This is a genomic window from Chitinophaga sp. (genome assembly GCF_039596135.1).
Taxonomy (GTDB): domain Bacteria; phylum Bacteroidota; class Bacteroidia; order Chitinophagales; family Chitinophagaceae; genus Chitinophaga.
Map to the genome: position 1 here is coordinate 57,672 of NZ_JBCNKH010000006.1, position 115,343 is coordinate 173,014.

The following is a 115,343-nucleotide window of genomic DNA, read 5'->3' on the forward strand; positions in this document are numbered from 1 at the left end:
GCCCACGGTAATACCCAGGTGTACACGGTACCCCCATGAAGTGAGTACACCTGCTGCATATTCTGCCGCCTGTAAGTCCATTTTACTACTACTACAGGTGACGCCTATAAGGTCACCTTTTTTCAGGTATGGAGGAATTTTCATTGTTCTACGCTTTAAGTTACCTTTGCAACCTGCGAATGACGAATTCGCGAGACAAGCCCCACTTTTTTGCTGGGAGTTTTAACAGGGCTAAGTTGATAAATACTTTTCGCTCTTCCAAAGGATAAAATAGATTTCAAGATTATTTCAGTTAACATGGCAAAATTTAACAGATATCTAATCACGGCTGCCCTGCCTTATGCCAACGGACCAGTACATATTGGTCACCTGGCGGGTTGTTACCTCCCTGCTGATATCTATGTGCGTTACCTGCGTGCAAAAAAAGCAGACGTTAAATTCATTGGGGGCACCGATGAGCATGGAGTTCCCATTCTCATCAAAGCCCTGAAAGAAGGTGTAACGCCACAGGATATTGTGGACAAGTATCATAAGATCATTTCAGAGAGTTTTGCTGATATGGGAATCTCTTTTGATATCTTTTCCCGTACCACCAAACAGATCCATCATGAAACCGCTGCTGCTTTCTTTAAGAAGATGTACGACGATGGTCTGTTTGAAGAAAAGGAGACTGAACAGTTCTATGACGATGTAGCCAAGGTTTTTCTGGCAGACAGATATATAGTGGGTACCTGCCCTAAATGTGGTAATCCTGGCGCCTATGGTGATCAGTGTGAGCGCTGTGGTTCTTCCCTCAGTCCTGACGACCTCATTTCGCCCCGCTCTACCCTGAGCGATGCGGTGCCTGTGAAGAAGAAAACCAAGCACTGGTACATGCCGCTCCAGAACTATGAACCATTCCTGAAAGAGTGGTTGCTGGAAGGGCATAAGGAGTGGAAAAACAATGTGTATGGTCAGTGTAAAAGCTGGCTGGACAGTGGTTTGCAGAGCCGCGCCATGACCCGTGACAGTGAGTGGGGGATCAAAGTTCCCCTGCCTGATGCCGAAGGAAAGGTACTGTACGTATGGTTCGATGCACCGATTGGGTACATTTCTGCCACCAAGGAACTGACTCCTGACTGGGCAGATTACTGGTGTAAAGAGGATACCAAACTGGTTCACTTTATCGGGAAAGATAATATCGTATTCCACTGTATTATATTCCCATCTATGCTGAAAGCGCATGGTGGATTTGTATTGCCTGAGAATGTACCTGCGAACGAGTTCCTGAATATTGAAGGGGATAAGATTTCTACTTCCCGTAACTGGGCGGTGTGGGTGCATGATTATGTGAAGGATTTCCCGGGTCAGGAAGATATACTGCGTTATGTACTGTGTGCAACAGCACCGGAAACGAAGGATAACGACTTCTCCTGGAAGGATTTCCAGCAGCGTAATAACAGTGAGCTGACGGATATCTATAGCAACTTCGTGAATCGCACGATGGTATTGGTGCATAAGTACAGCCATGGTAAAGTACCTCCTTTCCACATGGATGTGAAAGATGAGGCAGATGATAAATTGCTGAGCGACCTGCTGGAATCCAAAAAGAAAATTGAAGAGTCGCTGGAAAATTATCGTTTCAGGGAAGCGCTGGCTGAGGTGATCAATGTAGCCCGTATTGGGAACGTTTACCTGCAAGGTAAAGCACCATGGACATTGGCAAAAGATCAGGAAGCTAATCAGAAACTGATTGACAACTGTTTGCATTTATGCTTACAGCTCACTGCTAACCTGGCTATTTTGTCCAATCCATTCATGCCTGCTACCTCCAAAAAGATCTGTCATATGCTGAAGGTAGTAGACCGCATGCTGGAATGGGAAAATGCAGGTAGCCTGAAACTGGTAAATACTGGTTATCCAATGCGCGAACCGCAATACCTGTTTACTAAAATTGAAGACGCTAAAATCCAGGAACAAGTGGATAAATTACATGCCGGCTTAGTAAAGCCTGTGGATGCAGCACCAGCTGCAGAACCAGCACCGGTAAAAGAAGATATACAATACGACGATTTCGCAAAGCTGGACCTCCGCGTAGGTACCATTGTAGAAGCTGAAAAAGTAAAGAAAGCGGATAAACTGCTGAAATTACTGGTAGATATCGGTACCGAAAAGCGTACCGTGGTTTCCGGTATCGCCCTGCACTATGCACCAGAAGAAATCATCGGCAAACAGGTAACCCTGGTAGCTAACCTGGCCCCCCGTAAAATGAAGGGGATCGATAGCCAGGGCATGATCCTGATGGCGGAAGATGCGACTGGTAAGCTCGTGTTTGTAAATCCTGATGTAGAGACTGCGCCAGGAAGTGAGGTGAGATAACAATTTAATATATAAAAAGATAGATACCCTCCGGCAATGAGCCGGAGGGTTTTTTATGCAGGATATCGGCATAATATCCTATATTCATTTACCGATAAAAATTACGCGTTCTATGAAAAGACACATCCATAAGGTAGCCGTTTTAGGTTCTGGCGTGATGGGTTCCCGTATTGCAGCTCATTTTGCCGGGATAGGCGTACAGGTATTGTTGCTGGATATAGCCCCCAAAGAACTTACTGATGCAGAAAAAGCGAAAGGATTAACCCTCGAAAGCAAAGCGGTAAAAAACCGTATTGTCAACGATGCCCTGCAATCCACGTTAAAATCGAATCCTTCCCCGGTGTACACGAAGGAAGTCGTACAACTGATCCGTACCGGGAACTTTACGGACGATATGTCCCAGATAGCCAATGTAGACTGGATCATTGAAGTGGTGGTAGAGAACCTGGACATTAAGAAATCCGTTTTTGAGCAGGTGGAGAAATTCCGGAAACCGGGTACTTTGATTACTTCCAATACTTCCGGTATTCCTATTCACCTGATGGCGGAAGGCAGGAGCGAAGATTTCCGCAAACATTTTTGCGGTACTCACTTTTTTAACCCGCCCCGTTACCTGCGTTTACTTGAAATTATTCCCACACCATATACAGACCCGGCTATCATCAGTTTCCTGATGGAGTACGGAGACCTGTACCTGGGTAAAACCACGGTACTCTGTAAGGATACGCCAGCCTTTATTGCCAACAGGGTAGGGGTATTTTCTATCATGGCCATTTTCCACATTATGCAGGAGATGGGACTGAACATTGATGAAGTAGATACCCTCACTGGTCCGGTAATAGGCAGACCCAAATCTGCCACTTTCCGTACTGCTGATGTAGTGGGGATTGATACCCTGGTGAAGGTGGCGAAGGGCGTAAAAGAGAATTGTCCGAACGATGAAGCGGGCGATATTTTTGTGATTCCGGCATTCCTTGAAAAGGTTGTGGAAAACAAGTGGCTGGGCGATAAAACAGGACAGGGCTTTTATAAAAAGACCAAAGGTGAAGGAGGCAAGGAAATCTTAACCCTGAACCTGCAAACGATGGAATATGGTCCTAAACAGCGCCCCAAATTTGCCAGCCTGGAAGCGGCAAAGCCAGTCGAAGACCTGAAGCAACGTTTGCGTATGCTGGCAGCAGCCACAGACAAGGCAGGACAGTTTTACCAGCAGTTTCACGCTTTGTTGTTTGCTTATATTTCAAATCGTATTCCTGAAATAGCAGATGATCTGTATAAAGTAGATGATGCCATGAAAGCCGGCTTTGGCTGGGAGATCGGTGCCTTTGAAACCTGGGATTTGCTCGGTGTGGAAAAGACGGTGCAGGCGATGGCGGAAAAAGGTATCACTGTGGCAAAGTGGGTGCAGGATATGCTGGCCAAAGGGATTAAGCATTTCTATAAAGTTGAAAACGGGAAGAAGTACTATTACGATATTACTACCCAGGATTATAAAGTACTGCCTGGTGCAGAGACCTTTATCATCCTTGAAAACCTCTCTGGCAATGTTGTGTGGAAAAACAGTGCATGTACCCTGTATGATATAGGTGATGGCATTGTTACACTGGATTGGAAAACCAAGATGAACACCATTGGTGGTGAGGTGCTGGAAGGTGTGAATAAAGCGATTGATCGTGCGGAAAAAGATTACCAGGGATTGATCTTAGCCAATGAAGGTGCGAATTTTTCTGCCGGTGCAAATGTGGGCATGATCTTCATGCTGGCTGCGGAGCAGGAGTACGATGAGCTGGATATGGCAGTGAGATTGTTTCAAAAAACTACGATGCGGTTACGTTATTCCTCCATTCCAACTATCGTGGCGCCACATGCGTTGACGTTAGGTGGTGGTTGTGAAATGTGTTTGCATGCAGACAAGGTGCAGGCTGCCGCCGAAGCTTATATCGGATTGGTAGAACTGGGAGTGGGCCTGATTCCGGGTGGAGGCGGTACCAAAGAAATGACGGTGAGAGCCAGTGATGAATTTAAAGAAGGAAGGATTGAGGAGGAACCGCTGAAAGATCGTTTTATGGCGATTGCGATGGCGAAAGTAAGTACTTCCGGCAAAGAGGCTTTTGACCTGGGCATACTGAGATCCGGTCATGACGAAATTACCATGAACCAATCCAGGTTGATTGCAGATGCAAAGCGTAGTATATTGCAGATAGCAGCAGAAGGATATACCCGTCCTATAGAACGAAAAGATATTAAAGTGCTGGGGCGTGGTGCTTTAGGCATGTTGCTGACAGGCATACATAGTATGCGGTTTGGGAATTATATTTCTGATCATGATGCGAAAATTGCCGGCAAACTGGCCTATGTGATGTGTGGCGGCGACCTGACAGAAGCCAGTGTAGTGAGTGAACAATACCTGCTGGACCTGGAAAGAGAGGCGTTTTTGAGCCTGGCTGGTGAAAGAAAGACCCTGGAAAGATTGCAGAGTGTGATCAAAACCGGCAAGCCCATACGGAATTAGCGTACCAATTAACTTATGTCTATACTTACACTTCGGAACATTTCAAAAAGATATGGTTCCCTGCAAGCCCTGCGCGAGGTCTCCTTTGAGGTACCTCGCGGCAGTGTTTTTGGTATTCTTGGTCCAAATGGCAGTGGTAAGACCACGCTATTAGGGATTGTGACAGATGTATTGAAGGCGGATATCGGGGACTTTACCTTGTTTGACCAGCTCCCCACTGCAATGCAAAGGCGGCAGATCGGCACTTTGCTGGAGACCCCCAATTTCTATCATTACCTGTCGGGGTACAGGAATTTACAGATTACAGCAGCTGTGAAACAGCGGGATGAAAACGACATTGCCAGGGTGCTGGAGATTGCAGGGCTAAGTGCCCGGCAGCATGCAGCCTTCAAAACTTATTCCCTGGGGATGAAGCAACGGCTGGCCATCGCCAATACCCTGCTGGGAGACCCGGATGTCCTGATTCTTGATGAACCTTCTAATGGCCTGGATCCTGCAGGGATTGCAGAAGTCAGGGGATTGATCAAACAACTGGCACAATCGGGGAAAACGATTATTATGGCCAGTCACCTGCTGGATGAGGTGGAAAAAGTGTGTACCCATGTGGCTGTTTTGCAAAAAGGGAAGTTGCTGACATCGGGACCTGTGAATACCGTGATGGTTCGGGAAGATTTTGTGGAGATTGGGAGCGGTGATATGAAAGGATTGGAGGCATTGATCAGGCAGCATCCGCTGTTTGGCCACCTGGCTGCAACAGATGGGGTATTGCAGGTATTTTTCAGTGAACCTGTAGCACCCGGGGAGCTGAATAGCTGGCTGGCGGGACAGGGTATCTGGCTCAATCATTTACACGTAAGGAGGAAGAGCCTGGAATCAGCTTTCCTTGAAATGACACAAAACTGAAGTTATGCTGAACATAATTAGAATAGAATGGTTGAAGGTAAAAAACTACCGGACATTCTGGATCTTACTGATACTGGCAATCATCGTGATTCCGGCTTCCAATATGATTGTGGCAGATGTGGTGAGCCGGATACCCAAGCAGGCAACAGAGCTACTGGGCAAAAACTTTTATGATTTTCCGGTAGTATGGCAAACGGTGGCAAATGTGAATAGCTTTACCTCCGTGATTTTTGGATTGCTGCTGGTGACGCTGGTGACGAATGAATTTTCTTACAAAACGCACCGGCAACAGGTGATTGATGGCTGGGAACGGATAGACTTCGTGTTGTCAAAGGTTTTCTGGGTGGTGGCCCTGGCCCTGATAGCGCTGGTAGTGAGTTTCATTACAGCTATAGCATTTGGTACTACCTATAGTACATTCTCATTTAGTTTTGAAGGGATACAGTTCCTGTTTTTCTATTTTTTGCAGGTGCTGGTGTCTTTGTCGCTGGCTTTGTTGTTAGGTATGTTTATCAAGCGGTCCGGACTGGCCACGGTGATTTACCTGGGGTACACTATGGTGTTGGAACAATTGTTGACAGTTGGGTTGAAGCATTCCTTCGGGGCCATTGGGGGATTGTTGCCTTTGCAGGCGGGGGATGAGTTATTACCATTTCCGGTGGTGGATAAGGTACTGCCCGGCAGCGCTGATTATGGTCATGGGGTGTACGAGATCACAATAATACTGTACATCGCGCTGTTTATAGGGTTGACGTGCCGGAGGATGCTGCGGGTAGATTATTAAGAAATTAACATTCTTTGTCAAGGTAATATATTTAAGAATATTACATTTGTTGTCAGAACGGAATGACTATTAAGGATTAAAATATTTAATACAGTGGCGAAGAAGGAAAAGATCATACTGGTGACTAATGATGATGGGGTTACGGCTCCGGGTATCAAAGCGTTGATAGAAGCGGTAAGGCCGCTGGGAAAAGTAGTGGTGGTAGCGCCGGATAGCCCGCAGTCGGGCAAGGGACATGCAATCACGATTGGGGTGCCTTTGCGACTGGATGCTGTGGATATTTTTGAAGGGATAGAGGCATGGCAGTGTTCGGGTACACCGGTGGATTGTGTGAAGCTGGCACGGGATAAGATCCTGCATGGGTTGCCGGATTTATGTGTGAGTGGGATTAATCATGGAGCGAACCATTCTATCAATGTGATCTATTCAGGCACCATGTCTGCAGCGATGGAAGCAGCGATAGAAGGGGTGCCATCGGTAGGATTTTCTTACCTGGATTATAGTTTTGATGCAGACTTCTCTTTGTGTAGGGAGGTGGCTCATTCAGTGGCGAAGCAGATGCTGGAAACAAACCTGCCGGGGGGAACATTGTTTAATGTGAATGTGCCTGTTGTGACAAAAGCAGAGTTCAGAGGGGTGAAGGTGTGCAGGCAGGCAGACGCGAAATATGTAGAAACGTTTGATGAGAGAAGGGATCCGAGAGGGAAGAAATATTACTGGCTGACGGGGGAATTTACCAACAGGGATAATGGAGAAGATACGGATGTATGGGCGTTGGCGAATAACTATGCGTCGTTGGTACCTGTACAGTTTGATCTGACGGATTATAAAATGAAAAAGGAATTAGAGAAAATCTGGAAATAAAAGAATTAGCGCAAGAAAACCCAAATCACCGCATATTATAACAGTTATTTATGTTTAGAAAAGATAATCTTCCTTTGGGCATTATACTGGGAGTTTTTACTCCGGTAATCGCCTTTTTCCTGTACTATGTATTTTTTGTGATGATGCCGAGGCATATCAGTCTGGGAGAGTTTTTCACGATGATAAGTGATAACAAGCAGATGCAGCCAAAGCTGATTAGTATTTGTTTGTTGCTGAATGGGGTGGTGTTTTATTTGTATACAAGGATTAGGAGGGATGTGACGGCGAAGGGGATTTTTTTGGTGACGATGTTGTATGCGATCGTGATTATTTTGTTGAAGATATTGCATGGATAATGGCCTGCGGCAGCAAGGAAGAAATCTTTTTTTGATTGGAGGGTTTGTTCCGGCAGCGGGTTATTGAAAATTTGACTGAACGGTTTTGCCTGATGGTGAAACCGTTTCTTTTTTGAGGGCCTGTGGCAGCAAGGAAAGTTTTCTCTTTTTTATGAGCGGGGAAACTAAGCTGGCAGCGGGCTGGTTCGATCAGTATAAAAAGAACTTTTGTGTACTATATTTGCCACTGGCTGATTTAATGAAAAAATGAAATATTACATAATAGCAGGCGAGGCATCTGGTGACCTCCATGGCAGCAATCTGATCAAACAGTTAAAACAAATTGATACCAACGCGGATATTCGTTGTTGGGGAGGCGATCTGATGGCGCAGGCCGGGGGAACGGTAGTAAAGCATTATAAGGATCTCGCGTTTATGGGATTTATAGAGGTGGTGATGAACCTGCGTACAGTATTGCGTAATATGGATTGGTGTAAGCAGGATATTGCTGCTTATGAGCCAGATGTATTAGTATTGATTGACTATGCGGGTTTCAACCTGCGTATTGCAGAATGGGCAAAGCCATTGGGTTATAAGATTGTATTTTATATTTCTCCGCAGGTATGGGCGTGGAAGGAGAACAGGGTGAAGAAGATTAAGAAATCTGTTGATAAAATGCTGTGTATCCTGCCTTTTGAGCAGGACTTTTACAACAAATGGGAGTATCCTGTGGAATATGTGGGGCATCCATTGGTAGAAGTGATCAAAGCTGCGAAAGATGCGCCGGCGGAGCCGGCAATTGCTGATAAACCTATTATTGCGGTTTTGCCGGGGAGCAGGCGGCAGGAGGTGAGTGTGAAATTGCCGATTATGCTGACGATGGCGAAGCATTTTCCGCAATATCAGTTTGTGGTGGCGCAGGCGCCTAGTCTGGATGATGCTTTTATGCAGGGGCTTACAGGGGCGCATCCAAATGTATCGACTGTAAAAAATCAAACCTATGCTTTGTTGAGGCAGGCGAAGGCGGCATTGGTTACTTCGGGGACAGCTACGCTGGAAACAGCATTGTTTGGTGTGCCGGAGGTGGTGTGTTATAAAGGAAGTGCGGTCTCGTATTTTTTTGCCAGGAGGTTGATTAAGGTGAAATATATTTCATTGGTGAACCTGGTGATGGATAAACCGGTTGTAAAGGAATTGATTCAGCATGATTTGACGGAGGCGAACCTGCTCAGGGAGTTGACGTTATTGTTGGAGGATGAGGGTACCAGGCAGCGGATTAAGGAGGATTATAGTCAGTTGTGGACTAAACTGGGGGAGAAGAAGGCGAGCAGGAGGGCTGCGGAGGTGATTGTAGAGGAGGCTACGAAGAGGGGTTAGTGATGATGATGGAAAAAAATCATTTTGATGGCGAAGATGATTAGTGCGATAAGGAAGACGAGGATGGAGATCCGGTTCATGCCGTGCATGAGTTTTACATTTGTTGTATTCGGCGAGGTTTCGTCTTTTTTGCCTATGTAGAGGTAGCGGAGGATTTGTTGCCAGATGCTTTTCATGAGACAAAGATAATTGAATTGGCCTGCGGCAGCAAGGAAGAAGTCTTTTTTTCGGGCTGACGCCCTGTGTGGGGATGACTATTGGTAGTGAGTGGCCTGCGGCAGCAAGGAAGAAGTCTTTTTTTCGGGCTGACGCCCTGTGGGGGGATGACTATTGGTAGTGAGTGGCCTGCGGCAGCAAGGAAGGAGTCATTTTTTTTCGGGCTGGCGCCCTATCGGGAATTACTTTTGGCAATGAGAAGCCTGCGGCAGCAAGGAAGAAGTTTTTTTTCGCGCTGACGCCCTATAGATAGCTACTTTTAGCAGCAAGAAGGCCTGCGGCAGCAGGCCGGAATTCGAAAAAAATAATCAATTACAATAATGAGACGTTATGTGAATATTGCCTGCCTGTGCCTGCTTACGGCCACAGCAGGGGCACAGTCTTTTCAGCAAATTGAACTAAACAAAGACTGGAAATTCTCAAGCACTGACGACACTGCATGGCGCACTGCCACCGTGCCCGGTACCGTCCACACTGACCTGATGGCCCACCATCTCATTCCTGATCCCTATGTAGGTATGAATGAAAAGTCGGTACAATGGGTGGATAAAAAGAACTGGCAATACCAAACTACTTTCACTGTTACAAAAGATATATTGCAGCACGACTGGCTCGCACTTGATTTTAAAGGACTGGATACCTATGCAGATGTCTACATCAATGGTGACTCCATTGCTTCCGGTTCCAACATGTTCATACCACTCAAAATACAAATCAAACAAAAAGTAAAAGCAGGAAACAATACTTTACGTCTCGTTTTCCATAGTCCTATCAGGCATGATATGGACAACTTCCTGCAGGATGATGTGATCTATCCTGCAGGTAATGATGCAAGTGATATTCCTTTGAGTGTCTATGCAAGAAAAGCACCTTATCATTATGGCTGGGACTGGGGCCCAAGATTAGTGACATCAGGTATCTGGCGCCCCGTGTATCTGGAGTATGGAAATAAAGTGAGTATAGAAGATGTGTATTTGCAGCAACAACAGCTCACAGATAAATCAGCAACTATATTGGCGAAGCTGAAATTTGAAACTGAAGTAAAAAAGAAATACACTGTAAAAATAGAAAGCCCCAACAAGCTTTTTCCTGCTATTACTAAAGTATACGAAGGCGATACTACCACTGCAGTACTTACCATTCCCAACCCACGTCGCTGGTGGCCTAACGGTTTAGGAGATCCGTATTTATATAAAGTAAAAGTATCTCTTTACGATGGAAAGGACTTGTTGCAATCACGTGAATTAAACATCGGTCTCCGTACAATAGAAGTAGTGAATAGACCGGATAGTATGGGTGTGAGCTTTTATATAAAAGTAAACGGACGCCCTGTATTCATGAAAGGTGCCGACTATATTCCATTGGATAACTTCCTGCCGAGAGTCACTAGTGAAAGGTATCATAAGCTCTTCGCAGATATGAAGGCATCCAACTTCAACATGGTTCGTGTATGGGGTGGTGGTACTTATGAAGACGACCGGTTCTATGACCTTGCAGATGAAAACGGGATACTGGTATGGCAGGATTTACTCTTCGCCTGTTCTACATATCCTACACCAAAGATTCTGAAAAATGTAGAAGCAGAACTGGTAGCAAACATTCCCCGTCTACGTAATCATCCTTCTCTTGCACTTTGGTGTGGTAATAACGAAATAGGTGTTGCTATTGATCATTGGGGTTGGAAAGAGGGGTATGGCTATACCGGGAAACAATGGGCAGATATGAAAGCTGGTTATGATGAACTCTTCAAAGTACAGATTCCAAAAATCATCCGGCAGTATGATGCAGACAGATTTTATTTCCCATCATCACCTATCAGCAACTGGGGTACCAAGGAAGATTTCACTATTGGTGATAATCATTACTGGGGCGTATGGCACGGTATGGAATGGTTCGAAGCATTTGATGAGCGTATTCCAAGATTCATGAGTGAATATGGTTTCCAATCTTTTCCTGATATTCAGACTGTAAAGAGGTTTACAGCAGAAAATGACAGAGATATTTATTCTCCTGTGATGTTGTCTCACCAGAAGAGTTTATCAAGGGGGAATGCCGCTATCAGGACTTATCTCTTACACTATTATAAAGAACCCAAAGATTTTGAATCCTTCCTGTATGTAAACCATGTGCTACAGGCAGAAGGCATGAAAATGGGGATTGAAGCACATCGCAGGGCCATGCCTTTCTGTATGGGTACACTCTACTGGCAGTTAGACGATTGCTGGCCCGGTCCATCCTGGTCCAGTATTGATTATTATGGTCGCTGGAAAGCAATGCAGTATTTTGTACAAAAAGCTTACACGCCTGTGTTAGTAAGCAATATCGTAAAAAATGGTAACTTAAAGACCTATCTTATTTCTGATGAAGTAAAAGACCAGCAGGCAAAACTGGAAATGAAGCTGATGGACTTTGATGGTAAGGTATTATGGAACAAATCGCTGGATGTAAATATTGCAGGTAATAAAAGCACCCTTGCCCACGAGATAACATTGAACACAATTTTGCAGCAGGCAGACACCGGAAAGGTAATATTCTATACAAAAGTGGTAAATAGCGATAAGATATTGAGTGAGAATGTATATTATTTTGCTAAAACCAAAGATCTGACATTGCCTGATCCGGAAATTGAGATTTCTTATCCTGTATTTGATACCACGGCCACAGGGATTATGATAACAGCAAAAAAGCTGGCGAAAAACGTATACCTGCAATATGATGATCCGGAAGTACAGTTCAGCGACAACTACTTTGATCTGTTACCCGGCCAGGAGAGGGTAATATGGTTCAACAAAGCAGTACCACGGGAAAAAGTAAAGGTTATAAGTCTTAGAGATACATTTAAAAATTAATCATGCGAAAACTTTGTATGCTTTTAAGCAGCGCACTATTGCTAATAGGGTCAGCCAGTGCGCAGCGCAACCAAATTCCACCCTATATACCACCTACCGATCCTGCTGTTCAAAAGAATATGGAAGAGTGGTCTGACTGGAAATTTGGTATGCTGATCCATTGGGGGGCTTACTCTCAATGGGGGATTGTGGAATCCTGGAGCATTTGTCCGGAAGATGAAGGATGGACACAGCGCCAGCCATACGGCATTCCATACTATGACTATGTAAAGAAGTATGAAGAACTGGGTAAAACTTTCAATCCTACAAAGTTTGACCCTTCCAAATGGGCCAAAGCAGCGAAGGATGCAGGTATGAAATATGTGGTATTTACTACCAAGCACCATGATGGCTTCTGTATGTTTGATACCAAACAAACCGATTACAAGGTATCCAATCCAAACTATGCATTTGGTAAAGATTCCCGTTCAAACATCGCCAAAGAAGTATTCGAAGCTTTTCGCAAAGAAGGTCTGCACGCAGGTGCTTACTTTTCCAAACCTGACTGGCATAGCCAGGACTATTGGTGGTCTTACTTTCCGCCAAAAGACAGGCATGTAAACTATGATGTGAGCAAATATCCTGATCGCTGGAAAGCTTTCCGTCAATATACTTATAACCAGATCGAAGAGCTGATGACTGGTTATGGCAAACTGGACATCCTGTGGCTGGATGGTGGCTGGGTGCGTCCCCGTAAGCAGGATAAAAAAGCAGCTGCAGACATCACCGCTGCTGAAACTGGTGAAAGGGTCATTAAGCAGGATGAAGATATCGACATGGATGGTATTGCAGCGATGGCACGTACTCACCAGCCAGGTCTGATAGTGGTAGACCGCGAAGTACATGGTCCGAACGAAAACTATCGTACTCCTGAGCAGCAGATTCCAGACAAACCACTGGACTACCCATGGGAAACCTGTATGACCATGGCGAATAGCTGGTCTTATGTACCCAACGATCATTACAAGTCTGTGAATGTACTGATCCATAACCTGATCGACATAGTGGCAAAGGGTGGTAACTACCTGCTGAACGTAGGCCCTGGTCCTGATGGTCAGCTGCACGACGAAGCGTATACTACTATGACAGCCATTGGTGCATGGATGCATATAAATGGGGATGCCATCTATGCAACGAAATCTGTTGCTCCATATAAAGATGGAAAGGTATGTTTTACACGGAAGAAAGACGGCAGTGTATATGCGATATATATGTTAGATAAAGATGAGCAGCTACCTGCTACCATTGCATTTAAAGGGCTGACACCTGCTAAAGGTGCGAAGCTGGAAATGCTGGGTGCGAAAGAAAAACTGAGTTGGAAAGCCACCGGTGATGGTACTACTATTACGATCCCTGCTGCTTTACAGAAAAAAGGTTTTCAGCATGCTGTGGCTATCAGAATTCCTGCAGTTGCATCCTGAGATTGGATAAAAAATACTTTAAAAAAATGGCTGCCGGTGAACTGGCGGCCATTTTTTTTGTTAATAGGAATAATGGCATATTATAGATTCGATAATGATAATACCATTTTGAGTAACCCTATTTCAAAACCGTTACAACTGTTGTCCAGAACGAGTATTTCTGATCAATAACTTCTTATTAACTAAAATCAAAAGTTTATTCAGCAATATTGTAAAAATTTGGGAGCAGAAAAGGGTACAATCAGTTTTGTTAACAACCTAAATTGTAACGGGGAAAACTTTTACGTATGGAGAGTAATGTATCGATTCTTCTTGCAGAAGACGATTATCACTACGGAAATGTAGTAAAAAAGCATCTGGAGCAGGCAGGTTATCATGTGGTGCATTGTTTTGATGGGGAGGTTGCCTGGAAAAAGTTTCAGAGAGATGATTTTGATCTGGTCATATTAGATGTGGTCATGCCTAAAAGGGATGGTTTCTCGCTTGCGCAGGACATCCGGAAAAGGAATGGTATGATTCCAATTATATTTATTTCTTCCCGTTCACTGGATGAAGATCGGTTGCATGGCTTCAGGATCGGGGGGGATGATTATATCGTAAAGCCATTTAGTATGCGGGAACTGGTGATGCGCATCCGGGTATTTTTGCGCAGAACACTGCCTAAAGAAATTCCGGGGGATGGCATTTACCGCATCGGGCATGTACGCTTTAACTATGATGAAAAGGAGCTCACCAAGGAAGATGGAGAACCGATCGCTGCGCTGACCAAAAAAGAAGCGAAGGTGTTGAAGTACCTGGTGGAAAATAGCAATAAGCTGGTTAAGAGGGATGAAATATTACTGAAAGTTTGGGGCAACAGCAGTTTTTTCTCCAGCCGGAGTATGGATGTATTCATCACCCGGCTGCGCAAGCATTTTAAGATGGAACCGGGCATTGACTTAGAGACGTTGCACAATGTGGGCATCCGGCTAAACATACCAAAAGACTAAACACAATATTAAGGGAGTACATCTGTCGGAATCAGGCAGGGACATTTACATTTGGACGAACAATTTAAGAAAAAAGAGGGCACAAGCATATTACAAAGTAAGGATTCAGGCAATAGAACCCCATCACCATCCACTAACTGTACACACACAATGCACTATGAAAGAAAAGGGCCCGGGCTGGTAAACGGCGGTAAGTCCGGGCATGGACAACCACGATATGAGCAGCAGAACAATGATCGCCGCCGGAATGGCAATTCACAGGGAAGACAGGCAAATCCACGCAAACCACCGCGCCCTAAAAAGCCAAAGAAGGAAAGTAAGATCTATTTTATTGCTTTATTACCCAATGCCGCAGTGGGCAAGGAAATTATCAGGATGAAGCAGGAATTTGCAGACTTCTACGAGGCCCGCAAAGCGCTGAAGGTATTACCTTATATTACCATCCAGGTACCTTTCACTGCCGACCCCGTGCTGGAAAAGGATCTTTGTGAGGCATTGACGGATTTTGCATCGAGCATAGCGCCTTTTGAAGTTCAATTGGACGGGTTTGGCGCGGTTGCTTTCGAAAACAGGAGACTCATCTTCATCAATGTAGTCAAGACGCCCCCCATTATGCACCTGCATAAACAATTGATCCTGCTGTTGAGAAAGGACTTCGGGTTCAGCAATATGCTGGCGAAATATGGTTTTAATCCACACATCTCATTGGCACTGAATGATATAGGAGAGGGGTCTTTCGAAGTGGCCAGGCAGGAATACGAGGAAAAGGAATTCCATGCCGCCTTTCGGGTCAATAACCTTTATCTTTTAAGACATACCGGCACTGCCTGGGAAGTATTACACAAATGCCGCCTCGGTGGAGAGTGACAAAATCTCCTTGCGGGGAAACAATTACCTCCGTAAAAGATACCACTACTGTGGGATTTGGGACTATGGTTCTTATGCAAGAAAATTGTAACTTTAGTCCAGATGGATACAGTGGCAGTCAAAACATATAACCTCGACGAGGAACAAGAGAAAAAAGAAATCGTTCGTCATTACCGTGCTTTGTTACGCGCTTTGAAACCGCGCCTGAAGAAAGGTGATCGCGAACTGGTTCGCACTGCCTTCGAAATGGCAGCAGATGCTCACAAGGAAATGCGCCGTAAATCAGGTGAGCCCTATATATTACATCCCCTGGCTGTAGCCCAGATCTGTGTGGATGAAATAGGTTTGGGCGTTCGCTCTGCTATCTGCGCACTCCTGCACGATACTGTAGAAGATACAGAAGTGACGCTGGAAGATATAGACCGGGCTTTTGGGCCTGAGATCGCTCACATCGTGGACGGCCTCACCAAAATATCGATCGTGGTCGATTCCAGTACCAGTACCGCACAGGCGGAAAACTTTAAGAAGATCCTGCTCACCCTGGCAGATGACCCCCGTGTTATCCTGATCAAGCTGGCAGACCGCCTCCACAACATGCGTACCCTGGATAGCATGAGCCGTGAAAAACAGCTCAAAATCGCATCCGAAACCGTCTTTATTTACTCTCCGTTGGCTCACCGCCTTGGCTTGTATAATATCAAGTCCGAGATGGAGGACCTTTCTATGAAGTATACGGAACAGCAGACCTATCGTGACATTGCCCGTAAACTAAAGGAAACCAAGCGTGAGCGTACCCGTTATATCAACGAGTTCATCAAACCAATCAAAGAAGTTCTCCAGGAAGAGGGATTGAATTTCGAAATATTCGGAAGACCCAAATCCATTCATTCTATATGGAATAAGATCAAAAAGAAAGGTATCACTTTCGAGGAGGTGTACGACCTCTTTGCGATCCGTATTATCCTGGACTCTCCCATTGACAAGGAAAAGTCTGATTGCTGGAAGGTGTATTCCATCATTACCGACTTTTACCACCCCAGCCCTGAGCGTACCCGCGACTGGTTGAGTAATCCTAAGTCTAATGGATACGAAGCCCTGCACGTAACTGTAATGGGGCCATCCGGTAAATGGGTGGAAGTGCAGATCAGGACCAAGCGTATGAACGACTACGCCGAAAAAGGGTTAGCTGCTCACTGGCGCTACAAAGAGGGGAGTAACCAGAAGCAGGATACTGAGAACAAATTCGATCAGTGGTTCACCCAGATTCGTGAGATCCTGAATAACCCTGATTCCAATACCCTGGATTTCCTGGCCGACTTCAAAAGCAACCTGTTCACAGAAGAGATCTATGTATATACCCCCAAAGGGGATCTCAAGATCATGCCGGTCAACTCTACGGCGCTGGACTTTGCCTACGCTATTCACAGTGCGGTAGGTAATAAATGTATAGGCGCCAAGGTGAATTATAAACTGGTACCTATCAGTCATAAACTGCGCAGCGGGGACCAGGTGGAAATCATTACCTCCAATAAGCAGAAGCCTTCTGAAGACTGGCTGAATTACGTACTTACCGCCAAGGCTAAATCCAAAATTAAGGACGCCCTGAAGGAAGAGAAGCGTAAGGTAGCTATGGATGGTAAGGATGTGCTGGAGCGGAAACTGGATCACCTGAAGATACCTGCCAGTCAACATAATATTAATGAACTGGTACAATTCTATAAGCAACCTTCTCCACTCGACCTGTATTACCAGATTGCGGTGAAGAATATTGACCTGAAAGAATTGAAACAATTCAATGTATTGGGTGATAAGCTGGAGCCACCCAAGCCGGCACCGGTGAAGGCACCGGAACACATTTCTGAAGACCACATCAGGCACCAGTTACCTTCCAAGAAGGATGCGGAGCTGATTATCTTTGGCGAAAGTTCTGACAAGATCGCCTACAAGCTGGCTAATTGTTGTCGTCCCATTCCGGGCGACGATGTATTTGGGTTCATCACTGCCAGTGAAGGATTGAAAATACACCGTACCAATTGTCCGAATGCTGCCCAGTTGCTGGCCAATTATGGCCACAGGGTAGTGAAGACCAAGTGGGTGAAAAACAGGGAAATTTCCTTCCTCACCGGCTTGCGCCTGGTGGGTATGGATGATGTAGGGGTGATCCACAAGATTACTAATATTATTTCCGGAGAATTAAAAATAAACATTGCAGGGTTGACAATCGAATCCAGGGAAGGGCTGTTCGAAGGGCTGATCAAAGTGTTTGTGCATGATAAGGAGGAACTGGATGAATTGTTGCAGCGCCTGGGCAGGCTGGATGGTATTCAGTCAGTAAACCGGCTGGAAGACGAGTAAAATATTAAAGGGTTGCCGGCTGGCGGCCCTTTTTTTTGTCATTTGACAACGAGGTATAATTGTAATTATTCCATTTTCCCCGTAATTTTGCCACTTCTTTTTAAAATTCAATATCAATTCATATGGTAGATGTTTTGCTGGGCCTGCAGTGGGGCGACGAAGGCAAGGGAAAGATTGTGGATTATTTCGCAGGCAATTATGATATCATTGCCCGCTTTCAGGGTGGTCCAAATGCGGGGCATACCTTATATATCGACGGTCAAAAAGTAGTATTGCACACGATCCCCTCCGGCGTGTTTCACAAAAACATCATCAACCTGATTGGAAACGGGGTAGTATTGGACCCTGTAACTTTCAAGAAGGAATGTGATAAAATCACTGCGCTGGGCGTAGATCTGAAAGCTAACCTGTTTATCGCTGAGAGAACGCACGTAATTGTGCCTAGTCACAGAGCGCTGGATAAGGCTTCAGAATTGTCTAAAGGAGCAGATAAAATCGGTTCCACCCTGAAAGGGATCGGACCTGCCTATATGGATAAAACAGGCCGTAACGGTTTGAGAGTAGGCGATGTACTGCGTGCTGACTTCCAGGAGCGATATGCCAAACTGAAAGCAAAGCATGAGCACCTGCTGGCGGGTTATGACTTTGCTGCGGAAGTAAGGGCTGAAATTGCAAACGATATCGCTGAGTGGGAAGCTGAATTCTTCCAGGCTGTTGAATTCCTGAGGGGAATGAACATAGTAAATGGTGAGTATTTCCTGAATGACCACCTGAAAGCTGGTAAAAAAGTATTGGCAGAAGGTGCACAGGGAAGTATGCTGGATGTGGATTTTGGAACATATCCTTTCGTAACTTCATCCAACACGATCAGCGCAGGTGTATGCAGCGGTTTAGGTATCGCGCCGTCATGGGTGAAAGAAGTAATTGGTGTAACCAAAGCATATTGCACACGTGTAGGTAGCGGTCCGTTCCCTACAGAACTGCATGATGCTGTAGGCGAAAAGCTGCGTAAAGAAGGGAATGAATTTGGTGCAACTACCGGCCGTCCACGTCGTTGTGGCTGGATTGACCTGGTAGCACTGAACTATACCTGCATGCTGAGTGGTGTGACCCAGCTGGTGATGACCAAGAGCGACGTACTCGATGTGTTTGAAGAAGTGTACGCCTGTACTGCATATGAAATAGATGGAAAACAGACGAAAGCGATGCCTTTCCAGATCAATGATCTGGATGTAACGCCAATCTGGGAAAAATATAAGGGCTGGAGCGATGAGACTGCTGCGAAAAGCAAGACCTTCAGCGAGTTACCTGCCGAGATGAAAACCTTTGTAAAAGCTGTTGAAACTTACCTGGGAGTTCCTGTCAAATATGTGTCCAACGGGCCTGGAAGGGATCAGATACTGCCACAGTAAAATACTAAAAAATTACAAAAAAAAATCGGCAAAAAAAATTTGGCTAATCAAAAAAACTGTTAAAACTTTACGCTAAAGTAATACGCTAAAGACTTAAGTGAACCTATTATGAAATCAAAATCTGATAACGAAAAAGAGACCAAAAAGACGAGTTCTCCAAAGACTACTAAAGCAACGCCTAAAGCTGCTAGTAAGCCCAAGAAGGAAGAGGAGGACGAAGATGATGAGGATGAGGAGGAAACTCCCCGTAAGTCTGCTGCTTCTAAAAAATCAGATAAGCCGGCCTCAAAATCAAAACGTAAATCTGACGATGACGATGATGACGACCTGGAAGACGATGATGATGATCTGGACGACGATGATGATGATAATTGGGGAAAATCCGAAGATGAGGATTACGATCCTGACTTCGAAGAGTTTGACATGCCTAAACCTAAGAGCAAACGTGGCCGTCCTGGAAAGAAAAGTGTAGATGACGATGACGACTTGGGCATCGACGATGAATTCAAAGACATGGGCCTGTTTAACGACAGAGGTGGCTTTGACGATGACGACGACGATTTTTAAGCACTAAAAATCAGCATTATCAGGATATTTCACCATTTCCCGGTTAATGATCCAACGTTATTTAAGCAACAGATGTTGAATTGGGGTAACCAGTGCAACATCTGTTGTTTTTTAGACAACAATCATTACTCTTCTGCTTACAACCGGTATGAAGCCATTCTGGCTGCTGGCGCTATCGCTACTCTCCATTGCAATGCCGGCACTGCCTTTTCACAACTGCAGCAATTTTACAACACGCATTCCGACTGGCTCTTTGGCCACCTGGGATATGACCTCAAGAACGAAGTATTTCATGGAATGACTTCCGGAAATGCCGATGGCTTACAATTGCCCGACCTGTTCTTTTTCAGGCCGGAAACTGTTTTATTACTGAAAGGAAAAGAAGTAAGCATAGGAGGATGGAACATGGACCAGCAGGCAGCCGCAGCGATATTTACTGCTGTGCAGCACACAGTGATCAGCACTGTGACCAAAGCCGTGTCTAATACAGCCATTTCAGCGCATTTAGATCGTGCGCAATACCTGCATGCCGTTCGTGGTTTGCAGGAGCATATCCACAGGGGAGATTGTTATGAAGTGAATTTCTGTCGTGAAAACTTTATCCGTGATACAGCTGCTGAACCCCTTGAACTGTTCAGGCGTCTGAACCAGCTTTCTCCCGCTCCATTTTCTGCTTATTACCACTTTGACGATAAGTTCCTGGTATGCTCAAGTCCTGAGCGTTTTCTTCAGAAAAAAGGTCCTTTGCTGATATCCCAGCCAATTAAAGGCACCATTAAAAGGGAGGGCGATGTAGTGAAGGATAAACAGCGCCGGCTGGAGTTATTGCACAACAGCAAGGAGCGGGCTGAAAATGTGATGGTAGTAGACCTGGTGCGCAACGACCTTTCGCACACTGCGCTACAGGGTACGGTGCAGGTAGCAGAACTCTTTGGTATTTATTCTTTTGCGCAGGTACACCACATGATTTCCACTGTAACGGCTATGCCTGATCCTTCTCTGCCACTCACCGAACCAATTAAACAGGCATTTCCCATGGGCTCTATGACAGGTGCGCCTAAAAAACGGGTACTGGAGCTGATTGAGCAATATGAACAATCCAGGAGAGGATTATACTCCGGAGCTGTAGGATATATTACCCCGGATGGGGATTTTGATTTTAACGTAGTGATCAGGAGTATTTTGTACAATGCAGGCAACAGATACCTGTCGTTTCAGACAGGATCTGCCATTACTTATTATGCCAGTGCTGAACAGGAATGGGAAGAATGCCTGCTCAAAGCAGCTGCCATGATAAAGATTATTACTGCTTAAAGAAATTTTCCATCGCACTCCTGATATCAGGATAGGAGAACACGAACCCCGTATTACTGATTTTAGCAGCAGAGACATTCACACTTTTCAATACCTCTATACTCATTTCACCTAAAGCCAGTTTCAGGGCAAATGCAGGTACGTATACAGGGATAAAGCTCTTGCCCCGGGCCACCTGTGCCATCGTCATTACCAGTTCCTTGTGTTTTACCGGATTAGGGGCTACCGCGTTGTAGATGCCTTCCAGGTCAGGGTTCACAATGCCGCTCAGGTATAGCCTGACCAGGTCATGGATATGAATCCAGGACACCACCTGCTCCCCATTGCCAAGAATGGTAGCAAAGCCGAATTTCAGTGGTTTATAGAATTCCTTCAGGGCGCCGCCTTCGGGGCTGAGTGCGATACCAGTGCGGAAGATGAGTACTTTCTTCTGCAGGGACTGCATTTTCAGTACGGCATTTTCCCAGGCTACACAGGTAGTGCTCAGGTAATCGTCGATGGGAGGATCATTTTCGGTAAAGGGTTCACCACCTTTATATGGGCCATAATAGCCGGTAGCAGAGGCACTGATGAATTTCTTAACCTTATTGGCCGTACGGGAAAGGGCATTGAAAAGCAGCTCGGTACTTTGGGTACGGCTGTCAAGGATCTCTTTTTTGCGGGCGGCTGTCCAGCGTTTATCAGCTACGTTGGCGCCTGCCAGGTGAATGATGTAGTCTGCCTGGGAAAGGGCAGCTTCATCAATAGTCTGGCGTTGTACATCCCAATGTGCATAGGTAACCAGCCCGTTTTCTGCGGGGAGGTCTGTTTTTCTGCTCAGGATAATGACTTTATATCCAACTTCTGTAAGCAACCTGGTGAGTGCGCGGCCTACCAGCCCCGTACCACCTGTAATTAAGACCGTGTCCATAATTAAGCTCAAAATTACTGTTTATTTATATCAATTTAGGTGCCGGGGAGCCGTTAATAATGGTTTTGGTGTTGGTAATCCGTAATTCCTTATTTTAGTGTAACCGGTACGCAGGGATACAATGAATTCCAGTGATTTACCGTTAAATCTATATTCTAAAACTGCAGTAATTTAAATAAATCAGCATGCGTATATTATATCTCTATGCTTTACTGTTTTTGTTGAGTGGGGCGGTAATGGCTCAAAAGATCACTTATACGGAACCAGAGAAGGATGATTACAAAAGCACCGAGTTTGAAATTATCGGTCGCGTATCAGGCAATATTCTGGTGTATAAGAGTGACAGGGGCGATTATGTAGTGTCTGTGTACGACAATGCTATGCAACTCAAAGACAGGGTAAAGCTGGACTTTCTTCCCAAAAAACTAATCAGTGTCGACTTTATCAATTATGCTGACAAGGTATATATGTTATACCAGTTCCAGCGTAAAGACGCTGTGTACAGCTTTTGTGCTACCATGAACGGGGAGGGGAAGTTTAACGACGCCCCGGTAATGGTCGATTCCACCCGCATTGGTTATTATGCCAAGGATAATAACAAAGTGTATTCTGTAGAATATTCTGAAGACAAAAGCAAAATCCTGGTCTACAAGATCAACCAGGACAAGGAGAATGACAACGTATTTTACACCTTCCTGTACGACAGTGCTTTCCATTTTATGAACAACAGCAGGTTGTCACTGCCCATGGAGTCAAAGCGGAGTTTCCTCAGCAACTTCAACCTGACGAATGAAGGTGACCTCATTTTCAATAAACTGGAGCGTACGAATAACCGGGATTATATTGTAAGCGGCAGCCTGGTGATCAAGCGTGCAGCAGTGGATAGTTTTGAAACTGTGCCGATGGAACTGAAAACGACCCTGCTGGATGAGGTGAAGATGAAGCTGGACAACAACACCCACAAAGCATTGGTCACATCTTTCTATTACAGGCAGAAACGGGGCAATGTGGAAGGCTTGTATGTAAGCAAATACGACTATGCTGCCAAGACCCTGCTGTATGAAAAAGAGGTAGTATTTACACCTGAGGTGAAAAGCAGGGCTAAAGGAGAATCTTCTACTAATGCTGCTTTCAACGATTACTTTATCAGGAAGATCATCAACACCAAAAATGGTGGATTCATTCTGACCGCGGAATCTTTCTATACTTCCTCCAGGAACAACCAGCCATGGAACAGGTGGAACTATATGTATGGTCCTTATGGTATGTATACTCCATACTATTATTCTCCTTATTCTCCCTGGTATTACAACCCATGGTATAATAACTATAATGTAGGTAACAGGTACCATTATGACAACATCGCCGTGCTGTCAATAGATGACGAAGGTAACCTGCTGTGGAGCAACATTATCGAAAAGAGCCAGTTCGACGACGGGTCAGATTTAAACCTTTCTTACCTGATGGTGAATATTGGCAGTGAATTGCGATTCCTGTACAATGAACTGAACAGAAGAGATTTTATGGTAACAGATAAGGGCATTGAGCCGGATGGCACTACCTCAACCAAACCTACGCTGAGAAACCTGGATAAAGGCTTTACCTGGATGCCAAGGTATGGTAAGCAGATCAGTGGAAGGACGGTGCTGGTACCATGTGTATACAGAAGTTATATCTGTTTTGCTAAAGTAGACTTTTAGCAGCAGCAATTTGTTAGAAAGCCACTTTTGCCGAAGGGTAAAAGTGGCTTTTTTATTTACAGAAATGTAAAAAATTAGATAAATAGCTATGAATTATTGAATTTTTTTTGTTTGTTTATAGTATCAACCACTTCTCTCAGCCAAAATCGTCAATATTATTAAAAAAATAAATACATACAGTGCGACTGATAGTATTGCCTTATTAATAAATGGCGATAAGGGGGCTTATGAGGCTATTTACAATGAATACTGGCCCCGGTTATTTGCTTATGTGTACAACAGGTTGAAGTCTAAGGAAATTACAGAAGAAATCATCCAGGAAGTATTTTTTTCCCTCTGGAATCGCCGGGGGGAGTTATCGCTCACCCATTCGCTAAACGCCTATTTATTCACGGCGGTGAAGTACCAGTTATTTAACTATATGAAGGCGGACAAAGTGCGGAGGGCCTATGCCAGCAGTTATGCCCAATTTGTGGATGCCGATCATAGTAATGAACAGTATATGGCATATGCGGACCTGGTCAATGCCGTAGAGAAGGAAGTATCGCGCCTCCCTGAAAAATGCCAGCAGGTATACCGCATGAGCAGGAATGAGCATCGATCTATACAGGACATTGCCACTGCTTTGAACATTTCGCACAAGACTGTGGAAAACCACCTGACAAGGGCACTGAAGCACCTGCGTATTGCCTTCAGGGAATATTTCTGGCTGTTTTAAATTTTTTTTTGATTGTCATTGGGTGTTTGCCCTTTCTCAGTTTACTTACTATATAGAAAACAGGCTTGATGAATAGTAAGGATTTCAAACATATTCTCGATCAGTATACCGATGGCCAGCCAAATGAGCAGCTGGAAGCATGGCTGGATGCCATGGAAGATAAAACGGCATTCGACAGTTTGTCTCCTGAAGAGTTGCAGGCATCAAAGGATGCGACATTCCGGAAGTTGCAGCATCGTATTGCGCATAAGCGACCTGTATTCAGTTTATTAAAAATAGCTGCAACTATAGTGGTACTCATTGTAGCCGGGTTTTTATGCAGGAATGTGTTGCTCAACCTGGTAGCGCCGCACCGTAAAACTTATGCCACCAGCGTAGAAGGAAAGATTACAAAACAGATTTTATCTGACGGTACCATCGTGTGGCTGAAGGGGGAAAGCAAACTGGTATTCCCTGTTAAATTTGGCGGTCGGGAAAGAGCGGTAACATTAGATGGTGAAGCCTTGTTTGAGGTAGCGAAAGATGTGCATCATCCATTCCTCATTTATTGTGGATCTCTTACTACCAGCGTATTAGGAACAAGTTTTAATATAAAGAAAACCGGGGAGGTGGTCGCGATTTCAGTACTCACCGGTGCCGTATCCCTCAATGGCAAGAGCATATTGCATGAACATGAAAACGCCGTGTATTCAGAAAAACAAGCCACTGTGACGAAAGGTCACGCCACCAGGGAAGCCGTACATGAATTTACCAAAGGGACAGAATACGACATGGCATTTAATGATGCCAGTATGGAAGATGTGATTCAACGCATCGAAAAGAAATTTGAAATAGATATTCAAACCGGCGACACTGCTATTGCCAACAGCCTGTTCACAGCAGATTTAACAGACCAGTCTTTAAGCACTACGATGGAGATGATTAGCCAGGCACTCAACCTGGAAGTGACAATCAAAGGGAAGACCGTAATAATGCAACCAAAAAAATAAGTCGTCATGAATATAGGAAGGATCACACAAAAAAATAATTGCCTATGACAGTAGCTGCACTACAATTGCAACAGTACAGGATGTAATTCCCTGTTAATAAAGAATGATGCCCCTGCATGCACTACGCGCAAACGTGGTCAGGGAATGCTTTGCCTTAATCAACCAGAAATCTACAAAGTAATTCGTCTATGAGTGTAAAAGCTTTTATTACCAAAGGCCTGCGGATGGCGCTGCTTGTCTGTCTCTGTGGGAAGATGGTCCATGCCCAGAGTATTCTAAACAAAAAGATCTCGCTACAGGCAGATGATGTTAGTCTGCGGAATGTACTCAGCCAGATCAAAAACAAAGCTGATGTAAAATTTGTGTACAGCTCCAATCACATTGCCATGGATACGAAAATAAGTGCCCGGGCAAAGGATGAGGAATTGGGAAGTGTGCTCAATAAAGTATTAGGTCAGCTGGATATAAAATATATTGTGAATGACGGTTTCATTATTTTAAAAGATTACAGTGAACAAAATGTTATTACCGTTCCGCCAGCAGATACCGTCATCAGGGGAAAAGTATTGAGTGAAAACGGCGAACCTTTTCCCGGCACTACGATTGTGGAAAAAGGAACCAACAATGGCGTCACTTCCGGCGGCGATGGCTCTTTCACATTGAAAGTAAAATCCGGCGCCACACTGGTAGTCACTGCTATCGGCTATCATGTGATGGAAATACCAGTGGGAAATGCAGCCCTCATTCAACTGAAAGCAGCTGTAAAACAATTGCATGATGTAGTGGTAACAGCAGCTGGTATCGCCCGCCAGAAGAACAGTCTGGGGTATTCGGTGAGCACGGTCTCGTCCGATAAGTTAGCTCAGAAATCAGAACCTGATCCGGTGCGTGCCTTACAAGGTAAGGTAGCTGGTGTAAATATCCAGTCTGCAGGTGGTGTAGCTGGCGGTGGTACCAATATCACTATTCGTGGTAACTCTTCGCTGAATGGAAACAACCAGCCGCTCTTTGTTGTAGATGGGGTACCTTTTGATAACAGTACGTTTGCAAACGTAGGTGCATCTACCGTAGGAGGTGTGGGAGTGACCAACCGTGCTTTTGATCTTGATCCTAATAATATTCAAAGCATGACGGTGCTGAAAGGTGCAGCTGCTGCGGCATTATATGGGTCAAGAGCAGCGAATGGTGCCATCATCATCACCACAAAAGCAGGTAAAAAGAAAACGCGCAAAGGCACAGAGATCACTTATAATGCCGGTTATTCTTTTGAACAGGTAGCAGGCCTTCCTGAATATCAAACAAAATATGGCCAGGGTACTAACAATGATTATCGCCAGGGTGTATATGCCTCCTGGGGACAACCTTTTGAAGGTGTAGAAAGTATGTTGCCTACCCGCTCCACTATTCCGCATCAGCTGACCAGGCAATTTTCGTCTGCGGTATTTCCTGAGTTTTATGAATCAGATGGTACCACCCCCATACAGGTGCCTTACCGTTCTTATGCCAAACAAAATGCAAAGAACTTTTTCCGTACCGGTAATGTATTTGAAAATGCGATCTCCATTTCGTCAGGTACAGAAAGAGGCAACTTTACCGCGGGTTTTTCCAACACAGATAACAAAGGTGTAGTTCCTGAAAACGAAATAAAACGTACCTCTGTGAATATTGGTGGTAATATCAAACTTGAAAATAAATTCTATGCCAGTGGCTCCATCAACTACGTGACAACCCGGCAGAAGACCCCGCCAGTAGGGGGACTCACAGGTTCTATCATGTCTACACTGATGTATGTGCCTACCAGCTATGACCTTACCAACTATCCCTATGAAAACCCTATTGATGGTAGTAACGTGTATGATTATACAGGTGTTGACAACCCTTACTGGTCTGTAAAACACAGTCCGAATACCAGTGATGTGGACAGGTATTATGGTAACCTGATTGTTGGTTTCGATCCCTTCACCTGGCTCAATGTTCAAAATACAATCGGTTTCAACGCCTATACCGATCGTAGAATGAGCGTGAGAGGTAAAGGTTCTTCTTCTTACTCCGCAGGTAGCATCACCACCGACAATATTTACAGGCAGGAACTGGATAATACCTTGTTATTAACAGCCACGCACGCTGTAACATCCGATATATCTGTACGCGCCATTTTAGGTAACAATGTGAACCAACGCTTTACAGACAGGAAAGCATTTTATGGGGATAATATCATTGTAGCAGACCTGCATGATATTAACAATACAAGTTCCATCACCGGTGTACAACTTACCAATAACAGGAACCTGCTGAAGCAAAGGTATTATGCCTTCTTCACGGATATCACCTTTGACTATAAGAATTATTTATCTCTGAACCTCGTAGGCCGTAATGATATTTCGTCGACATTGCCTGCTAATAACCGTAGTTATTTTTATGGTGGTGTGAATGGATCACTGGTGTTCACAGAAGCCTTTCAGTTGCCCAAAGATGTGTTGAACTTTGGTAAGGTAAGAGCTGGTTATACCCGCGTAGGTAATGAAGCATCGCCTTATCAGACGGCCGCCTTCTACCAGATCAATGCCATCCTGGGTGGGGCGTCTACACCATCCAATGTTGGCCTGCCATTTACACCTGCCGGTGGTAGTACTTATAATATCGTGACACAGTCCAACCTACTCACAAATGCCAACCTGAAACCAGAGTTTATTACCGAACTGGAACTTGGTACAGAGTTACAATTCTTCGACAACCGGGTTGGTATTGATTTCACTTTCTACAACAAGCGTAGTACTTCGCAGATCTTTGAAGTAACAGCAGCGCCTTCTTCAGGTTATACCACGCAGATCCTGAACCTGGGTGAGGCGACTAACAAAGGGGTAGAGATTGGTTTCAATGCATCGCCGATACAGAAGAAGAACGGTTTTAACTGGGATATCAATGCCAACTTTACCCGGAACAGGAACATGATCAAGAACCTGGGTGGCTATGAGAAATTTAGTTATGGTGGCACGAATGGTACCAGCAGCGTGCACATTGTAGGTAGTCCTTATGGTTTGATTCAGGGTACGGCCTATGCACGTGATGATGAAGGGAACATCCTGATAGATCCCAGTACGGGTAAGCCACTGGTATCTGGTTCACTGAAAGCCATTGGGAATCCTAATCCTGATTTTATAGTTGGCATTACGAATACCTTCCGCTTCAGAAACTTTTCATTGAATATACAATTCGACTGGAAACAGGGTGGGCAGATGTATTCCAATACCGTGGGCCAGATGATGTCGCGTGGTGTGACCCGTGATACAGAGAAGCGTGAATTCCAGATTGTATCGCCAGGTGTGCTGGGCGATGCAAATACCCTGAAACCCTTGCTGGATGAAAATGGGAATAAGATCAAAAACAATGTGGCTATGTCTTATGAAGACCACTTTTTCAACGGCGGTATGGGGCCCGGTGGTGTGATGGAAGGCTCCATCTTTGACGCGACTGTGTTCAGGTTAAGAGAAGTTGGGTTGGCATATGAACTGCCAAAGAGTTTCCTGGGTAAAACTCCCTTTGGATCTGCCAGCATTTCAGTAACAGGTCGTAACCTGTGGTACAATGCGCCGAACTTCCCTAAATACAGCAATTTCGATCCTGAGGTAAGTTCTTTGGGTGTAGGTAATTCACAGGGTTATGATAACCTGTCTGTACCTACTACCAAAAGATTTGGTGTCAATTTAAGGTGCTCATTCTAATTGTATGATTATGCAGTCAAAAACACTTTTATATACTTTTCTCATAGCGGGACTTTGTTCCTGTAAGAAGTTTGTAGATATCAATACAGACCCGAACAACCCGACAACTGCACAGCGCTCCCTGTTGCTGCCGTCTACCGAAGTATCGATGGCTGCCAACATGTATGAGTTGAACAGTGGCACGGAAACTTTTATACAACATACTGTTTTCTCTTCAGACCTGGGTCGGTATCAACAACAGGGTACCAGCTTTGATGAGCCATGGGATGGATTTTACAGTCAGACGCTGAATGACCTGGAAGCCATTATCAGTAGTGGTACGGCGGAAAATGACTGGGGATATGTGGCCATTGCGAAACTGGAGAAAGCTTACCTGGTGAGCCTGATGGTAGATATGTGGGGAGATATTCCTTACACTGAAGCAGAGAATGGACAAACCAATGTAAGTCCTGCATTTGATAAGGGTGCAGATATTTATGAAAGTGTACTTACGTTGATCCAGGATGCAATTGCGGATGCGAATAAAGTCACCACTACCACATTGGTACCAGCATCTGCTGATATGATGTACAGTGGTACCAAGACTTCCTGGCTGGCGATGGCGCACTCACTGCAATTGAAATTGTACAACCAGATCAGATTGGTGGATGCGACCCGTTCTGCTACTGCTATCAAGGCACTGGTGACTGATTCTACTCTGATCAATAGCAATACCCTGGATTATACTTTCAAGTTCGGTCCTTTGCAGAATCCGAACAACAGGCATCCATGGCACCGTTCAGAGTATCAATCCAGCAAGACGTTCTATATGAATCAGGCGTTTATCGATCTGCTGTTTAATAATGATGATCCAAGGTTGCGTTATTTTATCTTCAGACAAAATGCAACAGCGGGGCTGAATAACTCTACAAACAGCAATGGTTATTACGGTCGTAATCCTGGTGATGGCACAGCGGCTCCTGCGGATTTGAATCGTCGTTCCACATTTGGGATTTACCCGGCTGGTGGTTTGTATGATGCGACGCCTATCAATAATCTTCCGGCTACGAACCTGTACCTGACCAATACAGATGCCACAGGTAGTGTAAAGGTAGTGGCTTCTACAGATGGAACAGGATCAGGTATCATACCACTGATTACAAATGCGATGGTGAAGTTTATTCGTGCAGAAGCTGCACTGACATTGGGAACAGGGGATGATGCCCGGCAAAATTTTGCAGATGGAATTACGGCTCATCTGAATAGTGTAAGTACATTCAGTTCTACAAGAGGAGGTGTGACGATGTCAACTGCAACCATCACTGGTTTTGTGAATAAGCAATTAGCTGCTTACGATGCAGCAGATGATGCCGGTAAACTTTCGCTGGTAATGACACAAAAATACATCGCGACTTATGGCAATGGCATGGAGACATATAATGATTACCGCAGAACAGCATTACCTGTATTGCGCACGCCATTGTCGCCACTCAATACTTTCCCGCTGCGCCTGTATTATTCACAGACAGAGCTGAGTGCCAACACCAGTCTGGGGGATGATGTGAGCAGCCTGCAGGTGGCACAGCAAATTACGCCGGTGTTCTGGGATAAATAAGATACTTATCAACCAAATTATTATTTATGAAGCCAATATCCGTTCTTTTAATACTAATGATATGTGCCTGTAAAAAAGCACATTATGAGTGGGAAGATTATCAATATACTGCGGTACCGATTGTAACGATAGATACCACCAAATCTGCATTGCCTACAAGGCAGGCTGGGAAGGTAGTTTTCTTCAATAAAAAGGATGCTAACCTGGCATCGCAGCAATTTTCATTTACTTTGGAATGGGCGGGATTTAACAAAGCTACGGTGACTTCAATAGAAGTATACAATAGTTACAACAAAGCAGAGAGCAGTGTGCCCGCTTATCCATTAGTGATCTCCTCACCGGGTAACCAATATACCAATATAGCACAGTTTCCGCTGCCCAGTATTGTAGGAACGAATGACCATTTATACGAAACTGTCACAGAGTTCCCAAAAACTTATATCTTCACAGCAGCGGAATTAGCTGCACTAAATAATGTTGACCTTAGTGCAGTGGCTGTCAACGATTATTTTCTTTTTAAATTCATTTTGAACCTGTCTGATGGCAGGCGGATTGTCACCTTCTACAATAATATCTGTGATGAATCCCGTGGCGAACCGGGAGACTGTCGGGTTGGCGTAAGATTTAAAAACCAGTAAGGAATGAAAAAAATAATATTGACAGCTGCACTGTTGCATACAGTGATGGGTCTATATGCGCAGGATCGTAAGGGCGTGGCAGACAAAAAGTACGTAACCGAAATCAAATCGCTTGCAGAGAAACCAGCGGTGAAAAAAGCCTTTCAGGCGATTGTGGAGATGGAACCGCAGACGGAAGCCAATCACATTTTACTGACCGAAATACCTGCACCTCCCTACAAAGAGGAAGTGCGGGCCAGGCAATATGCAACTATGCTGAAAGCAGCTGGTGCTGATAGTGTATGGACAGATAATATAGGGAATGTAATTGCGCTGCGCAAAGGGAAAGATGGTAAGAAGACGGTAGTACTCGAAGGACATATGGACACGGTATTTCCTGAAGGTACGGATACCAAAGTCCAACACAGGGGTGATACCCTTGCTGCACCCGGTATAGCAGATGATACACGAGCATTATCAGTGGTATTGACCGTACTCACTGCTATGGAGAAAACAGGTATTGAAACCAATGCCAATGTACTCTTTATTGGCACTGTTGGCGAAGAAGGGCAGGGGGATCTGAGAGGTGTAAAGAACCTGTTCAGCGATAAAGGCCCCGGCAGGATAGACAGTTACATTGCAATTGACGGCTGGAATAGTGAAACAATTACACACAGGGGGTTAGGCTCCCATCGTTATCGCATCACCTTCAAAGGTCCGGGTGGACATTCTTCCGGTTCCTTTGGCCTGGGTAACCCGCATAATGCACTGGGCCGTGCGATTGCTTACTGGTGTGTAGCTGCTGATTCGCTCACACAGGCACCGGGCTTACGACTCACTTACAATGTAGGTGTGATTGGTGGTGGTACCTCAGTAAACTCTATTCCATTTGAATCGTGGATGGAAGTGGATATGCGATCAGAAAGCCCGGAGCGTGTGGATAACTGTGATAAATTGTTGCACGCGGCAGTAGCCCGCGCGCTCGCTGAAGAAAATAAAATGAAAAAGTCAGGCGCTGATCTCACGGTTGATATGAAACTGATCGGCGATCGTCCATCTGGTGTAGGTGATACCACACAATTGTTGATACAGCACATGATGGCAGTCGTAACTTATATGGAAGGAACTCCTTCACTGCGGGTAGGTTCCACCAATTCCAATATTCCTATATCCAAAGGCGTACCCGCTATTACCATTGGTTCGGGTGGTGTAGGTGGCAATGCACATGCGCTGCCTGAATGGTGGGTGAATGATAAAGGATATAAGGGCATCCAGCAGGCACTATTGATCTTATTGGCGGAAGCCGGTATAGCAAAATAACAAGGCTTATGACTAGAACATTCTACGGCATGCTGATGGTGCTCATGCTATCGACAACCACGGCATGGGCACAACAGCAAATCCCTTCTCCCAAAGAGCATTTTGGTTTCAACATCGGAGATGATTACCAACTGGCCAACTACACACAAACGGAAGCTTATTTCAAAAAGCTGGCAACCAGCAGCAGAACAAAACTGGTAGACATTGGTTTAACCGAAGAAGGCAGGCATCAGTACATGCTCATTGTATCTGCCCCTGAAAACATTCAGCAACTGGAAAAGTACAAAACCATTTCGCAGCAACTGGCTCATGCAGAGGGGCTAACCGATGACCAGGCCAAAGCACTGGCGGCAACCGGTAAGGCGGTGGTGTGGATAGATGGCGGATTACACGCAACAGAGGTAGTAGGTTCGCATCAGCTCATTGAAAGCATGTATCAGTTAGTATCGCGTACGGATGAGGAAACTATGAACATCCTGCAAAATGTAATCATCCTCTTTACACATGCGAACCCTGATGGACAGGAGCTGGTAGCCAACTGGTATATGCGTACGGAAGATCCAAAGAAGAGGGCTATGAACATTCCAAGGTTGTATGAGAAGTATGTAGGCCATGATAACAACCGCGACTTTTATATGATGAATATGAAAGAAAGCCAGAACATCGGCAGGCAACTGTTTGTAGAGTGGATTCCGCAGATTATGTACAACCATCACCAGCGTGGGCCGGCGGGTTCTGTATTGGCAGGGCCTCCTTATCGTGATCCTTTCAACTATGTATTTGACCCGCTGATTGTGACAAGTATTGATGCGGTGGGTGCGGCTATGAATAACCGTTTGAATGCAGAGAATAAACCAGGTTACACACAGCGTGCGGGTTCCCAGTTTTCCACATGGTGGAATGGGGGCTTGCGTACAGCGCCTTACTTTCATAACATGATTGGGTTGTTGACCGAAATTATTGGTGGTCCCACGCCAGAGACGGTGCCATTGGCGCCAGACAGACTCATTCCAAATGGTGCGACACCTAACCCGGTAGTACCGCAGGAATGGCATTTTCGCCAGTCAATAGATTATTCTGTTTCGCTGAACTATGCGGTATTGGATTATGCAGCAAAGTATAGGAGTACGCTATTGTATAATATCTATCACATGGGTAAGAATGCCATTGACAGGGGAAGTGAAGATCACTGGACATTTTATCCACGATTTGTAGATAGTATCAGGATGGCTGCATCCAAAAAGGATACGGCTAAGAAAGAGGAGAGCAGTGGCGACTTGTCATTGGGAAAAGAAGATACGATTGCCAACACCTATTTTGCTACCTGGTTTAAAAATCCTGCTTACAGGGACGCGAGAGCATATGTGATTCCTGCAGATCAGGAAGATTTTCCAACAGCGGTGAAGTTCATCAATGCACTGAGTCGTGCGGGTGTGACTATTCATAAAGCTACTGCTGATTTTACTATTGCAGGTAAAAAGTATCCTGCGGGGTCTTATGTGGTCAAAGCGGCACAGGCTTTTCGTCCGCATGTGCTGGATATGTTTGAGCCACAGGATCATCCAAATGATTTTCAGTATCCGGGTGGGCCTCCTATCAGGCCATATGATGCAGCGGGTTGGACACTGGCTTTCCAGATGGGGGTACAATTTGATAGAATACTGGATGGATTTAATGCGCCATTGGCACAGTTGCCTTATGGACAGATAGAATCGCCAGCCACAAGAACATTGCCTGTTGTGAAGAAAGGATATTACCTGAACCCGTCCGGCAATAACGTATTCATTGCAGTGAATGATCTGTTGAACGCAGGGATAAAAGTATCCCGTGTATCTTCGGGTGTGTTCTTCGTACCTGTTTCTTCAAAATCAACAGAGATATTAACTAAAGCAACTACAGAACTGGGCATAACGGTGACAGCTGCTGATGCTGTACCAGCAGGTTTAAAACCTGTATCTCCTGCACGCATTGCAATCTGGAATACCTATGGTGGTTCTATTCCTGCAGGCTGGATGCAATGGTTGATGGAGCAATACCATTACAGGTATACCATGGTTTATTCACAGGAAATTGACAAGGGGGATCTGCGTAAGAAGTATGATATCATCTTATTTGCTACTGGCGCTATTCCTGATACAGGCAAGCCTAAAAGAGATAGTTACTGGTTTGGCAAACTGCCGAAGCCGGAAGAATTATCTGCTGAATTCAAGCCATGGTTAGGCCGTATCACAGCAGATACTTCAGTACCTCAGCTGAAGAAATTCCTGGAAGCAGGTGGCAGTATTGTTACCATTGGTACCAGTACGAATCTGGCATATCATTTAAAACTGCCAGTGAAAAATGCACTCATCGATCCTAAAACAAATAAGACATTGACAGGTGGTAAACTATACATACCGGGCAGCTTACTGATTGCAGATGTAGATACGACAGCTGCAGAAAATGCAGGTATGCATGCAAAGACAGATGTGTACTTTGATCGTAGTCCGGTGTTCAACATCAGTGGTGATGTGAAGAAGCTAATGTGGTATTCTACAGCTACTCCTTTGCACAGCGGATGGGCATGGGGACAACGTTACCTGAAAGATGGTGTGGCTGCATTTGTAGCACCTGTAGGTAGTGGTAAATTGTATGCCTTTGGTCCGGAGATTACTTTTCGTGGACAATCGCACAGCACCTTTAAATTACTATTCAACCAATTATATAAATAATGAAGAAAGTAATATTGTCCCTGCTTTGTTGTGCACCGGCATTTGTCTATGCACAGAAAGCAAATAAAGATAAAACGGCAATCATTGCAGCATTGGATGCGCAGGCACCCGCTTATACAACGATAGAGCAAAAGATATGGGGCTTTGCAGAAGTAGGTTACCAGGAAGTGAAGAGTTCTGCTTTGTTACAAGAAAAATTAACACAGGAAGGATTTACCGTGAAAGCAGGTATTGCAGGTATTCCAACTGCCTTTGTGGCTACTTACGGTAGTGGTGAACCTGTGATTGGGATTCTTGCCGAGTTTGATGCATTGCCGGGATTATCGCAGGAAGCCGGCCCTGAAAAGAAGGCCATAGTACCAGAAGGTGCAGGCCATGGTTGTGGACATAACCTGTTTGGAACAGCATCAGTAGCAGCGGCAGTAGCTGTGAAAGACTGGATGAAAGCAAGTGGTGGCAAAGGTACCTTAAGAGTATATGGTTGTCCTGCAGAAGAAGGCGGCTCAGGTAAGGTGTATATGGTAAGGGCAGGTTTGTTTGATGATGTAAGTGCAGTATTACACTGGCATCCGGGCAATGAAAATTCTGCTGGTCTGGCACCCTGGTTAGCGAATAAGAATGCAAAGTTCCGTTTCTATGGTATTGCTTCTCATGCTGCAGGAGCACCTGAGAAAGGCAGATCTGCGCTGGATGGGGTAGAAGCCATGGATTACATGGTGAACATGATGCGTGAGCATGTGCAGCAGGATACCCGCATTCACTATGTGATCACCAAAGGTGGCGATGCCCCGAATGTAGTACCTGCTTTTGCAGAAGTATACTACTACGTACGTCATCCGGATATGCAGGTAGTAAAAGATACCTGGGAAAGACTGGTGAAATGTGCAGAAGGAGCCGCGTTAGGAACGGGTACTACCATGAAGTATGAAATAATCGGCGGTGTGTATAACATGATGCCGAATGAAACGCTGTCGCACATGATGGATAAGAACCTGCACCTGGTAGGTGGATTCAAATATACGGCGGAAGAAAAGGAATTTGGTAAGAAGATTCAATCTTCCTTTATCGATCAGAAAAACATTCCTGATATGGATAGTGCTTCTATGAAGGTACAGCCATTCACGATTGTAAAAGAAGGAGGCATTGGTTCTTCGGACGTAGCAGATGTGAGCTGGGTGACGCCTACAGCAGGTATGAGTGCAGCTACCTTTGTAGCGGGTTCCGGTGGTCATAGCTGGCAGAACGTAGCTGCTGCGGGTTCCAGCATAGGTGCAAAAGGGATGATGGTTGCAGCCAAAACCATTGCACTCACAGCCTATGACCTGTTCAATGATCCTGCGGCAGTTACTGCTGCACAGGCTGAACTGAAACAGCGCAGGGGAAAAGATTTCAAGTACGAAGCCATGCTGGGCGATAGAGCACCTGCACTGGATTACAGGAAGAAATAAAACAGGTGTATGAAACAGTTATTGTCCGTCATTATATTATGTTGCGCCACTACCTTGTATGGGCAAACCGTACCCTCTCCCAAAGAACATTTTGGTTTCAATATGGGAGATGATTACAAGCTGGCGAATTATACACAGACTGCCGCATACTTTCAGAAGCTGGCAGGTAGTCCCCGTGTAAAACTGGTGGATATAGGTCTTACGGAAGAAGGCAGGCATCAGTATATGCTGATCATTTCTTCGCCGGAAAACATCCAGCAATTAGAAAAGTATAAAAAGATTTCGCAGCAGCTGGCACGTGCCGAAGGGATTAGTGAAGTGCAGGCAAGAGCGATGGCAGCTACCGGCAAAGCTGTGGTATGGATAGATGGTGGATTGCATGCAACTGAAGTAGTAGGTTCTCATCAGTTGATCGAAACTGCGTATCAACTCATCAGCAGAAATGACGATGAAACAAAGCGCATTCTTGACAATGTGATTGTATTGATGACGCATGCTAACCCGGATGGACAGGAGCTGGTGGCTAACTGGTATATGCGTAATGCTGACACGCTGAAGCGTACTACAGACCAGGTGCCGGTATTGTATCAAAAGTACATCGGTCACGACAATAACCGTGACTTCTACATGATGAACATGAGCGAAAGTGTAAATATGGGTAAGCAACTGTTTTTAGAATGGATGCCCCAGATCATGTATAATCATCACCAACGCGGTCCGGAAGGCTCAGTATTAGCTGGGCCTCCATACCGCGATCCGTTCAACTATGTGTTCGATCCTTTGATGATTACGGGTATCGATGCATTGGGTGCTGCGATGTACAATCGCCTGAATGCGGAAGATAAACCGGGGTATACCCGGTTGAATGGTTCCAGTTTTTCCACCTGGTATAATGGTGGATTACGTACCACTACGCAGTTTCACAATATGATTGGGTTACTTACTGAGATAATCGGGAACCCGACACCTGAAAAAATACCTGTGGTACCACAGCGATTAATTCCGAATGGAGCTACCCCAAATCCTGTATTGCCACAGGATGTATGGCACTTCCGCCAGTCTATCGATTATTCAGTATCCCTGAACTATTCAGTACTGGATTATGCTGCGAGACAGCGGGATGAAGTGTTGTACAACATTTACAAGATGGGGCAGCATGCGATAGATCGGGGTAACAGGGATAGCTGGACTTTGTCTCCAAAAGGTGCGAATGCGATTACTGCTGCTTATAAAAAAGATAAGAATGATACGACGAAAGATGATGGCAGTGATCCTTACGGCTGGATGAGGCGTGGGAATAATATTCCGATGTCTTACTACGATGCGGTGTATAAGAACCCTGCCACCCGCGATCCAAGGGGGTATATTATAGCGGCGGATCAGGCAGATTTTCCGACTGCTGTGAAGTTCATCAATGCACTGATCAAAACTGGTATTAGTGTGCAGAAAGCGAATGCTCCATTTACGATAGAAGGGAAGCAGTATCCTGCCGGGTCTTATATTGTTCGTACGAACCAGGCATTTCGTCCGCATGTACTGGATATGTTTGAACCACAGGATCACCCGAATGATTTTCAATATCCTGGTGGTCCTCCTATTCATCCTTATGATGCTGCAGGGTGGACGTTGGCATACCAGATGGGCGTACAGTTTGACAGGATATTGAATGATTTTAGCGGTCCGTTTGTACAGGTGCCATATGGTGAGTTGCAGGAAGTAAAAGCAGTAAAAGTACCGGCAAGTAAAGGAGGGTATTTATTAAGTGGAAAGCAGAATGATGTATTCGCAGTAGTGAATAAGTTATTGAATACAGGCGTGGAGGTATACAGAACAAAGACAGGAGATTTCTATGTGAAGTCACTAAATGATGTAGCGGTGCATGTACAACCTGTTAGTAAAAGACCTGCAGACCTTGAAAAGGTAAAACCAGCACGCATTGGATTGTGGGATAGCTACGGTGGTTCCATTCCTTCCGGTTGGGTAAGATGGTTATTGGAACAATATCATTTCCCATTCAAGGTGATCTATGCAAAAGATATAGACAAGGGTGATCTGAAAAAGGACTATGATGTTATTGTTTTCGTAACAAGAGCTATCCCGCCTGTATCAGGAGAGGAGCCGAACCGTTATGGTTTTTCACAGAAAGCACCCGCCCCAGACGAAATTCCTGAACAATACAGGGGTATGCTGGGCAGGATTACCAAAGATACTTCCATTCCCCGGTTGAAAGCTTTTTTAGAAGCGGGTGGTAATATTGTTACCATTGGTACCAGCACCAACCTTGCTTATCATTTAGGCTTGCCGGTGCACAACGCACTGGTAGAAAATGGGAAGCCATTACCAGGTACGAAGTACTTTATACCGGGTAGTATTCTGACTGCGAGCTTCGATAGCACCCTATTACCGGCATGGGGTATGCCGGCCAGTGGGGATATTAATTTCGATAACAGTCCTGTATTTAAAATAGACGCAGGTGCAAAAGATGTAAAACCCATAGCCTGGTTTACAACAGATACACCGTTACACAGTGGTTGGGCCTGGGGGCAGCGTTACCTAAAAGACGGTGTAGCAGCCTTTTGCGCACCAGTCGGCAAGGGAATGTTTTATGCCTATGGACCGGAAGTTACATTCAGGGGGCAATCACATGGTACATTCAAGTTATTATTCAACACACTATACCAGGAAGGGGGGCGATAAGCCCCCTTTTTTATAGCGAAAATTGGCATATATTTCCGCCATGATTTATCGCTTGATATGAAAAAACCTATTCTCCTCCTTTTATTGCTTACGCTGATCAGTAGTTACGTACTGGCACAAAAAGCACCTCCAAGAGCAGCCGATACCACCTTATTCGGCGACAATAACCAACCAACAAGAAGTGATTACCTGGCCGGGTTTGAAAAAGTTTTTCAGACCATGAACAAAGTACCTCTTGTCACCAGTTCCTTTACCCATCTCCAGGACATTCAGTCCCATCTGAAAGACGCCGATTCCATATTGGAAATTCTGAAAGACCGTTTCTCCGGTGGTGACAGGAGCCTCAATATCCGGAACCTCCAGATGTACCAGTCATTATTGGAAGAACTGGGAAACACGATGGGCGAAACCGGGAAGGTGCTGAATGGTTATGACCAGAAACTGGATGATGTAAGAAAGGAAATACGGGATCTCCGCAAGGATACCCTGATGCGAGGCCTGTTCAAAGACTCTGTGCTAAGGGCCACCTTCATGCCACAACTGCAAACCCTGCGTGCTAAGTTCAGAAGAGCAGATAGCCTGGTGCGTACTAATACCGCCATTCTCAATGATCTGAAAGCAAAGGTTTCTACCGATGCTATCACCATCGAAGAATTGGGGTACCAAACGGAAGACGCCCTGAAAACAGCCGGTGGCCGTGCGTTTACCAAAGAACGCCTTTACCTGTGGCAACCTGTTAGTGAGAAGGGACGCAAACCTCCTCCGGGTGGGTTTAAAAAATCTGTGAATGCAGAGCAGCAGCTGGCCAGTTATTATTTCAGGAATACCAGGAGTAAGCGGTCTTTGTTGTGGATCATTGGCATTGTTTTCTTTGGCTGGGTCAATTTCAACTTCCGTAGTCTGAAGAAATTAAATAAGCTCAGTGCTATCAAGGAGTTTGACTTCAAATATGTAAAAGCGCTGCCATGGCTCATGACGTTTGTACTGATCCTGAACCTGGCACCATTATTTGATCACAATGCACCGGCTATTTATATAGAGACCACCCAGTTTTTCCTGATGGTGTTGTTGACGCCAGTCTTCTATAAATTACTACCACGGCAGATCTTTATGGGTTGGGGATTATTCATTCTCCTGTTCCTCTTCCTGCCTGTTATCAGGATATTAGGGTTACCAATACGATTGATGCGCTATGCGAATGTGGTACATGATATAGTCGCCATAGTAATTGGTCTGTTATATATACAAATCCGCAGTTTCCGCAAGGAGTACCGTTTGATGTGGTGGGCGGTGATACTATATACGTCTCTGAATACGCTGGCAGTGCTTATGAACCTGTTCGGCCGTGTGACGTTGTCCCAGATCTTTAGTTCTACAGCGGTATATGCACTGGCACAGGCAGCGAGTCTCAGCATCTTTGTACAGTTGTCTATCGAAGCTTTCCTTTTACAAATACAAGGTAGCCGTATTCGTAAGCGCTATCCGGAGCATTTCGATGTGGCGGATATAAAGAAATCTCTCTTCCGTTTTATAACTGTGCTGGCGGTGTTGATATGGGCCATTGTATTCAGTACTAACCTGAATATTTATGATGCATTCAGCACAGGTCTGACGGCGTTGTTCCAGACTTCAGTTGTCATAGGTAATAGTTCCTTCACCATTGGTGGGGTGATATTGTTCCTGGGTATAATCTGGGTGGCAAATTTCCTGCAGAAGTACATTGCTTACTTCTTTGGGGACATCGGTGACGATGCAGCCTTTGACGATAAGGGGCAGCGTTCAAGATTGCTGGTGACCAGGCTGATATTGCTGGTGCTGGCTTTCCTGCTCGCCATCAGTGCATCAGGGTTGCCGGTAGATAAGATAACCGTGATCCTGGGTGCTTTGGGTGTGGGTATTGGTCTGGGTTTACAGAGCATTGTAAACAACTTTGTATCTGGTATCATCCTGATCTTTGACCGCCCGCTGCGTATTGGTGATACAGTGGAGATTGGCAGTAACAAAGGTCGTGTGAAGGAAATCGGGATCCGCAGTAGTACGCTGCTCACAGAAGATGGGGCAGAGGTAATATTGCCGAACGGGGATGTTCTTTCCAAAGAGATTACCAACTGGACCCTGAGTAACAACAATGGACGGATCAATTTCAACTATAAGGTAGCGAAACTGGAAGATCCGGAAACCGTGAAGCAGGAATTGAAAGCGTTGATTGCGGCTAATGAACAGGTGATAGCAAGAAGAGAGGTGGAGATTATTATGAATCTCGTAAGTGCGAGTGCCCTATCGGTGAGGATAGCTTTTTGGTGCAAAGACATCATGAAAGTAAGCCAGGTAGAGGCAGAAATCAATAATGCGATCTACAATTATTTCGAGCAAAAGGGCATTACGACCCTGTAAAAAGAAATGTTAAAAAAGAAAGGCCCGGAACTCCTTATGGAGTCCGGGCTTTTTTTTCATCCTATATTCGTAACGACTTAACCTCTTATGCAGAAGACAACCTTATTACTGTTATTGAGCATTTGGATGGGACAAGCTGCCATGGCACAGGCTAACAAGGATACGGCAGAAGCCAGGTATAAGGCAGCCATTGCGATGATGGAAGACGGAAAACCAGCAGCGGCAATACCATTGCTCGAAGAAGCGATCAAGCTGAACCCGGATGAATGGAGCTATTCTTACGAGATTGCTTACTCGAAATACATGCAGCAGGATTATGGTGCTGCCATCGATATTACCAAAAAGCTGACAAAGCGGAAGGATATCAACAGCAGGGTGTACCAGCTGTTAGGCAACGCCTATGACCTGAGTGGAAAACGGGACAAAGCCCTGGAGGCGTATGAAAAAGGGTTGAAGGTGTTCCCGGATGCGGGCAACCTGTACCTGGAACGCGGGGTGATGGAGATGGGGGTAAAGGATTATAATAAAGCCTTAGGGTATTTTGAAAAGGGGATTGAGGTAGATCCTATGTTCCCTTCCAATTATTACTGGGCATCCAAAATCTTCCTGAGTACAGAGGAAGAGGTATGGGGTATGCTGTATGGGGAGATTTTTTTGAATCTTGAAAGAGGGTCTAAGCGTACGGACGAGATTAGCAAGCAATTGTACCTGACCTATAAAGGTGAGATACAGTTTAAAGACGATACGTCCGTGACGGTGAGCTTTTGCAGGCAGAATGTGGTGGCCGTTTCTCCGGATGGTAAGTTTAATCTGCCTTTTGGGGGGATGGTATATGAACCGGTATTGCTCATGTCTGTAGCAGGGGAGAAAATTATCAACCTGCCTTCCTTAAATAGGATCAGAACCCGGTTTGTGGAAAACTATCAGAAAATGCCATTTGCGAAAAAGACACCGATGGTCCTGTTTGATTATGAGCAGCAGGTAAAGGATGCAGGTTTCATGGAGGAATATAATTACTGGATATTGGCAGAAGGGGATGAGAAGCAGTTTGAAGAGTGGAGGGGTGAGCATAAAAAGGAATGGGATGATTTTATTGTGTGGTTCAGGAAGAATCCTTTGAAGATCACGCAGGAGAATAAGTTTTATAGAGCGAAGTACTAACTTTAGTGCATGACAGAACTGGAAATATTAGAACAGGCGTTAAGGAACTTTTGCGGCATTGATAAGCAGAGTTTTGCATTGTCGTTGCCGTATTGGGAATTGAGAACCTACCAGAAGGGGGAGTATTACAATGAGTACAGGAATGTGTGTAAGCACCTGGGTTTCATTGTAAACGGGGTATTTCGCACATATTATGTAAATGCGGAGACGGGGGAGGAGAAGAATATGCTGTTTTATACTTCGAACCAGATGGTGACGGCATTTAAGAGTTTTCTGTCGCAGCGGCCGTGTAATTTTTATACGGAGAGTATGGTAGAGTCTACCATCTTGTATATACACATTGATCATTTGCAGGCATTATATAAACAGTCCCATCAGTGGGAGCGGTTTGGAAGGTATATTGCGGAAGTAGCTTTTAACCTGATGATGGATCATACGGAGGATTTTTTATTTAAGAGTCCGGAAGAGCGGTATGTGCAGATGGTAGCGGAGCATCCGGACCTGGTGAACCAGGTGCCGTTGTATCATATAGCTTCGTACCTGGGTATAGCGGGACCATCTTTGAGCAGGATCAGAAAGCGGATGCAGAAAAAAAATTAATATTTTACTTTACCTTTGGAACGCTTTCAAAAAGTTGAAAAGAGAATCAGATTGTGGTTAAATTCTTCCGCTCCGGCAACCCTTTAACAGTAGTATTACTGTTAATATATACATTGGTAGTAAAGTTCTATTACCTCATACATCCGTCCACTTACCTGGCCGACGGCTCCGAAGGGTTATTATATGAACTGCTGGTAAAATGGCTGAAGGCAATTGTGGGCCCCAGTCCATTCTTTTTTACCGCCCTGGCTATCATGCTGCTGCTATTGCAGGCCCTGCTGATCACAAAAATTGTGAATCACCAGCGTCTCTTTGCCAAGCCGAACTATTTACCTGCCATGGCATACATGCTTTTCACCTCCCTGCTGGAAGGCTGGAATGTGTTTTCACCTGCCTTGCTCGTGAACCTGATCATGCTGTGGGTATTCTCTTCTATTACATTATTATATACCCGCACTTCTGCCAGAGATGTGGTATTTAATATAGGGTTTGCACTGGGGATTTGCGGATTATTCTATTTCCCGGCTATCATTTTTTGCCTGCTATTATTAATGAGTTTGTTGATAATGAGGCCGTTCCGACTGGCAGAATGGATCATTGCCTTATTGGGACTGGTGGGGCCGCTGTACTTGCTGGGTACTTACCTTTTCCTCACTGACCAATGGGCATTATTTACAAGAATCCCGAGAATTGGTTTTTCCATAGAGCTCCTATTGCACTACAAGGTTTGGGGTGCCATTATATTCAGCGTCGTGTTTTTCCTGTTGGGCTGGCTGCTGTTGCAGCGAAGTCTGAAGAAAATGCTGATCCAGGGCAGGAAGATATGGGGAGTATTGGTGATATATGTGTTCGTAGCCATGCTGATTCCTTTCTTTAATATACATTTCTCTCCTGCATACTGGGTACTGGCTATTTTGCCATTGTCCATGTTCGTCGCCAATGTATACTGGGCCATCCGGAACAATACCCTGGCCAATGTTATTCACCTGCTGACGGTGGCTTATGTGATTGTCATGCAGTGGTTTAGCGCGAATCCGTAGAGGTTCTCCCTGCAGCTTTTATTTTGAGCGGCTATGGAAATGTGCAAACGGCACAGTAATTTTGTGGTTTTTCCGGTACTTTGCGTTCAATGGTCCAGGCCGTAAAAGTCGGTTAAAATCAATAAGATATATTTAAGACCATAAAATTCAAATATTTAATATGAAATTCGGCGTAGTCACCTTCCCTGGCTCAAATTGCGATCATGATATGATAGATGCCCTGCGTAATGACCTGGGGCAGGAAGTGATAGAGTTATGGCACAAGGATAAAGACCTGAGCATGTTCAATACAAAAGATTGCATTGTACTGCCGGGTGGTTTTTCTTATGGCGATTATCTGCGTTGCGGTGCTATTGCTCGCTTTAGTCCAATGATGCAGAGCGTGATCGAATTTGCAAATAAGGGTGGGCGTGTAATAGGTGTATGTAATGGTTTTCAGATACTTGTAGAAGCGGGTCTGTTACCAGGCGCCCTGTTGCGCAACGAGAACCAGCAGTTCGTTTGTAAAAATGTGTACCTGAAGAGTGAAAATACTGTTGCTTCCATCACCAAAGATGTAGCCGGTCGTCCGCTGATGATCCCGGTAGCGCATGGTGAGGGTCGCTATTATGCTGACAAGGCTACCCTGGAAAGTCTGCAGGCGAACAACCAGATCCTGTTCCGCTACTGCGACGAATTCGGTAACGTAGTGGAGGATGCAAATCCAAACGGTGCTACCCTGAACATTGCAGGTATCTGCAACAAGGAGCGCAACGTATTTGGTATGATGCCTCACCCTGAAAGGGCCACCCGTGAAGTACTGGGTAATACTGATGGGCAGCTGATATTCCAGAGCCTCATCAACAACAACTGATCTGTTTAGAAGTATAGTATAAAATCAGCCAACCAGTTAAAAAAAACGTATGAAACAATTATTAACAGCGATCTGTCTGTTCGCTTTGCCCCTGCTGGCAAGTGCCCAGATAGAGAATCCGGTGAAGTGGAGCTTTACGTCGAAGAAGGTTAACGCTACCACGTATGAATTGCACATGACAGCTACTATCGAAGGTGGCTGGCACCTGTATGCGCAGGAAGCCGGAGAAGGTCCGGTACCTACCTCCTTCAAGTTCACTAAAAGCCCACTGGTTGTAACTGAGGGTAAGGTAACTGAAGTTGGTAAGCTGCATAAGGCTTTCGACAAGAACTTTGACTCAGAACTGAAATACTACGAAAACCAGGTAGACTTCGTACAAAAGGTAACCGTGAAGGGTAAAGCAGCTACCAAGGTAAAAGGATCCGTAGAGTTCATGACCTGTGATGATCATGAGTGTCTACCTCCAAAATCAGTAGACTTTGCTATTTCTGTAGGAGGAAAATAAATTATACAGGAAGCTGTACACCACAGTGTTCCCGTACACGTCAATTGAAACGAGTTCCTCCGGGAACTCGTTTATTGTTTGAAAGGGGAAGCAGTCCCTAAATCCTATTATCTATATGAAGCAGTTGCTTACATTCATTATATTGATTGCGACAGCCTTTGGGGTGCACGCGCAGAGCGACTCTGTGGTCCACTGGCAATATACAGCAGAGAAGAAGGGTGCGCAGGATTATGTGCTGCACTTTGCAGGAACTATTGAAAAAGGTGTGAGAGTATTCTCCACCACCATGCCTGATGACCAGGTGAATACCCGTGTGGTAGCAGACAGTGTGGCCACCATTGGCACTATTACAGAAGAAGGTAGCCTGAAACAGGTGAAAGAGCCGCTGCTGGACAATGCAGAGGTGAAATTCTTTGAAGACAAGGTGGTTTTGAACGTAGCTGTTCACCTGAACGGAGATGTAAAAAACCTGGAAGGTGCTGTGAACTATATGTTCCAGAAGGGCGAGGAAATAGGTGGTCCTGAAGAATTTAAATTCAAGTTCAAGGCAGATGCTTCGGGTACACTGGTCAACGTAGCGGCAGGTTTGCAGGAAGCTTCTGCTGATGCGGTAAACGCGCTGAAGCGTAGCAATATCAAGCTGGATCAGCCGGTGATAATAACTGGTGAGCAGGTGCATGAAAAGAAAAGCCTGTGGGGTATTTTCCTGTTAGGCTTGATTGGTGGTTTTGTAGCGCTGGTAACTCCTTGTGTGTTCCCGCTGATTCCACTGACCGTGTCTTTTTTCACCAAAAAGTCACAAGACAGAAAGAAAGGGGTAGCAAATGCGGTGACATATGGTTTCTTCATTTTCGCGATCTATGTATTACTGAGCACACCATTTTATTTCCTGAACAGCATTGCGCCGGAGATATTTAATAATATCTCTACCAATGTGTGGTTGAACCTTGTGTTCTTTGTGATCTTCATTGTATTTGCCATTTCGTTTTTCGGGGTGTTTGAAATTACCATTCCAAGTAGTTTGGCGAGCAAGGTAGATTCTAAATCAGGTGTAGGTGGTCTGGTAGGTATTTTCTTTATGGCGCTTACACTGGCGCTGGTATCATTTTCCTGTACAGGTCCTATTCTGGGTTCATTGCTGGCAGGTGCGTTATCAGCTGATGGTGGCGCCGTACAGCTCACAGCGGGTATGGCGGGATTTGGTTTTGCACTGGCATTGCCGTTTGCGTTGTTTGCGTTGTTCCCTAATTTACTGAGTGCCTTGCCAAAATCCGGTGGATGGTTATCTTCAGTGAAGGTGGTATTGGGTTTTATTGAAGTAGGTATGGCGGTGAAATTTCTTTCTAATGCTGACCTGGTAGAGCACTGGGGGATTGTGAAGAGAGAGATTTTCTTTGCGGTGTGGATTATCTGTGGTATCCTGATAGTATTGTACCTGTTGGGTAAGATCCGATTCCCGCATGATTCACCAATTAAGAAGTTTAGCATTACCCGTTGGGTGTTTATTATTGTTTTTGGGGTACTGACTATTTATATGTTGCCCGGACTGAGTAATACAAAGTGGGCGAATCGTAAACTGATTAGTGGTTTTCCACCGCCATTGAGTTATAGCGTTTATAATAATCGTGCGAAAGGGGTGGAGGCGAATGTGGTGAATGATTATGAGAAGGCGCTGGAGATGGCGAAGGCGCAGCATAAGCCGATTCTGATTGACTTTACAGGTTGGGCGTGTGTGAATTGCCGTAAGATGGAGGAGAATGTGTGGACGACGGAAGAAGTGAAACATTTGATTGAAGAGGATTATATTCTGGTGTCATTGTATGTGGATGACAGGAAGGTATTGCCGGAAGATCAGCAGTTTTTGTATACGACGAGTAATGGGCAGAAGAAAGAGATTAAGACGATTGGGGATAAGTATGCGACGATGCAGACGGAGAATTTTATTAATAACTCACAGCCGTATTATGTGTTGATTAGTCCGGATGAGCAGTTGTTGACTACGCCGGTGGGGTATACGCCGGATGTGGATAAGTATGCGGATTGGTTGAAGAAGGGGTTAGAGGCGTTTAATAAGGTTAAATAATTTAAAGGGCTGCTTGAGAGAGCGGCCCTTTTGGTTACTGGGTGGCCTGCGGCAGCAAGGAAGGGGGGATTTTTTTTCCGGCTGACGCTGGAGGGGGGAAGGGTGGCATTGTGGGAGGTGGTACTGATGGAGGAGGTATTGACTGGTAATGTTGGAGGTGATATCGACCGGAACTGTTGGGGAGATATCGACTGGAACTGTTGGAGGGATATTGATTGGTACTGTTAGCGGGTTGCTGCTCGTACTGTTGCGGGGGGAGATTATTCTCCCGGAGTTATAATAATATAATGAGCAAATGGAAAATCATTTCTGATAGCGGCTTTTACACGTGAAATGGCATCTGTGATAGCCTGTGTATCCAGATCGTGTTTGAAACGTACCAATAACAATAACATTACTTCTTCAGGAGATTGATAAGTAGAGAAGATCTGCAGTAACTTTTCAATTGCCTCATCATTTTCCACAATACTACGTATTTTGACTTGTGTGCCAGGGGCAATGCCTTCGCCCATGAGGAGGCTACGGCTTTCACGGGCCAGCAGAACAGAAACCACTGTTAACAGCACCCCAACAAAAAGAGAAGCGACACCATCTAAATAAGGGTTATTGAATTTGTGGCCCAGGTAAAGCAAAATAGCGACAACTATCACTCCCAATACGGCGGCACTGTCTTCAAATAATACCTGGAAACTGGAGGGGTCTTTACTCTGATGTACTGCTGTCCACCACGACTTTTCACCTTTTACCTTTTTGAAATCTATTATAGCCACTACGAGGGAACTACCGTCGAAGAGGAAAGAACAAGCCAGCACAATATAGTTCCAGAATGGATTGTGTGGTGGCAGGGGATGGCGTAGGTGGTTAATTCCCTGGAGGATAGAGATGCTGCCGCCGATGGCAAAGATCAATAACGAAACGATGAAGGACCAGAAATAGAGTTCTTTGCCGTAGCCAAATGGCCGCCGGGCGTCGGCAGATTTTCTGCTGAGGCGGATGCCAAGGAGGAGTAAGAGCTGGTTGGCGGTATCTACCAGGGAGTGCACTCCTTCGGAGAACATGGCGGTGCTGTGGGTAACAAAGCCGGAGATGAATTTGATAACGGCAATCAGGAGGTTCGCTGTCAGGGCGATATATATTGTTCTATTTGGGCGCATACTATTTACCCTGTGAAAAGTATGCCGAAGACAGGCTTCATCCTATTGAGGATGAAGCCTGTAATATGTTGGTTTACTCGAAGCTATAGCTCTGCAATGCAGATGCAGCCACTTTTTCCTGTTTTCCGCTCACCATGTTTTTGATACTGAGCATACCTTCCTGCACTTCACTTTCTCCCATGATGATTACATATGGGATACCGCGCTTATTTGCATACTTCATTTGCTTATCCATTTTGGCGGGCTCGTGGTAGAGTTCAGCGGAGATACCGCGGGCACGGAGGCTGGTCAGCATTGGGAAGGCAATACCTGTGGTATTGGCGTCCATATTGAAGATAAGTACCTGGGTACCTTGCTGGGCGGTAGCGGGGAAGAGCTGTAATTCTTCCAGCACATCATAGATACGGTCTACGCCGAAGGAGATACCAACGCCGGAGAGGTTAGGCAGGCCAAAGAGACCAGTGAGGTCGTCATAGCGGCCACCACCGCCGATGCTACCCATTTTTACGGCAGCCGGTGCTTTTGCCTCCACGATCATGCCTGTGTAATAGTTCAGGCCACGGGCAAGCGTTACATCTAATATAGGCGTGGTTTTAAAGGCTGTCGGCTGCGTATGTAATACATAAGATAGCTCTTCAATACCTTTTTTACCGGTTTCAGAATTTTTGAACAGTTCGCCTAATTGTTGCAATTTTTCCTCATTATTCCCCTCAATGTTGAGGAAATTTGAAATAATTGCGATTTCGCTATCGTTCAGGCCACGTTCGGCAAGTTCTTGTTTTACAGCATCCAGACCTATTTTATCCAGTTTGTCGATAGCGATGGTGATATCGGTCAATAACTCAGGTTTCCCAGCTACTTCCGCCAATGCACCCAGAATTTTTCTGTTGTTGATGCGGATTTCATACCCTTCCATCCCCAGTTTTGTGAATACGGTATCGTAAATCATGAGCAATTCGATCTCATTGATCAGGGAATTGCTGCCTACGATATCGGCATCACACTGGTAGAATTCGCGGTAGCGGCCTTTGGCAGGGCGGTCGCCACGCCATACCGGCTGCATCTGGTATCTTTTAAAAGGAAATGCCAGATCGTTCTGATTCATCACTACAAACCTTGCAAAAGGAATAGTGAGGTCATAGCGCAATGCTTTTTCGCACAGCAATATGCCCAGTTCACGGCTATCTTTTGCTTGCTGGGCACGGCCCAGTATATCGCCGTTATCAAGAATTTTAAAAATCAGTTTATCTCCTTCCTCACCATATTTACCGGTCAGGGTATCCATTTGTTCCATGGCCGGGGTTTCCAGTGGTTGAAAGCCAAACAGTTCGAATGTTTCGCGGATCGTCTGAAAAATATACTGCCTTTTCCTTACTACCACAGGGCCGAAATCACGGGTACCTTTTGGTATACTGGGTTTTATCATCGTTTTGATTTTTATATATCAGTACCTTGCCACTATGCGCTGGCAGGCTTTATAGATCATATTATATACAGGTTCGAAGAGGGCGTCGTCGTACCATGGGTCGGGTACAGGTTCCTGGTTATCAAGGAGCAGCTGTACTTTTTCTTTGTCCGCTTCGGTGCGGGCTTTGCGCAGCACATCGCGGTAATTGTCCAGGTCCATAACGAAGATGCGGTCAAATTCATCGAAGTCGCTTACCTGGAACTGGCGGCCTCTGAGGCCGGAAATATCTATGCCATGCTGCCTGGCCACCTTTACAGAGCGTCTGTCTGGCGGATCGCCCACGTGCCAGTTGCCAGTGCCGGCTGAATCAATGTCCCAGTTCAGTCCTTTTTCGTCTGCCAGATGCCTGAGGATGCCTTCCGCCAGGGGGGAGCGGCAAATATTACCCAGGCAAACCATTAATATTTTCATAATTGCCGCAAACCTACAAGATTTTAACATTATTTTATTAATCCACCTCAATTTTGCCAAAAGGCCCGCAGGGCGGGAATCCGGCCACTGTCAGGCCCGGTGCAGTATAACTGGCATGGGTTATGGAATTTAAATTATGTAGCATCTATATAATAATTATGTGATACTATGATGAGGATTATTCTCGTATATACTGCAAATAGAGGGAAATTTGATTCGTATTAGTATTAACAAGGTTTTAACAACTTCGTTCATAATTAGCTGTAGATTGAATATGAAAAAATGTATGAATGCCTGACGTTTACTAAACCTGCGCTAGTGGCGGATTTTCCAGTTATACGTTCAGCATGCAACCCATTTTTCTTGACAATCTTCTAATAGAACAGGTATTTGTTTAGAAATTTTTTTTTGTATAATTGTAATTCGCAACAATGCTGATGGAAAACGAAAGATCTGGTAAAAGGAATATGAGCATCGATTATCGCTCACTTGGAGAGTTAATTAGAGGGTTATTTTTTATGCTCTTTGGATTATTTGCAATATTTGCGGAACGGCTCGGTTTGGGTCAGTTCCGGGTATCGCAGACTGTACTCAATATATTTGGAGGGATCCTGATCGCTTATGGTATTTTCCGCGTGTACCGGGGAGTTAAGAATACATTTTTTAACAGGAATTAACGATTTAATAGTCAGGCATATGTTTACCAGTATCATTAAAAGGAACCGGAATTATATCGCATTGTTAGCGACAATGATTATCTTGTCATCCTGTACGTCGAACAACAAATCTGATCAGGCCCAGGATACGCCAACTTCCGGTACTATCAGAATAAGTGTAGACGAGACATACAGGCCGCTGATTGAGTCGGAAATAAAAGTTTTTGAGTCACTTTATCCGAAAGCTCATATCATTGCGGAATACAAGCCCGAAGTAGACTGTTTCAGAGACCTAATGGCCGACAGTGCACGATTGATCCTCGTAACCAGGGACTTCAATCAGCAGGAGCTGGATTATTTGAAAAAAGTTAAGATATCGCCACAAAGTATGTTGCTCGCCTGGGATGGCGTAGCATTGATTACCAACCATAGTAATCCGGATTCTATCCTCACTTTGGACCAGGTGCGCAATATCATGGACGGAACCGACACGGAAAAAAAGTGGCAAATCATTTTCGACAATTCGAATTCAAGTACGGTAAGATATATCCAGGATTCAATTAACAAGGGGAAGGCCCTGCCAAAGAACGTAATGGCGGCGAAAACCAATCCTGAAGTGATTGACTACGTGGCTAAATCAAAAGATGCACTGGGAGTAATCGGGGTAAGCTGGATCTCAGATACCAACGATGCCCAGGCGATAGAATTTACAAACAAGGTGAACGTAGTGAAGGTGCGTGCTGATAATGGTTCAGAATTTGTAAAACCATATCAGGCATATATTGCTCTCGGTTCATACCCGCTGAAAAGAGGTTTATTCTTTTGTTTAAAAGAGCCTTACGGTGGATTGGGGTCCGGGTTCGCAACCTTCCTGGGAGGACAAGAAGGACAGATGGTGATAGGTAAATTCAAACTGTTCCCTGCGAGATTGAACATCGTGTTTAGGGAAGCGAACATCAAGTAAAAAACTAACACAACTAAAATTAAAAAACCGGATTGCTCATGAACAGACGGAAAAGTTTAATTGTTGCAATGCTGTGCGTCGCGAACGGCGTAATGGCTCAATCTGTAGAAGATGGATTGAAAGACCTGTATTATGGCAAGTATGAAACAGCCAAACAAGACCTGGAGAAAGTTATTGCCGCCAAACCTAATGACGAAAGAGCATATTATTATCTCGGTATCGCTCAGCTGGGTCTGGGTGATAACAATGGTGCTGCTGCTACCTTTCAGAAAGGTCTGAGTGCTGTGCCTACTTCCCCTTTACTGCAGGTGGGTATGGGCAGACTGGATCTGTTGAAAGGTGATGCTGCTGCTGCAAAGCAGAAGTTTGAAGCTGCAAGTGCTGCAACAGAAGGTCGCAATGGCGATGTAGCCCGTGCGATTGCAGATGCCAACTCTGAGATTAAAGGTGGTGACCGTGGTTATGCTGCGAGTGTAATGGAGAAACTGCTGAACAACGAAGGCCGTAAGAAAAAAGAAGTTTATACAGCTACTGCTGCTGACTATATCGAGCTGGGTGATGCTTACCGTATGCTGGGTGGTGAAAATGGTGGTAAAGCAATCAACACTTATGAGAAAGCTTTAGAGCTGGATCCTAACAGTGCTGAAGCTACCATGAAAGAAGGTATTGTAAACTACAATGCCAAGCTGCTGCAGGATGCTGTAAACGACTGGACCAAAGCCACCAACATGGATGCTAATTATGGTCCTGCTTACTACCAGCTGTACGAATTCTATATTACTCCAACCAAGGCTCAGCTGTCACTGGAAAATGCAGCTAAGTACCTGGAGAAATATATGAGCGTGGTAGGTGAAGGTGCCGGTAAACTGGAAAACGAGTATAACCTGGCTGCTATCTCCTTCTTTAAGAAAGATTACGATGCTGCTATCAGCAAAGCTAAATCTGTATTACCGCAGACAAATGAAGCTAACAAGGGTAAATTTACCCGCCTGCTGGCTGATGCTTACCTGCAGAAAGGTGATACTGCTACCGCTAAAACCGAACTGGAAGCTTACGTAAAAGCAGTAGGTGAATCCAAACTGGTAGCTAACGACTACAAGCTGCTGAGTGCTGTATACCAGGCAAACGTAGGTGATTCTGCACAGAGAGCACAGAATGATGCCCTGGCTGCAAATTATCTGGAGAAATATGCACTGTCTGACACTACTAAAGATGCAGATAAATACAGAAGCGTAGCTGAGTCCTTCAAAGCAATGGGCGACAGCAAACGTTCAGCTGAATGGTATGGTAAACTGGTAAATGAATTCCCTGATGAGAAGAATACCGGTAAAATCCAGGATATGTTCTGGAAAGGTACCATGGAAATCTACGCACATGAGTATGATCAGGCAGACTCTACCTGGGGGCAGTTCGTAGCTAAATATCCTACACAGGAAGTACTGGGTACTTACTGGAGAGGTCGTGCAAACATGGCGAAAGATCCTGAAGCGAAAGAGGGTGCTGCACTGCCATACTTCCAGCATCTGTTTGAGATCAAAGGTGATGAGAAACTGAAGCCAAGCCAGCTGATGTTCCCTTACCAGTACCTGATGATCTACTATTACAACAAGGATGACGATGCGAACATGAAGATCTGGATGGACAAGGTATCTTCCATCGATCCTAACAACGCTACTGTTGCTGCGATCAAGGAAAACCTGGCAAATAGGGCTAAATCCAGCTCCAAACCAGCTTCTCAGGGAAACAAGAAATAAGCGAACTTAGCTTTAAATAGAAAACCCCGGCGACTGCCGGGGTTTTTTTATTTCCGGTTGGGGAAAAAACATAATATTTTAATCCTTCAATAGATTTGAATATTGCTAGACTTAGCCTATTTTTGCTCATTCTGATGAACGATTTATAGGGAAGCTTATGTTTATAGACACAGTATTATTGTCAGCAACTACTCCTTTTAGCTATTTTCCTATTGTATTACAGTTAATAGCTGCTCTGGGTTTTGTAGGTCTCACTATGTTCGCCACCCACTTTTTGGGTCCAAAAAGGAAAACCAAAGACAAACTTGTTACCTTTGAAAGTGGTATTGAGCAACACGGTAACGCCCGTCAGCCGGTAGCTATTAAGTATTTCCTGGTGGCTATCCTGTTCGTACTTTTCGATGTGGAAGTCATTTTCTTCTATCCTTATGCGATTAATTTCCGCCTGTTGGGTTGGGAAGGATTTGTAGCCATGTTAATGTTTGTGGCATTTTTTATGGTAGGTTTCCTTTATATATTGAAGAAGGGAGCCCTGAAATGGGAAGATTAATATAATATGGCGCACAGCCCTATGTGAAGCTGTGCCTGTTAAAGGTCAAATCTGATATTGAAATTTTAAATCTGAAAGGTTATGGCACGTCCGGTTCAGTATAATACGAAAGTGAAGACAGTGGAAATCCCTGAGGGATATTCCGGGGAAGGTTTTTTTGCGACTTCGTTTGACAAAGCGATAGGTCTGGCACGTAAGAACTCCATCTGGCCGCTGCCTTTTGCCACTTCCTGCTGTGGAATCGAATTCATGGCAACCATGGCGTCTACCTATGATCTGGCGCGTTTTGGTGCAGAGAGGATGGCATTTACCCCCCGTCAGTGTGATTTGCTGATGGTAATGGGTACTATTTCCAAGAAAATGGGTCCTGTATTGCGCCAGGTATACCTGCAGATGGCTGAGCCACGCTGGGTAATGGCTGTAGGCGCCTGCGCCAGCAGCGGTGGTGTATTCGACACCTATTCCGTATTACAGGGTATCGACCAGATCATTCCGGTTGATGTATATGTGCCAGGATGCCCTCCACGTCCTGAAGCAATTATTGATGGTTTTATGCGTATCCAGGACCTGATTGGCCAGGAAAGCCTGCGTCGCCGCCATTCCGATAAGTACAAAGAACTGTTGAATTCCTACGGCATACAATAAAGATCACTATACATTTTACTCCTGTATCTGTGATCTTAAATATACACTGCAATGTCCTTGACTAACGACTATATTAAACAACGACTAACCGACAAGTTTGGTGAGGCTGTCTCACAGGTGGAAGAAACCTTTGGGATGTTAAATTTTACAGTACCTAAAGATCTGAACCTGAAAGTGATGCAGTTCCTTTACGATGATGAGGAGCTGCAATTTCGTTTTTTAACAGACCTCACTGCTGTGCACTATCCTGATCGTACAGGAGAAGAGCTGGCAGTAGTATACCATCTCTACAATTTTGCCCAGCGTGTAAGATTGCGTATGAAGGTTTATACCAGTGTGGCAGATCCGAGAGTGTTTACCGCTACCCGCCTGTTTGAAGCTGCAAACTGGATGGAGCGTGAAACGTATGACTTTTTCGGGGTCAACTTCGTAGGGCATCCAAACCTGAAGCGTATTCTGAACGTGGAGGAGATGGATTACTTCCCGATGCGTAAGGAATTCCCACTGGAAGACCAGACGCGTATAGATAAAGATGATGAAATGTTCGGCCGCGGCGGGCATATTGGCATATAATTAATTATTCGTTGATCATGTCAGAGCAACATATTACACTTCCGGAAGGATCTATTGAACGGGTTACACAAACCCTCAACCTCGGACCTACCCACCCTGCTACACACGGGGTGTTTCAAAATATATTGGAAATAGACGGTGAGCGTGTTGTCAGCTCCGAATCTACTGTGGGGTACATCCACCGTGCATTCGAGAAGATTGCTGAACGCCGTCCTTACTACCAGATTACTCCTCTTACAGACCGTCTGAACTACTGTTCTTCTCCTATTAATAATATGGGATGGCACATTACCGTAGAGAAACTGCTGGGTATTCAAACTCCTAAGCGTGTGGACTACCTGCGTGTGATCATCATGGAGCTGGCACGCATCTGTGATCACCTGATCTGTAATGGGGTAGTAGGGGTAGATACCGGTGCCTTTACCGGTTTCCTGTACCTCATGCGCTGGCGTGAGCTGGCTTATGAGATCTACGAAGAAATCTGTGGATCCCGCCTCACTACCAACATTGGCCGTGTAGGTGGTTTTGAAAGAAACTTTACACCCGCTGCTTTCGAGAAAATCGAAAAGTTCCTGGTAGAGTTTCCTAAGGCCCTGAAGGAGTTCGAAACCCTGATGAACCGCAACCGTATTTTCATGGAGCGTACACAGGGGGTAGGTCCGATCAGTGCTGAAAGAGCGATGAACTATGGCTTTACCGGTCCGAACCTGCGTGCTGCCGGTGTGGATTACGATTTACGCGTAGCACATCCTTATTCCTCTTACGAAGATTTTGAATTTTCTATACCTGTAGGCTCCACTGGTGACTGTTACGACCGTTTCCTGGTTCGTAACGGCGAGATGTGGGAAAGTCTCAGCATTATCCGTCAGGCGATGGATAAAGTGAAAGGTCTGCCTGCTGATGTATATCATGCAGACGTTCCAGCGTATTACCTGCCTGAAAAGAGTGATGTATACACCAAAATGGAAGCACTCATTTATCACTTCAAGATTATCATGGGTGAATCCGATATTTTACCAGGCGAATTGTACAATGCTGTAGAAGGTGCCAACGGGGAGCTGGGCTTTTACCTCATCAGTGATGGTGGCCGTAGTCCTTACAGGTTGCACTTCCGCCGTCCCTGCTTCATTTATTACCAGGCTTATGGTGAACTGATCAAAGGCGCCATGCTGAGTGATGCCCTGATCTGTATGAGTAGCCTGAACCTGATAGCAGGTGAGCTGGATGCATAAAGCAAACGAAACGCCTTTTTGTTTTTTTAACTATAGAATATGTTTTCAGAAGAGAAGCTGAATAAAGTAAAGGAGATCATCGCCCGCTATCCTCAGGGTAGACAGAAGAGCGCGCTTATTCCCGTGCTGCACCTGGCACAGGAAGCGTTTGGCGGCTGGCTCAGCACAGAGACTATGGATTACGTAGCTTCCCTGCTGCAGATAAAGCCAATTGAAGTGTATGAAGTGGCTACCTTTTACTCGATGTTTAACCTGCAGCCGGTAGGCAAGCATGTATTCGAGGTGTGCCAGACTGGCCCCTGCATGCTGCGCGGTTCAGACAACATCATCGACTATATTAAAAAGAAACTGGATATAGGAGTAGGAGAGACCACGAAAGATGGCCTTTTTACTCTGAAAGCAGTAGAATGCCTGGGTGCCTGCGGTTATGCGCCGATGATGCAGCTGGGTAAACACTACAAAGAACACCTCACACCAGAGAAGGTGGATGCCATCATTGCAGAATGCAGGGCAAACGCAAACTAAAAGCCAATCTACAAATCATAATAGTAAGATGGGACGCAAATTACTTTTTGACAAAGCACATATAGAAAACATCCGGTATTATGATGTATACCGGGCTAACGGCGGCTATGGATCGGCGGAGAAAGCATTGAAAAGCATGACGCCTGAGCAGGTGCTGGACGAAGTGAAAAAAAGCGGTCTGAGAGGCCGTGGTGGTGCTGGTTTCCCTACCGGTATGAAATGGAGTTTCATTGCAAAACCAGAAGGCGTACCCCGCTACCTGGTATGTAATGCCGATGAATCTGAGCCAGGAACTTTCAAAGACCGTTACCTGATGGAATTCATTCCTCACCTGCTGATAGAAGGTCTGATCATTTCCAGCTATACCCTGGGATGTAATACCTGTTATATCTACATCCGCGGTGAGTATGCCTGGATTCCTGATATCCTGGAAGAAGCAATTGCTGATGCACACAAAAACGGCTGGCTGGGTAAAAATATCCAGGGCACCGGTTTTGACCTTGAAATACATGTACAACGTGGTGCAGGTGCTTACATCTGTGGTGAGGAAACTGCCCTGATCGAAAGCCTGGAAGGTAAGCGTGGTAACCCACGTATCAAACCTCCATTCCCTGCGGTGAAAGGTTTATACGATTGTCCTACTGTGGTAAACAACGTGGAAACACTGGCTACCGTAGTACCGATTCTTCGTATTGGCGGTGAAGAATACGCCAAATATGGCACTGGTAAATCAACCGGTACCAAACTCATTTCTGCCTGTGGTAATATCAACAAACCAGGGGTGTATGAAATTGAGATGAACATTTCAGTAGAAGAATTTATTTACTCTGATGAATATTGCGGTGGTATCGCAAATGGAAAACGCCTGAAGGCGTGTATTCCCGGCGGTAGTTCCGTACCTATCCTGCCTGCTAACCTGCTGCTGAAAACGGCGAAAGGCGAGCCGCGCATGATGACTTACGAAAGCCTGGCTGACGGTGGCTTTGCTACCGGTACTATGCTGGGTTCCGGTGGTTTCATCGTACTGGACGAAGACCAGTGCATTGTGAAAAACACCCTGACCTTTGCCCGTTTCTACCACCACGAAAGCTGTGGACAGTGTAGCCCATGTCGTGAAGGTACCGGATGGATGGAGCGTGTGCTTAAGAACATCGAGAACGGTAAGGGTAAAATGAGCGATATAGACCTGCTGTGGGATATTCAGCGCAAAATTGAAGGCAACACCATCTGCCCGCTGGGTGATGCTGCTGCCTGGCCGGTAGCTGCGGCTATCCGTCACTTCCGCGATGAATTTGAGTGGCATGTGCTGCATCCTGAAGAAGCGCAGAAACGCAATTTTGGCCTTGCACACTATGCAGATCCGCTGGAAATCGCTGCCCCTGCTGCAGTATAAGAATTAACAATACTAACACGACGTTTCGTGTAAAGAACGAGCGCCTTTTTTAAGCGAACAAAATGGCTGAAGAACAGAAACTCTTTAAAGTCAAGATCGACGGGATCTCTGTGGAAGTGGCACCAGGTACTACCATCCTGAATGCTGCCCGTCAGATAGGAGGAGATATAGTGCCGCCTGCAATGTGCTACTATTCCAAACTGCAGGGTAGTGGTGGTAAATGCCGTACATGCCTGGTAAAGGTATCGAAGGGCTCGGAAGCTGATCCCCGTCCTATGCCAAAACTGGTTGCCTCCTGTCGTACTACTGTAATGGATGGTATGGAAGTAGCAAACATCACCTCTCCTGAAGTGCTGGAAGCACGTAAAGGCGTGGTAGAATTCCTGTTACTGAATCACCCGCTGGATTGTCCGGTATGCGACCAGGCTGGTGAGTGTCACCTGCAGGATCTGGGTTATGAGCATGGTGCAGATGGTACCCGTTATGAATTCAAACGCCGCACTTTTGATAAAGTAGACCTGGGTGATAAGATCCAGTTACATATGACCCGCTGTATTCTTTGCTATCGTTGCGTATTCACTGCCGATCAGGTAGCTGGCAACCGTGAGCATGGTGTACTGGGCCGTGGTGAGCACGCTGAAATCAGCACTTACCTGAGCAAGAATTTAAACAGCCCCTTCATCGGTAACGTTATTGACGTATGCCCTGTAGGTGCACTGACCGATAAAACTTTCCGTTTTAAAAACCGTGTATGGTTCCTGAAACCGGTGAATGCGCACCGCGATTGCGATAATCCTAAGTGCTGTGGAAAAACTGTACTGTGGATGCGTGGCGACGAGGTGTTCCGTGTAACTGCCCGTAAGGATAAATATGGCGAAGTAGAAGATTTCATCTGCGATACCTGCCGCTTTGATAAGAAGGAAGCAAAAGACTGGGTAATTGAAGGTCCACGTAAGATTGACCGTCATAGCGTAATTTCTGCTAACCATTATGTAGGTGTAAACAAGCCTAAGGATACACTGGTAGAAGTACTGGATGGCCGTAAGCCTAAACTGCTGATGGATATTCACAGCATAAGCCAGGTAAACCGTCCAAACATTGATTTGTCGCAGATCGACGGGCCTGCACACTCTGATGATTTTAATAAGTAAGTAACTTTTATAACTCGTATTTGATGCAAGTAGACTGGTTTTTCATTCTTGAGAAGATACTGCTGATATCTGGTGTATTGGTAATATCTCTGGTCGTGGCCATGTATTCCACATGGGGCGAAAGAAAGGTAGCGGGTATTATGCAGGACAGGCTTGGACCAAACAGAGCGGGTCCTTTGGGATTGCTTCAGCCGCTGGCGGATGGTGGTAAACTCTTTTTCAAGGAAGAGATTATTCCAGGGTCCTCCAATCGTTTCCTCTTTATATTAGGTCCATCACTGGCTATGACTGTAGCCTGTATGACCAGTGCGGTAATTCCATGGGGCGATACACTGACCATTGCAGGTCATACTGTGTCCCTGCAGGTGGCTGATGTGAACATTGGTATTTTATACATTTTTGGGGTGGTGAGCTTAGGTGTATATGGTATTATGCTGGGTGGCTGGGCTTCCAACAATAAATTCTCCCTGTTATCATCTATCCGTGCGGCATCCCAGATCATCAGCTATGAGCTGGCGATGGGTATGGCACTGATTGCACTGCTGATGGTGAATGGTACACTGAGTCTGAAAGAAATTGTGGAGCAGCAGCGTCATGGGGTATGGAATATTCTGTTACAGCCACTGGGCTTCATCATTTTCCTGGTATGTTCTTTTGCTGAGACGAACCGTTCTCCATTTGACCTGGCAGAAGCAGAGAATGAACTGAACGGTGGTTATCACCTGGAGTATTCTTCTATGAAACTGGGTTTCTTCCTGTTCGCTGAGTATATCAATATGTTCGTCAGCTCTGCGCTGATGTCTACATTGTACTTTGGTGGCTATGCTTTCCCATTCATGGATAGTCTGCATGTATCGCCAAACATTCTGACTTTGCTGGGTACACTTGCCCTGTTTATAAAAACTATTTGCTTCATTTTCTTCTTCATGTGGGTACGCTGGACTATTCCGCGCTTCCGTTACGATCAGTTAATGCGTTTGGGTTGGAATTATATGATCCCGATTGCTTTGGCAAACATGCTGATCACAGGTGCCTGGATTTTGTGGCGTCAACATTAACAGAACGAAATTGTAAACTTATTTAATCGCATTATCAATTATGCAAACTTTAACGAATAGGGCAAAACCGGTAGATCGCAGACCGATGACGATGTTGGAGAAGATGTACCTGCCAGCTATTGGAAAAGGAATGCTTATTACTTTCAAGCATATATTCCAGAAAAAACCAACGGTAAGTTATCCTGAGGAGAAACGTGAGTTCAGCCCGGTATTCCGTGGCCTTCACATTCTGAACAGGGATAAGGAAGGACGTGAAAATTGTACAGCCTGTGGTCTGTGTGCGGTAGCTTGTCCTGCGGAGGCGATTACCATGGAAGCTGCTGAAAGGAAACCAGGGGAAGAGCATCTGTACCGTGAAGAGAAATATGCAGCACGTTATGAGATTAACATGCTCCGTTGCATCTTCTGTGGTTTTTGTGAAGAAGCCTGCCCTAAGGATGCGATTTATCTCTCTGAAACATTTGCACCTGCACATTACAAACGTGAAGGTTTCATCTATGGCAAGCAGGATCTGTTGATTCCATTGCCAGGAGAGCAGAAAAATGCATAATTCCAAACACAACAATCAGACAATATAGCAATGGGAATGAATTTACAACAAGTCGTTTTCGGGGTCCTCTCTATTATTTCACTGATCACTGCGCTGGGCGTAGTGTTTAGTAAGAGCCCCGTTACAAGTGTCCTTTGCCTGATCCTTACATTTTTTACCATAGCCGGCCATTACGTGATGCTGAATGCACAGTTTCTGGCGGTGGTGCACATCATTGTATATGCGGGTGCGATCATGGTATTGTTCCTGTTCGTGATCATGCTGATGAACCTGAATGCCGAGGGTGAGCCGCAAAAGCGGAACTGGCTCAAGTATGCAGGGGCGATCAGTGGGGGTGCACTGCTGGTAGTACTGCTGGCTGCGCTGCGCGAAGCAAGCCTGCCGTCATTAACACCGGAATCTAACAATATTGGTTTAATCGCTAATCTTGGTCAGACTTTATTCAAAACATATGTTGTTCCTTTCGAAGTGAGCAGCATCCTGTTTTTGAGCGCCATGGTCGGTGCAGTCGTGATTGGTAAGAAAGAACATTAATCGTAATCTGTAATTCATTTTTATGCCGGTTCAATATTATATCTTTTTAAGCATTGCGCTCTTTTGTATCGGGGTGATGGGTGTACTGATGCGCAGAAACGCCATCATCATCTTCATGTGTGTAGAGTTGATGCTGAATGCTGTGAACCTTTTGTTAGTGGCGTTTTCTAAAATGTGGGCAGATGCGGGAAGAGTAGATGCGGCCGGGGCCCAGATCTTTGTATTTTTCATCATGGTCGTGGCGGCGGCGGAAGTTGCTGTAGGTCTGGCCATTATCGTTATGGTATACAGGAATTCACAATCAGTAGATGTGAATATCATGAACCGTCTGAAGAATTAACCATAAGGCAAACCGTAATTTGTAATCGTAATTCGTATTTGATAGATGATTAATCTAGTTTGGCTGGTACCATTATTACCACTATTAGGATTTCTGGTGAATGGATTGGGAAGAAGATACCTCTCCAAATCACTGGCAGGTATCGTTGGGAGCGGGGCTATACTGGCGGCTTTTGTGATTAGTTTGCTGATGTTCCTGGAAGTACGTACGCCGGGTTTTCAGGCGGTAACCGTACAACTGTTCGATTTCATTTCTGCAGGCAGCCTGCATATTCCATTTGCCTTTCAGGTAGATCAGTTAAGTACACTGTTTCTCCTGATCATTACAGGCGTAGGCGCGCTGATTCATATTTACTCTACTTCTTACATGCACGATGAGACCAGCGAAGGGTTTGCGCGTTATTTCGCGTACCTGAACCTGTTCGTGTTCTCTATGTTGATCCTTGTATTAGGTGCTAACTACGTGATGATGTTCATAGGCTGGGAAGGTGTAGGACTTTGTTCTTACCTCCTGATCGGCTTCTGGTATAAGAATACTAATTATAACAATGCTGCCAAGAAGGCTTTCATCATGAACCGTATTGGTGACCTTGGTTTCCTGCTGGGTATGTTCCTGATGATCGTTCACTTTGGTAGTGTAAATTATTCAGAAGTACTACCACAGATTGCGGGTGTAGCAAAGGGTGATGGTACCCTCGCTGCGATCGCAATGCTCTTCTTTGTAGGGGCGATGGGTAAATCAGCACAGGTACCTTTGTATACCTGGTTGCCCGATGCGATGGCGGGTCCAACCCCGGTATCTGCCCTGATCCATGCTGCTACGATGGTGACAGCTGGTATCTATATGATTGCACGCAGCAACATTTTGTATACCCTTGCTCCATGTGTGCAAAACGTAGTAGCTATCATTGGCCTGGTTACGGCGGTGCTGGCGGCTTCTATTGCACTGAAGCAGGATGATATCAAGAAAGTACTGGCTTACTCAACTGTATCACAGTTAGGTTATATGTTCCTTGCACTGGGTGTAGGAGCTTATACAACTGCGGTATTCCACGTCATGACACACGCATTCTTCAAGGCGCTGTTGTTCCTGGGTTCAGGTTCAGTGATCCATGCGATGGGCGGTGAGCAGGACATTCGTAAGATGGGTGGTCTGAAGAAATCCATGCCAATCACCAATGCAACATTCCTGATCGGATGCCTGGCTATTTCAGGTATCCCTGGTCTGTCAGGCTTTTTCTCAAAAGATGAAATTTTATCCCACACCTTTGCTGCCAACAAACTGCTGTATGTAGTAGGCTTGCTGACGGCACTGATGACGGCGTTCTATATGTTCCGCCTGTACTATATGACATTCTGTGGTCAGTTCCGCGGTACACACGAACAGGAGCATCACCTGCACGAAAGTCCGGGCGCTATGACGTTCCCGTTGTTTGTACTGGCTATCCTGTCTGTGATTGGTGGTTATGTAGGTTTACCAGCAGTATTTGGTGCACCGAACCTGTTAGAACATTACCTGCATCCTGTCTTCGCTGCGGGTGCAGAAAAGGTTGAACTGCCTGAGGTCGCACACAGCACTGAGTGGTTGCTGATGGCGCTGAGCTCTGTGCTGGTAATCATCACTATTTTCCTGGCGCGCAGCTGGTACCGCAACTTCACTGACGATGGTGAGCCACGTACCGGTATTGCGAAAGTGCTGGAGAACAAATGGTATGTAGACGAAATTTACGATGCTATCATAGTAAAGCCCCTGGGTATGCTGAGCCGTTTCTTTGAAGAAGCGATTGAGCGTTCCGGTATTGACAGGCTGGTGAACGGTGTAGGCCGTGGTGTTCAGTGGAGTAGTCAACAGGTAAGGTTGCTTCAGAGCGGGCAGGTAGGTTTTTACATATTTGCCATGGTTATAGGGATGGTAGTATTATTTGTAATAGGCTTCCTGTTACGATAATTATTACCTGCATCATCATTCAAAAAGGACAAGTTTAGATAAAATTATGTTGACAGTATTACTCATTTTGATTCCTTTGGTGACGGGCCTTATTGCATTTGGCCTGAAGGGATCAGGCCCTAAGACGGTGGGTTTGATATCATCTCTGGCATCGCTGGCAGTCACTATTGCTGCGCTGTTCCAGTTCAGATCTGCACCTGAGAGCCTCAGCCATAGCTGCAACTGGATACCACAACTGGGAGCAAGTTTTAGTGTAGGATTGGATGGTATGGGCATGATGCTTAGCCTGCTCACTTCTATTTCATTTGTACTGATCTTTATTGTTATCAATAAAAGGGAGTATGACCGTGCGAACAGTTTCTATGCACTGATGCTGTTGTCGCAGGCAGGTCTCATGGGTGTATTTGCTGCCTATGATGCGATGCTGTTTTACTTCTTCTGGGAACTGGCGCTGATTCCTGTTTATTTCCTTTGCTCACTGTGGGGTGGAGAAAAGAGGATCCCGGTTACCTTCAAGTTCTTCGTATACACTTTTGCAGGTTCGCTGTTGATGCTGATTGGTATTATCTATATCTATCTGCAAACGCCTGATCATTCTTTTAGTTATGCAAGCTTCACAGCGGCAGCGTTGCCCAAAGAAACACAGTCATGTTTGTTCTGGCTGTTCTTTGTAGCATTTGCTATCAAGATGCCAATCTTCCCTTTCCACACATGGCAGCCAGATACTTACGAGCAATCACCAACCCCGGTTACGATGGTACTGTCAGGTATCATGGTAAAAATGGGTCTGTTTGGTGTGATTCGCTGGTTACTGCCGGTATTGCCGCAGGGTGCATATGTATGGTCTGATGTAGCGATTGTATTGTCCATCATCGGTATTGTATACGCTTCCTGTATTGCGATCGTTCAATCTGATTTCAAACGCCTGATTGCTTATTCATCCATCGCTCACATCGGATTGATGAGTGCTGCAATCTTTGCGAATAATGAGCAGAGTTTACAGGGTGTGCTGGTACAGTTTTTCAACCACGGTATCAACATCATTGGTTTGTGGATTATCGTAGAGATTATCCAGGATCGTCTGAAAGTGAAGTCACTGAATGAGATGGGGGGTATAGCTGCTTATGCGCCACGCATGGCTACCTTCCTGGTGATCATCAGTTTTGCCAATATTGCTTTGCCACTGACCAATGGTTTTATCGGGGAGTTCCTGATGTTTAGCGGTCTGTATCAATATAATCCATGGTTTATGGCGGTTGCAGGTCTGGGTGTGATTCTGGGTGCGGTGTATATGCTGAACATGGTGCAGAAAGTGATTTTTGGCCAGCCTAATCAGCTGACAGAAACGACTACAGATCTGCGTGGTAATGAATTGCTGGCGTTGAGTGTGATAGTGGCGATCATCCTGGTACTGGGCGTATATCCAAAGCCTATGCTGGAGTTGGTTCAGAGCACTACTGAATTGGTTAATAAGGTTTATTAAAAAGTTGTTCTTTCGTAACACAGGAATATGAATGCATTAATATCTACTGCTTTATCGGGTGTTTTGATGATGTTTGCGGGGCTTTTCGTGAAAAATAAGCAGTCCATTAAATTTGTTGCCATCGTGGCGTTGCTGATTTGCTTTGCAGCGAACCTGGCTGAATTGTGCACATTACAGGGAGGTAGCCGCACTCTGTATGGTATGATCACTGTGAGCAGTTTCAGTGTGTTGTTCAACGCGGTGGCTTTTGGAGCTACGTTGTTGTACTTTATGCTGTCAGGCAGTGCTTTTGAAAAAGTAGGGGAACATGTGTCAGATTACTTTGCGCTGGTATTTTTCATACTGTCGGGTATTACGCTGGCATCTTCGTTCAGCAGTTTATTAATGCTTTTCCTGGCGATAGAAATTATTTCTATTCCACAGTATATCCTGGCTGGTAGTGATAAGAAGAGTCCTAAAAGCAGTGAAGCTTCGTTGAAGTACTTCCTGATGGGTTCTTTTTCTACTGGTATTTTGCTGATGGGTATTACACTGATTTACGGTGCATCCGGATCTTTCCAGATCGATGAGTTAGGAATTGGTGAAGGAGCGGTGAGTCCGCTGGCACTGTGTGGTGTAATCCTGGTTGCATTTGCATTGTCTTTTAAAGTTTCTGCAGCGCCTTTCCACTTCTGGACACCAGATGTGTATGATGGATCGCCATCTGTATTTACTTCTTTCATGGCAACTGTGGTGAAGGCGGGTAGCTTTATTGCATTTATCCGTTTGTTCCATGGTGCATTTACAGGAACAATTAGTAGAGACTGGCAGTTGCTGCTGGCACTGGTTACAGCAGCTACACTGATCATTGGTAACTTTACAGCGGTGTTCCAGCAGAGTGTAAAGCGTATGCTGGCTTATTCAAGTATTGCGCAGGCAGGGTTCATGCTGCTGTCAGTGATTGCGTTCGGCGACTTTGCGCAGAAAGGTATTATCCTGTATGCAGCGGCTTATTCTGTGGCTACTATCGGCATATTCGCTGTGTTGATCAAAATGAAGGATTATACCTTCGATGGCTTTAACGGATTGGCGAAGAAGGAACCTTTGGTAGCTGCGGTGACTACTATCTGTTTATTATCGTTGGCAGGTATTCCTTTGACTGCAGGTTTCTTTGCAAAATATTATGTATTGACAGCGGCGGTACAGGAAGGTAACCTGTTCTGGCTGGTGATTATTGCGGTAGTATGTGCTGCGATCAGTGTGTATTATTATTTCAGGGTGATTATGGCAATGTATTTTAAATCTGGTGAGCCGGGTGTTGAAGAGATGAATGGCAGGTTTAAGTTTTTGCTGGTGGTGACAGCTGCGATAGTGATACTGCTGGGTGTGTTTCCCGGACTGCTGTTACAATTAGTATAGAAAGATTGATTCTTCAATAAAAAATGCCGGCTACATGCCGGCATTTTTGTTTTTAAATGGTGCTGCTTTTCAAACGACGCGATCTGGTGTAGTGATCGCTTTAAAAAAGATGCCCTCCTGTTCGCTGATACGATCTAACAAAGCCAGCTGATTGCCTGCTCTTACATAGTTGTGCTGTTCGTATTTAGCGCCGTAGTAAATATCGTTATTCAAATAGTCTGTTAAGAACCGGATGGCCTGCATATAGACCATAAATTGTCCTGCGTATACCAGGTGATGGATCTCATCAGGACTCAATTCTTCCTTCAATTCGCTCAGATAACCACTCACAATTGCCTTAAAAAATGAGGCCCGGGCCTGTACCTTACTGAAGTCTTTTTCCTCCTCATTTGCGGGGGATAAATACGTTCTCATCATATCGCCGAAGTCGCTGATGAAGTATCCGGGCATGACGGTGTCCAGGTCAATTACGCAGATTCCATTTCCACTATTATCAAAGAGTACATTATTGATCTTGGTATCATGGTGCATCACCCTGATTTTGAAAGCAGGATTCTGCTTGATAGCTTCGAATGTGTCGGTGAGATAAGCGTATTCCCTGATTTTCAAAATCAGTTCTTCCGATTCTTTTATCCGCTCTTTGTTGCCGTTTTTCAATGCATCCTCAAACTGTTGATATCTTAGGGTGAGGTTGTGAAAATCTGGTAAGCTATAGCCGATTTTACTTGTGTCGATATCAGCCAATAAACGGGTGAATCTTCCGAACTGTTTTGCGGCTTCGTAGGCCAGTTGTTCATCGTTTGCGACATCGTAACTGCGGGAGTCGGGTACGAATGGCTGCAGGCGAAAGTATTCACCGTTTTCGGTTATTACCAGTCCTTTATCGTCTAATGTATTCACGGGTTGTACAAAGAAGTACTCCGGTGAATGCTGCTGCAGGTACTGGCCGATGTAGCGGATGTTGTTTGCAATGACTGCTGGTTGTTTGAAGACCAGGTGATTGATGCGCTGTAAGATGTATGACTTATCGCCATGGACAACTTTCCAGGTGGTGTTGATAAGTCCGCTGCCAAAAGGCTGGATGGTACATTCATCTGCCACTATTCCATAAGCTGCCAGTATCGAAGCCTGCATGATGTTTTGATTGATAAAATGTTGCTGATATTTCAAACTTAAGGATAAGATTGATAGAAAGATTGCGCAAACGGTTGCGTGAATTTTGGTGGGCCTGTGGCCGGCTGGAATGAGCACTTATCTCACCACAAGCCGGGAATCAATAATAATATGTTGATAATTTGAATCCTCCTTGTTGTTTAATAAGGACAATAATATCTCTGTTGCCTTGAACCCCTGTTCATAAGGGTACTGTTCTACAGAAGCAATGGGCGGAAACGCCATATAACTGCTCAGTGGCAGATTGGCATAACTCACAAACGTAAGGTCTTTATTCACGGCAATACCTTGTTCCAAAGCATACTGTACGGCATCCTGCGCCACATAATCATTGAACGTGACGATCGCGGTTACTTTACGTTTATTTGACAGAAGCTGCTGCATGGCAGCACGGGTTCCTGCTTTTGTAAGATCAGAATGTACAATGAGACTGGCATCGAATTTTAATCTTTTCTTCTGCAAAGCCTGTTTAAAACCGGCTTCCCTTTGCGGGGTCGCTACCAGTTGTTCCGGACCATTAATCATCCCAATTACACGATGCCCTCTTTCCAGTAAAAGAGATACGGCCTGCAGGGTACCAGATTCCATATTGCAGGCTACATAGTGAATGTCCTTTTTATCCGGAATACGGTCAAAGAATACTACCGGGATATTGAACTTTTCCAGTGCTTCAAAATGTGCATAATCCCCGGTATTTTTAGCCAGCGAAACTATCAGTCCATCTACCCGGTGATTCTTCATAATTTCCACAATCTTTTTCTCCCTGCCGGCATCGTCATGCGACTGCCCCAACAGCACCATATAGTTATTCTGATTTGCGGCATCTTCAATTCCGCTGATAGCTGCAGAAAAGAATGCCTCCGAAAGTTCCGGTAACACAATCCCGATCGTAAAGGTCTTTTTCTGCTGAAAATGAATAGCAGTCTGGTTTGGTTCGTAATTAAGCGCCCGCGCCAGCTCCTGTACCTTCATCCGGGTGCGCAACCCGATACTGGGATGGTCGTGCAATGCCCGCGAAACCGTGGACTTTGCCAGCTTCAGTTTTTCTGCTATTTCTTTTATAGTAGGAGGGTTCGCCATTTATATAATAAAAATAGCGGAAAAATGTTTTTTGTTATCTTTAATTCATGCAATTCCGTGACATATTTTCCCTCGCCTACCGTTCTGTAAGCGCGAATAGATTACGCGCAGGGCTTACCATTTCCATCATCGCATTTGGAATTATGGCCCTGGTGGGCATTCTGACTGCTACTGAAAGCATGAAGAACAGTATCTACTCCAACTTTGCCAGTATGGGGGCGAACAGCTTCTCTATTCAGAACAGGGCATTACGTATTTTCATAGGGGGGGGGCCTGATGCAAAGAAGAGTGACAAGAAGAAAAAGAAGGTAAAAACGTCAAATAGTAATATCCCTATTACATGGGAAGAAGCAAAGGATTTTAAACAGCGCTTTTCATTCCCTTCCACCGTGAGCGTATCAGTTACGGCGAGTGGTGCAGCTACTATTTACAAGGGTGAAAACAAGACCAATCCAAATGTACAGGTGTTAGGCGGAGATGAGAATTACCTGGAGTTTTCCAATTATAAGTTGAAAGAAGGCCGGAACTTTAATCAGTTAGATATGGAAACCGGGCGGAATGTCGCTATATTGGGAACAGATGTAGCGAAGAAACTGTATGGGGACGGCATGAAAAACGTGATTAACAGCAATATCCGTGTAGGAAATGTACGTTACAGGGTGATAGGGTTGCTGGAATCAAAAGGAAACAGTGGATTTATGAGTGCTGACAAGGTAGTTATTACTACTGTGACGAATACGAGGAGAGTATATGGAGGCAACACGATGACCTACAATATAGGCGTGTCAGTGAAAGATATCAACCGAATGGATGCTGCTGTGGGAGAGGCTACCGGCTTATTCCGCATTGTGAGGCACCTGCATCTGAATGAAGAAGAGAACTTTTATATCAGCAAGAGTGACAGTATAGGTGAAATGTTGTTTAACAGCCTTGGCTTTGTGGCTATTGCTGCTGCTATCATAGGAGTCATTACCTTGTTCGGTTCCGCTATAGGATTGACCAATATTATGCTGGTATCTGTTGCAGAGCGTACACGTGAGATTGGTGTGAACAAAGCACTGGGTGCTACGCGACAGGTGATTCGCAGACAGTTTGTATATGAGTCAATCATCATCAGTGTACTGGGAGGTGCCCTTGGGGTGCTGCTGGGCATGCTGGTGGGAAACGTAGTATCACTGTTATTGCATACAAGTTTTGTGATACCCTGGTTCTGGATCTTTATGGGTATCAGCCTGTGTGCCGGCGTAGGTCTGATGGCAGGTATATTCCCGGCTATCAAGGCTTCCAAACTCGACCCTATTATTGCACTCCGATATGAATAACCAGGTAATTTTAGTCGCCAACATCTAAAGAATTTCGATGGCTTTATTCATTGTACTATTTTCGATCCTGCTGCTGGTTTTACTGGTGGCTGGGGTCAGGCTCAATACATTCATAGCCTTCCTGGTCGTGTGCCTGTTCATGGGCGTGGCCCTGAAGATGGATACCAATGCCATCACACAATCTATTACTACTGGTATTGGCAAGACCCTGGGCGGGTTGGTCACCATCATTGTATTTGGCAGTATGCTGGGAAAGCTGGTGGCGGAGAGTGGCGCTGCCCAACGAATTGCGAATGGATTGATGCACCTCTTTGGTCGAAAGTATATTCAATGGTCTTTGATGCTGACGGGGTTCATTGTAGGGATTCCGTTGTTTTATAATATTGGTTTTGTACTGATGGTGCCGTTGATATTTACGGTGGCAGCGCGTACAAAACTGCCTGCGGTATATTTGGGTATACCTATGCTGGCGTCGCTGTCAGTGACACATGGTTATCTGCCACCGCACCCATCACCGACTGCACTGGTAGGTGCTTTTGGCGCGAATATGGGTATGACGCTCATGTATGGTCTGATAGTTGCCATTCCTGCTATTATTGCGGCAGGGCCCATCTTTAGTCGCTTTTTAAAGGGATATAAACAGGAGCCTGCTGCACTGTTTCATATAGAACCTATTCCGGATGAAAAATTGCCGGGTATGGCGGAAAGTTTAATTGCGGCATTGCTGCCGGTGATACTGCTGGCGGGAACAACGATCATAAAGTTAGTGGGGCATGGTAGATGGGTGAAAGTGGCAGACTGGTTTGGAGACCCGATCATTGTGATGCTGATTGCAGTGTTGAATGCCATTTACTTACTAGGTCTTAAGAGAGGTTTGACCATGAAAACAGTGATGAAATCACTGGATGAATCAATAAAGGATGTGTCTCCTATTATCCTCATCATTGGTGGTTCAGGGGCATTGACACAAATGCTGCTGGATAGCAAGGTGAGCGATATTATAGCACAGGGTATGATGAGCACGCATATGAATCCTTTGCTATTAGCGTGGTCACTGGCGGCGTTGGTAAGAGTTGCAGTAGGGTCTGCTACTATTGCGGGATTGACCACAGCAGCCATGCTGGGACCATTGGTAGGAACTTTGGGGGTGAACCCCAGTTTGATGGTTTTGGCTACGGGGGCCGGCAGCCTCATGTTCAGTCATGTGAACGATGGCGGCTTTTGGTTGTTTAAAGAGTATTTTAATTTATCAGTAAAAGACACTTTTAAAACCTGGTCTGTGATGGAGACGATTGTAAGTGTGGTGGGATTAGCAGGGTGTTTAATTTTGAGTGTATTTGTACATTAGCGGAGGCTTGCGAAGCAGGTTCCGGAGAGCGGAAAATAAACGAAATAAAAAACTTAAGTGATATGACAGCAACAGAAAACTTCCAGGCATTAGGGTTGACATTGCCACCAGCCCCTTCTCCGTTGGGGGTGTATAAGCCTTACCTGATCGATGGCAAATACCTGTACCTCTCCGGCCACGGCCCGGTGCAGGACGATAAAAGCCTGATCATAGGCCGTATTGGTGATAGCCTGGATATTGAGAAAGGTAAACTGGCTGCCAGACAAGTTGCCCTGACCATGCTTTCTACCATCGTTACCAACCTGGGTAGCCTGGACAAAGTAAAGCGTGTGATCAAGGTGTTGGGTATGGTGAATTGTACACCTGATTTTGGTCGTCATCCTTATGTGATCAATGGCGCCAGTGAACTGTTTGCCAAAATATGGGGAGAAGAGAATGGTATAGGTGTGCGTAGTGCCGTAGGTATGGGGTCTCTGCCTGATAATATTCCTGTTGAAATAGAAGCACTATTTGAATTAGCATAGCTATGAACTGGTACGAACTGCACAACATTAACACGGTGGATTCACCAGCATTGCTGGTGTACCCGGAGCGTATGCGAGATAACATCCTTGCAGTGAAAGCTTCAGTGAAGGATGTGCAGCGACTGCGCCCACATGTGAAAACCAGCAAGATCACGGAAGCCGCTCAGCTACTGATCGAGGAGGGCATTCATAAATTTAAATGCGCCACTATTGCCGAAGCAGAAATGTTGGGATTGGCCGGCGCAAAAGATGTATTGCTCGCTTATCAGCCGGTAGGGCCTAAGATTGAACGATTGCTGGAGCTCACAGAGCAATACCCGGATACGAAATACAGTTGCCTGGTAGATAACGCTGCTTCGGCAGTAGCCATCGCAGCACAATTTGCCACAGCGCAAAAAGTATTGCCCGTGTATGTCGATCTGAATGTAGGTATGAACAGAACCGGTATTGTACCAGATGCAGCAGCACTGGCATTGTACCAGGAACTGGTGCACCTGCCTGGTGTAACGCCTGTAGGTTTGCATGCGTATGATGGTCACCTGCATGATATGGATATTGTGGTTCGCAAAGAGAAATGTGATGCCGCTTATGTGCCTGTACAAGCCCTTGCACAAGCTATTATAGACAGTGGATTGCCTGCGCCACGGATTGTGGCAGGAGGTTCACCTACATTCCCCATTCATGCCGAAAGGGAAGGAGTGGAGTGTAGTCCCGGTACCTTTATTTTCTGGGATTGGGGGTATCAGCAGCATTTACCGGACCAGCAGTATGACTATGCCGCCGTGTTAGTAACAAGAGTGATCTCGATTATTGATGGAGAGCGCCTGTGCCTTGACCTGGGGCATAAGTCTGTAGCAGCAGAAAATCCACAACCAAGGGTGGTTTTTCTGAATGCACCGGAAGCTTCGCCTGTATCACAGAGTGAGGAACACCTGGTAGTGAAAGTAGCTGATACCGCGCAATATCCTGTAGGTACAGTGTTGTATGGCGTACCATATCATATATGCCCTACCGTAGCCCTGTATGAGCGCGTAGGTGTTGTAGAAAATAATACCTGTATTGCGCAATGGAAAGTTGTAGCGAGAGACAGGAAAATCATGATCTGAACTTAAAACTATTATAAAACATGTTTGCAATAGACGCGCATCTGGATCTCAGTATGAACGCGATGGAATGGAACCGCAACCTCCGCTTGCCTGTGAATGACATCAGAAAAAGGGAGGAAGGGCAAACCGATAAACCAGACCGCGCTCAAGGTGTTGTATCCTTTCCGGAGCTGCGCAAAGGAAATATTGGATTGGTAGTAGGTACACAGATTGCCCGTTTTGTGGCACCTGACAATCCACTGCCGGGGTGGTTTTCACCTGAGCAGGCATGGGCACAGACACAGGGACAACTGGCGTGGTACAAGGCCATGGAAGCCGCAGGGGAACTAACCCCCATCACCGATCTGGCCTCATTGGAAAAACACCTTGCTTACTGGAATGATGGTCAGCCAACTGACAACAAAGCCATTGGTTATATATTAAGCCTGGAAGGTGCTGATTCTATTGTAGACATCTCTTACCTGGAAAAAGCGTATAACAATGGTTTGCGTGCTGTAGGACCTGCTCACTATGGCCCTGGCAGATATGCACAGGGTACAGATGCAACAGGCTTTATGGGTGAAAAGGGCAGGGCGCTGCTGAAAGAAATGGAGCGTCTGAACATTATACTCGACGCTACGCATCTGTGTGATGATTGCTTCTGGGAAGCTATTGAGCACTTTGACGGGCATGTGTGGGCCAGCCATAACAACGTACGTAAACTGGTGAATCATAACCGCCAGTTCTCTGACGAGATGATATTAGAACTGGTAAAGAGAGGTGCTGTAATAGGAGGTGCCATGGATGCCTGGATGATGGTGCCTGGATGGGTGAGAGGTGTATCAGATCCCAAAGGAATGGATTGTAACCTGGAAAAACTGGTAGATCATATGGATTATATTTGCCAGCTGGCGGGCAATGCATTGCATATTGGTATTGGTTCTGACCTGGATGGCGCCTTTGGTAAGGAGCAGTGTCCGTACGACCTGGAGACGATTGCAGATGTGCAGAAACTACCTGCATTATTTAAAAAGAGAGGTTACTCAGATGAGGATGTGGAAAACATCATGCATGGGAACTGGTTACGGTTCCTGCGGAAGGCATGGGGTGCATAACAAGTCATTAACATAAATTTATCCAGCCCTGCGGGAACATCCTGCAGGGCTTTTTGTTATTAGTAATATAATTGGGACAATACGTTAGTAGGATCATCTTCCGCAGGTTTCAACTGAAGAAAGCTATCATATTGCTCGGCCGTCATGGCTGTTTTAAGTTTTTTGTAAAAGCCGTTATGCATGCTTTTTATTTTAGCATCGTAGGCCTTGGGGTTGGTTTTTGTTTCCGCAACCACGGTGTTGCGTTGTGTAATAAAATCGGAGATATATCCCCGCAGTTTTACCTGTTGATCTTCTTTGAGAGCAAGCGACTTTGTCAGCTTACTAATGATTGCATTGGTATGACCTTCCACATTGGCCATAGGGGCCTGTGCAAAGGATGGTATTGTCAGTATGCAACAAAGAAAGGAGAGCAGGAGGGTATATTTCATATCAGTAGGTTTTAACTGGAAGTTACAGCAATTATAAGTCTATATTATGATGTTTCTCACGTGGAGGAGGATATTACCATGCGCTATCCTTTTATATTTGTTACCTGCATGCAAACATGAATCTGCTTCCCAGGCCGTGCCTGTAGATACTTCGCTGGCGGTGGGCCCTGGTGCAAAGCAGGAGTTAATTTTACTCAATCAGCATTATGGGGATGATTCTTTACAGACAATCGACATCTATCTGCCGGCAGGCCGATCGCCCAAGCGTACACACCTGATGGTTTTTGTGCATGGCGGTGGATGGATGGGTGGGGATAAGAGTGACTTCACCACGGCGTGTGAAGGGTTTGTAAGGAATACGACTTTCTCTCCGGCCTTTGCTTATGTAAATGTCAATTACAGGTTGGTCAGGGATGGGAAGAATCAGTTTCCTGCAGCGGAGGAAGACCTGGTAGCAGCAATGAATTACATGTATGCACATGCAGATTCATTTCAGGTATCACCTTTATCAGCGCTGATTGGGGCCAGTGCAGGCGCACAGCTGACTACACTGATTGCTTATAAGCACAATGAAAAGAAGAATATAAAGTGTGTGGTGAGTAACTGGGGGCCTTATGATTTAACACGGATGTATAATGAAGGGTCGTCCGGAGTACCGGAATTGATGAACATAGTGCTGGGCGCGACACCTTCGGAGAACCCGGAAATATATGAAGTGAGCAGTCCTGTTACTTATGTATCGCCGGATAGTCCGCCTACATTCCTGGTGCATGGTAAGCAGGATACTTTGGTAAGGATAGACCAGGGAATGGAGTTGGACAGTGTATTGTCGAAGAACAAAGTGGAACATTTCTTTTATACGTTCGACGGCTATCATGGCTATTCTTCGGACCAGGTAGCGAATGATGCGGCGGATAAAATGTATAATTTCATCGCAAAGTATACAAAGTAAAAAGTGGTTGTAACGATTGAGTGATACAACCACTTCTTATTCTGATTATTACTGCATGATTATCTTCACGGGTTTTGTGTGGATATTCATCGCGGTATCCATCGTCTGGTACTCGGCTTCCAGTGTGTGGGCATCTACCCATTTGATCTGGCCGGGTCCCCAGTGTTGAAGGTCTGTTTCTCCCAGTAGTTTCACATTGCCATTCTCATAACTATAGAGTTCAAACCCGTTATTGTTGAATCCTGCTTCCAGGTCGAAAGAAGGGCAGATTACAAATTGTTTATCAGGAGAGAGGTAAGGAATGCCCCACAGGTGTGTTTGCTTACCGTTGGAAGGGTTTACGAGCAGGTAGTCGCTGGATTCGTAATAGCTGCCAAAGGCGAGGTGCTGCTGCAGGTCTTCCTGGTAGCCGGCATAGTAGTATACGGCATAATCCTCGTCGATAGCTGGATTTTTTGAATTAGCGAGTACCGCCGTTTTTCCGTTCTTCAGGGTGAAGAGGAGGGAGTCGCCTTGTCTTTGTACTTTAGCTGCTTCGCGGGTCAACTGTGAACCTTCGGCGCTTTCATAGTCTAATTCGGTAGCGGGACCGAAGGACGATTTTGTAAGGCTGTACACCAGGAACTGTTTGTTTCCAATGCGGAATGAATCGATTGGTTGTTCACTAGTGGATGCCGGAACAGGGACGGTGGTTTCGGCAGCTGGCGTGCTGTTTGATGCGGTGCTTGGGTGGCAGGCAGTCCAGAGGACTACGGCAGTTAATAAAGATAGGTACTGTTTCATATAATGAAACAAATATAAACGAAAATTGTGCCATACATGAATATGGCACCACATAAAAAAATCCCGGGCTTTGCGGCCCGGGATCTTTTTTTAGAAAGTATGTAAGACTTACTCAGCTACTACTTCGAATTCCAGTTCAGCTTCATTGCCTTTACCGAAGTCCAGTCTCGCTTTGTATGTACCTAATTCTTTTACATCGTCCAGGATGTGGATGCGGCGACGATCGATTTCGTAACCTTTCTGTTCTTTAATCGCACGAGCGATCTGAACACCGGTAACGCTACCGAAGATCTTGCCGGAAGTACCGGTTTTAGCACCAATTTTCACTGGGCCAGCCTTCAGTACTTCAACCACCTTAGCGATTTCGGCGAGCATTTTCTCTTCTTTCACTTTCTGCACTTTCAGGCGCTCCTGTAGTTGCTTCAGGTTAGATGGAGATGCTTCTACCGCAAATTTCTGTGGGATCAGGAAGTTTCTAGCGTAACCGTTTTTTACGTTAGCCACTTCATTTTTCTGACCCAGATTATCTACGTCTTGTATTAAGATTACTTGCATGTTAATTAGTTTTAAGGACCTTTTACTTACGATAAGTAATTTGTCGGTTTACTTTAAAAGGTCAGTAACGTAAGGTAACAACGCCATCTGACGAGCCTTTTTAATAGCCTGAGCCACCTTGCGCTGGAACTTCAGGGAGTTACCAGTGATACGACGAGGGAGCATTTTACCCTGGTCGTTCAGGAATTTCTTCAGGAATTCAGCGTCTTTGTAATCCACATACCGGATGCCCATTTTCTTGAAACGGCAGTATTTCTTCTGACGTTTCTCGGTTTTTACGGCCGTTAAGTACTTAATTTCTTGTTTTACTGCCATAATTTTAAGCTTCAGCGGTTTTAGAATCAGCATTTACGCCATGTCTCTTGCGATTGTTGTACTGAACAGCGTATTTGTCCAGTGCAGTAATCATGTGACGGAGCACATTTTCATCGCGGTTCAGCTGAATTTTCAGCTTCTCATTGAGGTCGGATGGCGCACTGTATTCCAGTACCAGGTACAAGCCCGTGGTTTTCTTCTGGATAGGGTACGCCAGTGATTTTAATCCCCAGGGATTTTCGTGCGTTAATTCACCGCCATTTTCTTTAATAACGTCAGCGAATTTTTTCTGAGCAGCTTTGTAGTCTTCCTCAGACAGCACAGGGGTAAAAATCACCATCAATTCGTAGTTCATAATTTCCCTGTTTTTAATTTGATTAGAAAAAAATTGGATCGCAAAGATAGTGCTTTATTATCAATAAAAGCAAAAAACCACTTCTGCCGTAGGCGGAAGTGGTTTTTTGCGGGCGGCAAGGGTTATTGCCGGCTATAGTTATCTGGTAATCAATATCTTACTAGTTGTTACCCCATCGAGGCTTTGTACCCTTAATATATATATACCATTAGGCAAAGCGTTCACATCAATGGTTTTAGTGTTGCGGCCTTTGTTTACAAATTGTTGTGATTTGAAGCGGCTGCGTCCCTGCATATCTATCAGTTCAAACTGGGCTGGTCCAGGCTTTTCCATATCCACCCAAACCTGGAGGTTATGCCCGATGATGCACCAGATGAGTTTTTTGATCAGGTCTATCAAAGATACATATACCTTGTCATTTTCGCTGTAGCGAACGCTGCCGTCTTTGCTTACAATCTTCAGGCGGTACCAGGAGAATCCCAGCCATGGCTGATAATCGTAAGAGAGATAACTGGTTGCTACGTCTTTGTTACCCTGTGCGGCGAGGGTATCTACCGCTTCGTAGTTCCGCAGGTTACGGGTTTTCTCCACTACAAAATAGTCTGTGTTGATTTCGTAATCTGTAGACCAGGTCACTTTTACATTGCCTGAATCCACTACAGCATTGAAGTTTTGGGCAGTAACAGGATTGCCCAGGATGCGCAGGTTGTAATTGGTCTGTACCGGGTAGTGGTCACTGGTAGTGCTGCTGTAACTACTGATCAGCTGAGCGACTTCCTTATGGATCTTCGCTGAACCTGGCAGGTAAGCGATGGCCATTTCGTCGGAAGCGATCACATTATCAATTACGGTTGTATAAGCGGTAGTAGACTGATCGCCTGCCAGGCTCAATGGCAAAGTAAGTGGTTTATAGTGCGCGGTATCATTCATGAAATCTATATAAGACGTCGTGGTATCCGGCGCCAGCTCAGTGGTAATGGTTTTATTCAATGCGTCGTTGAAATCGCCGAGAATGATGAAGTTACTGTTAGGATACTGTGCATCCAGGGAGTCTTTCAGTTCCAGGTTACCATCTTTGCGACGTTGCCATGACTGGATCTTTTCTGCTGTGGTGCCTGTATTCGCCTTGCTGTGAATGAGGACGAAGTTGACCAGTGCACTATCTCCATTCAGATTGGCAGTGGCCTGCAGCAGGAATGGGAAACGGCCGGAAGACCAGTTGTAATAAGCATTTGAGCTGCCCCCATTTCTCAATACGCCATAGGAGCGAATAGAGCGGATCACGCTCGTTTTATAAAGGAAAGTGAGTTTCTGTGCAGATGTGTAATCCACATCAGTGATGCTGTCTGCATAAGAGCCAAAGTCAGAAATGATATAGCTGTAACCTGGCATCTGGCTTACGACAGCTCTGAAGCGGGCGGTGTCTACAACTTCTGCGAGTGCATAGATATCAGCATCCAGTTTTTTCAGCACTACGGTGGCATTTGCCTGCTGCAGACTGTCGTTGGCCGGATTTTGTGCAGGACTACCAAACCATTCCATGTTCCAGTTCATCACTTTCAGGGAGCGTAAAGACGTGCCAGAAAGTGCGATTGGCGCAGTATTCAGGCTTGCACTGGTGAAAGTGAGAGAACCTGTATATGCCTGATCAGCCGTTGTAGGCGCGAATCTTACCCATACTTTCACTGTACCTGCCAGGGAGTCGACAGGATAATCCAGGGAGGTAGTGTAAGTACCTGCACTGTCTTTAGACAGCTGGAAACCTGCACTGGTAGAGAGTGTGAGTGGTCCGGTGAAGTCGTTGGCATTGAAGGTAATGTATTGCGAAGAAGAGGTCTGACCAGATTTTACATAATCGAAATCCAGGCTGCTGGCAGACTTGTCAACAGACGGTAATGGCGCCTGAGGGCTATTGTATACGTGTAAATCATCCAGCGTCCAGCGGGCTGCATTCAGTGTAGGAGAAGAGGTATATTTAAAAGCGATATACACGCTGGATTGTTTAAAGCCAGCGAGGTTAATACTATCAGACGTTTTCCATGCATCTGACGAGATAGCAGGGAACCTCCCATTGACAGTCGTCCATGTGGCAGTATTTGGATTGCTGCTGCCATCATAATTAGTAGAGATGAGCAGTTGTAAAGATGGACCTACAAAAGCGGTGCGGCTGGCGAAGGAGAGGAGTGGATAATCAAAACCTGTGAAATCAAAAGCAGGCGAGATGAGCCAGTCTTCATTTTCAACAGGACCTCCGCTATAGCCATTGATTTGGGCACCATTCAGGGTTTGGCCGAAAGTGGTACAATCCCATACCTGGGCACCGGTTACGCTATAGGCAGTGAACCCGCCTACTACACCTGTACCGCTAGTACAGTTATTGAAATCAAAATCCAGTTGTTGTGCACCTGTGGAAAAAGCCCACACGGTGCTATCGGGGATACCGGCAAAGGCATTGCCACTATTGTCTGTAACGGCGCCGCTATCGATGGTGATGTAATAAGATTTATTGCCAGCGAGAGAGGTAATGATACTGAGCAGCTGATTTCTGATTACGATAGCAGTGCTGGTGACGTCAAATACCTGCTGGGTGCCGTTTGTAGCATTGTGAAGTGTGAGGTGGCCGCTGCCTGCAATGATATTTTCAGAGAAAATAATACTGGGGGTAGCGGTGGGTGGTACATTCGTTTCGTGGTTCAGTGGTGTGAGTGAGTCAATTACCGGAGGTGTGGTATCGGCACCACCACTGCCGGCGATAATATTGTCGATGGCAAATGAGGGGCGGGAGCCACTGCCGCTGATCTGACGGTTTACCCAGCGAAGCTGTACCAGTGGCTGGTTTTCGCAGGCGGCGGGGAGTACCAGTGTTTTGGTAGCGGGGTCTAGTGGAGTGGTGACACCGCTGGTTGTCTGGAGGGTAGTACCATTTTGATATTCTGTACCAGTAATGTTGGTAAAGGAGCCAGTGCTACCGATTCTGTATTGTAAGATCACTTCATTGATACGGGTATTACTGCTGCCATCGTATGGATTGCGCAGCGTCATAACGTCGTATTGCAATGAGATGTTTACCTGCCCGGTGGTGTTGAGGGCCAGGGCAAGAGAGTTGTCCACACTGCCACTGTTGAGGAAACCCAGTTTACCATTATAATTATATACACCGTTGGCGGTGCTGGAGGCGGTGCCGGTAGTCAGCGCTTTGTCTGATGCAGGGGCGGCGGTATTGAAGCTGGAGGAAGGGGAGCCGGAGAGTGTCCAGCCCTGCCATCCGTCAGGGTAAGTGGTGGATGTAGTGGCCAGTGCATCAAAGTTTTGCTGGTAGGGCAATGCCTGAGGCGTGGGTTGGGTTTGCGCGAAGGAGCACAGAACACCAAAGACAGTAAGGATTAGGAGTAGAGTTTTTTTCATGTAATAAATAGATGGTTGTTAGGGGTGGAAAATCTCTTAAGGGCCATGAGATGTTACGCGTTAAATCTACTACATTTGTGTTATATTTTGCATGATATAATTGTTAACTGGCCTGCGGCAGCAAGGAAGGGCTTTTTTTATATGCCTGACGGCAGGAGGGGGAATTTGCCATGGACAGGGGGGCTTTTTTGCAGGACTTGATTGATCTTCGGCGGTGGGGGTAATTGTAAGTGGGTTATCGGATTTTTCTTTTTTGCAGGAATTGATTGATACCTATCCGTCACTTTGTCAGCATTTTCCCGCTGGCATACCCTTTGAAAAGAATCCACAAAAACACAGATACCCATGCAGAAAGGAGCAATACGTGTTCAGACAGAGAACATTTTCCCCATTATCAAAAAATTCCTCTATTCAGATCATGAGATCTTTATCCGCGAACTCGTAAGTAACGCGGTTGACGCAACCCAAAAACTGAAAACGCTGGCAAGTGTAGGTGAATTCAAAGGAGAACTTGGTGAGCTGGCCATCACTGTGAAACTGGACAAAGAGAAAAAAACGCTGACCATCTCCGACAATGGGATAGGGATGACAGCTGAAGAAGTAGACAAATACATCAACCAGGTAGCCTTTTCCGGTGCGGAAGAGTTCCTGAATAAATATAAAGGTCAGGGTGACGGTACTAACATTATCGGTCATTTTGGTCTGGGTTTCTATTCCTCATTTATGGTGAGCAATGTGGTGGAAATTATCACCCAATCTCACAAAGAGGCACCAGCAGTACGTTGGGAGTGCGATGGCAGTCCTGAATATACCCTGGAAGAAACCACCCGCGAGGCAGGCAGAGGTACTGATATCATCATGCACATCAACGAGGAAAGTGAAGAATTCCTGGATGAGCATCGTATTAAATCCATCCTCGAAAAATTCTGTAAGTTCCTGCCTGTTCCGGTTAAATATGAAGATAACCAGATCAACAATACACATCCTGCATGGACTAAGAAGCCGAGTGAGCTGACAACCGAAGATTATCAGAACTTTTACAAAGAACTGTATCCCTTCTCTGAGCCGCCACTGTTCTGGATCCACCTGAATGTAGATTATCCATTCAACCTGACTGGTATTCTCTATTTCCCTAAGATCAACAAGAGTTACGAAATCCAGAAAGACAAGATCAGCCTGTATTCCAACCAGGTATTTGTGACGGACGAAGTAAAGGATATTGTGCCTGAGTTCCTGATGCTGCTGCACGGTGTGATCGATAGTCCTGACATCCCGCTGAACGTGAGCCGTAGCTACCTGCAGGGAGATCCGAATGTGAAGAAGATCAGCTCTTACATCACCAAAAAAGTGGGGGATAAGCTGGAAGAAATGTTTAAAAACGATCGTAAAGGGTTCGAAGAAAAATGGGAATCTATCGGCCTGTTTGCCAAATATGGTATGATGACGGACGATAAGTTCCTGGAAAAAGGGAACAAGTTCCTCATTCTTGAAGATGCAGATGGCAGCAAATTTTATACCCTCGATGAGTACAAGCAGGAAACTGCTGCTATTCAAACCAATAAAGAAGAAAAACAGGTGATCCTGTATGCGACCAACCCGGTACAGCAGGATAGTTATATCACTGCTGCGAAAGCGAAGGGATATAAGATCGTGAAGCTGGACAGCCTGGTGGACGCTGCATTCCTGAATCAAATGGAGACCCGCTGGGATAAAGTACAGTTCACCCGTGTAGATGCAGACATTGCAGACAACCTGATTGACAAGGATGAAAATACAGCTCATGTACTGACACAGGACCAGGAAGCACGTTTGAAAGCGCTGTTCGAAAAGATCCCGCAGCAACATGTAAAAGTGGAACTGAAAGGGTTGAGTGCAGAAGCACAGCCAGTGATCGTAACACGTCCGGAATTCATGCGTCGTATGAAAGATATGGCAGCAGTAGGTGGCAGTGGTATGAGCTGGTATGCAAATATGCCGGATGAAATCAATATGACGGTGAATGCGAATCACCCGATTTACCAGCAGATCCTGAAAGAAGGCAATGATCAACGGCAGGAAAAGCAAATCCGTAACCTGGCTGATCTGGCATTGCTGTCACAAAACCTGTTGACAGGTGCGGATCTGACGGCATTTGTCACCAGAAGTGTAGAGCTGATGGGTGAAAAAAGCAATTAAGCGATATAATAAATCATTGGGGATGCCGTTTTGATAGCATTGCGCAAGCCCTTATCCCGTCCCATTTAATCGTGGGACGGGATTTTTAGTTAAAGGGAGACATGTAAAAAGAATAGTAATTATGGATTTCGGCCATGCACTATGGCGTCATTTCCCCATACTTACCTTTATAGTAAAGAGAAAACGGAAAGCCCTATCATAGGAGATCTTATCAAATCTCCGTCCGCAGGGGATCAAGGCGAATGTTTTGATTCCCTGCAATTTGTGGTGATCATTACTCGCTTTGAGTAGTAAAAAGTCAGTGAGAGCGGATATCTATTACTTTCATCTGGAGGTTCATCTTACCATTCCATTCATTCTCATCAATGGTAAAGACCATATCAAAAGGCTTACGGCTGCTGACAATGGAGAATTTGTCAGACATATAGAAGCCGATACCTGTCACAGCAATAGGGTGTTTGCCTTGTTTCACAGAAAATTTAATGTGCTCATCTTTTATCAGGCGGGAGTAGCCACTGTCTACCACGTTTCGTACCAGGAACACGGGGCGTTGGTTGTCCGGGCCCAGGGGTTCGAACTGCCTGAGGATGTTGAAAAAGGCGGGAGTGATATCTTTCAGACCTATTTCGGTATCGATGGTGATTTCCGGGATCAGCAGGTCTGGATTGATGGTGGTGGCAACGACCTCTTCAAATTTTTCCTGGAAAGCGGCAACGTTTTCAGGTTTGAGGGTCATACCGGCGGCGTAGAAGTGGCCGCCATAGTTTTCCAGCAGGTCTTTGCACTGGTGAATGGCTTCGTATACGTTGAATCCAATCACAGAGCGGGCAGAACCGGCAACTTTATCATTACTGAGGGTAAGGATAATGGTCGGTCTGTAATAATATTTATCGATCAGGCGGGAGGCTACGATGCCCACGACTCCTTTGTGCCAGTCGGGTTTATAGAGTACGGTCGACTTTTTATTGTGAAGTGTAGTATCGTTCTGAATCAGTTCAACGGCTTCTTTGGTGATGTTGCCATCTATTTCCTTGCGGTCAAAGTTGTCTGCATGCAACACTTTTGCAATTTCCATGGCCTTTTCCATATCATTTTCAATGAACAGGTTCACAGCCTTGCGGGCATCATCCATTCTGCCGGCGGCGTTTACGCGGGGGGCGATCACGAAGACCAGGTTGGAGATAGTGAGTTGTTCTTTGAGGCCACTGAGTTGGATGAGGGCCTGAATGCCGGGTAGGGGAGATTCATTGACTTTTTTCAGTCCATGAAAGGCCAGTACACGGTTTTCGCCGGTCATGGGTACGATATCGGCGGCGATGCTGGTGGCCACCAGGTCCAGGTAGCGGTATACAGCTGATTCCGGCAAACCTTTCTTCTGGGCAAAGGCGGTAATAAGTTTATAGCCAATACCACAGCCGCTTAGTTCCTTGTAAGGATAAGGGCAGTCGTATTGTTTGGGATTGAGGATAGCCACGGCCGGAGGTAGGATGGCATCTGGCAGGTGGTGATCACATATAATAAAGTCTATACCATGATCGGCGGCCCAGGTAATCTGGTCGATGGCCTTGATGCCGCAGTCCAGCGCGATGACAAGACTAAAGTCGTTGTCCCTGGCGTATTCAATGCCCTGGGTAGAGATACCGTAGCCTTCGCGGTAACGGTGTGGAATATAGAACTCTATATTATTATATAAGGAGTGTAGAAAATCGAATACAGTTGCTACGGCGGTGGTACCATCCACGTCGTAGTCGCCGAACACCAGAATCTTTTCATGCCTGAAGAACGCCTGTTCGATCCTGGATACGGCTTTATCCATATCCTTCATGATCCAGGGATCATGAAGATCTGCCAGGGTAGGGCGGAAGAACAATCTTGATTCGTCATAGGTATGCATGCCGCGCTGCACCAACAACCTGCATAACAGGGGATGTATGCGCAGGGAGGCCTGCAGCAAAGCTTCCTGTTTTGGTTGATACGATCGGACTGTCCAGCGTTTTTGCATCTATAATCTAAAGAAGGATGAGCGATTCTTGTTTGAACGGAAGATAGGGTATAAATTTCAAAAAGTTAGGCCTGTTCTCATTAAGAACTGTCCAACAAGTCATTATATTGTCCCCATATTATTATTAGAAGTTGCGGTCGGTGGTGTACCTGACCATGGATTCGAGTCCCTGCCTGATATTGCTATCGGGGAAGCTATGGAGGATGGCCATGGCTTCGTCGCGGTATTCGAACATCTTCTGTTGTGTATACTCGATGCCACCGGAAGCTTTTACCAATGTAATGACTTCTTCCACGCGGTTTTTATCGGTATTATGATTTTTTACGATGTTGATGATTTTTCTTCTTACGTCTGGCGAGGCGTGTTCCAATGTATAGATGAGGGGGAGGGTCATTTTTTTCTCCCGTATATCTATGCCGGTAGGTTTTCCGATTTTTTCGCTGCCATAGTCGAAAAGGTCATCTTTGATCTGGAAGGCGACGCCTACTTTTTCGCCGAAGAGGCGCATTTTTTCAGCGGTTTCTTCATCATTAGAGGTACTCCAGGCGCCGGCAGAGCAGGCGGCGGCGAGGAGGGAGGCTGTTTTTCGGCGGATGATTTCGAAGTAGATATCTTCTTTAATATTGAGTTTACGTGTTTTCTCGATCTGCAGCAGTTCTCCTTCGCTCATTTCCTTTACGGCCTGGGAGAGGATCTGGAGTGCTCTGAAGTCATTATTGTTCAGGGAAAGGAGGAGGCCTTTGGAAAGGAGGTAGTCTCCCACGAGCACAGCGATCTTATTTTTCCACAAAGCGTTGATGGAGAAGAATCCACGGCGCTCATTGGCATCATCCACGACATCATCATGAACGAGGGTAGCGGTATGCAGCAGCTCAACGAGGGCGGCGGCACGGTATGTACTTTCCTGGATGTCATTACTGAACAGGCGTGCCGAGAGTAATACGAACATGGGGCGCATTTGCTTCCCTTTTCGTTTAACGATATAATGCATGATCCTGTCCAACAGTGCGACATTGCTCTTTACTGCATCAGAAAATTTGCTCTCGAAATCCCTTAATTCCTTACTGATCAGGTTTTTAATCTCGTCCATGGTTGATTGAAAAAGATTGCTAATCTATGCTTAAAATATCAAATTTTAACAATTTGGCCCCTAATTTGTATATAAGGGAGTAACAAAACTTTAACATTACTTTGTTTTAGTTATAACAAATATGCTTATTCGTTATATACTCTTTCAAAGTACGGCATAACATTAGTTTGGCCTAAGTGTTAATTGTTAACCAGTTATCAATAGAAATAATATTGCAACAAAAATTTGAATATTCATTTGAGAATTTTACCTTTGCTGGGTAAAAAAACGGGTTATTAGTAAATTTTTAACAGTTTTTAAATAGAAAACAATTATGGCAAGCAAAAAGTACTTATTACTGGCTGGCGCTATGAGTCTCCTAGCGGCGTCTTCCAGTTATGCACAAGTTACCCCTGTTTTTGACGCCCTGGATTCAACCAAAGTTCCAGCATCAAGACAGGCACAACAAAACAATTTCGCTAATCACCAGTATGATTTCCCTGCGAAACCTCGCGATATGTGGGAATTAGGTTTCCACGGTGGTTTGCACTTGATCAACGGTACCATTCCTGCTAAACCAGGTTTTGGTGGTGGTATCTCTCTGAGAAAATCTCTGGGTCATACATTCTCTGTAAGAGCTGAGTATACTGGTTCTTTCGACAAAGGTCAGGATTACAGACTGCGCCCTGCGACTGGTAATGCTGCTTCTGTTTGGTCCAAAACTGCTGCTTTAAACAACGGCATGATTGTTCCTAACTATAAAACTGCTACTCACCAGCTGTCTTTTGATCTGATCGCTTCCCTGAGCAACATCCTGTTCTACAAGGCGCAGCCAAAAGTTAACTGGTATGTATTCGGTGGTTACTCTCTGGGTCTGATCGACGTTGACGTTGATGCAGTAGACGGTAGCGGTAACGGTTATAGCTATTCTGGTGTTAACTTCGGCGCTAGTCGTAAAGACATTAAGGATCAGCTGAAAAATATCTATGATGGTGATTATGAATCAAACGCTCCATCTCAGGGTAACAGAGCTAACATCGGTCGTAAAGACAACAACCAGCTGTGGCGTCATGGTGCTGATTTCGGTACCGGCGTAGCTTTCAGAGTGTCTAAACGTTTCAACATCGGTATTGAAGAGAAATACACCCTGTATTTCGATGATTACCTGGACGGTTATTCTTCTCCATACTCTAGCCACAAGGATGCATTCAGCTACACTAGCGTACGTCTGAACTTCAACCTGGGTAATACTTCTAAGAGAGTAGAACCACTGTGGTGGGTTAATCCGCTCAACTATGCTTACAATGAGCTGAGCGCTCCTCGTCACATGAAACTGCCTACTCCAGTTCTGCCTGATGCAGATGGTGATGGCGTAACTGATCAGTTCGACCGCGAGCCAAACACACCAGCTGGTGCTCCAGTTGATGTTCACGGTGTAGCTAAAGATACTGATGGTGACGGTGTTCCTGACTACAAAGACAAGCAACTGATCACTCCTACTTATTGCCAGCCAGTTGATGCTGATGGTGTTGGTAAGTGCCCAGATCCTGAGTGCTGCAAGAACATTCAGCCTACTGCAAACTGCAGCAGCCTGGTTCTGCCTAGCGTAGCATTCAAAGGTGCTTCTACTAAAGTAGGTTCTGATAACGAAGCTATCCTGGCTTCTGTTGCCAGCACACTGAAATCTAACCCAACTTGTAACATCCTGGTAACAGGTCACGCAGGTGCTAAGGGTAAGAAAGGTGGTGTTGACCTGAGCAGCCGCCGTGTTGATGCAGTGATCGACTACCTGGCTGACAAGCAAGGTATCGACCGCGGTCGTTTCATCAAACAAAACACTCCTGGTGAGTCTGGTACTGTAGATCTGTCTCCAGCTAACTAATTCTCACTGAGAAAAATATAAGGCCCCGTCTCAACAGAGACGGGGTTTTTTTGTGCCTGCTCCTTGATGAGTGTCTGAAGCCCCCCGTAGATCGTTTTTACTCCCCCCCAAACCCCCTGCCGCTGGCTTTGCTAACCGGGGAAGCATCCGTGTTAACTCTTACAAAAAATTTTCTATATTGCTTAATTCACACTACCTTTGATGGCTTTTTTGAGTAGTAGAACTGTTTGAGTGCACACTCCTAAAGGGAGGTAGTTACGACATCAAAAGAAATACTACTCTTATTCATTTAATTACTTATTTCGTGAGAAAAGACATTAACAGGGTTAGCCTGGCCGGTTTAGTAGTAGCATTAGGTATTATTTACGGTGACATTGGAACATCTCCGTTATACGTTTTCAAGGCTATTATAGGTACAAACTACATTAGCGATCTCCTGGTCATCGGTGGTATATCCTGTATTTTCTGGACCCTGACTTTACAAACAACTATTAAGTACGTAATCCTGACACTTCGGGCCGACAATAAAGGAGAAGGCGGGATTTTCTCATTATATGCACTCGTACGGCGACACGCCAAATGGGCCGTTATCTTCGGAATGATAGGCGGCGCCGCATTACTGGCAGATGGTATCATTACCCCACCTATTACTGTAACGACCGCAATCGAAGGTCTACGCACACTGGAAGTATTCAAAGATCTTAGTCAGTGGACAATTGTGAAGATTGTACTGACCATTATTACCTTACTTTTCGTGGTACAGCAGTTTGGTACCAACTCTATTGGTAAGCTGTTTGGCCCTATCATGGTGATTTGGTTCTCTATGCTGGGTATCCTGGGACTTTCACACGTGGCAGATGATTTATCTGTATTGAAAGCTTTCAGCCCACACTATGCGATACAATTGTTAACCACCTATCCCCGTGGGTTCCTGATTCTGGGCGCCGTATTCCTGTGTACGACAGGTGCTGAAGCCCTGTATTCTGACCTGGGGCACTGTGGTAAAGGCAATATCCGGGTATCCTGGATTTTCGTAAAAACCTGCCTGCTCCTGAACTATCTGGGACAGGGTGCATGGTTGCTTACCCATAAAGGCACGATGCTGCCTAAGGACCAGAACCCGTTCTTTACCATTATGCCAGAGTGGTTTGTGATCTTTGGTATCTTAATCGCAACGTTGGCATCTATTATCGCGAGCCAGGCATTGATCTCCGGTTCATTTACCCTGATTTCAGAAGCGATGCGACTGAACCTGTGGCCTAAGCTGAAGATCAATTATCCTACTGAAATGCGTGGTCAGCTGTATATTCCGGGTATCAATACTATGATGTGGGTAGGTTGTACGGCCATCGTACTAATCTTCCAGGAATCGGGGGCCATGGAAGCGGCGTATGGTCTCTCCATTACGATTTGTATGTTGATGACTTCGTGTCTGTTTGCCTTTTATTTATACACGCGGCGAGTGCGTGTCAGCCTGATTCTACTTTACCTGATTATATACTTTACGATAGAGTTCTCTTTCCTGTTCGCCAACCTGGTAAAATTCATGCATGGTGGTTATGTAACAGTGATTGTAGCAGGTGTGCTGTTCCTGGTTATGCTGGTGTGGTTTAAAAGCCGCAAGATCAAAAACCGTTACGTGGAATTCGTACGGTTGGAAGATCACCTGGCAGTGATCCAGGAGCTGAGCAACGATACGACTATACCCAAGTATGCTACGCACCTGGTGTATATGAGTAGTGCAGACAATCCGAAGGAGATCGAACATAAAATCATCTATTCTATCCTGAATAAAAAACCCAAGCGTGCGGATATCTATTGGTTTGTGCACGTAGATGTGGTGGATGAACCTTATCTGAGCGAATACTCTGTACAAACGATTATTCCGAATGAGGTGATTCGTGTGGAATTCCGCTTAGGATTTAAGGTGGAACAGCGTATTAACCTGATGTTCAGAATGGTGGTGGAAGATATGGTGAGGAATAAGGAGGTGAATATCACGAGCCGTTATGAATCACTGAGTAAGAATAATGTGGTAGGTGACTTCCAGTTTATTGTAATGGAGAAGTTCCTTTCACATGATAATGACCTGCCGCTGTATGAGCGTATGATCATGAGGATGTATTTCTGGCTGAAACGCGTGAGTCTTTCCGAGGAGCGTGGTTTTGGACTGGACTCAAGCTATGTGACGATTGAGAAATATCCGCTGGTGGTAGCGCCGGTTACGAATTTGCAACTGAAGCGAATTATTCATTAATAATAAGAGGGCCGCTCCATGGAGCGGCCCTTATTTTTTAGTCTATATAGAATCCGAATTTGCCCATTCTTTCATCGCGCATCGCTTCCATGATTTCCGTTTGTGTGTTCATCACGTACGGGCCATGCCAGGCGATGGGCTCGTTTAGTGGCAGGCCATCGCAATATAGGATGAGCGCATCTTTGCTGGCACTGATTTCAATCTCCTCTCCATCGTTATTGAAGAGTACCATACTTCTGTCGCCGGTGGTGCGACCATTGACAGTAACCTCTCCGTGAAGGACGTAAAAAAGAATGTTTCTTTCCTTCGCTACGTTGATGGTAGTGCTGCCACCTTCACTGATATCCACCAAATAAGCATTAATGTCTGTAATCGACTGTAAAGCCCCTTTATGACCATTCCATTGACCGCCTGCGATTGTGATCTTCACTTTGTCATTTGTTATAACCGGGATATCGGCTTTTTGTAAGCCGGTGTATTTAGGTGGGATCATTTTGTCTTTTGCAGGCAGGTTGATCCATAATTGCAGCAACTCCAGATCGCCACCGGTTTCCTTGAAGGTGTCTTCCACATATTCATTGTGAATGAGGCCGCGGGCGGCGGTCATCCATTGTACGCCACCTTCGTCGATACGGCTGTGAAAGCCGTGGGAGTCTTTGTGTACGACGTGACCTTTTATGATCCAGGTTACGGTTTCAAAGCCACGGTGTGGGTGTGGTCCGAATGGCATGCCTGGATTGAAGGGAGGCAAGGTCATTGGGCCATGGTGATGAAGGAGGAGGAATGGATCGATGGTGTTGCCGTCGGGGAGAGGCAGCGGACTATAGAAGTGGTATGATGAGAGTGAACCACTGATGGGGTGGTTTGTGTTGATTTTGTTAATTGATCTTTGCATGGGGCAAAGGTACGAAGGATGGGAGGAGTAGGGGGTGGACGGAATTCACAATTATTTGGATGATTTTATCTGCGATTTAGGTTTATGCCGGCGACTGTAACCTTGAATGCTTTTAAGGTTTGATCAAATAGAGCGATAAACTTGTCGCCTTCCATTTTGAATTCCATGAGTTTGGCTTTTTTCTCATTTGGGATGAGAAAGCTGGAGCAGTATTTTCCGTCTTTCAGGTCGTAGATGTCTATGGTGAGGGAGTTGGTGAATTGTTTTTTTGATTGGTTGTCTGCTTTGAGAGCGGCGTTGATGAAGAGGTAGCCATGGCTAACGCTGCATTTGCGGTTTACGACGAATGGTGGAGAGGTCATTTTGATTATACCGTTTTCATCGGGTGTGGATAATGTTATTTTTGCAATGGAGTTGGTATCGATGGTATGGCCCCTGTAGAGGAGTTGAAGATTGGTATCTGCGACGATGAATTCGTTGCGGTAAGAGTAAGTATAGACTGCTTTGGAGGAGTAATTGTCAAATGTAAATTTACCGTCTTTGCTGAAGACTTCGTCTTGTTGTTTTTGAAGTAGATCAAAGGCGTTCTGAAGAGAGTCTGAGCCGATTGATTTTTTTGCGAGGTAGAAACCTTTATCGCGGGTTAGCATGTAATAGAGAAAGGAGCCGGAGGAGAGTGGTATGGCGGAGAGGAATTGGATACGATCAGATCTTAAAAATTGAGCTTTCCATTTTCTTGTTTCTCCTCGGTAAATTTTTCTCACATTACCATCTATTAGATAGAAACTACTGTCATTAATATATAAACCAGCATTACTAAAATGGGAAGTATCGGAATAGTCCATCTGAATTCTGATTACTTGAGTGTCTTTTTTATCGATATCAAATTTGGTTAAGACATTCAGGTATCGGATGTTATTTAGGTAAATATACTTATGGGGCGTACCTGCTATTTTCCAGGCATTTCCAGCAAGAGTCCATTCATTTAATTGTTCAATTCGGGCATTGGGGAAAAAGCGATTGAAGCCATTCGAATTATTTTGAAGAGATATCGAATGCACGTGTAGTAAAATGGTAATAAAAAAAGCAATACAACTAATAATTGAGAGGTATAGAATTTTCTTTTTCATTACTTATATGGGATTGGAAGTGGGGATGAGATAGGGTATCTCATCCCATGTGAATTAATAAGGTCTTCTGAGATAAACCAATGGATAAGCTTCACATGTGTACACGTCTGGATAGGCTGGTTGTGATTGGATAGTACATACGTCACCAAATCCATCTGGATCACACCCACCAGTTACAAGGTAAATGGGATCAAGACTTGCATAGTTACAAACTACATAGCTGTAGATATGAGCCCATCCGGAATAAACAGTGGTACGTTTCATTCTCTTACTACCAAATGCAGTCAAGGTTCCAACTAGCATTAAAGCAATGGCTACGAATTTGAAATTTTTCATTTGAGTTTGTTTAAGTATGTGCCTACTCTGGTCCAGGTTTTCAGCGTCCCCTGATTGTATTTTGACAATTATTTAGTGGTTATTTTGAGGGCTATTTATTTAGGGCTTTACCGGTTTGTATATTAAAATGGCTATTACAGCCAGGAGTATAAAGAAGCTGTTAAATATCAGGTGCTGGTTCCACGTCATTCTCTCCAAAATGCCTCCACATGAACATGGCACATAATTGCTAAACTTCGTAATTGCTATTATATAGGAGGTAAATAGCATCATTAATCCGAAACTGGCATATAATGCAGTTAATCTTGTTTGGCGTCTCAATAGCAATATTGAGAGTAAGATTTCCAGTAGCGGTATTAAAATGACCACCAAGGATGTGTATGAAGTGAGTAACGGTGATTGACTGACCTGTTCTTTAAAAGTATCTCCAGCTAATAATTTGCTGATTGCTGCATAAATGAAAAGGAGAATAAACAAACAGGAGATAAAGTCAGTAAACCATTCTCTTTTGGGATATGGGGTTTTAACTTTTCGCATAGTTTAGACTTGTTTTTTGGGAATTTGAATCTGGTCAACAGAGATATTATCTTGTTAGACCAGACTCATTAAATCACCCAAGTGGGGTATTGGTACTGGTATGCATGCTTGTTGAATAATGTAAGTGAAGTAACAAAGATTTGTTGTATTAGCATATATCAAAAAGGAGCAAAATTTAGAATGGTAGAATTATTTTGTATTTATTGCTGTACCTATAGCAATATTTTCCTCATCAATCACATCATTATAAAAGAATGAACTGCCATTTTGTTTGACTCCCATTATTTGTAACCTGAATTTTTTTGCTGGAATTTTAAATTTATAATACGCATCTGTTATAAATGGATTCCAGTGATAAGTTATCCGATCTGGAGACGTCCACTGAAGTGGCTTATCATATCCTTTTAATGCCAGCGTTTTCATTTGAGAAGGTAACGCTTTCAAATCATTTCCTTTGCGTGTATATATAACAATGCATGGACAAGGTTGGAGATCAGAGTAGGCTTTAAAATAGGCGTAGCGGTTCAATGGTTGTGCATTTAAATATTGTCCGTTAACGCGTCGCTCATCTTCATAATATAATACACCTTCCCTGCATGATCCTGTCATAAATCCCAGGCTATTTCTCGCCCAACCTTTTGGAAGTGTTCTTGACATTAAATCATATAAGGAGCTATATCTTGTTGTTATTTCAGGATCCCGCAGATCAAATGCAAATTGTTCAATTGGTTCAAATTGAGAGGACATTACGTATCGTTTATTCAATTCCAGGTTTCTATCCTTCCATTTACTTTTTACAACAAAAGTTTTTAAAGTGCGTTTGCCGATAATAAATGGTATTGAATCGTTGCCACCAAACATCCCAATATTTTCAGTTTTGTAAACGGAGGTAAGCGGTAATTTGAATGGAGGATATTTTAGTGTATCTATATCGAGATTGAATGCATCTTTTGAACGTTTGTTATTATTGAGTTTATAGTAAATAAAAGCTGAATCAAAAAAGTAAAGATTATTGAGAGAAAGAGAGGCATTATTATCAAGGGATATTAATTGTGGTGTAGTCATGGTAGTATCTTTTTGAAGTACAATTACTACATCCTGGTTAGCGAATTTTAAATCCCTCGCGGATATCGAATAACTTAAGTAAGCTGAGTCTATTGAAATAGATGAATTTCGCTGGCTTACAATTCGGCTATAAGGCACTGACACGTCTGGATTTTCTGCATTTGTGATAGAAATAGAATAATTGGAGAATTCGGGATCATCAATATGAATATATATGCCACTCGTATCTCTACTGTAGCTTACCATATTAGTGTTAATATTTTCTTGTTGAGTCTTATCTAATAACTCTTTGACCGCTACCTTTCTGGGGTTATCGATTATCGTAAACGGATATATCAGTTCATTTTTAGAATTTAGTGTGTAGCCTCTCAACCAATAAATACCGGCACTGTCAGGTGTTTCTATCTGCCCCATACTAATGCCATCTTTAACAGGGAATAGGTATCTTCTGATTGGTTTTGTAGTGTCGGTATTTTTATCACTATAAAGCTCAACATAAAAGTTTGTACTAGTTGTATGCACAGTATCACGCAGGAAAATCCTTAACCAGATCGTATCTCCTGGGAGGCAAACCTTTTTATCAGCAAAAAAGGATGCCTGCTCTGTTTGCGCTTTTAGACCCAGTGTCAGGCTGAATGAAATAAGCAGGGTAATAAACAGAATTTTAGGATGTATGCATTGGGTGCCCATAGTTATTGAGTTAGGATTAAACAATTGGATTACTATTTATTTCCTCAACTCCGTTCTCTGCCATATTTGCTTTTTTGGATAGCTCTAACGGGAGCATACCTGTATATTTTTTAAAGTCTCTCGAAAAGTTGGAACAGATAGAATAACCGAGAGTTTCTGCTACTTTGCAAATCGAAAGAGCGCTGTTTCCCGCAAGCAACGACTTAGCCCGCTCCATTCTTAATTGAATAATATATTGATGTATAGAGATATTGAAGCGCAGACGAAATGTTTTGCTGATCATGCTTTTACTCATGTAGTGCTTCTGCGCGATTTGTCCCAGCGTTAACTGATAGTCGTTGTTGAGATTTAATGTGTCAATAGACTTTTTGACGTCTTCTATCTTTCTCCATGCATGTACAGATACTTTCAGAGAAAAGGGACTGTTGTTCCTGGTTAAGTTTTCCATAGTAATAAAAGGTGGGATTTTGAAGCAAAACAATTGCCATTTACTCTTGCTAATCAGAGTATTACCGTGCCTTTTCGCGTTGTCGGAATGAATGTCAACTTTTTTTTGATAGCAACAATACAGGGAAAAATAACTGTAATAACCTGTGGCTTTTATTGATCGCTACAGTGTTAAAACAATCCAATAAGATTTGACTTGATCCCTCAAGTCAACAAATTTTTTGCATTCTTAAAAGAAGAAAAGAATAAGCACTGAATTCAGTTAGGATTTGGTTGGTAGTACATTTCATCTATTCACGAACAATCTTTCACGGTCATAGGTAAGAGAAGGAGAATGCTGTTACGAACGTATTGATATCAAAATAAACCTGTTAGTTTACTCTTCAAAAAAAGTTGAAAAATTATTTCAGGATGAGTTCGATGTAAACTGGGTTGTATCCATTTTGAGGGGGGATTTTGAGGTTCAGAAAATTGTGTGATTAACGAAAGTAAGTTCGGTAATCTTTCGAAGAAAATAGTTAAGGTGATGTTAATTAGATCAGATTATTATTTTAAGGATCATTTTGATTGACAGGAGATTAGAATAAAAAAGTCCCCCGGAGAACCAGAGGACTTTCTTTAACACAACTAAAAAAACAATCAAACGTTCGAATGTAATCAATCGGGTTTTTTCCCATCTAAAAAAGTATTGATCGTATTGATTTCTGCCTGATTATTCTGACTATCAGAAATTGTATAGTTAGAATAGAAATTCTCAGCAGAACCAGCGCCATTGTCGAGATTGATATTTCGACGAATGTATGCAGGAACGTTTTCAATTTCTGAATTATTATCGATGCCTTTCACGTTAAAGCTGAGGCTACGCAGTTTTGCTACGCGCTCTGCCTGTTTACGCTTTTGCTCTTCTAATTGCTCTTCAAATGCATGCAGCTGCTGCATATCATTTGTCATTTCAGTGCTTGGCTCTTCTTCACGGAATACGATCTTCATCTCTGGCGTTTCGGCAGGCGGTGGAGTCGTAGTCGGCTCAATAAAAATGTGTCTGGCAGGGTATCCACCAGCCGCCTGATTATTGGGCTGTATTACGTTTACGTTGGTGAAGCCTGGTGTAGGAGCAGTTGTTCCTACAGGTTCAATGTTCAGGGCAAAGCTACTCCTGTTGGTTTCTGCCGGAGGCTCTGGTGTTACAAACGTTGTAGCCGGCTGCGTTACCACAGGCTCTACCAACCGTGGCGCCATATGGTCGGTTGGTTCGATGAACAGTGAGTTATTGTTGGAGCTAACAGGGGTGTTCATCTTTTTTTCATCACCTTCACGACCCAGTTCCATTACGATTCTAGGTTGATTATGAGATGGATCCTGTGGGGCCGTTTTTACCTGCTGAATCGGTTTTTGTTCAAAACCTGTAGCGATAACAGTTACACCCAGTTTACGATCCAGGTCCTGGTCGTAGCCAACACCGAGAATCACATCGCAATCCTCACCTGCCTGGCTTTGTACGTAAGCCTGGATAGTATCCATTTCATCGAGTGTGTGTTCAAATTCACCTTCTGCAGAAGAGATGTTCAGCAGAATCCATTTAGCACCACGGATGTCGTTATCATTCAGCAGCGGTGAAGTGAGTGCTTCTTCGATTGCTTTCTGCGCGCGGTTTTCACCTTCTGCAGTAGCAGCACCGAGGATGGCTACACCACCATTGCGCATTACGGTACAAACGTCCGCAAAGTCCACGTTGATCTGACCAGTGCTGTTGATCACATCTGTGATACATTTAGCAGCGGTAGCCAGTACGTTATCTGCTTTTTCAAAAGCAGCCTTGAACTTCAGGTCGCCGAACTTCTGGCGCAGTTTATCGTTAGAAATTATCAGCAGTGTGTCTACGTATTCTTTCAGACGGTTTACACCTTCATCAGCCTGTTGCATCCTTTTCTTTCCTTCGTAAGAAAAGGGAGTGGTCACAATGCCCACTGTAAGAATACCCAGTTCTTTACAGATCTTGGCGATGATAGGTGCTCCACCTGTACCGGTACCACCACCCATACCCGCCGTGATGAATGCCATTTTGGTATTCACCTCCAGGATCTTTTTGATTTCTTCAAAGGATTCTTCGGTCGCCTGTTCACCAATGCGGGGGTTGGCACCAGCACCCAGACCCTGAGTCAGGTGAGGACCTAACTGAATTTTATTGGGTACAGGACTATTGGAGATAGCCTGTGCATCTGTATTACAGATGATAAAATTCACGCCCTCAATACGCTGGTTGAACATGTGGTTCACCGCGTTGCTTCCGCCACCACCAATGCCTATCACTTTGATGATGGAAGACTTTTCTTTGGGAAGATCAAAATGTATCATGACTCTATCTCTTTTATGGGTTAGTAAGTATAATTAATAATGCCCACAAATTCTTCTATAGTTAGTAATTATTGGTAGTGGTAGAACCCACTACCATTTAGCCGAATATTAATTATTTGATTTAAAATCGTTTATGGCTGCAACAATTACGCCATTCTCCGAAAATATCCTGTTAAAGTTTTGCATCCTCTTCTTCTGTGAACATGTCGATGATCTTCGTTTTCATTCTGTCGAGGAATGTTTTCAGCGAAGCATTTCTTTCTCTCGCTTTTCTTGCCTGAATTTCTTCGATTGACGGGGCATCATCTTCCCAGCCACTATCCGCTTCTGTAGCGGCTTTTGAGGCCTGCTCCTTTGCGATGTAGCTGGTGTTGATTTTTACGTAATTATCTTCCAGCGCCCTGCGGTCATTCTCGTAATCGTTGTAACCTTTAAGAATAAGACCTATACAGGTTGCATACATTGGTTTGGTCAGTTCTTCGATATGACCGGAGGCCAGGTGCTCGTTCGGATAACCGATTCGTGCGCTTACACCGGTGGTATATTCTGTGAGCTGGATCAGATGTTTCAGCTGGGAGCCACCACCTGTGAGGATGATACCACCATTGAGCATCTTATTGTCCATACCAATCTGCTTGAGATGATAAATGACGAAGTCCATAATTTCACTCATACGTGCCTGTATGATATGAGCCAGGTTCTTCACTGAAATCTCTTTAGGACTCTGTCCGCGCAGTCCGGGAATGGTGATGTAAGCATTGCTTTTTGCTTCGTCAGCCAGTGCGTAACCGAATTGCACCTTCATTTGTTCCGCCTGTGTTTTCAGTACACCGAGACCGTTTTTGATATCGTTGGTGATATTCTCACCACCGTAAGGAATTACGGCTGTGTGCTTCAGGATACCTTCGTAGAACACAGCCAGGTCTGTAGTACCACCGCCGATATCTACGATGGCTACGCCTGCTTCGAAGTCCATATCACACATTACGGCAGCGGCAGAAGCCAGGGGCTGAAGCACCAGGTCATGGATTTTCAGTCCGGATTTCTCCACACTACGGTTGATATTGCGAATCGCATTCTTATCACCTGTAATGATATGAAAGTTCGCTCCCACCTTCACACCGCTCATCCCGATCGGGTAAGTGATGTTCTGGAGGCTATCAACAATATATTGTTGTGGGATCACGTCAATGATCTGGTCACTGGCGGGGATCACCGTTTTATACTGGTCATTTATCAGTTGATCAATATCTTTCTGGGATATTTCCGCTTCGGTATCGTTACGCACGATATCGCCACGGGTCTGCAGGCTCTTGATATGATGACCTGCAATGCCAACATACACTTCATTGATCTCCAGGTTTGGATTAGATGCATAGCAGTTCTCCAGGGCCTGACGTATCGCCTTGATCGTCTGATCAATATTCAACACCATTCCGTGCTGAACACCAAAAGACGGGGCTTTACCGAAACCCAGGATTTCCAGTTTCCCGAATTCGTTCTTTCGACCTGCAATGGCAGCAATCTTTGTAGTTCCAATATCAAGACCTACAATGATAGGAGCTTCCTGATTCATGGCGTTTCTATAGTTTTTTGTTGTGTTACTAATTTCTACCGGGCCTATACACTGCCTTTGGTTCCTTTTTTCCAGACGACTTGTCCTTTTGATTTCTTGGTTTTGAAGCCGTCGGTCTGGCTGGTACCACCCTGACTGAAGCCTCTAGTTTTGCTGCTTCCGGTTGCACTGAATCATTTCCGTGAACCATTATCCTCGCCAGTGTATCGCCGGCGCTGGCTATTTTTGCGCTGTCTTCAGCAGCCAGCTTTTTCGATAATTCCTCCCCGCTTCTCCGTGTGCATACTACTTCGTTTTCGAATGCAACATTGATTTTTGCGTAATTGTTCCATCCCACTTTACTCAATCCCTCTTTATAGAACGCCAGCAGTTTGTTAAATTTTTTTGTTACATCGGTACCGTCTCCAAACAGTATCACATGATCGCCCAGTGTCGGTATGATTTCAAACTCACGCTGGGGGGTGATGACCACTTGTTCTACCTGTGCAGTCCAGAAAGGGTCGCTCTGTATGAAGCTGCCTATTTCCATGATTCCTGCTGTCAATGCGCTGTCTGCCTTTTGCACTTTTGCAGCGTCTGACGGATAATCTGTAAACACCGGCACTCTTGCTGTATATCGGGCCGATACCGGTATTCTGTCTCCATCCCTGTCGAGGTAGTAAGAATTGCCTGTTAAGGTAAAAATCCTTGCTACGGGCTCTCGCTGAGCGACTTTGACGGTGAGTCTTCGTTGGTTGTCCACAAAGATGTTCGCAGTTTTTACCCAGGGATCACGGGCTACAATCTTCTCCAATGCTGCGATGTTGATCTCTTTTATGGGCTTGCCTACAGGATTTAAATTCTTGTCGCCAGCCACCAACACTTTTATATCTTTCTCTTCTATAAAATAGTTGTTCTCGTCACCTACCAGTTTTACAACGATCCCCTTGCATTTACCTTCTTCTTTGTCCTGCACTGCCGCAACAAGCAGGATTACGAATCCAGTCAATACCGCTGTCCAGAGCAGTACACTACCTATTCGCTTTAATGCCCGGCGGGTCTTGGTTTGCATTTGGGTTTAAGTTTTTGTTGTCTACTCCTTCACTTTTTCTCCGTTCAAAATTTCCCTGATTGGATCTCTGAATTGGTCAATGTCTCCGGCACCAGCCGTGATGAGCAACGGTGCGCTATTCGCTTTTACCCAGGTCAATACTTCTTCTTTCGGTATGACCTGCACTGGTACTGTAATCTTTTCCGCCAGAATCTCACTGTGCACGCCTTCGATGGGTAACTCTCTGGCCGGATAGATGGGTAACAGCAGCACTTCATCTGCCAGGGACAGGCTCTCAGCAAATCCTTTGGCCAGGTCACGTGTACGGGTATACAGGTGTGGCTGGAAGATGACTGTACAGCGCTTGTCGGGGAATAAGCTGCGGGCACTGCTAATGAGGGCGCGCAATTCTTCCGGATGATGTGCGTAGTCGTCGATATAAACCTGGTAATCGTTCTTCACCAGGTATTCAAAGCGACGTTTGATGCCTTTGAAATCAGCTATTGCTGCTTTGATTTTTGCGGCATCTATGCCTAACAGGTGCGCCACTGTGATGGCTGCCACTGTATTTTCAATATTGTGTGTGCCACCTATAGGCAGTCGTACATCGTGAATGTGCCAGTCCTGCTCTACTACATCAAACAGGTAACCACCGTCAACTGTTCTGATATTGGTCGCAAAAATATTTGCTTTTGAATCTTTTAGATGATACCAACGTTTATTATCACCTTTTAGTTCTGTTGCACGGGGTAATCCCAGCTTTGCGATCAGCGTACCATTTGGTTTGATGTTCGCAGTATACTGTACGAAGGCATCACGCATGTCTGCTTCTGTACCGTAGATATCCAGGTGATCTGCATCCATGGCAGTGAGTACTGCGATATCCGGGTGCAGTTTCAGAAATGAACGGTCATACTCGTCTGCTTCGATCACAGCTACCTGTTTGTCGCTGCTCCAGAAGTTGCGGTCGTAGTTGGCACTGATACCACCAAGGAAGGCGTTGCAACCATAACCACTATGACGCAGTATGTGAGCGGTAAGGGTAGAGATGGTTGTTTTGCCATGTGTACCACCTACGGTGATGGCGAACAACTCTTTTGTGATCTCCTGCAATACGTCGCTTCGTTTTACTACTTCGTATTCGTTTTTGCGGTACCAGATCAATTCTGCGTGCGTACCTGGAATAGCGGGTGTATATACAACCAGCTGTGTATTTTTATCCAGCAGGTCTACATCATCCGAGTAATGAATCTGCATACCTTCTTCAGCCAGCTGACGGGTCAGCGGTGTTTCGGTGCGGTCGTAGCCACTCACATGCACGCCTTTTTCATTAAAAAAGCGGGCGATGGCGCTCATGCCTATGCCTCCGATTCCAATGAAGTAAACACGTTGTATGTTGTTCAGATCCATTTTTCTTATCTCTTTTATTTGACCAGTGCTAACACTTGTTTAGCAATGACCATATCAGCATTTGAATTTCCCAGTTTACCAATATTCTCTTCCAGCTGTTGCAGTAACGCATTGTTTTGTAACAAACTGAATAATGTGTTTCCCAGTTGTGCGGCTGCGTCATCATTTTTAATGAGGAGCGCTGCTTTTTTATCTACCAGGCTTTTTGCATTGAATGTCTGGTGATCTTCGGCCGCAAACGGGTAGGGCACGAAGATGACAGGTTTCTTCACCACACAGAGTTCGGCGATGGCCAGTGCACCTGCACGTGATACCACTACATCCGCAGCCTTGTAAGCGAAGTCCATTACGTTGATAAACTCATACACCTTAACATGGGAGGTGTATGGTGCTGCAGCGGCTTTCGCTGTTTCAAAGTAAGGCTTACCTGTTTGCCAGATCAGCTGAATATCTTTTTCTACAAAAGTGGCGAGTATTGGCGCCAATGCCTCGTTGATTGCTTTTGCTCCCAGGCTTCCACCTACAGCAAATACTGTTTGTTTGCCTGTGTGGAGACCAAAGTGTGCGAGTGCATCTTCTTTTGATACCGCAGATTGTGTAATGTTTCCTCTTACAGGATTGCCCGTCATTACAATTTTATCAGCCGGGAAGAATTTCTCCATTCCTTCGTAGGCCACACAGATCTTGTCGGCTTTCTTTCCCAGCACCATATTGGCTTTCCCTGCAAAGGAATTTTGTTCCTGTATGAGGGTAGGGATACCTTTCTTCTGTGCTTTGCGCATAACGGGGAAGCTGGCGTAACCACCCACACCCACTACGGCATCCGGTTTGAAAGTGTCAATGATCTTGCGGGCCTGTGACAGGCTTTTCAGAATCTTGAAAGGGAGCAACAGATTCTTGAGCATATTGCTGCGATTGAATCCTGCTATTTCCAATCCTTCGATGCGGTAGCCAGCCTGCGGCACTTTCTCCATCTCCATCTTTCCTTTGGCACCAACAAAGAGAATGTCTGTTTCTGGTTCTATTTTTTTCAACGCATTGGCAATAGCGATCGCCGGGAAGATATGTCCTCCGGTACCACCACCTGCTATGATAATTCTGCGTTGCATGTTCATTTTAGTTTTTAAAATTCTTCGATTTCGGCTTGCTGCGCTACTACCTTCGCAATCCTTTCCTGTTCTATTCTTTTACCTTCCAGTTCTTCCACATTTCTTGACACACTCAGTATGATTCCTATGGCCAGACTGGTAAAGATCACGGAAGATCCGCCCATACTCACCAGTGGCAGCGTCACCCCTGTTACGGGAAAGAGTCCTACATTCACTGCCATATTTGTCAGTGCCTGTATGACTAATGTGATGCTGAGACCAACTGCCAGAAAAGCGCCGAATGCATAGGGACATTTTCTAAACAAGCTGATACTTCTTAATAATAGCAACATATAGGCCATCAATATCAAAAAGGCGCCAAAGATACCATACTCCTCAATAATTGTAGCATATATGTAGTCGCTATAAGCATGTGGGAGGAAGTTGCGCTGGGTACTGTTTCCAGGACCTTTGCCGAGTACACCGCCACCTGCAATAGCAATGTTTGCCTGTTGTACCTGGTAGGGCATATCCGATTTTGAATCATCACCAGAGATGAAATGCTCTATTCGGTTTATCCATACCTGAGTACGTCCTTTCTTTCCTGTAAGAGCGGCAATTGCGAACATCAGTACGATCAACACTACACCTACACCTACCATGGCAGCCAGATACCTGATGGGTACCCGGCCTATAAAACAAAGGATCATACAGCTGGCGCCCAGCAGCAATGCAGTAGACATGTTTGCAGGCATAATCAGTACACAGATGATACCCACCGGAATAATGATAGGCAGAAAGCCTCTCTTAAAATCGGTGATGTTACCTTGTCTTTTGGACAACTGCCTGCTTACGTACATAAATATGGCCAGCTTAGCTACGTCAGAAGTCTGAAAGGTCAGATTAATAACGGGCAGTCTAATCCAGCGGCTTGCATCATTAATATGGCTACCAAATGCCAGCGTATAGATTAATAAAGGGATAGAGATCAGGAAACCTATCTGTGCCACACGGGAGTAAATAGTATAATTCACCCTGTGTGCAAAGTAGATGATCAGCAACCCCATTACCAGTACACTTAATTGTTTGAAGAGGTAGTACTCCGTATGACCGCCCTGCAGGCGATAGGCAAGCGACCCTGTGGCGCTATAAACCGCCAGCAGACTCACTAGTGAGAGGAAGATCACGATCGTCCAAATCACTTTGTCACCCTTTGTCCTATGAAGTATACCGTCCATTTAACTCTTTTAGTCTCCGGAATATCCCGGGTATTTTATAGTTCCCTCACGGCTTCTTTGAATTGCTTACCCCTGTCCTCGTAGTTCTTGAACAGATCGAAGCTTGCACAAGCCGGAGAAAGCAATACTACATCACCTTTTTCTGCATGTTGAAAAGCTGCATCCACAGCTTCTTTCATACTGCGTGTATCAACCATTACCGGGGTATCTTTTGATAGTGCATCCTGAATTGGCGCATTGTCTATACCCAGGCAGATAATTGCTTTTACTTTTTCTTTTACGAGATCCCTGATAGCACTATAATCATTTCCTTTATCCACACCACCCATAATCAGTACTACCGGGGTTTCCATGCTTTCCAGTGCAAACCACAGCGAGTTTACATTGGTCGCTTTACTATCATTGATGAAATCCACTCCACGCACAGTGGCAACGTACTCCATACGGTGCTCCAGACTCTTAAAAGAAGTCAGGCTCTCCCGAATTTTTTCTTTCCTTATCTCCATGGTCCTACCAGCAATACCCGCTGCCATGGAATTGTACAAGTTGTGCTTGCCCTTAAGCGCGAGATCATACATTGATACGATTACTGGTTCATCATTAACCTGGATGTTTACCTGATCGTTTACCATAAATCCTCCTTGCTTTAACGGTTCCATGATAGTAAAGGGTATTGATGTTGAATAAATAGTTTGCTTCTTCAAATAATTGTTAATCTCCTGATCGTCTTTGCAATACACAAAGAAATCTTCCGGTCCCTGATTCATCGTTATGCGGAATTTTGACGCCACATAGTTCTCCATTTTATAGCCATATCTATCCAGGTGATCTGGTGTGATATTCAGCAGGATGGCCACGTTGGGTTTGAACTCCACGATATCGTCCAGTTGAAAACTACTCACTTCGACGATGTAATAATCAGCGGGTGCGGTTGCTACTACACGGGCATAACTCAGACCAATGTTACCTACCATGGCGGCATTGAGACCAGCTGTCTCAAAGATGTGGAAGGTGAGCGCTGTGGTAGTGCTCTTTCCATTGCTGCCGGTAATGGCGATAATTTTGGCATCCTTGCTAAACCTGTAAGCCAGCTCGATTTCAGAGATCACTGGTACTCCTTTCGCACGGATCTTTTTCATCAGTTCCGTTTTTTCAGGAATGCCAGGGCTTTTAACAATTTCATCGGCACCTAAAATCACATCCCAGGAATGCTGTCCTTCCTCAAAAGGAATATGGTTGACAGCCAGTTCCTGTTTATAAATATCCTTGATGGTTCCACCATCTGACACGAATACATCATACCCCTGTTGCTTGCCTAACAGGGCTGCACCAATTCCGCTTTCACCGGCTCCGAGTATGATGAGTTTCTTTGTCATTTTGCTTATCTGATTTTTAATGTTGCAATACTAAATACTGCACACATGATTGTAATGATCCAGAACCTTACAGCTATTTTACTTTCGTGGTAACCCAGCTTCTGGTAATGGTGGTGGAGGGGAGACATTAAAAATATGCGCTTGCCTTCACCATATTTTTTCTTGGTATACTTAAAGTAAGAGACCTGCAATACTACGCTCAGGTTTTCTACCAGGAATACACCACAGAAAATCGGTATCAATAATTCTTTTCTTACAATGATGGCCAGGGAGGCAATGATACCACCCAAAGCCAGACTACCTGTATCGCCCATGAACACCTGAGCCGGGTAAGCATTGTACCAGAGGAAGCCTACGCAGGCGCCTACAAAGGCGGCAATGAATATAGACAGTTCACCCAGGTTGGGGATGTACATAATATTCAGGTATTCGGCAAACTGGATGTTACCGGATACATAGGCAAATATGCCAAGGCAAACACCTATGACCGCAGAGACACCCGTGGCCAATCCATCTAATCCATCTGTGAGATTTGCACCATTGGACACTGCTGTAATGATGATGATCACGATGAGGATGTAGAGGATGTAAGTATATTTTTCTGCACCAGGGATCCAGGAGATCAGTTTGGCGTAGTTGAATTCATGGTTCTTTACAAATGGGATAGAGGTGATTGGTGTTTTCACATCTGCAAAGCGATGTCCTTCTTTGGTCACTCTTTCCTGCTTGCCAATTACTCTTTCGTAAGGGGCGAGTTTCTTCGCACCCAGGATCTCGCGGGAGATCACAACATTTTCGTTGAAGTACAAAGTGCTACCGATGATGATACCTAAACCAACCTGGCCCAGGATCTTGAACTTACCGGCAAGACCTTCTTTGTTCTTTCTGAATACCTTGATATAGTCGTCCAGGAAACCGATCAGCCCCAACCAAACGGTGCAGAGCAGCATGAGCCAGATGTAAACGGTTTTTACCTGTGCGAACAGCAGGGTAGGGATTACGATGGCAGCCAGGATGATGAGACCACCCATGGTAGGGGTACCTTTCTTACTGTTTTCACCTGCCAGGCCGAGGTCACGGATGGTTTCCCCGATCTGTTTTTTCTGGAGGAATCTGACGATACGTTTACCTAACAAGAGAGAGATTACCAGGGATAACAGTAACGCCATCGTCACACGGAACGTGATGAATTGAAACATCCCGCTACCGCTGAAATTTAACGTTTTCAAATAATTGAATAAGTAATAGAGCATACTGTTAGTTAGTAGTTGTTAGTTAGTTTGTTGTCGTTAGTTGTTTGTTAGTTTTATTTCTCCATCATCCTCATTGTCTCTTCCAGCACCTGTTTATCATCGAAAGGATGCTTCACGCCTTGTATTTCCTGGTATTTCTCATGGCCTTTACCTGCTATGAGAATGATATCTTCAGGATTTGCGAGGCTGATTGCTGTTTTGATAGCTTCTTTACGGTCGGTGATAGACAGTACTTTCTTTTTAAGATGTACGGGTACACCGGCTTCCATCTGCCTGATAATTTCGTTCGGATCTTCAGAACGGGGATTATCGGAGGTAAGGATTACCCTGTCACTGCGTTCTACTGCTACTTCGGCCATGACCGGGCGTTTTGCAGTATCCCGATCGCCGCCGCAGCCTACTACGGTGATGACCTGTTCGTTGCCTTTGCGCAGGTTTTTGATAGTGGCCAGCACATTGAGCAATGCATCGGGGGTATGTGCATAATCCACGATACCTATAATGCGCTGATGGGGAGAAACGATGTAATCGAAACGTCCTTCAGCACCTGACAGGTTACTGAGTGCCTGTAATACGAGGGCTTTGTCCTGACCGAGCAGGGTAGCGGCCCCGTATACGGCCAGCAGATTGTATGCGTTGAACTCACCGATGAGGCGGAAGTGTACTTCTGTCTCATTGATCATCATGATCAGGCCAGTGAGGTTATTCTCAAGGATCTTTCCTTTAAAGTCTGCAACGGTGCGCAGGCTGTAAGTTTGTTTTTTTGCTTTGGTGTTTTGCAGCATCACGTTACCTCTTTTGTCGTCGAGGTTAGTGAGGGCAAAGGCCGTAGCTGGCAGACCATCGAACCAGGATTTTTTCACCCTGATGTATTCGTCGAAGGTCTTGTGATAGTCCAGGTGATCGTGGGTGATGTTGCTGAAGATGCCTCCGGCAAATTTCAGCCCTGCTATTCTTTGCTGGTGAATAGCATGAGAGCTTACTTCCATGAACACGTAGTCACAGCCATCATTGACCATATCCGCCAGGAGTGCATTCAGGTGAATGGGATCCGGGGTGGTATGGGTAGCAGGAACAATCTTGTCACCGATCTGATTCTGTACGGTGGAGAGCAGTCCGCAATGGTAGCCGAGAGCGCTGAACAGTTTGAACAGGAGGGTAGCGATGGTGGTTTTACCATTGGTACCGGTCACGCCTACGAGTTGTACCTTGTGAGAAGGGTTGTCATAGAAGTTGCCTGCTATCATACCTGCTGCCGTTGTGCTGCTGCTTACCTGCACGTAGACTACGTTTTCGGCAGTCTGTGCGGGGAGTTCTTCACAGATCACGGCAATAGCGCCATTTTGTACAGCTTTGTCAATGAACAGGTGACCATCTGCATGTACACCCCTGATTGCAATGAAGGCATCTCCAGGCTTAATGGCCCTGGAGTCGATGTTCAGTGCATTCACGGCAGTATCGGTTGAGCCCTTTACAGCCACGATGTTTACATTATATAATATGTCACGCAGTGTTTTCATTAACTCAGTTCTATGACTATCGTTTGATTTTTTTCTAATTGTGTTCCACCTGGAATGGATTGGCTGGTTACTTTACCAGCACCTCTTACCACCACACGCAATCCCGCATTCTCGAGCAGGTATAATGCATCCTTCAATCCCATTCCTGTTACATTGGGTACGCTGCCTTTTACCTGCGCTACCTGTGCAAAGTTTACTTTCTTGTCCGTCACTTTTGCACTTACCCAGTTGTTGTTATTCACATCTCCTTCCACGGGCAGGTCCAGTGTAGTCGTGATTTCTTTCCAATCACGGGCTTTACTGTTTTTGAATGCCAGCAATGTATCCAGCATCAGGTTAGCCCGCATGGGTTGTTGTTTTTCGACAGCGATAGCATACAGTTTGTCTGCTACTTCGCGAAAAACGGGTCCTGCTACAGAGGCGCCGTAGAACTTAGCTGCATGTGGTTTGTTTTTGATGACCACAACGCAGGTGAACTGCGGGTCTTTGGCAGGAAAATATCCTGCGAAAGAGGACTGGTATATTTTATCGGCATAACCCCGGTTAGCATTTGCTACCAGGGCGGTACCGGTTTTACCGGCAAAGCTGTAATATGGTGACCACAATGACCTGGCCGTTCCATTCATCACGACTCCTTCCAACATTGCTTTTACCTGGGTGAGTGTACTGGAAGAGCAGATGCTGTCCATTACAACTTCAGGTTCGAAAGTCTTCACTGGTTTACCATATTCATTAATGGAGTTCACCAGGTAAGGCTTCATCATTTTGCCGTTGTTAGCTACAGCATTGTAGAGCATGCAGGTTTGCAACGGGCTTATTAACACTTCGTAACCGAATGCCATCCATGGAAGGCTGGTTGCGCTCCATGTTCTGCTGGCGGTGGTTTTGATAATTGGTTGGTCTTCACCTACGAGGTCTATACCAGTTGGCTTGTCGAGCTTGAGTTTTCTCAGGTGCCAGACGAAGTCGTTTGGTTTTTTACTATAGAACTGGTAGGCCAGTTTTGCCATTCCCACATTTGAGCTCAGTTCGAACGCGTGTTTGATGGTAACGTTCGTTTGGCCTGGGTGTGGTTCGGAGTCAAATACGGTTCTGCGTCCTATCTGCCACTTACCTTCCTGCAGGTTTACCATGTTGTTCATGGTGGCGTATTTGTCGTCGAGTACGGAGATGACGGTAGCCAGTTTGAACGTAGAGCCTGGCTCTGTTGTTCTCAGGGCGTAGTTCATATCCTCAAAATAGCTGCCATCTGGTTGTCTGCCCAGGTTGGCGATTGCTTTGATTTTGCCGGTTTTCACTTCCATCAGTATGCAGGTACCGTTTTCAGCTTCGTTGGCGACCATCATGTTCATGAGGGCGGTTTCAACGATATCCTGCATGTTTACGTCGATGGTGGTGATGATGTCGTGACCATTTTCAGGTTCAATATCATATCCTTCGACGGGGACGAAAGTACCACCAGCAATGCGACGCATCAGTCTTTTACCTGTGGTACCGCTTAAATAGCTATCGTAGGTCCTTTCGAGACCTACGTTCTGTGCATTTTGCCTGCTCAAACCGATGGTTCTGTTAGCCAGCAGTTTGAAGGGGTTAATGCGTTTGTTTTTTGTTTCCGCGATCAGTCCGCCTTTATTTTTCCCGAGTCTGAACATGGGGAATTGCCGGAGGAGCTGATATTGGGTGAACGTGATATTTCTTTTCAGGAGAAAGTATCTGTCTTTGTTTTTATAGCCTTCGCGGAGGATATTTTTATACTCCAGCGGGGTGTGGTCCTGAAAAGTCTTTGAAAGACAAAGGGACAATGAGTCAACATTGTCCTTGAAGATCTTTCCATTTTTATCGGTGAGCCCATCTGCTGCGAAATCGACTCTTACGTCGAAGTAGGGGATCGATGTTGATAGCATCCTGCCTTCTTCGGAGTAGATGGTACCCCGGTCTGCGTCGAGGGTTACGTAGCGGGTGTGCAGGCTGTCAGCCATGCTTCGCCAGTAATTGCCTTCAACGTTCTGGAGAAAGAACACCTTTATTAATATAGCCACACCAAACAGTACCATGCCGATAAAGCACAGATACACTCTCCACAATATGTCTTTCTTTACTTCCACAGTCTGATATGATTATTACTGTTTCTTCAGTACGATTTTTTGGGGTGGGGAACTAAGAGGCTTAAGGCCCCAGGGTTCCACTGATTTGCTGACTTCACTCATTTTGCTACGAAACATCAATTCACTTTTCACATTGAGGTATTCCCATTTCAGTTCTTTGATCTCACGTCCCAGTTTGTTGATCTGGCGGATTTTTTTTTCAGCCAGGTGACTATTGGCGATATAGATCAGTGCGAGTGCGGAGAGAAACAGAATAAAGGGCATATTTTGCGTGATGGCTGCGTAATTGATACGCAGGCGCCATTCTTTTTTCTGTTCCGGTTCATCCGGTAATTCTGCAACTGGTATATGTTCTTCCTGTTCCAAACAGCTCGGTTTTATTAGTCAACGTGAATGATATGGTATAACATCCTTCGCACATGATCAACGTAATTTGGGGGATTGACGCTTTTTTTTAGTTGTACCCTTTTAAATGTTCGTCAGTCCGGACCTGTTATAATTTTTCGGCTACCCTTAGTTTTGCGCTACGGGACCGGGAATTACGTTTTAGTTCTTCGGGGCCAGCGGTGACTGGTTTTTTTGTAACTAACCGGTACAATTTGGGGGGTGTGGTAAAAGAAAATGGATCGTCCTGCACCTCAAATTGTCCTGTTTTCATAAAGTTCTTCACCAGTCTGTCTTCCAGTGAATGGAAAGTTATGATAGCCAGTTTACCGCCCGGTTTTAATACTTCAGTTGCTTGTGTGAGCAAATCTTTCAGGGCGCCCAGTTCGTCGTTGACGGCAATCCTGAGTGCCTGGAATACCTGTGCGAGGTACTTCTGCGGATTGCCTTTTACGATTGGCTGAATAACGGATTTGAACTCGTTAATGGTCCTCATTGGGCGGGCTTTTCGCTCTGTGACTATAGTTTTAGCCAGTGTGCGTGCGTTGGTTACTTCTCCGTAGTTCTGGAACAGGAGGTGTAATTCCTGTTCTGAGTAGGATTGTAGCAGCGCTGCTGCTGTGAGGGTTGTTCTTTTGTCCATGCGCATATCCAGATCTCCGTCGAACCGGATACTAAATCCTCTTTCTGCTGTATCAAACTGCCATGATGAAACGCCCAGATCTGCGAGGAGGCCGTCAACCGGGGGAACTTTGTACAGTTTGAGGAACCTGTGCAGGTGTCTGAAGTTTTGCTGTACGAAGGTGACCCTGGGGTCATCTATCCGGTTATTATAGGCATCTTCGTCCTGATCAAACACGATGAGCCGTCCGTTTTCGTTCAGTTGTTCCAGGATGGCCCTGGAATGACCGCCGCCGCCAAAAGTGGCATCTACATAAGTCCCTTCGGGATTGATTTGCAGATGAGTAACCACTTCTTCCAGCAGAACGGGCAGGTGATATTGTGACGCTTCTCCCATAATAGCTGTTAAATCGAAATATTGTTATCTCCACCTCCCATGACCTGCATTGCAAGGTCACTGAAGGCTCCTGGTGAGAAATTTTCAAAGAACTCCTGGTATTTTGTTTTATCCCAGATTTCAATCTTGTTGGTGGCCGCAGAAAGCACGATCTCTTTGTCGAGCGATGCGTAGGCCATCAGGTTTTTTGGCACTAACAATCTGCCTGCACTGTCCAGTTCACAAATGGTGGCTCCGTTCAGAAAGTACCGGCGGAATTCCCTAACTTTTGGATCGAAGTCGTTTAACTTGCTGATCTTCTCAAAAATTGGTTGCCATTCGTTCATGGGATACAAGGACAGACATTTTTCAAATCCCCGGTTGATGACAAACTGCTCCCCGGCGCCTTCTGCCAGCTGCTTTTTAAAACCAGCGGGGAGTAGAAAGCGTCCTTTTGCGTCAAGCGTTGCTTCATATTCTCCCAGAAAACCTGTCATACTTGGGGGCGAAAGTCCTTGAATTCCATTTTCTAACACAAAATAACACTTTTTCCCACTCTCTAACGAAAAAATGAATTATAAATTTTTTCCACAGTATTTTTTTGCCTATAATAATGGGGTTTTGAATGGTTTATTGATGAGCTTGTGTTTATTCTGTGGGAATGTATGTTGATAATATGTGGAAAGTGTGTGAATATGTGTTAGTAAGTAAGTTAATTCGCTGATTATTAATGTTCATTAATATTGTTGACATTTTCTTGTTTAGTCGAACAAGCGTCGAAGAAGCATCGAACTAGCGTCGAAGACGCGTCGAACAACACTCGAACAGCACTCGAACAGACCTTATACAAGCCCAAAAATCCTTTTTGTGGGAAAATGTGTTTTGGCAAAATTTTAACAGCTGTATTTGCTACCCTATCTTACATTTACATTTAATTCTTAACTTTGCCCTCTTTATGCGGAAAATGCAGAAATTTTCTTTTTTTATCAGTCTTTTAGTAATTGTTATCGCGTCGTCCTGTAACACAGAACTACGTAAGATCGAAAAAAGCAAGGATTACGAAGCCAAACTGGCTTATGCGAACAAAATGTATGAGAAGAAGAAGTACATGACCGCACAATCCCTGTATGAATCCCTGTTCCAGGTTTACAAGGGAACGGAGAAATATGAGCCGATTTACTATAACTATTGCTATTGCTCTTATAAACTAAAGGATTACGTTCAGGCAGGGTTTTACTTTAAAAACTACCTTGATAACTTCCCTAACAGTCCAAGAGCGGTCGAGATGGATTATATGCAGGCCTACTGCTATTACAAGCAATCTCCTAAAATCCCGTTGGACCAGGCGAATACCATCAAGGCCATTTCTGCCATGCAGACCTTTATCAACAACTACCCCACCTCCGATAAGGTGGCAGAGGGTAACCTGGTAATCGAACTGTGCCGTCAGAAACTGGAAAAGAAGGAATACAATAACGCAGAATTGTATTACAACCTGGGTTATTACAAAGCTGCCGCTATCAGCTTCAAAAGCCTGATGCGCAACTATCCGGACTCCGACAAGAGCGATGGATATAAGTATATGGCTATCAAAGCTTATTACAAGTATGCCGAACACAGCATCTGGGATAAGCAGAAAGAGCGCTACGAAGATGTGGTATCTGAGTACATGGACTTCGCAGACCATTATTCTTCCAGCCGCCTGAAGCCAGATGCCGAAAAATGGTATACCTTAGCAAAAAACAATATCAAGGATATAGATAATCTGAGCGCACCGGTTAGTAAGAAACAAGAGCGGAAGAAGGCGAAAGCAGCCAAAAATGCGAAGGAAACAAACAATACCCTTAACAATATTAATAATCAATAATTAATTCTCTGGAGAATGAGCAAAATAAAAAGAGGTCTTACCAGCAGTCTTAATCCAATGGTAGAAACCAAAAATACTACCGAGATCAAAGGCAAAACTGGCAACCTGTATGAATCCATTGCAGTAATTGCTAAACGCGCCAACCAGATCAACATATCTGTGAAGGAAGAACTGCACTCTAAACTGGAAGAATTTGCCAGTCATAC

92 protein-coding genes (2 of these 92 cut by a window edge) are annotated in these 115,343 nt (G+C 45.0%); 59 read left to right on the forward strand and 33 right to left on the reverse strand.

The genetic code is table 11. The annotated features are described in order from the left end of the window. On the reverse strand, positions 1 to 144 hold the 5' end (the start) of the coding sequence (locus ABDW16_RS06445) for an LD-carboxypeptidase (RefSeq protein WP_343668514.1). 765 nt of this gene lie to the left of the window's left edge; the window shows 144 of its 909 coding nt (coding positions 1-144); its start codon is at positions 142 to 144; the stop codon falls past the left edge of the window. Between the two features lie 141 nt (positions 145 to 285). Between ABDW16_RS06445 and metG the strand changes: the two genes are divergently transcribed. The 7 genes from metG (at position 286) to lpxB (ending at position 9,133) form a co-directional block, all read left to right on the forward strand. Further along, positions 286 to 2,358, forward strand: a complete 2,073-nt coding sequence (gene metG, locus ABDW16_RS06450; protein ID WP_343668676.1) for a methionine--tRNA ligase — start codon at positions 286 to 288, stop codon at positions 2,356 to 2,358. 112 nt (positions 2,359 to 2,470) lie between these two features. Then, positions 2,471 to 4,870, forward strand: a complete 2,400-nt coding sequence (locus ABDW16_RS06455; protein WP_343668515.1) for a 3-hydroxyacyl-CoA dehydrogenase NAD-binding domain-containing protein — start codon at positions 2,471 to 2,473, stop codon at positions 4,868 to 4,870. Positions 4,871 to 4,885: 15 nt separating this feature from the next. After that, positions 4,886 to 5,773, forward strand: coding sequence for an ATP-binding cassette domain-containing protein (locus ABDW16_RS06460; protein ID WP_343668516.1), 888 nt, complete (start codon positions 4,886 to 4,888; stop codon positions 5,771 to 5,773). Between the two features lie 4 nt (positions 5,774 to 5,777). Beyond that, positions 5,778 to 6,557 carry an ABC transporter permease gene (locus tag ABDW16_RS06465; protein WP_343668517.1) on the forward strand — a complete coding sequence of 260 codons (780 nt, stop codon included), beginning with the start codon at positions 5,778 to 5,780 and terminating at the stop codon, positions 6,555 to 6,557. Positions 6,558 to 6,650: 93 nt separating this feature from the next. Next, the gene (surE, locus tag ABDW16_RS06470; protein WP_343668518.1) at positions 6,651 to 7,421 is read left to right on the forward strand and encodes a 5'/3'-nucleotidase SurE; all 771 of its coding nucleotides are present in this window, start codon (positions 6,651 to 6,653) and stop codon (positions 7,419 to 7,421) included. Between the two features lie 50 nt (positions 7,422 to 7,471). Further along, positions 7,472 to 7,777, forward strand: a complete 306-nt coding sequence (locus ABDW16_RS06475) for a hypothetical protein (protein WP_343668519.1) — start codon at positions 7,472 to 7,474, stop codon at positions 7,775 to 7,777. A 246-nt stretch (positions 7,778 to 8,023) separates the two neighbouring features. Further along, complete coding sequence (gene lpxB, locus ABDW16_RS06480; RefSeq protein WP_343668520.1) at positions 8,024 to 9,133, forward strand: lipid-A-disaccharide synthase; 1,110 nt, start codon at positions 8,024 to 8,026, stop codon at positions 9,131 to 9,133. On the opposite strand, the gene ABDW16_RS06485 is transcribed toward lpxB, so the two are convergent. Beyond that, positions 9,130 to 9,309: a DUF6728 family protein gene (locus tag ABDW16_RS06485; protein WP_343668522.1), complete on the reverse strand. Its 180-nt coding sequence runs from the start codon at positions 9,307 to 9,309 to the stop codon at positions 9,130 to 9,132. The two genes, lpxB and ABDW16_RS06485, sit on opposite strands and share 4 nt — an antisense overlap. 360 nt (positions 9,310 to 9,669) lie before the next feature. Between ABDW16_RS06485 and ABDW16_RS06490 the strand changes: the two genes are divergently transcribed. The 8 genes from ABDW16_RS06490 to ABDW16_RS06525 all read left to right on the forward strand — a co-directional run bounded on the left by ABDW16_RS06490 (position 9,670) and on the right by ABDW16_RS06525 (position 21,162). Beyond that, positions 9,670 to 12,198 (forward strand): glycoside hydrolase family 2 protein, encoded by a 2,529-nt coding sequence (locus ABDW16_RS06490; RefSeq protein WP_343668524.1) that lies wholly within the window; start codon positions 9,670 to 9,672, stop codon positions 12,196 to 12,198. A 2-nt stretch (positions 12,199 to 12,200) separates the two neighbouring features. Continuing rightward, positions 12,201 to 13,658, forward strand: a complete 1,458-nt coding sequence (locus tag ABDW16_RS06495) for an alpha-L-fucosidase (protein ID WP_343668525.1) — start codon at positions 12,201 to 12,203, stop codon at positions 13,656 to 13,658. A gap of 287 nt (positions 13,659 to 13,945) precedes the next feature. Next, positions 13,946 to 14,647, forward strand: coding sequence for a response regulator transcription factor (locus ABDW16_RS06500; protein ID WP_343668526.1), 702 nt, complete (start codon positions 13,946 to 13,948; stop codon positions 14,645 to 14,647). Between the two features lie 150 nt (positions 14,648 to 14,797). Beyond that, positions 14,798 to 15,514 (forward strand): 2'-5' RNA ligase family protein, encoded by a 717-nt coding sequence (locus ABDW16_RS06505; RefSeq protein WP_343668527.1) that lies wholly within the window; start codon positions 14,798 to 14,800, stop codon positions 15,512 to 15,514. Between the two features lie 102 nt (positions 15,515 to 15,616). Further along, positions 15,617 to 17,869, forward strand: a complete 2,253-nt coding sequence (locus tag ABDW16_RS06510; protein ID WP_343668528.1) for a RelA/SpoT family protein — start codon at positions 15,617 to 15,619, stop codon at positions 17,867 to 17,869. Positions 17,870 to 17,991: 122 nt separating this feature from the next. Continuing rightward, positions 17,992 to 19,281 (forward strand): adenylosuccinate synthase, encoded by a 1,290-nt coding sequence (locus ABDW16_RS06515; RefSeq protein ID WP_343668529.1) that lies wholly within the window; start codon positions 17,992 to 17,994, stop codon positions 19,279 to 19,281. A gap of 108 nt (positions 19,282 to 19,389) precedes the next feature. Beyond that, positions 19,390 to 19,848, forward strand: coding sequence for a hypothetical protein (locus ABDW16_RS06520; RefSeq protein WP_343668530.1), 459 nt, complete (start codon positions 19,390 to 19,392; stop codon positions 19,846 to 19,848). A gap of 72 nt (positions 19,849 to 19,920) precedes the next feature. Beyond that, positions 19,921 to 21,162, forward strand: a complete 1,242-nt coding sequence (locus tag ABDW16_RS06525; RefSeq protein WP_343668531.1) for an anthranilate synthase component I family protein — start codon at positions 19,921 to 19,923, stop codon at positions 21,160 to 21,162. Here ABDW16_RS06525 and ABDW16_RS06530 read toward each other — a convergent pair. Continuing rightward, positions 21,152 to 22,072 carry a TIGR01777 family oxidoreductase gene (locus tag ABDW16_RS06530; RefSeq protein ID WP_343668532.1) on the reverse strand — a complete coding sequence of 307 codons (921 nt, stop codon included), beginning with the start codon at positions 22,070 to 22,072 and terminating at the stop codon, positions 21,152 to 21,154. The two genes, ABDW16_RS06525 and ABDW16_RS06530, sit on opposite strands and share 11 nt — an antisense overlap. A gap of 185 nt (positions 22,073 to 22,257) precedes the next feature. Between ABDW16_RS06530 and ABDW16_RS06535 the strand changes: the two genes are divergently transcribed. The 17 genes from ABDW16_RS06535 to ABDW16_RS06615 all read left to right on the forward strand — a co-directional run bounded on the left by ABDW16_RS06535 (position 22,258) and on the right by ABDW16_RS06615 (position 48,224). Then, a complete protein-coding gene (locus ABDW16_RS06535) occupies positions 22,258 to 23,772 on the forward strand; it encodes a hypothetical protein (RefSeq protein WP_343668533.1) in 1,515 nt (504 codons plus the stop codon). Positions 23,773 to 24,007: 235 nt separating this feature from the next. Further along, positions 24,008 to 24,490 (forward strand): RNA polymerase sigma-70 factor, encoded by a 483-nt coding sequence (locus ABDW16_RS06540; protein WP_343668678.1) that lies wholly within the window; start codon positions 24,008 to 24,010, stop codon positions 24,488 to 24,490. Between the two features lie 68 nt (positions 24,491 to 24,558). Next, complete coding sequence (locus tag ABDW16_RS06545; RefSeq protein ID WP_343668534.1) at positions 24,559 to 25,479, forward strand: FecR domain-containing protein; 921 nt, start codon at positions 24,559 to 24,561, stop codon at positions 25,477 to 25,479. Between the two features lie 188 nt (positions 25,480 to 25,667). Then, a complete protein-coding gene (locus ABDW16_RS06550; RefSeq protein ID WP_343668535.1) occupies positions 25,668 to 29,201 on the forward strand; it encodes a SusC/RagA family TonB-linked outer membrane protein in 3,534 nt (1,177 codons plus the stop codon). Positions 29,202 to 29,211: 10 nt separating this feature from the next. Further along, positions 29,212 to 30,795, forward strand: a complete 1,584-nt coding sequence (locus ABDW16_RS06555) for a SusD/RagB family nutrient-binding outer membrane lipoprotein (RefSeq protein WP_343668536.1) — start codon at positions 29,212 to 29,214, stop codon at positions 30,793 to 30,795. A 26-nt stretch (positions 30,796 to 30,821) separates the two neighbouring features. Next, complete coding sequence (locus ABDW16_RS06560) at positions 30,822 to 31,433, forward strand: hypothetical protein (protein ID WP_343668537.1); 612 nt, start codon at positions 30,822 to 30,824, stop codon at positions 31,431 to 31,433. 3 nt (positions 31,434 to 31,436) lie between these two features. Further along, positions 31,437 to 32,732, forward strand: a complete 1,296-nt coding sequence (locus ABDW16_RS06565) for a M20/M25/M40 family metallo-hydrolase (RefSeq protein WP_343668538.1) — start codon at positions 31,437 to 31,439, stop codon at positions 32,730 to 32,732. Between the two features lie 8 nt (positions 32,733 to 32,740). Beyond that, the gene (locus tag ABDW16_RS06570; protein WP_343668539.1) at positions 32,741 to 35,443 is read left to right on the forward strand and encodes a M14 metallopeptidase family protein; all 2,703 of its coding nucleotides are present in this window, start codon (positions 32,741 to 32,743) and stop codon (positions 35,441 to 35,443) included. After that, on the forward strand, positions 35,443 to 36,891 hold the full coding sequence (locus ABDW16_RS06575; RefSeq protein ID WP_343668540.1) for an amidohydrolase: 1,449 nt from the start codon (positions 35,443 to 35,445) through the stop codon (positions 36,889 to 36,891). Before ABDW16_RS06570 ends, ABDW16_RS06575 begins: the two co-directional genes overlap by 1 nt. Before the next feature lie 9 nt (positions 36,892 to 36,900). Further along, positions 36,901 to 39,588, forward strand: a complete 2,688-nt coding sequence (locus ABDW16_RS06580) for a M14 metallopeptidase family protein (RefSeq protein WP_343668541.1) — start codon at positions 36,901 to 36,903, stop codon at positions 39,586 to 39,588. Between the two features lie 57 nt (positions 39,589 to 39,645). Beyond that, on the forward strand, positions 39,646 to 41,982 hold the full coding sequence (locus ABDW16_RS06585; RefSeq protein ID WP_343668543.1) for a mechanosensitive ion channel domain-containing protein: 2,337 nt from the start codon (positions 39,646 to 39,648) through the stop codon (positions 41,980 to 41,982). 87 nt (positions 41,983 to 42,069) lie between these two features. After that, positions 42,070 to 43,143, forward strand: coding sequence for a tetratricopeptide repeat protein (locus ABDW16_RS06590; protein WP_343668545.1), 1,074 nt, complete (start codon positions 42,070 to 42,072; stop codon positions 43,141 to 43,143). 9 nt (positions 43,144 to 43,152) lie between these two features. After that, positions 43,153 to 43,743 carry a Crp/Fnr family transcriptional regulator gene (locus tag ABDW16_RS06595; RefSeq protein WP_343668546.1) on the forward strand — a complete coding sequence of 197 codons (591 nt, stop codon included), beginning with the start codon at positions 43,153 to 43,155 and terminating at the stop codon, positions 43,741 to 43,743. Between the two features lie 53 nt (positions 43,744 to 43,796). Next, positions 43,797 to 44,783: a hypothetical protein gene (locus ABDW16_RS06600; protein ID WP_343668547.1), complete on the forward strand. Its 987-nt coding sequence runs from the start codon at positions 43,797 to 43,799 to the stop codon at positions 44,781 to 44,783. Between the two features lie 160 nt (positions 44,784 to 44,943). Further along, positions 44,944 to 45,636, forward strand: coding sequence for a phosphoribosylformylglycinamidine synthase I (gene purQ, locus ABDW16_RS06605; RefSeq protein WP_343668548.1), 693 nt, complete (start codon positions 44,944 to 44,946; stop codon positions 45,634 to 45,636). 49 nt (positions 45,637 to 45,685) lie between these two features. Next, the gene (locus tag ABDW16_RS06610; RefSeq protein WP_146965354.1) at positions 45,686 to 46,141 is read left to right on the forward strand and encodes a protein-disulfide reductase DsbD domain-containing protein; all 456 of its coding nucleotides are present in this window, start codon (positions 45,686 to 45,688) and stop codon (positions 46,139 to 46,141) included. A gap of 115 nt (positions 46,142 to 46,256) precedes the next feature. Beyond that, positions 46,257 to 48,224 carry a cytochrome c biogenesis protein CcdA gene (locus ABDW16_RS06615; RefSeq protein ID WP_343668551.1) on the forward strand — a complete coding sequence of 656 codons (1,968 nt, stop codon included), beginning with the start codon at positions 46,257 to 46,259 and terminating at the stop codon, positions 48,222 to 48,224. Between the two features lie 260 nt (positions 48,225 to 48,484). Here ABDW16_RS06615 and ABDW16_RS06620 read toward each other — a convergent pair whose 3' ends face one another. The 3 genes from ABDW16_RS06620 to ABDW16_RS06630 form a co-directional block, all read right to left on the reverse strand. Next, a complete protein-coding gene (locus tag ABDW16_RS06620; RefSeq protein ID WP_343668552.1) occupies positions 48,485 to 49,378 on the reverse strand; it encodes a cation diffusion facilitator family transporter in 894 nt (297 codons plus the stop codon). Positions 49,379 to 49,451: 73 nt separating this feature from the next. After that, positions 49,452 to 50,804 (reverse strand): histidine--tRNA ligase, encoded by a 1,353-nt coding sequence (gene hisS, locus ABDW16_RS06625; RefSeq protein WP_343668553.1) that lies wholly within the window; start codon positions 50,802 to 50,804, stop codon positions 49,452 to 49,454. Positions 50,805 to 50,822: 18 nt separating this feature from the next. Then, positions 50,823 to 51,257, reverse strand: coding sequence for a low molecular weight protein-tyrosine-phosphatase (locus ABDW16_RS06630; RefSeq protein WP_343668555.1), 435 nt, complete (start codon positions 51,255 to 51,257; stop codon positions 50,823 to 50,825). Positions 51,258 to 51,953: 696 nt separating this feature from the next. Here ABDW16_RS06630 and ABDW16_RS06635 point away from each other — a divergent pair. From ABDW16_RS06635 to ABDW16_RS06710, 16 genes are all read left to right on the forward strand, one after another. Beyond that, positions 51,954 to 52,877 carry a substrate-binding domain-containing protein gene (locus tag ABDW16_RS06635; protein ID WP_343668556.1) on the forward strand — a complete coding sequence of 308 codons (924 nt, stop codon included), beginning with the start codon at positions 51,954 to 51,956 and terminating at the stop codon, positions 52,875 to 52,877. 38 nt (positions 52,878 to 52,915) lie between these two features. Next, complete coding sequence (locus ABDW16_RS06640) at positions 52,916 to 54,631, forward strand: tetratricopeptide repeat protein (RefSeq protein ID WP_343668557.1); 1,716 nt, start codon at positions 52,916 to 52,918, stop codon at positions 54,629 to 54,631. 157 nt (positions 54,632 to 54,788) lie between these two features. Beyond that, complete coding sequence (locus ABDW16_RS06645) at positions 54,789 to 55,181, forward strand: NADH-quinone oxidoreductase subunit A (RefSeq protein ID WP_343668559.1); 393 nt, start codon at positions 54,789 to 54,791, stop codon at positions 55,179 to 55,181. 81 nt (positions 55,182 to 55,262) lie between these two features. Then, on the forward strand, positions 55,263 to 55,826 hold the full coding sequence (locus tag ABDW16_RS06650; RefSeq protein ID WP_343668560.1) for an NADH-quinone oxidoreductase subunit B: 564 nt from the start codon (positions 55,263 to 55,265) through the stop codon (positions 55,824 to 55,826). A gap of 51 nt (positions 55,827 to 55,877) precedes the next feature. Continuing rightward, the gene (locus ABDW16_RS06655; protein ID WP_343668561.1) at positions 55,878 to 56,399 is read left to right on the forward strand and encodes an NADH-quinone oxidoreductase subunit C; all 522 of its coding nucleotides are present in this window, start codon (positions 55,878 to 55,880) and stop codon (positions 56,397 to 56,399) included. Positions 56,400 to 56,416: 17 nt separating this feature from the next. Then, a complete protein-coding gene (locus ABDW16_RS06660; protein WP_343668562.1) occupies positions 56,417 to 57,631 on the forward strand; it encodes an NADH-quinone oxidoreductase subunit D in 1,215 nt (404 codons plus the stop codon). A gap of 39 nt (positions 57,632 to 57,670) precedes the next feature. Then, positions 57,671 to 58,156, forward strand: a complete 486-nt coding sequence (gene nuoE / locus ABDW16_RS06665) for an NADH-quinone oxidoreductase subunit NuoE (RefSeq protein ID WP_343668564.1) — start codon at positions 57,671 to 57,673, stop codon at positions 58,154 to 58,156. Between the two features lie 28 nt (positions 58,157 to 58,184). Further along, positions 58,185 to 59,549 carry an NADH-quinone oxidoreductase subunit NuoF gene (gene nuoF, locus ABDW16_RS06670; RefSeq protein WP_343668565.1) on the forward strand — a complete coding sequence of 455 codons (1,365 nt, stop codon included), beginning with the start codon at positions 58,185 to 58,187 and terminating at the stop codon, positions 59,547 to 59,549. Between the two features lie 62 nt (positions 59,550 to 59,611). After that, positions 59,612 to 60,700, forward strand: a complete 1,089-nt coding sequence (locus ABDW16_RS06675; RefSeq protein WP_343668566.1) for a 2Fe-2S iron-sulfur cluster-binding protein — start codon at positions 59,612 to 59,614, stop codon at positions 60,698 to 60,700. A gap of 23 nt (positions 60,701 to 60,723) precedes the next feature. Then, positions 60,724 to 61,758: an NADH-quinone oxidoreductase subunit NuoH gene (gene nuoH / locus ABDW16_RS06680; protein ID WP_343668567.1), complete on the forward strand. Its 1,035-nt coding sequence runs from the start codon at positions 60,724 to 60,726 to the stop codon at positions 61,756 to 61,758. Between the two features lie 40 nt (positions 61,759 to 61,798). Continuing rightward, positions 61,799 to 62,308, forward strand: coding sequence for an NADH-quinone oxidoreductase subunit NuoI (nuoI, locus tag ABDW16_RS06685; RefSeq protein ID WP_343668569.1), 510 nt, complete (start codon positions 61,799 to 61,801; stop codon positions 62,306 to 62,308). A 36-nt stretch (positions 62,309 to 62,344) separates the two neighbouring features. Then, on the forward strand, positions 62,345 to 62,842 hold the full coding sequence (locus ABDW16_RS06690; RefSeq protein ID WP_146965376.1) for an NADH-quinone oxidoreductase subunit J: 498 nt from the start codon (positions 62,345 to 62,347) through the stop codon (positions 62,840 to 62,842). Positions 62,843 to 62,864: 22 nt separating this feature from the next. Further along, on the forward strand, positions 62,865 to 63,182 hold the full coding sequence (gene nuoK, locus ABDW16_RS06695; protein WP_116853914.1) for an NADH-quinone oxidoreductase subunit NuoK: 318 nt from the start codon (positions 62,865 to 62,867) through the stop codon (positions 63,180 to 63,182). Between the two features lie 45 nt (positions 63,183 to 63,227). Further along, positions 63,228 to 65,129 (forward strand): NADH-quinone oxidoreductase subunit L, encoded by a 1,902-nt coding sequence (gene nuoL / locus ABDW16_RS06700; RefSeq protein ID WP_343668572.1) that lies wholly within the window; start codon positions 63,228 to 63,230, stop codon positions 65,127 to 65,129. A gap of 46 nt (positions 65,130 to 65,175) precedes the next feature. Further along, positions 65,176 to 66,612, forward strand: coding sequence for an NADH-quinone oxidoreductase subunit M (locus tag ABDW16_RS06705; RefSeq protein ID WP_343668573.1), 1,437 nt, complete (start codon positions 65,176 to 65,178; stop codon positions 66,610 to 66,612). Between the two features lie 27 nt (positions 66,613 to 66,639). After that, on the forward strand, positions 66,640 to 68,010 hold the full coding sequence (locus ABDW16_RS06710; RefSeq protein ID WP_343668575.1) for an NADH-quinone oxidoreductase subunit N: 1,371 nt from the start codon (positions 66,640 to 66,642) through the stop codon (positions 68,008 to 68,010). 69 nt (positions 68,011 to 68,079) lie between these two features. Here ABDW16_RS06710 and ABDW16_RS06715 read toward each other — a convergent pair whose 3' ends face one another. Both ABDW16_RS06715 and ABDW16_RS06720 read right to left on the reverse strand, forming a co-directional pair. Further along, entirely contained in the window at positions 68,080 to 69,180 is a 1,101-nt protein-coding gene (locus ABDW16_RS06715; protein WP_343668577.1) for an aminoglycoside phosphotransferase family protein, read from the reverse strand. Between the two features lie 81 nt (positions 69,181 to 69,261). Next, positions 69,262 to 70,263, reverse strand: a complete 1,002-nt coding sequence (locus ABDW16_RS06720; RefSeq protein ID WP_343668579.1) for a LacI family DNA-binding transcriptional regulator — start codon at positions 70,261 to 70,263, stop codon at positions 69,262 to 69,264. 47 nt (positions 70,264 to 70,310) lie between these two features. On the opposite strand from ABDW16_RS06720, the gene ABDW16_RS06725 reads away from it, so the two are divergent. The 5 genes from ABDW16_RS06725 (at position 70,311) to ABDW16_RS06745 (ending at position 75,657) form a co-directional block, all read left to right on the forward strand. Next, positions 70,311 to 71,585 (forward strand): ABC transporter permease, encoded by a 1,275-nt coding sequence (locus tag ABDW16_RS06725; RefSeq protein ID WP_343668580.1) that lies wholly within the window; start codon positions 70,311 to 70,313, stop codon positions 71,583 to 71,585. Positions 71,586 to 71,622: 37 nt separating this feature from the next. Continuing rightward, positions 71,623 to 72,933: a gluconate:H+ symporter gene (locus ABDW16_RS06730; protein ID WP_343668581.1), complete on the forward strand. Its 1,311-nt coding sequence runs from the start codon at positions 71,623 to 71,625 to the stop codon at positions 72,931 to 72,933. A 62-nt stretch (positions 72,934 to 72,995) separates the two neighbouring features. After that, positions 72,996 to 73,457 carry a RidA family protein gene (locus ABDW16_RS06735; RefSeq protein ID WP_343668583.1) on the forward strand — a complete coding sequence of 154 codons (462 nt, stop codon included), beginning with the start codon at positions 72,996 to 72,998 and terminating at the stop codon, positions 73,455 to 73,457. Between the two features lie 2 nt (positions 73,458 to 73,459). Then, the gene (locus tag ABDW16_RS06740; protein ID WP_343668585.1) at positions 73,460 to 74,563 is read left to right on the forward strand and encodes a D-TA family PLP-dependent enzyme; all 1,104 of its coding nucleotides are present in this window, start codon (positions 73,460 to 73,462) and stop codon (positions 74,561 to 74,563) included. Positions 74,564 to 74,583: 20 nt separating this feature from the next. Then, entirely contained in the window at positions 74,584 to 75,657 is a 1,074-nt protein-coding gene (locus tag ABDW16_RS06745; RefSeq protein WP_343668587.1) for a membrane dipeptidase, read from the forward strand. Positions 75,658 to 75,716: 59 nt separating this feature from the next. Here ABDW16_RS06745 and ABDW16_RS06750 read toward each other — a convergent pair whose 3' ends face one another. After that, the gene (locus ABDW16_RS06750; RefSeq protein WP_343668589.1) at positions 75,717 to 76,088 is read right to left on the reverse strand and encodes a hypothetical protein; all 372 of its coding nucleotides are present in this window, start codon (positions 76,086 to 76,088) and stop codon (positions 75,717 to 75,719) included. A gap of 97 nt (positions 76,089 to 76,185) precedes the next feature. Here ABDW16_RS06750 and ABDW16_RS06755 point away from each other — a divergent pair, with 97 nt between their 5' ends. Continuing rightward, positions 76,186 to 77,040, forward strand: coding sequence for an alpha/beta hydrolase (locus tag ABDW16_RS06755; RefSeq protein ID WP_343668591.1), 855 nt, complete (start codon positions 76,186 to 76,188; stop codon positions 77,038 to 77,040). A 48-nt stretch (positions 77,041 to 77,088) separates the two neighbouring features. On the opposite strand, the gene ABDW16_RS06760 is transcribed toward ABDW16_RS06755, so the two are convergent. From ABDW16_RS06760 to ABDW16_RS06780, 5 genes are all read right to left on the reverse strand, one after another. Further along, positions 77,089 to 77,823 carry a hypothetical protein gene (locus ABDW16_RS06760; protein ID WP_343668593.1) on the reverse strand — a complete coding sequence of 245 codons (735 nt, stop codon included), beginning with the start codon at positions 77,821 to 77,823 and terminating at the stop codon, positions 77,089 to 77,091. A 108-nt stretch (positions 77,824 to 77,931) separates the two neighbouring features. After that, a complete protein-coding gene (gene rplI / locus ABDW16_RS06765; protein ID WP_343668595.1) occupies positions 77,932 to 78,378 on the reverse strand; it encodes a 50S ribosomal protein L9 in 447 nt (148 codons plus the stop codon). Positions 78,379 to 78,426: 48 nt separating this feature from the next. After that, positions 78,427 to 78,693 carry a 30S ribosomal protein S18 gene (gene rpsR, locus ABDW16_RS06770; RefSeq protein ID WP_116853899.1) on the reverse strand — a complete coding sequence of 89 codons (267 nt, stop codon included), beginning with the start codon at positions 78,691 to 78,693 and terminating at the stop codon, positions 78,427 to 78,429. A gap of 4 nt (positions 78,694 to 78,697) precedes the next feature. Next, positions 78,698 to 79,048 (reverse strand): 30S ribosomal protein S6, encoded by a 351-nt coding sequence (gene rpsF / locus ABDW16_RS06775; RefSeq protein WP_343668600.1) that lies wholly within the window; start codon positions 79,046 to 79,048, stop codon positions 78,698 to 78,700. Between the two features lie 138 nt (positions 79,049 to 79,186). Continuing rightward, a complete protein-coding gene (locus tag ABDW16_RS06780) occupies positions 79,187 to 82,453 on the reverse strand; it encodes an Ig-like domain-containing protein (protein ID WP_343668602.1) in 3,267 nt (1,088 codons plus the stop codon). A 345-nt stretch (positions 82,454 to 82,798) separates the two neighbouring features. Between ABDW16_RS06780 and htpG the strand changes: the two genes are divergently transcribed. After that, a complete protein-coding gene (gene htpG, locus ABDW16_RS06785; protein ID WP_343668604.1) occupies positions 82,799 to 84,628 on the forward strand; it encodes a molecular chaperone HtpG in 1,830 nt (609 codons plus the stop codon). Between the two features lie 298 nt (positions 84,629 to 84,926). On the opposite strand, the gene recJ is transcribed toward htpG, so the two are convergent. Together recJ and ABDW16_RS06795 are read right to left on the reverse strand one after the other, a co-directional pair. Continuing rightward, a complete protein-coding gene (gene recJ / locus ABDW16_RS06790; RefSeq protein WP_343668606.1) occupies positions 84,927 to 86,630 on the reverse strand; it encodes a single-stranded-DNA-specific exonuclease RecJ in 1,704 nt (567 codons plus the stop codon). Positions 86,631 to 86,754: 124 nt separating this feature from the next. Continuing rightward, positions 86,755 to 87,720: a polyprenyl synthetase family protein gene (locus ABDW16_RS06795; RefSeq protein WP_343668608.1), complete on the reverse strand. Its 966-nt coding sequence runs from the start codon at positions 87,718 to 87,720 to the stop codon at positions 86,755 to 86,757. A gap of 313 nt (positions 87,721 to 88,033) precedes the next feature. Between ABDW16_RS06795 and ABDW16_RS06800 the strand changes: the two genes are divergently transcribed. Together ABDW16_RS06800 and ABDW16_RS06805 are read left to right on the forward strand one after the other, a co-directional pair. After that, positions 88,034 to 89,581, forward strand: a complete 1,548-nt coding sequence (locus ABDW16_RS06800) for an OmpA family protein (RefSeq protein ID WP_343668610.1) — start codon at positions 88,034 to 88,036, stop codon at positions 89,579 to 89,581. 304 nt (positions 89,582 to 89,885) lie between these two features. Beyond that, complete coding sequence (locus ABDW16_RS06805) at positions 89,886 to 91,838, forward strand: KUP/HAK/KT family potassium transporter (protein WP_343668612.1); 1,953 nt, start codon at positions 89,886 to 89,888, stop codon at positions 91,836 to 91,838. A 37-nt stretch (positions 91,839 to 91,875) separates the two neighbouring features. Here the strand turns inward: ABDW16_RS06805 and ABDW16_RS06810 are convergent, their stop codons facing one another. From ABDW16_RS06810 to mraZ, 17 genes are all read right to left on the reverse strand, one after another. Then, positions 91,876 to 92,733: a pirin family protein gene (locus ABDW16_RS06810; protein WP_343668614.1), complete on the reverse strand. Its 858-nt coding sequence runs from the start codon at positions 92,731 to 92,733 to the stop codon at positions 91,876 to 91,878. A gap of 65 nt (positions 92,734 to 92,798) precedes the next feature. After that, the gene (locus tag ABDW16_RS06815; RefSeq protein WP_343668616.1) at positions 92,799 to 93,497 is read right to left on the reverse strand and encodes a hypothetical protein; all 699 of its coding nucleotides are present in this window, start codon (positions 93,495 to 93,497) and stop codon (positions 92,799 to 92,801) included. Positions 93,498 to 94,925: 1,428 nt separating this feature from the next. After that, positions 94,926 to 96,491, reverse strand: coding sequence for a hypothetical protein (locus ABDW16_RS06820; protein ID WP_343668618.1), 1,566 nt, complete (start codon positions 96,489 to 96,491; stop codon positions 94,926 to 94,928). 16 nt (positions 96,492 to 96,507) lie between these two features. Continuing rightward, positions 96,508 to 96,939 (reverse strand): helix-turn-helix transcriptional regulator, encoded by a 432-nt coding sequence (locus tag ABDW16_RS06825; RefSeq protein WP_343668620.1) that lies wholly within the window; start codon positions 96,937 to 96,939, stop codon positions 96,508 to 96,510. Between the two features lie 656 nt (positions 96,940 to 97,595). Continuing rightward, positions 97,596 to 99,293: a cell division protein FtsZ gene (gene ftsZ / locus ABDW16_RS06830; RefSeq protein ID WP_343668622.1), complete on the reverse strand. Its 1,698-nt coding sequence runs from the start codon at positions 99,291 to 99,293 to the stop codon at positions 97,596 to 97,598. Positions 99,294 to 99,465: 172 nt separating this feature from the next. After that, positions 99,466 to 100,869, reverse strand: a complete 1,404-nt coding sequence (gene ftsA / locus ABDW16_RS06835) for a cell division protein FtsA (RefSeq protein WP_343668624.1) — start codon at positions 100,867 to 100,869, stop codon at positions 99,466 to 99,468. Positions 100,870 to 100,897: 28 nt separating this feature from the next. Continuing rightward, positions 100,898 to 101,920, reverse strand: coding sequence for a hypothetical protein (locus ABDW16_RS06840; protein WP_343668626.1), 1,023 nt, complete (start codon positions 101,918 to 101,920; stop codon positions 100,898 to 100,900). A gap of 21 nt (positions 101,921 to 101,941) precedes the next feature. After that, entirely contained in the window at positions 101,942 to 103,309 is a 1,368-nt protein-coding gene (gene murC / locus ABDW16_RS06845; RefSeq protein ID WP_343668627.1) for a UDP-N-acetylmuramate--L-alanine ligase, read from the reverse strand. 14 nt (positions 103,310 to 103,323) lie between these two features. Beyond that, a complete protein-coding gene (murG, locus tag ABDW16_RS06850) occupies positions 103,324 to 104,418 on the reverse strand; it encodes an undecaprenyldiphospho-muramoylpentapeptide beta-N-acetylglucosaminyltransferase (protein ID WP_343668628.1) in 1,095 nt (364 codons plus the stop codon). A gap of 14 nt (positions 104,419 to 104,432) precedes the next feature. Then, positions 104,433 to 105,635 (reverse strand): FtsW/RodA/SpoVE family cell cycle protein, encoded by a 1,203-nt coding sequence (locus ABDW16_RS06855; RefSeq protein ID WP_343668630.1) that lies wholly within the window; start codon positions 105,633 to 105,635, stop codon positions 104,433 to 104,435. A gap of 35 nt (positions 105,636 to 105,670) precedes the next feature. After that, positions 105,671 to 107,011 carry a UDP-N-acetylmuramoyl-L-alanine--D-glutamate ligase gene (gene murD, locus ABDW16_RS06860; RefSeq protein ID WP_343668631.1) on the reverse strand — a complete coding sequence of 447 codons (1,341 nt, stop codon included), beginning with the start codon at positions 107,009 to 107,011 and terminating at the stop codon, positions 105,671 to 105,673. A 5-nt stretch (positions 107,012 to 107,016) separates the two neighbouring features. After that, positions 107,017 to 108,210: a phospho-N-acetylmuramoyl-pentapeptide-transferase gene (gene mraY / locus ABDW16_RS06865; RefSeq protein WP_343668632.1), complete on the reverse strand. Its 1,194-nt coding sequence runs from the start codon at positions 108,208 to 108,210 to the stop codon at positions 107,017 to 107,019. Between the two features lie 107 nt (positions 108,211 to 108,317). Then, on the reverse strand, positions 108,318 to 109,784 hold the full coding sequence (locus ABDW16_RS06870; RefSeq protein ID WP_343668633.1) for a UDP-N-acetylmuramoyl-L-alanyl-D-glutamate--2,6-diaminopimelate ligase: 1,467 nt from the start codon (positions 109,782 to 109,784) through the stop codon (positions 108,318 to 108,320). After that, positions 109,784 to 111,889, reverse strand: a complete 2,106-nt coding sequence (locus tag ABDW16_RS06875; RefSeq protein ID WP_343668634.1) for a penicillin-binding protein — start codon at positions 111,887 to 111,889, stop codon at positions 109,784 to 109,786. The genes ABDW16_RS06870 and ABDW16_RS06875 overlap by 1 nt, the downstream gene beginning before the upstream one ends. Positions 111,890 to 111,904: 15 nt before the next feature. Next, positions 111,905 to 112,255, reverse strand: coding sequence for an FtsL-like putative cell division protein (locus ABDW16_RS06880; protein WP_343668636.1), 351 nt, complete (start codon positions 112,253 to 112,255; stop codon positions 111,905 to 111,907). A 127-nt stretch (positions 112,256 to 112,382) separates the two neighbouring features. Then, positions 112,383 to 113,291 (reverse strand): 16S rRNA (cytosine(1402)-N(4))-methyltransferase RsmH, encoded by a 909-nt coding sequence (rsmH, locus tag ABDW16_RS06885; protein ID WP_343668637.1) that lies wholly within the window; start codon positions 113,289 to 113,291, stop codon positions 112,383 to 112,385. A gap of 8 nt (positions 113,292 to 113,299) precedes the next feature. After that, positions 113,300 to 113,767 carry a division/cell wall cluster transcriptional repressor MraZ gene (gene mraZ / locus ABDW16_RS06890; RefSeq protein WP_343668639.1) on the reverse strand — a complete coding sequence of 156 codons (468 nt, stop codon included), beginning with the start codon at positions 113,765 to 113,767 and terminating at the stop codon, positions 113,300 to 113,302. A gap of 467 nt (positions 113,768 to 114,234) precedes the next feature. On the opposite strand from mraZ, the gene bamD reads away from it, so the two are divergent. After that, complete coding sequence (bamD, locus tag ABDW16_RS06895; protein WP_343668640.1) at positions 114,235 to 115,137, forward strand: outer membrane protein assembly factor BamD; 903 nt, start codon at positions 114,235 to 114,237, stop codon at positions 115,135 to 115,137. Positions 115,138 to 115,152: 15 nt separating this feature from the next. Next, positions 115,153 to 115,343 carry the 5' portion of a DNA-directed RNA polymerase subunit omega gene (locus ABDW16_RS06900; protein WP_072359134.1) on the forward strand. The gene runs 151 nt beyond the window's last position, so 191 of the gene's 342 nt are visible here — the first part of the coding sequence; the start codon lies at positions 115,153 to 115,155; its stop codon lies off the right edge, out of view.

Coding starts and splice junctions, on each gene's coding strand:
- ABDW16_RS06455 (WP_343668515.1), top strand. CDS start 2,471: ATGAAAAGACACATCCATAAGGTAGCCGTTTTAGGTTCTGGCGTGATG.
- ABDW16_RS06460 (WP_343668516.1), top strand. CDS start 4,886: ATGTCTATACTTACACTTCGGAACATTTCAAAAAGATATGGTTCCCTG.
- ABDW16_RS06465 (WP_343668517.1), top strand. CDS start 5,778: ATGCTGAACATAATTAGAATAGAATGGTTGAAGGTAAAAAACTACCGG.
- ABDW16_RS06475 (WP_343668519.1), top strand. CDS start 7,472: ATGTTTAGAAAAGATAATCTTCCTTTGGGCATTATACTGGGAGTTTTT.
- lpxB (WP_343668520.1), top strand. CDS start 8,024: ATGAAATATTACATAATAGCAGGCGAGGCATCTGGTGACCTCCATGGC.
- ABDW16_RS06485 (WP_343668522.1), bottom strand. CDS start 9,309: ATGAAAAGCATCTGGCAACAAATCCTCCGCTACCTCTACATAGGCAAA.
- ABDW16_RS06490 (WP_343668524.1), top strand. CDS start 9,670: ATGAGACGTTATGTGAATATTGCCTGCCTGTGCCTGCTTACGGCCACA.
- ABDW16_RS06495 (WP_343668525.1), top strand. CDS start 12,201: ATGCGAAAACTTTGTATGCTTTTAAGCAGCGCACTATTGCTAATAGGG.
- ABDW16_RS06500 (WP_343668526.1), top strand. CDS start 13,946: ATGGAGAGTAATGTATCGATTCTTCTTGCAGAAGACGATTATCACTAC.
- ABDW16_RS06505 (WP_343668527.1), top strand. CDS start 14,798: ATGCACTATGAAAGAAAAGGGCCCGGGCTGGTAAACGGCGGTAAGTCC.
- ABDW16_RS06510 (WP_343668528.1), top strand. CDS start 15,617: ATGGATACAGTGGCAGTCAAAACATATAACCTCGACGAGGAACAAGAG.
- ABDW16_RS06515 (WP_343668529.1), top strand. CDS start 17,992: ATGGTAGATGTTTTGCTGGGCCTGCAGTGGGGCGACGAAGGCAAGGGA.
- ABDW16_RS06520 (WP_343668530.1), top strand. CDS start 19,390: ATGAAATCAAAATCTGATAACGAAAAAGAGACCAAAAAGACGAGTTCT.
- ABDW16_RS06525 (WP_343668531.1), top strand. CDS start 19,921: ATGTTGAATTGGGGTAACCAGTGCAACATCTGTTGTTTTTTAGACAAC.
- ABDW16_RS06530 (WP_343668532.1), bottom strand. CDS start 22,072: ATGGACACGGTCTTAATTACAGGTGGTACGGGGCTGGTAGGCCGCGCA.
- ABDW16_RS06535 (WP_343668533.1), top strand. CDS start 22,258: ATGCGTATATTATATCTCTATGCTTTACTGTTTTTGTTGAGTGGGGCG.
- ABDW16_RS06545 (WP_343668534.1), top strand. CDS start 24,559: ATGAATAGTAAGGATTTCAAACATATTCTCGATCAGTATACCGATGGC.
- ABDW16_RS06550 (WP_343668535.1), top strand. CDS start 25,668: ATGAGTGTAAAAGCTTTTATTACCAAAGGCCTGCGGATGGCGCTGCTT.
- ABDW16_RS06555 (WP_343668536.1), top strand. CDS start 29,212: ATGCAGTCAAAAACACTTTTATATACTTTTCTCATAGCGGGACTTTGT.
- ABDW16_RS06560 (WP_343668537.1), top strand. CDS start 30,822: ATGAAGCCAATATCCGTTCTTTTAATACTAATGATATGTGCCTGTAAA.
- ABDW16_RS06565 (WP_343668538.1), top strand. CDS start 31,437: ATGAAAAAAATAATATTGACAGCTGCACTGTTGCATACAGTGATGGGT.
- ABDW16_RS06570 (WP_343668539.1), top strand. CDS start 32,741: ATGACTAGAACATTCTACGGCATGCTGATGGTGCTCATGCTATCGACA.
- ABDW16_RS06575 (WP_343668540.1), top strand. CDS start 35,443: ATGAAGAAAGTAATATTGTCCCTGCTTTGTTGTGCACCGGCATTTGTC.
- ABDW16_RS06580 (WP_343668541.1), top strand. CDS start 36,901: ATGAAACAGTTATTGTCCGTCATTATATTATGTTGCGCCACTACCTTG.
- ABDW16_RS06585 (WP_343668543.1), top strand. CDS start 39,646: ATGAAAAAACCTATTCTCCTCCTTTTATTGCTTACGCTGATCAGTAGT.
- ABDW16_RS06590 (WP_343668545.1), top strand. CDS start 42,070: ATGCAGAAGACAACCTTATTACTGTTATTGAGCATTTGGATGGGACAA.
- ABDW16_RS06595 (WP_343668546.1), top strand. CDS start 43,153: ATGACAGAACTGGAAATATTAGAACAGGCGTTAAGGAACTTTTGCGGC.
- purQ (WP_343668548.1), top strand. CDS start 44,944: ATGAAATTCGGCGTAGTCACCTTCCCTGGCTCAAATTGCGATCATGAT.
- ABDW16_RS06610 (WP_146965354.1), top strand. CDS start 45,686: ATGAAACAATTATTAACAGCGATCTGTCTGTTCGCTTTGCCCCTGCTG.
- ABDW16_RS06615 (WP_343668551.1), top strand. CDS start 46,257: ATGAAGCAGTTGCTTACATTCATTATATTGATTGCGACAGCCTTTGGG.
- ABDW16_RS06620 (WP_343668552.1), bottom strand. CDS start 49,378: ATGCGCCCAAATAGAACAATATATATCGCCCTGACAGCGAACCTCCTG.
- hisS (WP_343668553.1), bottom strand. CDS start 50,804: ATGATAAAACCCAGTATACCAAAAGGTACCCGTGATTTCGGCCCTGTG.
- ABDW16_RS06630 (WP_343668555.1), bottom strand. CDS start 51,257: ATGAAAATATTAATGGTTTGCCTGGGTAATATTTGCCGCTCCCCCCTG.
- ABDW16_RS06635 (WP_343668556.1), top strand. CDS start 51,954: ATGTTTACCAGTATCATTAAAAGGAACCGGAATTATATCGCATTGTTA.
- ABDW16_RS06640 (WP_343668557.1), top strand. CDS start 52,916: ATGAACAGACGGAAAAGTTTAATTGTTGCAATGCTGTGCGTCGCGAAC.
- ABDW16_RS06645 (WP_343668559.1), top strand. CDS start 54,789: ATGTTTATAGACACAGTATTATTGTCAGCAACTACTCCTTTTAGCTAT.
- ABDW16_RS06650 (WP_343668560.1), top strand. CDS start 55,263: ATGGCACGTCCGGTTCAGTATAATACGAAAGTGAAGACAGTGGAAATC.
- ABDW16_RS06655 (WP_343668561.1), top strand. CDS start 55,878: ATGTCCTTGACTAACGACTATATTAAACAACGACTAACCGACAAGTTT.
- ABDW16_RS06660 (WP_343668562.1), top strand. CDS start 56,417: ATGTCAGAGCAACATATTACACTTCCGGAAGGATCTATTGAACGGGTT.
- nuoE (WP_343668564.1), top strand. CDS start 57,671: ATGTTTTCAGAAGAGAAGCTGAATAAAGTAAAGGAGATCATCGCCCGC.
- nuoF (WP_343668565.1), top strand. CDS start 58,185: ATGGGACGCAAATTACTTTTTGACAAAGCACATATAGAAAACATCCGG.
- ABDW16_RS06675 (WP_343668566.1), top strand. CDS start 59,612: ATGGCTGAAGAACAGAAACTCTTTAAAGTCAAGATCGACGGGATCTCT.
- nuoH (WP_343668567.1), top strand. CDS start 60,724: ATGCAAGTAGACTGGTTTTTCATTCTTGAGAAGATACTGCTGATATCT.
- nuoI (WP_343668569.1), top strand. CDS start 61,799: ATGCAAACTTTAACGAATAGGGCAAAACCGGTAGATCGCAGACCGATG.
- ABDW16_RS06690 (WP_146965376.1), top strand. CDS start 62,345: ATGAATTTACAACAAGTCGTTTTCGGGGTCCTCTCTATTATTTCACTG.
- nuoK (WP_116853914.1), top strand. CDS start 62,865: ATGCCGGTTCAATATTATATCTTTTTAAGCATTGCGCTCTTTTGTATC.
- nuoL (WP_343668572.1), top strand. CDS start 63,228: ATGATTAATCTAGTTTGGCTGGTACCATTATTACCACTATTAGGATTT.
- ABDW16_RS06705 (WP_343668573.1), top strand. CDS start 65,176: ATGTTGACAGTATTACTCATTTTGATTCCTTTGGTGACGGGCCTTATT.
- ABDW16_RS06710 (WP_343668575.1), top strand. CDS start 66,640: ATGAATGCATTAATATCTACTGCTTTATCGGGTGTTTTGATGATGTTT.
- ABDW16_RS06720 (WP_343668579.1), bottom strand. CDS start 70,263: ATGGCGAACCCTCCTACTATAAAAGAAATAGCAGAAAAACTGAAGCTG.
- ABDW16_RS06725 (WP_343668580.1), top strand. CDS start 70,311: ATGCAATTCCGTGACATATTTTCCCTCGCCTACCGTTCTGTAAGCGCG.
- ABDW16_RS06730 (WP_343668581.1), top strand. CDS start 71,623: ATGGCTTTATTCATTGTACTATTTTCGATCCTGCTGCTGGTTTTACTG.
- ABDW16_RS06735 (WP_343668583.1), top strand. CDS start 72,996: ATGACAGCAACAGAAAACTTCCAGGCATTAGGGTTGACATTGCCACCA.
- ABDW16_RS06740 (WP_343668585.1), top strand. CDS start 73,460: ATGAACTGGTACGAACTGCACAACATTAACACGGTGGATTCACCAGCA.
- ABDW16_RS06745 (WP_343668587.1), top strand. CDS start 74,584: ATGTTTGCAATAGACGCGCATCTGGATCTCAGTATGAACGCGATGGAA.
- ABDW16_RS06750 (WP_343668589.1), bottom strand. CDS start 76,088: ATGAAATATACCCTCCTGCTCTCCTTTCTTTGTTGCATACTGACAATA.
- ABDW16_RS06760 (WP_343668593.1), bottom strand. CDS start 77,823: ATGAAACAGTACCTATCTTTATTAACTGCCGTAGTCCTCTGGACTGCC.
- rplI (WP_343668595.1), bottom strand. CDS start 78,378: ATGCAAGTAATCTTAATACAAGACGTAGATAATCTGGGTCAGAAAAAT.
- rpsR (WP_116853899.1), bottom strand. CDS start 78,693: ATGGCAGTAAAACAAGAAATTAAGTACTTAACGGCCGTAAAAACCGAG.
- rpsF (WP_343668600.1), bottom strand. CDS start 79,048: ATGAACTACGAATTGATGGTGATTTTTACCCCTGTGCTGTCTGAGGAA.
- ABDW16_RS06780 (WP_343668602.1), bottom strand. CDS start 82,453: ATGAAAAAAACTCTACTCCTAATCCTTACTGTCTTTGGTGTTCTGTGC.
- htpG (WP_343668604.1), top strand. CDS start 82,799: ATGCAGAAAGGAGCAATACGTGTTCAGACAGAGAACATTTTCCCCATT.
- recJ (WP_343668606.1), bottom strand. CDS start 86,630: ATGCAAAAACGCTGGACAGTCCGATCGTATCAACCAAAACAGGAAGCT.
- ABDW16_RS06795 (WP_343668608.1), bottom strand. CDS start 87,720: ATGGACGAGATTAAAAACCTGATCAGTAAGGAATTAAGGGATTTCGAG.
- ABDW16_RS06800 (WP_343668610.1), top strand. CDS start 88,034: ATGGCAAGCAAAAAGTACTTATTACTGGCTGGCGCTATGAGTCTCCTA.
- ABDW16_RS06810 (WP_343668614.1), bottom strand. CDS start 92,733: ATGCAAAGATCAATTAACAAAATCAACACAAACCACCCCATCAGTGGT.
- ABDW16_RS06820 (WP_343668618.1), bottom strand. CDS start 96,491: ATGGGCACCCAATGCATACATCCTAAAATTCTGTTTATTACCCTGCTT.
- ABDW16_RS06825 (WP_343668620.1), bottom strand. CDS start 96,939: ATGGAAAACTTAACCAGGAACAACAGTCCCTTTTCTCTGAAAGTATCT.
- ftsZ (WP_343668622.1), bottom strand. CDS start 99,293: ATGATACATTTTGATCTTCCCAAAGAAAAGTCTTCCATCATCAAAGTG.
- ftsA (WP_343668624.1), bottom strand. CDS start 100,869: ATGAATCAGGAAGCTCCTATCATTGTAGGTCTTGATATTGGAACTACA.
- ABDW16_RS06840 (WP_343668626.1), bottom strand. CDS start 101,920: ATGCAAACCAAGACCCGCCGGGCATTAAAGCGAATAGGTAGTGTACTG.
- murC (WP_343668627.1), bottom strand. CDS start 103,309: ATGGATCTGAACAACATACAACGTGTTTACTTCATTGGAATCGGAGGC.
- murG (WP_343668628.1), bottom strand. CDS start 104,418: ATGCAACGCAGAATTATCATAGCAGGTGGTGGTACCGGAGGACATATC.
- ABDW16_RS06855 (WP_343668630.1), bottom strand. CDS start 105,635: ATGGACGGTATACTTCATAGGACAAAGGGTGACAAAGTGATTTGGACG.
- murD (WP_343668631.1), bottom strand. CDS start 107,011: ATGACAAAGAAACTCATCATACTCGGAGCCGGTGAAAGCGGAATTGGT.
- mraY (WP_343668632.1), bottom strand. CDS start 108,210: ATGTTTCAATTCATCACGTTCCGTGTGACGATGGCGTTACTGTTATCC.
- ABDW16_RS06870 (WP_343668633.1), bottom strand. CDS start 109,784: ATGAAAACACTGCGTGACATATTATATAATGTAAACATCGTGGCTGTA.
- rsmH (WP_343668637.1), bottom strand. CDS start 113,291: ATGGGAGAAGCGTCACAATATCACCTGCCCGTTCTGCTGGAAGAAGTG.
- mraZ (WP_343668639.1), bottom strand. CDS start 113,767: ATGACAGGTTTTCTGGGAGAATATGAAGCAACGCTTGACGCAAAAGGA.
- bamD (WP_343668640.1), top strand. CDS start 114,235: ATGCAGAAATTTTCTTTTTTTATCAGTCTTTTAGTAATTGTTATCGCG.